105 protein-coding genes and 1 riboswitch (1 of these 106 running past the window's edge) are annotated in these 115,343 nt (G+C 43.1%); of the genes, 54 read left to right on the top strand and 51 right to left on the bottom strand.

Annotated features, from left to right (window positions below):
- Window positions 1-364: the 3' portion of a bifunctional D-glycero-beta-D-manno-heptose-7-phosphate kinase/D-glycero-beta-D-manno-heptose 1-phosphate adenylyltransferase HldE gene (gene hldE, locus ACYUCY_RS14280; protein WP_460227191.1), read on the top strand. 1,061 nt of this gene lie to the left of the window's left edge; only the last 364 of its 1,425 coding nucleotides appear in the window; its start codon lies off the left edge, out of view; its stop codon occupies window positions 362-364.
- Between the two features lie 94 nt (window positions 365-458).
- Here hldE and ACYUCY_RS14275 read toward each other — a convergent pair whose 3' ends face one another.
- Together ACYUCY_RS14275 and ACYUCY_RS14270 are read right to left on the bottom strand one after the other, a co-directional pair.
- Complete coding sequence (locus ACYUCY_RS14275; RefSeq protein ID WP_460227190.1) at window positions 459-1,274, bottom strand: aldo/keto reductase; 816 nt, start codon at window positions 1,272-1,274, stop codon at window positions 459-461.
- A gap of 11 nt (window positions 1,275-1,285) precedes the next feature.
- Window positions 1,286-2,524 (bottom strand): FAD-dependent oxidoreductase, encoded by a 1,239-nt coding sequence (locus tag ACYUCY_RS14270; protein ID WP_460227189.1) that lies wholly within the window; start codon window positions 2,522-2,524, stop codon window positions 1,286-1,288.
- 269 nt (window positions 2,525-2,793) lie between these two features.
- Between ACYUCY_RS14270 and waaA the strand changes: the two genes are divergently transcribed.
- On the top strand, window positions 2,794-4,068 hold the full coding sequence (gene waaA, locus ACYUCY_RS14265) for a lipid IV(A) 3-deoxy-D-manno-octulosonic acid transferase (RefSeq protein ID WP_460227188.1): 1,275 nt from the start codon (window positions 2,794-2,796) through the stop codon (window positions 4,066-4,068).
- Window positions 4,069-4,184: 116 nt separating this feature from the next.
- On the opposite strand, the gene ACYUCY_RS14260 is transcribed toward waaA, so the two are convergent.
- Window positions 4,185-5,627, bottom strand: a complete 1,443-nt coding sequence (locus ACYUCY_RS14260; protein ID WP_460227187.1) for a TolC family outer membrane protein — start codon at window positions 5,625-5,627, stop codon at window positions 4,185-4,187.
- 233 nt (window positions 5,628-5,860) lie between these two features.
- Window positions 5,861-5,987, top strand: a riboswitch (TPP riboswitch).
- A 127-nt stretch (window positions 5,988-6,114) separates the two neighbouring features.
- Here ACYUCY_RS14260 and thiD point away from each other — a divergent pair.
- The 16 genes from thiD (at window position 6,115) to ACYUCY_RS14180 (ending at window position 23,229) form a co-directional block, all read left to right on the top strand.
- Window positions 6,115-6,942, top strand: a complete 828-nt coding sequence (gene thiD, locus ACYUCY_RS14255) for a bifunctional hydroxymethylpyrimidine kinase/phosphomethylpyrimidine kinase (RefSeq protein ID WP_460227186.1) — start codon at window positions 6,115-6,117, stop codon at window positions 6,940-6,942.
- Window positions 6,943-7,015: 73 nt separating this feature from the next.
- Window positions 7,016-8,971 (top strand): phosphomethylpyrimidine synthase ThiC, encoded by a 1,956-nt coding sequence (gene thiC, locus ACYUCY_RS14250; protein WP_460227185.1) that lies wholly within the window; start codon window positions 7,016-7,018, stop codon window positions 8,969-8,971.
- A 2-nt stretch (window positions 8,972-8,973) separates the two neighbouring features.
- Window positions 8,974-9,585 (top strand): NUDIX domain-containing protein, encoded by a 612-nt coding sequence (locus ACYUCY_RS14245; protein ID WP_460227184.1) that lies wholly within the window; start codon window positions 8,974-8,976, stop codon window positions 9,583-9,585.
- A gap of 52 nt (window positions 9,586-9,637) precedes the next feature.
- Complete coding sequence (locus tag ACYUCY_RS14240; RefSeq protein ID WP_460227183.1) at window positions 9,638-10,132, top strand: DUF1249 domain-containing protein; 495 nt, start codon at window positions 9,638-9,640, stop codon at window positions 10,130-10,132.
- Window positions 10,133-10,150: 18 nt separating this feature from the next.
- Entirely contained in the window at window positions 10,151-10,969 is an 819-nt protein-coding gene (gene cpdA / locus ACYUCY_RS14235) for a 3',5'-cyclic-AMP phosphodiesterase (RefSeq protein WP_460227182.1), read from the top strand.
- A 78-nt stretch (window positions 10,970-11,047) separates the two neighbouring features.
- Complete coding sequence (locus tag ACYUCY_RS14230) at window positions 11,048-11,626, top strand: YqiA/YcfP family alpha/beta fold hydrolase (protein WP_460227181.1); 579 nt, start codon at window positions 11,048-11,050, stop codon at window positions 11,624-11,626.
- Between the two features lie 42 nt (window positions 11,627-11,668).
- Window positions 11,669-13,552 (top strand): DNA topoisomerase IV subunit B, encoded by a 1,884-nt coding sequence (gene parE, locus ACYUCY_RS14225; RefSeq protein WP_460227180.1) that lies wholly within the window; start codon window positions 11,669-11,671, stop codon window positions 13,550-13,552.
- 330 nt (window positions 13,553-13,882) lie between these two features.
- Window positions 13,883-14,347 carry an NfeD family protein gene (locus tag ACYUCY_RS14220; RefSeq protein ID WP_460227179.1) on the top strand — a complete coding sequence of 155 codons (465 nt, stop codon included), beginning with the start codon at window positions 13,883-13,885 and terminating at the stop codon, window positions 14,345-14,347.
- A gap of 10 nt (window positions 14,348-14,357) precedes the next feature.
- Entirely contained in the window at window positions 14,358-15,212 is an 855-nt protein-coding gene (locus ACYUCY_RS14215; protein WP_460227178.1) for an SPFH domain-containing protein, read from the top strand.
- 129 nt (window positions 15,213-15,341) lie between these two features.
- Window positions 15,342-15,623: a hypothetical protein gene (locus ACYUCY_RS14210; RefSeq protein ID WP_460227177.1), complete on the top strand. Its 282-nt coding sequence runs from the start codon at window positions 15,342-15,344 to the stop codon at window positions 15,621-15,623.
- A 93-nt stretch (window positions 15,624-15,716) separates the two neighbouring features.
- Window positions 15,717-16,223, top strand: a complete 507-nt coding sequence (locus ACYUCY_RS14205) for a GNAT family N-acetyltransferase (protein WP_460227176.1) — start codon at window positions 15,717-15,719, stop codon at window positions 16,221-16,223.
- A gap of 18 nt (window positions 16,224-16,241) precedes the next feature.
- Window positions 16,242-16,763: a TrmH family RNA methyltransferase gene (locus ACYUCY_RS14200; RefSeq protein ID WP_460227175.1), complete on the top strand. Its 522-nt coding sequence runs from the start codon at window positions 16,242-16,244 to the stop codon at window positions 16,761-16,763.
- Window positions 16,764-16,915: 152 nt separating this feature from the next.
- Complete coding sequence (locus ACYUCY_RS14195) at window positions 16,916-18,784, top strand: outer membrane protein assembly factor BamB family protein (RefSeq protein WP_460227174.1); 1,869 nt, start codon at window positions 16,916-16,918, stop codon at window positions 18,782-18,784.
- 105 nt (window positions 18,785-18,889) lie between these two features.
- Window positions 18,890-20,788 (top strand): outer membrane protein assembly factor BamB family protein, encoded by a 1,899-nt coding sequence (locus ACYUCY_RS14190; RefSeq protein ID WP_460227173.1) that lies wholly within the window; start codon window positions 18,890-18,892, stop codon window positions 20,786-20,788.
- 153 nt (window positions 20,789-20,941) lie between these two features.
- On the top strand, window positions 20,942-21,697 hold the full coding sequence (locus ACYUCY_RS14185) for a hypothetical protein (protein ID WP_460227172.1): 756 nt from the start codon (window positions 20,942-20,944) through the stop codon (window positions 21,695-21,697).
- Between the two features lie 41 nt (window positions 21,698-21,738).
- Window positions 21,739-23,229 carry a PepSY domain-containing protein gene (locus ACYUCY_RS14180; RefSeq protein ID WP_460227171.1) on the top strand — a complete coding sequence of 497 codons (1,491 nt, stop codon included), beginning with the start codon at window positions 21,739-21,741 and terminating at the stop codon, window positions 23,227-23,229.
- 13 nt (window positions 23,230-23,242) lie between these two features.
- On the opposite strand, the gene ACYUCY_RS14175 is transcribed toward ACYUCY_RS14180, so the two are convergent.
- Both ACYUCY_RS14175 and ACYUCY_RS14170 read right to left on the bottom strand, forming a co-directional pair.
- Window positions 23,243-23,536 (bottom strand): hypothetical protein, encoded by a 294-nt coding sequence (locus ACYUCY_RS14175; protein ID WP_460227170.1) that lies wholly within the window; start codon window positions 23,534-23,536, stop codon window positions 23,243-23,245.
- A gap of 119 nt (window positions 23,537-23,655) precedes the next feature.
- A complete protein-coding gene (locus tag ACYUCY_RS14170; protein WP_460227169.1) occupies window positions 23,656-24,585 on the bottom strand; it encodes a DUF6635 family protein in 930 nt (309 codons plus the stop codon).
- 418 nt (window positions 24,586-25,003) lie between these two features.
- On the opposite strand from ACYUCY_RS14170, the gene ACYUCY_RS14165 reads away from it, so the two are divergent.
- From ACYUCY_RS14165 to parC, 4 genes are all read left to right on the top strand, one after another.
- On the top strand, window positions 25,004-25,846 hold the full coding sequence (locus ACYUCY_RS14165; RefSeq protein ID WP_460227168.1) for a phosphate/phosphite/phosphonate ABC transporter substrate-binding protein: 843 nt from the start codon (window positions 25,004-25,006) through the stop codon (window positions 25,844-25,846).
- Window positions 25,847-25,900: 54 nt separating this feature from the next.
- The gene (locus ACYUCY_RS14160; protein ID WP_460227167.1) at window positions 25,901-26,920 is read left to right on the top strand and encodes a PAS domain-containing protein; all 1,020 of its coding nucleotides are present in this window, start codon (window positions 25,901-25,903) and stop codon (window positions 26,918-26,920) included.
- 223 nt (window positions 26,921-27,143) lie between these two features.
- A complete protein-coding gene (locus tag ACYUCY_RS14155; RefSeq protein WP_460227166.1) occupies window positions 27,144-28,013 on the top strand; it encodes a DMT family transporter in 870 nt (289 codons plus the stop codon).
- A 104-nt stretch (window positions 28,014-28,117) separates the two neighbouring features.
- Window positions 28,118-30,364 carry a DNA topoisomerase IV subunit A gene (parC, locus tag ACYUCY_RS14150; protein ID WP_460227165.1) on the top strand — a complete coding sequence of 749 codons (2,247 nt, stop codon included), beginning with the start codon at window positions 28,118-28,120 and terminating at the stop codon, window positions 30,362-30,364.
- Between the two features lie 4 nt (window positions 30,365-30,368).
- Here parC and aceK read toward each other — a convergent pair whose 3' ends face one another.
- A complete protein-coding gene (gene aceK / locus ACYUCY_RS14145) occupies window positions 30,369-32,153 on the bottom strand; it encodes a bifunctional isocitrate dehydrogenase kinase/phosphatase (RefSeq protein WP_460227164.1) in 1,785 nt (594 codons plus the stop codon).
- 190 nt (window positions 32,154-32,343) lie between these two features.
- On the opposite strand from aceK, the gene ACYUCY_RS14140 reads away from it, so the two are divergent.
- Together ACYUCY_RS14140 and ACYUCY_RS14135 are read left to right on the top strand one after the other, a co-directional pair.
- The gene (locus ACYUCY_RS14140) at window positions 32,344-33,447 is read left to right on the top strand and encodes a polysaccharide deacetylase family protein (protein WP_460227163.1); all 1,104 of its coding nucleotides are present in this window, start codon (window positions 32,344-32,346) and stop codon (window positions 33,445-33,447) included.
- 134 nt (window positions 33,448-33,581) lie between these two features.
- Window positions 33,582-34,802 (top strand): HD-GYP domain-containing protein, encoded by a 1,221-nt coding sequence (locus tag ACYUCY_RS14135; RefSeq protein WP_460227162.1) that lies wholly within the window; start codon window positions 33,582-33,584, stop codon window positions 34,800-34,802.
- 42 nt (window positions 34,803-34,844) lie between these two features.
- Here ACYUCY_RS14135 and ACYUCY_RS14130 read toward each other — a convergent pair whose 3' ends face one another.
- The 3 genes from ACYUCY_RS14130 to ACYUCY_RS14120 all read right to left on the bottom strand — a co-directional run bounded on the left by ACYUCY_RS14130 (window position 34,845) and on the right by ACYUCY_RS14120 (window position 37,628).
- The gene (locus ACYUCY_RS14130) at window positions 34,845-35,696 is read right to left on the bottom strand and encodes a glucosaminidase domain-containing protein (RefSeq protein WP_460227161.1); all 852 of its coding nucleotides are present in this window, start codon (window positions 35,694-35,696) and stop codon (window positions 34,845-34,847) included.
- 53 nt (window positions 35,697-35,749) lie between these two features.
- Window positions 35,750-36,346, bottom strand: coding sequence for a replication protein P (locus tag ACYUCY_RS14125; protein ID WP_460227160.1), 597 nt, complete (start codon window positions 36,344-36,346; stop codon window positions 35,750-35,752).
- 166 nt (window positions 36,347-36,512) lie between these two features.
- Complete coding sequence (locus tag ACYUCY_RS14120; protein ID WP_460227159.1) at window positions 36,513-37,628, bottom strand: DnaT-like ssDNA-binding domain-containing protein; 1,116 nt, start codon at window positions 37,626-37,628, stop codon at window positions 36,513-36,515.
- 214 nt (window positions 37,629-37,842) lie between these two features.
- Between ACYUCY_RS14120 and radA the strand changes: the two genes are divergently transcribed.
- A complete protein-coding gene (gene radA / locus ACYUCY_RS14115) occupies window positions 37,843-39,213 on the top strand; it encodes a DNA repair protein RadA (protein WP_460227158.1) in 1,371 nt (456 codons plus the stop codon).
- A gap of 24 nt (window positions 39,214-39,237) precedes the next feature.
- On the opposite strand, the gene ACYUCY_RS14110 is transcribed toward radA, so the two are convergent.
- The gene (locus tag ACYUCY_RS14110; RefSeq protein ID WP_460227157.1) at window positions 39,238-39,621 is read right to left on the bottom strand and encodes a PilZ domain-containing protein; all 384 of its coding nucleotides are present in this window, start codon (window positions 39,619-39,621) and stop codon (window positions 39,238-39,240) included.
- Window positions 39,622-40,086: 465 nt separating this feature from the next.
- Between ACYUCY_RS14110 and ACYUCY_RS14105 the strand changes: the two genes are divergently transcribed.
- Both ACYUCY_RS14105 and ACYUCY_RS14100 read left to right on the top strand, forming a co-directional pair.
- The gene (locus ACYUCY_RS14105) at window positions 40,087-40,518 is read left to right on the top strand and encodes a hypothetical protein (protein WP_460227156.1); all 432 of its coding nucleotides are present in this window, start codon (window positions 40,087-40,089) and stop codon (window positions 40,516-40,518) included.
- A gap of 285 nt (window positions 40,519-40,803) precedes the next feature.
- Window positions 40,804-41,970, top strand: coding sequence for a diguanylate cyclase (locus tag ACYUCY_RS14100; RefSeq protein WP_460227155.1), 1,167 nt, complete (start codon window positions 40,804-40,806; stop codon window positions 41,968-41,970).
- Between the two features lie 4 nt (window positions 41,971-41,974).
- Here ACYUCY_RS14100 and ACYUCY_RS14095 read toward each other — a convergent pair whose 3' ends face one another.
- The 8 genes from ACYUCY_RS14095 to ACYUCY_RS14060 all read right to left on the bottom strand — a co-directional run bounded on the left by ACYUCY_RS14095 (window position 41,975) and on the right by ACYUCY_RS14060 (window position 51,261).
- On the bottom strand, window positions 41,975-42,352 hold the full coding sequence (locus ACYUCY_RS14095) for a DUF3192 domain-containing protein (RefSeq protein ID WP_460227154.1): 378 nt from the start codon (window positions 42,350-42,352) through the stop codon (window positions 41,975-41,977).
- Window positions 42,353-42,602: 250 nt separating this feature from the next.
- Window positions 42,603-43,346 carry a hypothetical protein gene (locus tag ACYUCY_RS14090; RefSeq protein WP_460227153.1) on the bottom strand — a complete coding sequence of 248 codons (744 nt, stop codon included), beginning with the start codon at window positions 43,344-43,346 and terminating at the stop codon, window positions 42,603-42,605.
- Window positions 43,347-43,397: 51 nt separating this feature from the next.
- Window positions 43,398-45,848 carry an ABC transporter permease gene (locus ACYUCY_RS14085; protein WP_460227152.1) on the bottom strand — a complete coding sequence of 817 codons (2,451 nt, stop codon included), beginning with the start codon at window positions 45,846-45,848 and terminating at the stop codon, window positions 43,398-43,400.
- Between the two features lie 41 nt (window positions 45,849-45,889).
- The gene (locus tag ACYUCY_RS14080) at window positions 45,890-46,618 is read right to left on the bottom strand and encodes an ABC transporter ATP-binding protein (protein WP_460227151.1); all 729 of its coding nucleotides are present in this window, start codon (window positions 46,616-46,618) and stop codon (window positions 45,890-45,892) included.
- A gap of 30 nt (window positions 46,619-46,648) precedes the next feature.
- On the bottom strand, window positions 46,649-47,899 hold the full coding sequence (locus tag ACYUCY_RS14075) for an efflux RND transporter periplasmic adaptor subunit (RefSeq protein WP_460227150.1): 1,251 nt from the start codon (window positions 47,897-47,899) through the stop codon (window positions 46,649-46,651).
- Window positions 47,900-47,982: 83 nt separating this feature from the next.
- Window positions 47,983-48,135 (bottom strand): hypothetical protein, encoded by a 153-nt coding sequence (locus ACYUCY_RS14070; RefSeq protein WP_460227149.1) that lies wholly within the window; start codon window positions 48,133-48,135, stop codon window positions 47,983-47,985.
- Window positions 48,136-48,545: 410 nt separating this feature from the next.
- A complete protein-coding gene (locus tag ACYUCY_RS14065) occupies window positions 48,546-49,985 on the bottom strand; it encodes a sensor histidine kinase (RefSeq protein WP_460227148.1) in 1,440 nt (479 codons plus the stop codon).
- Entirely contained in the window at window positions 49,897-51,261 is a 1,365-nt protein-coding gene (locus ACYUCY_RS14060; protein WP_460227147.1) for a sigma-54-dependent transcriptional regulator, read from the bottom strand. Before ACYUCY_RS14060 ends, ACYUCY_RS14065 begins: the two co-directional genes overlap by 89 nt.
- 262 nt (window positions 51,262-51,523) lie before the next feature.
- Between ACYUCY_RS14060 and ACYUCY_RS14055 the strand changes: the two genes are divergently transcribed.
- From ACYUCY_RS14055 to ACYUCY_RS14015, 9 genes are all read left to right on the top strand, one after another.
- Window positions 51,524-52,663, top strand: coding sequence for a DUF6607 family protein (locus tag ACYUCY_RS14055; protein ID WP_460227146.1), 1,140 nt, complete (start codon window positions 51,524-51,526; stop codon window positions 52,661-52,663).
- 287 nt (window positions 52,664-52,950) lie between these two features.
- Window positions 52,951-53,343, top strand: coding sequence for a hypothetical protein (locus tag ACYUCY_RS14050; protein WP_460227145.1), 393 nt, complete (start codon window positions 52,951-52,953; stop codon window positions 53,341-53,343).
- 79 nt (window positions 53,344-53,422) lie between these two features.
- Complete coding sequence (locus tag ACYUCY_RS14045) at window positions 53,423-53,815, top strand: hypothetical protein (RefSeq protein ID WP_460227144.1); 393 nt, start codon at window positions 53,423-53,425, stop codon at window positions 53,813-53,815.
- 108 nt (window positions 53,816-53,923) lie between these two features.
- On the top strand, window positions 53,924-54,256 hold the full coding sequence (locus ACYUCY_RS14040) for a hypothetical protein (RefSeq protein ID WP_460227143.1): 333 nt from the start codon (window positions 53,924-53,926) through the stop codon (window positions 54,254-54,256).
- Between the two features lie 95 nt (window positions 54,257-54,351).
- Window positions 54,352-54,729, top strand: coding sequence for a hypothetical protein (locus tag ACYUCY_RS14035; RefSeq protein WP_460227142.1), 378 nt, complete (start codon window positions 54,352-54,354; stop codon window positions 54,727-54,729).
- A 103-nt stretch (window positions 54,730-54,832) separates the two neighbouring features.
- A complete protein-coding gene (locus ACYUCY_RS14030) occupies window positions 54,833-55,204 on the top strand; it encodes a hypothetical protein (RefSeq protein WP_460227141.1) in 372 nt (123 codons plus the stop codon).
- Window positions 55,205-55,726: 522 nt separating this feature from the next.
- The gene (locus ACYUCY_RS14025; RefSeq protein ID WP_460227140.1) at window positions 55,727-56,317 is read left to right on the top strand and encodes a hypothetical protein; all 591 of its coding nucleotides are present in this window, start codon (window positions 55,727-55,729) and stop codon (window positions 56,315-56,317) included.
- Between the two features lie 98 nt (window positions 56,318-56,415).
- Entirely contained in the window at window positions 56,416-56,904 is a 489-nt protein-coding gene (locus tag ACYUCY_RS14020; protein WP_460227139.1) for a hypothetical protein, read from the top strand.
- Window positions 56,905-57,004: 100 nt separating this feature from the next.
- A complete protein-coding gene (locus ACYUCY_RS14015; RefSeq protein WP_460227138.1) occupies window positions 57,005-57,403 on the top strand; it encodes a hypothetical protein in 399 nt (132 codons plus the stop codon).
- 448 nt (window positions 57,404-57,851) lie between these two features.
- Here ACYUCY_RS14015 and ACYUCY_RS14010 read toward each other — a convergent pair whose 3' ends face one another.
- The 9 genes from ACYUCY_RS14010 to ACYUCY_RS13970 form a co-directional block, all read right to left on the bottom strand.
- Complete coding sequence (locus ACYUCY_RS14010; RefSeq protein WP_460227137.1) at window positions 57,852-60,047, bottom strand: retention module-containing protein; 2,196 nt, start codon at window positions 60,045-60,047, stop codon at window positions 57,852-57,854.
- Between the two features lie 95 nt (window positions 60,048-60,142).
- Window positions 60,143-60,775, bottom strand: a complete 633-nt coding sequence (locus tag ACYUCY_RS14005) for a response regulator transcription factor (protein ID WP_460227136.1) — start codon at window positions 60,773-60,775, stop codon at window positions 60,143-60,145.
- Window positions 60,776-60,902: 127 nt separating this feature from the next.
- Window positions 60,903-62,396, bottom strand: coding sequence for an HlyD family type I secretion periplasmic adaptor subunit (locus tag ACYUCY_RS14000; RefSeq protein ID WP_460227135.1), 1,494 nt, complete (start codon window positions 62,394-62,396; stop codon window positions 60,903-60,905).
- Between the two features lie 2 nt (window positions 62,397-62,398).
- Window positions 62,399-64,522 carry a type I secretion system permease/ATPase gene (locus ACYUCY_RS13995; RefSeq protein WP_460227134.1) on the bottom strand — a complete coding sequence of 708 codons (2,124 nt, stop codon included), beginning with the start codon at window positions 64,520-64,522 and terminating at the stop codon, window positions 62,399-62,401.
- A gap of 576 nt (window positions 64,523-65,098) precedes the next feature.
- Window positions 65,099-65,800: an OmpW/AlkL family protein gene (locus tag ACYUCY_RS13990; RefSeq protein ID WP_460227133.1), complete on the bottom strand. Its 702-nt coding sequence runs from the start codon at window positions 65,798-65,800 to the stop codon at window positions 65,099-65,101.
- Window positions 65,801-66,081: 281 nt separating this feature from the next.
- Complete coding sequence (locus ACYUCY_RS13985; protein WP_460227132.1) at window positions 66,082-67,797, bottom strand: GGDEF domain-containing protein; 1,716 nt, start codon at window positions 67,795-67,797, stop codon at window positions 66,082-66,084.
- 124 nt (window positions 67,798-67,921) lie between these two features.
- Window positions 67,922-68,566 (bottom strand): thiol:disulfide interchange protein DsbA/DsbL, encoded by a 645-nt coding sequence (locus tag ACYUCY_RS13980; protein WP_460227131.1) that lies wholly within the window; start codon window positions 68,564-68,566, stop codon window positions 67,922-67,924.
- Between the two features lie 13 nt (window positions 68,567-68,579).
- Window positions 68,580-69,254, bottom strand: a complete 675-nt coding sequence (locus tag ACYUCY_RS13975) for a thiol:disulfide interchange protein DsbA/DsbL (RefSeq protein ID WP_460227130.1) — start codon at window positions 69,252-69,254, stop codon at window positions 68,580-68,582.
- A 304-nt stretch (window positions 69,255-69,558) separates the two neighbouring features.
- Window positions 69,559-70,206, bottom strand: a complete 648-nt coding sequence (locus ACYUCY_RS13970) for a c-type cytochrome (protein ID WP_460227129.1) — start codon at window positions 70,204-70,206, stop codon at window positions 69,559-69,561.
- A 336-nt stretch (window positions 70,207-70,542) separates the two neighbouring features.
- Here ACYUCY_RS13970 and yihA point away from each other — a divergent pair, with 336 nt between their 5' ends.
- Window positions 70,543-71,172, top strand: coding sequence for a ribosome biogenesis GTP-binding protein YihA/YsxC (gene yihA / locus ACYUCY_RS13965; RefSeq protein WP_460227128.1), 630 nt, complete (start codon window positions 70,543-70,545; stop codon window positions 71,170-71,172).
- A 445-nt stretch (window positions 71,173-71,617) separates the two neighbouring features.
- On the opposite strand, the gene polA is transcribed toward yihA, so the two are convergent.
- Window positions 71,618-74,344 carry a DNA polymerase I gene (gene polA, locus ACYUCY_RS13960; RefSeq protein WP_460227127.1) on the bottom strand — a complete coding sequence of 909 codons (2,727 nt, stop codon included), beginning with the start codon at window positions 74,342-74,344 and terminating at the stop codon, window positions 71,618-71,620.
- A 368-nt stretch (window positions 74,345-74,712) separates the two neighbouring features.
- On the opposite strand from polA, the gene ACYUCY_RS13955 reads away from it, so the two are divergent.
- Entirely contained in the window at window positions 74,713-74,970 is a 258-nt protein-coding gene (locus ACYUCY_RS13955; RefSeq protein ID WP_460227126.1) for a hypothetical protein, read from the top strand.
- Here ACYUCY_RS13955 and ACYUCY_RS13950 read toward each other — a convergent pair.
- Window positions 74,967-75,911 carry a metal ABC transporter solute-binding protein, Zn/Mn family gene (locus ACYUCY_RS13950; protein WP_460227125.1) on the bottom strand — a complete coding sequence of 315 codons (945 nt, stop codon included), beginning with the start codon at window positions 75,909-75,911 and terminating at the stop codon, window positions 74,967-74,969. The genes ACYUCY_RS13955 and ACYUCY_RS13950 overlap by 4 nt on opposite strands.
- A gap of 148 nt (window positions 75,912-76,059) precedes the next feature.
- On the opposite strand from ACYUCY_RS13950, the gene ACYUCY_RS13945 reads away from it, so the two are divergent.
- The 3 genes from ACYUCY_RS13945 to znuB are packed head-to-tail and all read left to right on the top strand — an operon-like array spanning window position 76,060 to window position 78,108.
- The gene (locus ACYUCY_RS13945; protein WP_460227124.1) at window positions 76,060-76,554 is read left to right on the top strand and encodes a Fur family transcriptional regulator; all 495 of its coding nucleotides are present in this window, start codon (window positions 76,060-76,062) and stop codon (window positions 76,552-76,554) included.
- Complete coding sequence (gene znuC / locus ACYUCY_RS13940) at window positions 76,544-77,278, top strand: zinc ABC transporter ATP-binding protein ZnuC (protein WP_460227123.1); 735 nt, start codon at window positions 76,544-76,546, stop codon at window positions 77,276-77,278. The genes ACYUCY_RS13945 and znuC overlap by 11 nt, the downstream gene beginning before the upstream one ends.
- A 47-nt stretch (window positions 77,279-77,325) precedes the next feature.
- Window positions 77,326-78,108 carry a zinc ABC transporter permease subunit ZnuB gene (gene znuB / locus ACYUCY_RS13935; protein ID WP_460227122.1) on the top strand — a complete coding sequence of 261 codons (783 nt, stop codon included), beginning with the start codon at window positions 77,326-77,328 and terminating at the stop codon, window positions 78,106-78,108.
- A 7-nt stretch (window positions 78,109-78,115) separates the two neighbouring features.
- Here the strand turns inward: znuB and ACYUCY_RS13930 are convergent, their stop codons facing one another.
- The 4 genes from ACYUCY_RS13930 to ACYUCY_RS13915 are packed head-to-tail and all read right to left on the bottom strand — an operon-like array spanning window position 78,116 to window position 81,178.
- Complete coding sequence (locus ACYUCY_RS13930) at window positions 78,116-78,757, bottom strand: SCO family protein (RefSeq protein ID WP_460227121.1); 642 nt, start codon at window positions 78,755-78,757, stop codon at window positions 78,116-78,118.
- 33 nt (window positions 78,758-78,790) lie between these two features.
- Window positions 78,791-79,699 carry a heme o synthase gene (gene cyoE, locus ACYUCY_RS13925; protein WP_460227120.1) on the bottom strand — a complete coding sequence of 303 codons (909 nt, stop codon included), beginning with the start codon at window positions 79,697-79,699 and terminating at the stop codon, window positions 78,791-78,793.
- Window positions 79,700-79,729: 30 nt separating this feature from the next.
- Window positions 79,730-80,344 carry a hypothetical protein gene (locus ACYUCY_RS13920; protein WP_460227119.1) on the bottom strand — a complete coding sequence of 205 codons (615 nt, stop codon included), beginning with the start codon at window positions 80,342-80,344 and terminating at the stop codon, window positions 79,730-79,732.
- A 51-nt stretch (window positions 80,345-80,395) separates the two neighbouring features.
- Window positions 80,396-81,178, bottom strand: coding sequence for an SURF1 family protein (locus ACYUCY_RS13915; protein ID WP_460227118.1), 783 nt, complete (start codon window positions 81,176-81,178; stop codon window positions 80,396-80,398).
- Between the two features lie 109 nt (window positions 81,179-81,287).
- On the opposite strand from ACYUCY_RS13915, the gene ACYUCY_RS13910 reads away from it, so the two are divergent.
- Window positions 81,288-81,512: a DUF2909 domain-containing protein gene (locus tag ACYUCY_RS13910; protein ID WP_460227117.1), complete on the top strand. Its 225-nt coding sequence runs from the start codon at window positions 81,288-81,290 to the stop codon at window positions 81,510-81,512.
- A gap of 104 nt (window positions 81,513-81,616) precedes the next feature.
- Here ACYUCY_RS13910 and ACYUCY_RS13905 read toward each other — a convergent pair whose 3' ends face one another.
- From ACYUCY_RS13905 to coxB, 4 genes are all read right to left on the bottom strand, one after another.
- Window positions 81,617-82,534 (bottom strand): cytochrome c oxidase subunit 3, encoded by a 918-nt coding sequence (locus ACYUCY_RS13905; RefSeq protein WP_460227116.1) that lies wholly within the window; start codon window positions 82,532-82,534, stop codon window positions 81,617-81,619.
- 76 nt (window positions 82,535-82,610) lie between these two features.
- Window positions 82,611-83,195 carry a cytochrome c oxidase assembly protein gene (locus ACYUCY_RS13900; protein ID WP_460227115.1) on the bottom strand — a complete coding sequence of 195 codons (585 nt, stop codon included), beginning with the start codon at window positions 83,193-83,195 and terminating at the stop codon, window positions 82,611-82,613.
- A gap of 41 nt (window positions 83,196-83,236) precedes the next feature.
- Window positions 83,237-84,790 carry a cytochrome c oxidase subunit I gene (ctaD, locus tag ACYUCY_RS13895; protein ID WP_460227114.1) on the bottom strand — a complete coding sequence of 518 codons (1,554 nt, stop codon included), beginning with the start codon at window positions 84,788-84,790 and terminating at the stop codon, window positions 83,237-83,239.
- 14 nt (window positions 84,791-84,804) lie between these two features.
- Entirely contained in the window at window positions 84,805-85,968 is a 1,164-nt protein-coding gene (coxB, locus tag ACYUCY_RS13890; RefSeq protein ID WP_460227113.1) for a cytochrome c oxidase subunit II, read from the bottom strand.
- A gap of 736 nt (window positions 85,969-86,704) precedes the next feature.
- Between coxB and ACYUCY_RS13885 the strand changes: the two genes are divergently transcribed.
- The gene (locus tag ACYUCY_RS13885; RefSeq protein ID WP_460227112.1) at window positions 86,705-87,382 is read left to right on the top strand and encodes a hypothetical protein; all 678 of its coding nucleotides are present in this window, start codon (window positions 86,705-86,707) and stop codon (window positions 87,380-87,382) included.
- A gap of 20 nt (window positions 87,383-87,402) precedes the next feature.
- On the opposite strand, the gene ACYUCY_RS13880 is transcribed toward ACYUCY_RS13885, so the two are convergent.
- Both ACYUCY_RS13880 and ACYUCY_RS13875 read right to left on the bottom strand, forming a co-directional pair.
- Window positions 87,403-87,654 (bottom strand): YheV family putative zinc ribbon protein, encoded by a 252-nt coding sequence (locus ACYUCY_RS13880; RefSeq protein WP_460227111.1) that lies wholly within the window; start codon window positions 87,652-87,654, stop codon window positions 87,403-87,405.
- Window positions 87,651-89,723: a M3 family metallopeptidase gene (locus ACYUCY_RS13875; RefSeq protein ID WP_460227110.1), complete on the bottom strand. Its 2,073-nt coding sequence runs from the start codon at window positions 89,721-89,723 to the stop codon at window positions 87,651-87,653. The genes ACYUCY_RS13880 and ACYUCY_RS13875 overlap by 4 nt, the downstream gene beginning before the upstream one ends.
- A gap of 142 nt (window positions 89,724-89,865) precedes the next feature.
- Here ACYUCY_RS13875 and ACYUCY_RS13870 point away from each other — a divergent pair, with 142 nt between their 5' ends.
- Window positions 89,866-90,408, top strand: coding sequence for a gamma carbonic anhydrase family protein (locus tag ACYUCY_RS13870; RefSeq protein WP_460227109.1), 543 nt, complete (start codon window positions 89,866-89,868; stop codon window positions 90,406-90,408).
- Window positions 90,409-90,421: 13 nt separating this feature from the next.
- On the opposite strand, the gene aroE is transcribed toward ACYUCY_RS13870, so the two are convergent.
- The 6 genes from aroE to ACYUCY_RS13840 form a co-directional block, all read right to left on the bottom strand.
- Complete coding sequence (aroE, locus tag ACYUCY_RS13865; protein WP_460227108.1) at window positions 90,422-91,243, bottom strand: shikimate dehydrogenase; 822 nt, start codon at window positions 91,241-91,243, stop codon at window positions 90,422-90,424.
- Window position 91,244: 1 nt separating this feature from the next.
- Window positions 91,245-92,156, bottom strand: coding sequence for an oxygen-dependent coproporphyrinogen oxidase (gene hemF, locus ACYUCY_RS13860; RefSeq protein WP_460227107.1), 912 nt, complete (start codon window positions 92,154-92,156; stop codon window positions 91,245-91,247).
- A 53-nt stretch (window positions 92,157-92,209) separates the two neighbouring features.
- Complete coding sequence (locus tag ACYUCY_RS13855; RefSeq protein WP_460227106.1) at window positions 92,210-92,776, bottom strand: L-threonylcarbamoyladenylate synthase; 567 nt, start codon at window positions 92,774-92,776, stop codon at window positions 92,210-92,212.
- A complete protein-coding gene (gene purE / locus ACYUCY_RS13850) occupies window positions 92,763-93,278 on the bottom strand; it encodes a 5-(carboxyamino)imidazole ribonucleotide mutase (protein WP_460227105.1) in 516 nt (171 codons plus the stop codon). The genes ACYUCY_RS13855 and purE overlap by 14 nt, the downstream gene beginning before the upstream one ends.
- 221 nt (window positions 93,279-93,499) lie before the next feature.
- Window positions 93,500-94,669 carry a DNA-processing protein DprA gene (gene dprA, locus ACYUCY_RS13845; RefSeq protein WP_460227104.1) on the bottom strand — a complete coding sequence of 390 codons (1,170 nt, stop codon included), beginning with the start codon at window positions 94,667-94,669 and terminating at the stop codon, window positions 93,500-93,502.
- Between the two features lie 187 nt (window positions 94,670-94,856).
- Window positions 94,857-95,888: a LysM peptidoglycan-binding domain-containing protein gene (locus tag ACYUCY_RS13840; RefSeq protein WP_460227103.1), complete on the bottom strand. Its 1,032-nt coding sequence runs from the start codon at window positions 95,886-95,888 to the stop codon at window positions 94,857-94,859.
- A gap of 240 nt (window positions 95,889-96,128) precedes the next feature.
- Between ACYUCY_RS13840 and def the strand changes: the two genes are divergently transcribed.
- From def to ACYUCY_RS13815, 5 genes are all read left to right on the top strand, one after another.
- Window positions 96,129-96,635 carry a peptide deformylase gene (gene def, locus ACYUCY_RS13835; protein ID WP_460227102.1) on the top strand — a complete coding sequence of 169 codons (507 nt, stop codon included), beginning with the start codon at window positions 96,129-96,131 and terminating at the stop codon, window positions 96,633-96,635.
- An 87-nt stretch (window positions 96,636-96,722) separates the two neighbouring features.
- Window positions 96,723-97,691: a methionyl-tRNA formyltransferase gene (fmt, locus tag ACYUCY_RS13830; protein ID WP_460227101.1), complete on the top strand. Its 969-nt coding sequence runs from the start codon at window positions 96,723-96,725 to the stop codon at window positions 97,689-97,691.
- A gap of 9 nt (window positions 97,692-97,700) precedes the next feature.
- Window positions 97,701-99,023: a 16S rRNA (cytosine(967)-C(5))-methyltransferase RsmB gene (gene rsmB / locus ACYUCY_RS13825; protein ID WP_460227100.1), complete on the top strand. Its 1,323-nt coding sequence runs from the start codon at window positions 97,701-97,703 to the stop codon at window positions 99,021-99,023.
- 114 nt (window positions 99,024-99,137) lie between these two features.
- Window positions 99,138-100,523 carry a Trk system potassium transporter TrkA gene (trkA, locus tag ACYUCY_RS13820; protein WP_460227099.1) on the top strand — a complete coding sequence of 462 codons (1,386 nt, stop codon included), beginning with the start codon at window positions 99,138-99,140 and terminating at the stop codon, window positions 100,521-100,523.
- 17 nt (window positions 100,524-100,540) lie between these two features.
- Window positions 100,541-101,989, top strand: a complete 1,449-nt coding sequence (locus tag ACYUCY_RS13815) for a TrkH family potassium uptake protein (RefSeq protein WP_460227098.1) — start codon at window positions 100,541-100,543, stop codon at window positions 101,987-101,989.
- A 17-nt stretch (window positions 101,990-102,006) separates the two neighbouring features.
- On the opposite strand, the gene ACYUCY_RS13810 is transcribed toward ACYUCY_RS13815, so the two are convergent.
- Window positions 102,007-102,945 carry a lysophospholipid acyltransferase family protein gene (locus tag ACYUCY_RS13810; protein WP_460227097.1) on the bottom strand — a complete coding sequence of 313 codons (939 nt, stop codon included), beginning with the start codon at window positions 102,943-102,945 and terminating at the stop codon, window positions 102,007-102,009.
- A gap of 69 nt (window positions 102,946-103,014) precedes the next feature.
- Between ACYUCY_RS13810 and ACYUCY_RS13805 the strand changes: the two genes are divergently transcribed.
- The 5 genes from ACYUCY_RS13805 to ACYUCY_RS13785 all read left to right on the top strand — a co-directional run bounded on the left by ACYUCY_RS13805 (window position 103,015) and on the right by ACYUCY_RS13785 (window position 107,604).
- Window positions 103,015-103,143, top strand: a complete 129-nt coding sequence (locus ACYUCY_RS13805) for a hypothetical protein (protein WP_460227096.1) — start codon at window positions 103,015-103,017, stop codon at window positions 103,141-103,143.
- A gap of 39 nt (window positions 103,144-103,182) precedes the next feature.
- A complete protein-coding gene (gene glyQ / locus ACYUCY_RS13800; RefSeq protein ID WP_460227095.1) occupies window positions 103,183-104,136 on the top strand; it encodes a glycine--tRNA ligase subunit alpha in 954 nt (317 codons plus the stop codon).
- Complete coding sequence (glyS, locus tag ACYUCY_RS13795; RefSeq protein WP_460227094.1) at window positions 104,136-106,229, top strand: glycine--tRNA ligase subunit beta; 2,094 nt, start codon at window positions 104,136-104,138, stop codon at window positions 106,227-106,229. The genes glyQ and glyS overlap by 1 nt, the downstream gene beginning before the upstream one ends.
- 4 nt (window positions 106,230-106,233) lie before the next feature.
- On the top strand, window positions 106,234-106,776 hold the full coding sequence (gene gmhB / locus ACYUCY_RS13790) for a D-glycero-beta-D-manno-heptose 1,7-bisphosphate 7-phosphatase (RefSeq protein WP_460227093.1): 543 nt from the start codon (window positions 106,234-106,236) through the stop codon (window positions 106,774-106,776).
- Between the two features lie 90 nt (window positions 106,777-106,866).
- Window positions 106,867-107,604: a lysophospholipid acyltransferase family protein gene (locus tag ACYUCY_RS13785; protein WP_460227092.1), complete on the top strand. Its 738-nt coding sequence runs from the start codon at window positions 106,867-106,869 to the stop codon at window positions 107,602-107,604.
- A gap of 43 nt (window positions 107,605-107,647) precedes the next feature.
- Here ACYUCY_RS13785 and ACYUCY_RS13780 read toward each other — a convergent pair whose 3' ends face one another.
- The 5 genes from ACYUCY_RS13780 to dnaA all read right to left on the bottom strand — a co-directional run bounded on the left by ACYUCY_RS13780 (window position 107,648) and on the right by dnaA (window position 115,243).
- Entirely contained in the window at window positions 107,648-108,613 is a 966-nt protein-coding gene (locus ACYUCY_RS13780) for an endonuclease/exonuclease/phosphatase family protein (RefSeq protein ID WP_460227091.1), read from the bottom strand.
- A gap of 154 nt (window positions 108,614-108,767) precedes the next feature.
- On the bottom strand, window positions 108,768-111,185 hold the full coding sequence (gyrB, locus tag ACYUCY_RS13775) for a DNA topoisomerase (ATP-hydrolyzing) subunit B (protein WP_460227090.1): 2,418 nt from the start codon (window positions 111,183-111,185) through the stop codon (window positions 108,768-108,770).
- 92 nt (window positions 111,186-111,277) lie between these two features.
- Entirely contained in the window at window positions 111,278-112,372 is a 1,095-nt protein-coding gene (gene recF / locus ACYUCY_RS13770; protein WP_460227089.1) for a DNA replication/repair protein RecF, read from the bottom strand.
- Between the two features lie 54 nt (window positions 112,373-112,426).
- Window positions 112,427-113,533 (bottom strand): DNA polymerase III subunit beta, encoded by a 1,107-nt coding sequence (gene dnaN, locus ACYUCY_RS13765; protein WP_460227088.1) that lies wholly within the window; start codon window positions 113,531-113,533, stop codon window positions 112,427-112,429.
- Window positions 113,534-113,713: 180 nt separating this feature from the next.
- Window positions 113,714-115,243: a chromosomal replication initiator protein DnaA gene (dnaA, locus tag ACYUCY_RS13760; protein ID WP_460227087.1), complete on the bottom strand. Its 1,530-nt coding sequence runs from the start codon at window positions 115,241-115,243 to the stop codon at window positions 113,714-113,716.
- Window positions 115,244-115,343 lie beyond the last annotated feature (100 nt).

Here is a 115,343-nt window from a genome sequence, read left to right as displayed (position 1 = left end):
AGGTCATGTGGGATACCTTGAGGAAGCGAAAAAATTAGGTAGTCGTTTAGTCGTTGCGATCAATGGTGATGATTCCGTGAAACGGCTTAAAGGTGAAGGTAGGCCAATAAATCCCGTTGATCGTCGTATGGCGGTATTAGCCGGTTTAGAATCGGTAGATTGGGTGATAAGTTTCGATGAAGATACGCCAGAAAATCTATTGGAACAAATCAAACCAGAAATTTTGGTAAAAGGCGGCGACTACAGCGATGATCAAGTGGTTGGTGCCGATATTGTAAAAGCCTATGGCGGTAAAGTTCAGGCTCTATCTTTATTTGATAATTGTTCGACCACGGCCATTGTAGAAAAAATAAAGAAAGATTAGTGAAGTGTTCCCTGAACAAGAATAGATGCTAAGACAGCGCCCCCCCCTATTATAGATAGCCTAGTTTTTTTGGTTTTTTATTAAAGCGAACATTCTAGTTCTTTAGGCTATTACAGGCAGCATTAATATTTTCCAAAATATGCCTTGGATTAATGCTGCCAACAATAGCACTACTAATTCCTTTTTGTTTAAAAATAAAATCCATCGTTTGTTGTTGTGGGGATTTTACCTGTTGATTTGCTTGATTACTCTGAATATGCCCGCTGGCAAAAATCTTTTTTAGTAACACGCCTTTATTGTTTTCAAAACAATAATCAATCACCGATTTTTCCCTACTATCTTGTAAATTGTATGTCACCATGACGCAATCAGAATGTTTTGCCGCTAAAATCCCACCTTCAACAGTTTTCGTCGACATGCCCGTCGCTAGAATCTTGCCTTGTTTTTTTAGGTCGTCTAGTGCTTCTAGTGCGCCTTGCTGAATGATCTCAACATCCCTACCGTCGGAATGAATTAATACAATATCAAGATAATCGGTTTTCAATCGTTTCAAGCTTCGCTCAACACTGGCGTGAATTTTTTCTGGTGTGAAATAATATGTAGAAATTCCGTCGATAAATTCTTCTCCGGCTTTGCTACAAATAATCCAATTTTGTCGCGAGCCTGATAATATTTTACCCAAACGCTCTTCACTAGTGCCGTAAGCGGGTGCCGTATCCAGAAGATTAATTCCACCTTGTTGGGCGACTGCCAAAATATCCGCTATTTCTTTGTCGCTAGGCAGAGAAAATCCGCTCGGATATTTAACACCTTGGTTACGACCAAATTTCACTGTTCCCAAACCTAAAGCACTGACTTGGATGTCGGTAGCGCCAAGGTGATTCAGTGGAAGTGATTGCGAATTATGCATAAGCGTCAGTACTACTTATCCCAAAGAGGAACAGCGACGGGTGGTTTGGGAAAAGACTGAAGTAGCGAAGACGTTTTTGCTCTATTTTCTTTAGCGCCTAAATCGCTATTGGGCACAATTTTATTTTTCTTTAATAAACTCAAAGCCTCATTAGCTAAGTTGGGAGCTAAGGTGAGTTTTGTCGGCCAGCCGACAAGGACGTTGTTTAATTTAGGTGCCGCCTTTATGTAGGCTTTATCGGGACGCAAAAACTGCCGTTGTTTTGCTTCAGCGCGCTCAACGCGCACTGCTTGCCACTCGGCATCGCTAAGATCTAACCAGGGGAATAAATCTGCGATTTCATTTTTTGCGGCATTGATAACATCTTCGGGTGATTGATCGACACCCTCCTCTGCAATACTGCCGCCGAGATACCATACCAATGATCCGTCACTGCAAGGGTGAGTTGAAATACTTAATCGTGGCGTACTGTCTGCACCGAGGCAATGACCAAATACCTGGTAAGGTAGGCGATGCTTGATCCAAACCTGATGGAGGGGGCGCAATTGCATCTCAGGTGTTTCTAGGCCTAATTGCGCCAAAATATCCTCGTTACCTCTTCCCGCCGTTAGTATGAATTGTTTCGCTCTTACAACGATGGCTTCGCGATCATTGCTGATGAGTAGTTCTGCTTCGCCATTATCATTGCATTGCCAAGATGAGTTGTAGTCGTTAATTAAGTGCGCGCTGCCGCTAATATTGTCGCCTAAACTTTGAATGACACTGGGAACATCTAAGACGATATCGCGTAACTGATAAACGTTCCCAGAAAATTGAGGGTGGTTAAGGACGTCGGGAAATTTTTCGCGCGACAGTTTTTTAACGCGGCCATGAACGGCTTTACTGGCGAAAAAAGTCGTCATCTTTGAGGCGGCACCATCACTTGACCAAAAATAAAAATGGTCGCTCAATATTTTTGCTGACTGCAGGTCGACATCGCCTTCGCCGCGCAAGCATCTCTGCCAGTAGTCGGGCATATCGGCAATTGATTCTGACGCTTTACTAAGTGCGCCGCTGAGGGTGTATTTAATCCCCCCGTGAATCATGCCTTGCGAAGCGATAGTCTGATTACTGCCTAAAGCACTTTCTTCGAATAAAGCGCAGTGATAGCCCTCGCTCATCAAACGATTCATCAACCACAGTCCGGCGATACCGCCGCCAATGACTGCAATATCAAGATCTACTATTTGGTTGTGGGTGTCGTCATTCATATCGATCTATGCACTATTGATTTTAGCGTTTGTGGATGTAGCGCTGGTTTAGCGTTGAAGTAGGCTCGAAGATAAATAGAGCTAATAGTTTACTCGCTGTGAACAATCCGGTTTAATTCCCAGCAGCTATGTTCTGAGGTTTCGCATAGTATAAAGATATCGATACAATTTTTCCTATCTTATTCAAAAATCGAGTCGCAGTGATTAAGGAAGGCGGTTTGATAAATAGCGGTTTTGATGTCTGTTCTAATTAAAAACTTGGAAGTTTCATGCGTTTTTTGTACTCCTCTGTATTCTATCTTCTGGTACCAATAATACTATTGCGCTTGTTATGGCGGGCAATGAAGGCCCCAGATTATCGGCGGCGATGGGCAGAACGTTTTGCTTTGTTTGCGACGCCAGAATTGGGAAAGAATGTTTATTGGGTACATGCGGTATCTGTTGGCGAAACCTTGGCAGCGGTGCCGATGATAAAAAAAATCATGGCGGAAAATTCAGCTTGCAATGTTGTCATTACAACCACAACACCCACCGGTTCAGCGCAAGTGCAATCAATTTTCGGGGGTCAGGTTTTTCATGTTTACGCTCCCTATGACCTTCCTGATTGTGTTACTCGATTTCTCAATAAAATTCAGCCTGCCGCGCTAATTATTATGGAAACGGAGCTGTGGCCAAATACTATTGCTGCTTGCTATCAAAAGAATATTCCGGTCATACTCGCGAATGGACGATTGTCAGAAAAATCCGCGAAAGGATACAAGAAGATATCTTCTTTGATTGGGCCCGCGTTAGAAAAAATATCACTAGCCGCGATGCAGTACCCAGCAGATGCGGAGCGTATCAAGGCATTGGGCGTGCTCCCAAATTGTTGCCAAGTAATTGGTAATATTAAATTTGATCTTGAGATAAGTGAACAGATCAAACAGCAGGCCCGAATCCTAAAAAACGAAATTACGCAGCAAGGTGAGAAAGTTATTTGGATTGCGGCTAGCACGCATCCCGGTGAAGATGAAATTATTTTGGATGCCTACCAAGATTTAAAACAAAAATTCCCTAAACTTTTTTTAATTATAGTGCCTCGCCACCCTGAACGGTTTGACGCTGTTGCCCAACTAGCCAAGGAAAAAAACTTAAGGGTTCAACGTCGAAGTGATTCTCAAAAAATTAATAATGAAACTGAAGTACTCCTTGGCGATACTATGGGAGAGTTATTGATGCTATACGGTGCAGCGGATTTAGCCTTTATAGGCGGCAGCTTTGTTCCAGTAGGCGGTCATAACTTAATGGAACCTGCGGCTTGGGCCTTGCCAATAATTTCTGGTAAATACGTGCATAATTTTTTGCAGGTTTCAAAATTGCTGCAAGAAGAGAATGCTATGGTAATTGCTGACTCAAAAGAAGAGTTGTATTTAAAGGTAAGTCAGTTAGCAGAAGATAAATTAGCGCGTGAAGAAATGGGGAGAAAGGCTCACACTATCGCGGAAAAAAATAAGGGTGCGCTAAATAAACTACTCATATTAATTGCCGCTACTCTTACTAGGTAATTTAAGCTGAATAGCAAAAAATTAGGCGGTTGACGAAAGCGTTCATCATCCGATAATAAAAAAGGAGGCTTTATAAGCCTCCTTTTTTATTACTCGTTAGTAGTTAATTGAAATTTTTACTGCTCGAAGCTAGAGCGCGTCGCTGGGTTTGCAGCATCCAATGCGCGATCCAATTCAATAATATCTTCTGGACTTAAGTTTCCGGCGGCTTCCTTCAAACGCAAGGTATTCAAAATATAATTATACAAAGCATCTGAATAAGCACGTTGCGCTTGATACAAAGTACGTTGCGCGAGCAAAACATCAACCAAGGTTCGTGTACCTGCATCGTAACCTGCCTGCGTTGCCTCTAAGGCACTAGTGCTGGAAATAATTTGTTGTTGCCGTGCATTCACGGTCGCGACTGAAGTCTCTACTGATAAATGCAAAGAGCGCGCAGATTGAATGGTGTTGCGTTGTTGTAAGTTATAAAGCTCTTGTGCACGCAAGTATTGATCGTAAGCTTGTCGACGCTGAGCTGAGGTTCCGCCGCCAGAATAAATAGGGATGCTTAATCTCACTCCAATGGATGTTGTTTCTGATGTTGAATCTGATGTTGATTTGGAGCTAGATGGAGGGTTCGTGGCATAAGCCGTTCTATCATTTTCGGAATCTCTATCCGAGTAAGTTGCAGATAGGCCTAAGGTGGGTAGATGCCGACTAGCGCTTACTTTTGCGTTGAGTCGAGAAGTTTCCGCGTTTAGTTTTGCAGATTTCAATGCGTAGTTGTTTTCTAAAGCGAAGTCGACCCAGTCACTGCGTGAAGCAGGTGTCGGATTGGTTACCGGGAAGTCTCCAGAGAGGGGCAGCACCGCGTCTTCGGCTGAACCTGTTAGAACCTCCAAGGCCTCATAGGCAATACCTACTTGTCCTCGGGCATCCAAAGTAGTGGCTCTAGCGCCATCGAATGCAGCTTGCGCATCGTGTACGTCGGTTATTGGTGTCAGCCCAACTTCAAAACGTTGCTTCGCTTGTTCGAGTTGAGATTCATTAGCGCGTTGCTCGGCGGTAGCTGTTTCCAAGCCATCGATCGCTCGAAGCACGTTAAAATAGGCATCTGCGACGCGAATTATGAAACTCTGCTGATCTGCTTCAAATTGCACCTCTGCAGATTCGCTTTGCACCCCACCTCTTTGAAAGCTGTACCATGCCCCCATGTCAAATAATGGTTGAGTTAAGGAAACTGAATAATTTGTGCTCAGGGTATCGGTTTTGCTGCGTCCACCACCCCCGACTGGTATACCTCCAGCGAAAGTCTGACCATCAGACTCTTGGTCGCTTCTACCGTGCTCAACACTTCCGCTTATCGAGGGCAACAAACCCGCAAGCCCAATCTTCTTATTCTCCATACCCGCGTCATAATTCGCCTTATCGGCTTTCAGCTGTGGATCGTTTTCCAATGCTTTTTGGTAGATCTCCAACAAGGAGTCTGCGCTGGATAAGGGGCTAATCACGAATAGGCAGCTAGTGCCAATTGCGTAGAGTGTTTTCTTCACTGAGGGTATTGCTGAGATCATCATCGAGAGGTTTATCCCTAAGGTATAAAATGCAGGCCAGAGTTTATCCTATTAACGTCGCGAGGGTCGAGTTGGTGGACTAGCAGCGGGGTTAAAATCTGTTAATTTTTTGTGCTTCCCCAGGCCATAGTTTGCGAGGTATTAGGTTAGAGCTAATTGCCTAAACACGCTGATTTACTTTGTGGTATTTGCTAGGTCTCCGCTTTACAGCGACTCTTAGCTTCTCTAGACTGCGACAGATCTTGTCGGGGTGCATGTGAATCTACTATTTAATTAATGGGTTAATTAATAGATCTCAGGCTGAGAAATACCCGCGAACCTGATCCGGTTAGTGCTGGCGTAGGAAACGAGATTTAGTTAATTATCGTGGGTGTTTTTTTGCTAAGCCTCGCCTACAAAATTAGCTCCCCTCTTGTTATTTCGTCACCTTAATCATTTTCCCAAGAATAGAGAGCGTCAAAACTTTATTCTGATGATGGCGAGCTTTTCCGTGGCAAATCATAAACCAAACACGCCGATTGCGCTCTCGATAGCCGGTAGCGATCCCAGTGGCGGCGCAGGCATTCAGGCAGATTTAAAAACCTTTTCTGCTCATGGCGTTTATGGCTGCGCCGTTATCACTGCGCTGACTGCACAAAATACTCTTGGTGTTAGTGGCGTATGGCCAGTACCGGTAGAAAGTGTTCAGCAGCAGGTCGAATCAGTCTTGAGTGACGTGCCTGTTAATACGATCAAGCTCGGTATGCTTTACAGTGCTGAAATTATTGAAGTCGTTGCAAGAGTGTTGGCACGATTTCCTAACATTCCAATTATTTGCGATCCAGTGATGGTGGCGACCAGCGGCGATGCTTTATTAGACCGAAATGCTGTGGATGTAATCACACAAAAAATATTTCCACTCGCAACATTAGTGACTCCGAATCTTGACGAAGCAGCCGCATTATTAAATGAAAATATTGCAGAAACTTCTGACCAAATGAAAACACAGTGCGAGCGCCTATTATCTATGGGTTGTCAGGCTGTTCTGTTAAAAGGCGGCCACTTGCGTGAAGATGAATCGACCGATGTGATGATTCACAAAACTGAAGGCAAATTCACTCAGCATGTTTTCTCATTACCACGAATAGATACTAAAAATACTCACGGTACGGGATGCACCTTGTCATCCGCGATATGCGCAAATTTAGCAAAAGGTGTATCTTTGTTGGATGCGGTGTCTGGTGCAAAACGCTACGTGACCGACGCAATAAAATTCTCAGATCGTATTAATATTGGCTCTGGAAATGGACCAGTAAATCACTTATACGAAATGCAATAAAAATTCGACTACTTAAATTCTGCACACTCAATTTTTCTCCGCGATTATTAACAGGCTGGTTAAAGGAAATACTATGAAAACTACGACTAATAAATTTTTAGATAAAGACGATAAAGTCAATCAAGATGCCATTCAGCCTTTTCCCAGCTCAAATAAAATGTATGTTGCAGGTCAAAACCATAATCTAAAAGCGCCGATGCGTGAGATTCATTTGCAAGACACACCGACAGAATTTGGTGGCGAAGTAAATGCATCGGTTCATGTCTACGATACTTCTGGTCCTTATACCGATCCGAATGTCGCTATCGATCTACGCAAAGGTTTACCTGATGTTCGTAGTGAGTGGATTGCAGCGAGAAATGATACGGAAACATTAAGCCAAGCTTCTTCTGATTTTGCTATTCAACAATTAAATAACGCTAAATTATCAGCATTGCGTTTTGAGCATTTACGACAGCCACTAAAAGCAAAATCAGGAAAAAATGTGTCGCAGATGCATTATGCAAGACAAGGGATAATCACTGCAGAAATGGAATACGTAGCGATTCGCGAAAACATGGGCTTGCAGCAGGCTCGCGCTTTAGCAGAAAAAAATAATGAGGATCTAATACATCAGCATCCAGGAGAATCTTTTGGCGCAGCGATTCCGGATGAAATTACCCCTGAGTTTGTACGCGATGAAATTGCCAGAGGTCGTGCAATCATTCCTGCGAATATAAACCATCCAGAATTAGAGCCAATGATTATTGGCAGAAATTTTTTAGTTAAAATCAACGGTAATATTGGTAATTCCGCATTAGGTTCTTCCATTGAAGATGAAGTTGAAAAGCTAACGTGGGGGACTCGTTGGGGTGCCGATACGATAATGGATTTATCAACCGGTAAAAATATCCATGAAACGCGAGAATGGATTCTACGAAATTCGCACGTGCCTATTGGTACGGTACCAATTTATCAGGCGCTAGAAAAAGTCGATGGTGTTGCAGAAGATTTAACCTGGGAAATTTTCCGCGATACTTTAATTGAGCAAGCTGAACAAGGTGTTGATTATTTTACGATTCATGCCGGTGTGCTATTGCGTTATGTACCCTTAACAGCAAAACGCATGACGGGCATTGTGTCACGCGGTGGCTCAATTATGGCGAAGTGGTGTTTATCACATCACAAAGAAAATTTTCTTTACACGCACTTTCAAGATATTTGCGAAATCATGAAAGCCTACGACGTCAGTTTTTCTCTAGGTGATGGTTTGCGTCCTGGTTCTATCGCTGATGCCAACGATGAAGCGCAATTTGGAGAACTAGAAACACTGGGTGAATTAACGAAGATTGCTTGGGAAAATGATGTGCAAACCATGATCGAAGGCCCAGGCCATGTGCCCATGCATTTGATTAAAGAAAACATGGATAAGCAATTACGAGAATGCGGCGAAGCGCCATTTTATACACTCGGACCGTTAACCACAGATATCGCTCCAGGCTACGATCACATCACCTCGGGTATCGGTGCCGCGATGATTGGCTGGTACGGATGCGCAATGCTGTGTTATGTAACACCGAAAGAGCATTTAGGTTTGCCAAACAAAGAAGATGTCAAAGAAGGCATTATCACTTATAAAATTGCCGCCCATGCCGCTGATCTTGCGAAAGGACATCCGGGAGCACAATTACGTGATAACGCTTTATCAAAAGCGCGTTTTGAATTTCGCTGGGAAGATCAATTTAATTTAGGCTTGGATCCTGTCACTGCAAAGTCTTATCACGATGAAACTTTACCGAAAGAGTCTGCTAAAGTTGCGCACTTTTGTTCAATGTGCGGACCAAAATTTTGCTCAATGAAAATCACTCAAGATGTTCGTGAATATGCAGCTAAGCTTGAAGATGGAGATGAGTCCATTGTGAAATTGGTTGATGTCGAGGCAGGAATGAAGCAGAAATCTCAAGAGTTCAAACAACAGGGTAGTGAAATTTATATTAAGTCTAAGACCGATAAAAACACCGAATCCGAAAAATCGGAATTAGTAGAATAACTATGCCTATCGACGATCCAACCTATAATAATCGCGACGTTGAAATTATTGAGCGAGACGCAGCTTATTCTGGATTTTTTCGTCTCGATAAAATATCACTTCGCCACAAATTATTTGCCGGTGGCTGGAGTGAATCCATTCATCGTGAATTATTTGTTCGCGGTGAAGCGGTTGCGATTATTCTCTATGATCCCGCCAATGATTTGGTCGGATTAATTGAACAGTTTCGAATTGGTGCACTCGAAGAAAACTATGGGCCTTGGTGTCTTGAAGTCGTTGCGGGAATGGTAGAAAGCGGTGAGTCTTCAGAGCAGGTTGCCGTTAGGGAACTAAAAGAAGAAGCCAATGTGACTGCCGACAAGTTTGAATATATTTGTAATTATTTGTCTAGTCCCGGCGGCACTGATGAGAAATTGCATCTATACTGTGGCTTTTGTGATTTAAGCAATGCGGGCGGTGTATATGGTTTACCTTCCGAAGGTGAAGATATTCGAGTTTGTGTTTTCCCAGCACAAGAAGTCTTCGGGTCCTTGTTGGACGGCCGTTTTAATAACGCAGCGACATTGATTTGTTTACAGTGGCTGCAATTAAATCACTCGCGCTTACGGCAGTAATGCAGCCAAAAAGAAGTAAGCGAAACTTGGTTTTAATAATAGAGAGAAATAAATGCCGGTAATAGAAAAAAGCAGGCAAAAAGCGCGTTATAAAGTCGACTTTTCAGAACATTTGGCTGAATGTGAAGCTAATTATGTGCGCTTGTTAAAATTATTACCGAGCTATAAAGAGCAGAATGAGTGGAATTTTATTGTTGGCAATGAGCGAGTAAATGGAGAGATGAAGGTCGAGGTGATTGATAGAGCGCCTTACACAACGACCTTAAAAATCAAACAAACGAAAGCAGTGCCAGCGTGGGCGCTATCATGGACTAAGCTTCCTCACATCACCGTTTGTTTGTATCATGATGCGCGTTTAGCTGAAGTGGTTGCCTGGAATAATCATCGGCGTTTGCGCCAGCGTTATGAATACCCCAATCACCATATGTATCACAATGACGAAAAAGCGCAGTTAAATAAATTCCTGCGCGACTGGTTAACGACTTGCCAAGCTCAAGGTCGATCTGACGTTCAATTGAGCAGCTTAGGCATTAATGGAAAATCCTGACACGGGACGGAGTTCATCGTGGAAGTAAGCATCAAAGATCCAGACCGCACAATTCGCATTTTGCAATTAACCGATTGCCACGTGGGGCCGAGCAACAACGAAATACTGCTTGGGCTCAATACCAACGAGAGTTTGCATGATGTCATTGATCATGTGAAAGCTCATGAAGATGCTTTTGATTTGTTATTGGTTACCGGTGACATTTCTAATAATGGTGGTTCTAGAACTTACGATCGTTTTCTTTCGGTTATTCAATCCAGCGGTATTGAGCATTCAGCATTTGCATGGTTGCCGGGTAACCATGATTCACCTGAAGATATGAATCAAGCGATGAATCACGATTCATTAGTTAAGGAAGTTGTAATAGGTAATTGGTTGTTGGTGTTGTTAAACACCCAAGTGCCAGGTCATACACATGGCAATTTAAGTGAGCCTGAGCTGAATGTCCTTGATGATGCACTGGCAAATAACCGAGATCTTAATGTAATTATTTTCATGCATCACCAACCTGTTGCTGTTGGTTGTGCTTGGGTTGATAATCAAAAAGTTCGCAGTGATTATGCGTTCTTTAAAATCCTTGAACAATACTCTAATGTTCGTGCCGTCGTTTGGGGCCATGTGCATCAAGATTTTTCCGCTTCGAAGGGCGATATTCAATTAATGTCTACACCCTCTACCTGTATTCAATTTAAACCAAATAGCGATGATTTTGCGATTGATAGCAAAATGCCAGGCTACCGTTATTTTGAGCTAAAAGCCGACGGAAGTTTCAATACTGAAGTGATTCGTATTGCGGAGAAAAACTACCCGATCGAATTTACCTCTGATGGTTATTAACTATCAAGAATTGGTTTGATGAAGGGCAACGCGCTTTTTTGATTTTTCCTGCCGAGGCATGTGAGCTAACTATTCCCCATGAGTGTGTTGTTATATATCCACGGTTTTTTAAGTTCGCCCGCGTCCGAAAAAGCACAACAAGTCGAGACATGGTGCGAGCAACATCAGCCTTCAATTAAATACCTCTGTCCCGCCTTAAGCGCTTATCCGGATGACGCAATATCGACACTCGAAGGTATTGTTCAGTCCCATCGTTCAGAGCCGATATATATCATCGGTAGTTCCCTCGGCGGCTTCTATGCAACGTATTTAGTTGAAAAGTATGGTTTGAAAGCCGTATTAGTGAATCCTGCAATTAGGCCCTTCGAGTTAATAAAAGCCTACATCGATACCGATCTAAAAAACTACCATACCGAAGAAGTTTATCGACTTAACACTACACATATGGAATCATTGCGCTCCATAAACGTTGAGTCACTTGCCCTGCCAGAAAATTACTGGTTGATGGCGCAAACCGGCGATGAGACCCTTGATTACCGTGAAGCTGTAAAAAAATACGAGCATTGCTTAAAAACAATTGAGCAAGGCGGCGACCATAGTTTCCAGAATTTTGAACAATGGTTGCCGAGGATATTCGATTTTTTTACTGCACAATAAGAATTCAAAAAATTTCAACCTCCAATAAATTTTAAGAGAGCTATGGCAAATTATTCCGCAGAAGATATTGAAGTCCTAACAGGCTTAGAGCCGGTAAGAAAACGACCGGGCATGTATACCGACACCACGCGTCCGAATCATCTCGCACAGGAAGTTATTGATAATAGTGTCGATGAGGCGCTAGCGGGCTTTGCTAAAAAAATCGAAGTCATTCTTCATAAAGATCAGTCGATAACGGTAAACGACGATGGCCGAGGCATGCCCGTCGATATGCACCCAGAACAGAAAAAGCCTGGTGTTGAAGTTATTCTTAGTACCTTGCATGCAGGTGGAAAATTTTCGAATAAAAATTATGAGTTTTCTGGTGGTTTACACGGCGTTGGTATTTCAGTCGTTAGCGCGTTGTCAAAAATTTTAGAGGTAACTATTAAGCGCGATGGCAACGTTTATCGCATGGGATTTAAGAACGGCGATAAGGCGAGCGAACTTGAGATTATTGATACTTGTGGGAAAAGAAATACCGGCACTAGTATTCGTTTTTTTCCTAATCCAAAATATTTTGATTCGCCAAAATTTTCGGTATCTCGTTTGCGACATGTATTACGTGCTAAAGCCGTGTTATGTCCAGGCCTCAGTGTGTCCTTTGAAGATGAGCAAAGCGGTGAGAAAGATGAGTGGCTTTACGAAGACGGCTTAAAAGATTATTTGGTACAGGCAACTCATGGCTGGGAATGTCTTCCGCTTGAGCCTTTCGTGGGAAGCTTTGCGGGCGCAACAGAGGCTGTAGACTGGGCGATCCAATGGCTACCAGAAGGCGGAGAGCTAACGCAAGAAAGTTACGTAAATTTAATTCCAACCGCTCAAGGTGGAACGCACGTAAATGGTTTGCGAACAGGTTTAATGGATGCGATGCGAGAGTATTGTGAATTCAGAAATTTAATTCCTCGTGGAATTAAGTTGGCGCCGGATGATTTGTGGAATAATTGTAGTTATGTTTTATCTTCCAAATTATCTGACCCACAATTTTCTGGCCAAACTAAAGAGCGTTTATCTTCCAGAGAGGCCGCAGCATTTGTCTCCGGTGTCGCGAAAGACGGGTTCAGTCTTTGGCTAAACCAGCACACAGAGGAAGGCGATAAGCTCGCCGATTTTTGTATTAACAACGCACAAAAAAGAGTGCGCTCCAGTAAAAAAATTGTTCGTAAAAAAATTACTTCTGGTCCAGCGTTGCCGGGCAAGCTCGCTGATTGTTCTTCAGATGATCCTTCGATGGGTGAACTGTTTTTGGTTGAGGGTGACTCGGCGGGTGGTTCTGCAAAACAAGCGCGAGATAGAGTGTTTCAGGCCATCATGCCCTTGCGTGGAAAAATTTTAAATACCTGGGAAGTTGAAAGCCAAGAGGTCTTGGCTTCTCAAGAAGTTCATGACATTTCTGTTGCTTTGGGAGTGGAGCCAGGCTCCGACAATCTCGATAATCTTCGTTATCACAAAATTTGTATCCTCGCCGACGCCGATTCCGACGGCCTTCACATCGCCACCCTACTCTGTGCTTTATTCGTTAGACACTTCAAAGCCATGGTTACGGCCGGACATGTCTATGTAGCTATGCCTCCCTTGTATCGCATCGATATTGGTAAAGATGTTTATTATGCGCTGGATGACAGCGAGAAACAGGGCATCTTGGATCGTATTGAGGCGGAGAAAAAGAAGGGCAAAGTTAACGTACAACGTTTTAAAGGGCTTGGCGAAATGAACCCACTTCAGCTTCGCGAAACCACAATGGCTGCTGATACTCGTCGTCTGGTGCAATTAACGATTGATTCTGGTGATGACACCAATCAAATGCTGGACATGCTTTTGGCTAAAAAACGCGCATCTGATCGTAAAGCATGGCTTGAAACCAAAGGTGATATGGCGGAAATCTGATTTTCCGCATTCAGCGATAAAAATAATAAAGAAAATATCTTATAAAACAATAGCTTGCATTATTTCAAACCACTATAATTTATTACATGTAATTTCTTGTAAAATTACATGTAATAAATTATAGTGGTTTTCGTGCATGCGCGATTTCTTGCATATATTCTTGTGAGGCATCGCGCTTTCACTTAATTGGGGTAAATTGATTCTTTTTCGGCGCTAATGCCGGTTATAGTGAAAGCAATTTGCGCTCAATTAGTTCAGAAAGAATAATTGTTCAACGCAATAACTCGAAAACACAACTCGAAAATAACAACAAGACTGGAGGGCATTCAGATGGTCGATTGGTTAAATTCAGGTGTTCAATACTGGCACTGGCTGGCCTTTGGGCTGTTGCTGGTAGGGCTGGAAATGGTCGTGCCCAGTTTTTTCATGATATGGCTTGGTGCCAGCGCACTTGCCGTTGGTGTGTTGATGACGATATTTCCCATCCCTTTTGCAGTGCAGTTAGCGATTTGGGGCGTTTTATCAATTGCTTGTCTAGTTGTTTGGTTTAAATTTGTTTCACCAAAAATGAAAGATAAAACCAATTCTGGGATGGCATTAGAAGCACTGTTTGGAAAAATCGGTACCGTCTTAGATTACAACGCCGATTCTTCGCGAGGTACCTTACGGTTTCCCGCGCCTTTGTTAGGCGAAGACGAGTGGCGTTTTATCTGCGAGGAAAATCTCAGTGCCGGCGATAAAGTATCTGTTATTGATACGAGTGGTAATGATCTCATTGTAAAAATTTCTAAATAAGGGGAAGAATATGGAAGGCTTAGTCTTAGGAATCTTTTTTGTACTGGTAATTATTGTCACCATTCTTAAAGGTGTTCGAACAGTTCCGCAGGGCCGTAAAGATGTTGTGCAGCGGCTTGGTAAGTATCACAGAACTTTAACGCCTGGATTAAATATTATTATTCCTTATATGGATTCTGTGGCCTACAAAGTCACAACTAAAGATATTGTTTTAGATATTCCGTCGCAAGATGTTATTACTCAAGACAATGCGGTGATCATTGCCAACGCTGTGGCCTATATCAATATCGTTAGCCCGGAAAAAGCTGTTTACGGTGTTGAGAATTATATTATTGCGATTCAAAATCTGGTTCAAACCGCACTGCGTTCCATCATTGGTGAAATGGCACTGGATTCGGCTTTGTCATCACGGGATCAGATTAAAGCAAAATTAAAAAATTCCATATCGGATGATATTTCTGATTGGGGAATCATCATGAAGACTGTAGAGATTCAAGATATTCGCCCGTCAAACACTATGCAGCAAGCGATGGAAGAGCAGGCCGCAGCGGAAAGACAGCGTCGCGCGGCGGTAACCAAAGCGGAAGGTGAAAAGCAAGCGGCTATTTTAGAAGCTGATGGTCGACTCGAGGCATCAAAGCGTGATGGTGAAGCACAAATTGTTTTGGCAAACGCTTCAGCGAGATCTATTCAGTTGGTTGCCGCATCGATAGAGAAAGATGCAGATCTACCGGTAATGTATTTGCTGGGTGAAAAATATATCGAATCGATGACCGAGCTTTCAACCTCGACAAACAGTAAAACAGTTGTATACCCTGCGGATCTTGCTAATGCCTTTAAAGGTATGATTAGTGGTAAAGCATAAAAATTATTTCGGCTAGAGTCTGCAGTCCAATAAAAATCCGGCATTTATTATTTGAAATCTAGATGTCGGATTTTTCGAATCCCTAAGCACATCAAATATTAAGAATGTTATGTTTTTAAGGGGTGGCACATGAAAATAAAGGTAAATCATTATTTTTCTAAAAACCCTGATTTGCCAATTACTTTTGGCATAGAAGCAATATTGACAGAATTATTCGCAACTGTTCTGGCAGCTTTCTTTGCATTCATGGGTTACCAAATTGGCCTGCTGGGATTATTCTTTCTTTGTGCAGGTGCCAGTATTGTTTGTGCAATTGCAACGATATATACCACTTACGAATTTCTACGAGTAAAATATTTTAAGAAAAAGAGTAAGGCGGAAGACAGCCACATTAGAAGTAATGAAGAATAACAAGGCGCTCAAATATGCTTCAGCCTTAAAAAAGTAAGGCTTCCGCAGAATTCACCACGCTCAGCACCACGTGTCTTTTGGATGTACGTTGCCATGAAAATTGATCTGCAAGTGATTACGAAAAATGACGCAGCCTCAATATATAATTCCTGGGGAAGTAATCCAGATAATTTTATGTATTTGAGGGCTGTTCCGCAAAAAAGCCTTCAAGATGCGCAAGTTTATTTAGATAAATTACTCGTTGGTGAAAACCTGGCTTTTCATATCGTCGATGCGAGTACTAAGTCTATTGTTGGTCATATAAAAGCGATTATTGAAGAACATAAAGCGTTAGTCGGTTATGTGATCGACCAGAAATATTGGGGTCAAGGTGTCGCTAGTCAAGCGTTAGAGAAAATGCTAGAAACTTTAAGTGCGATGCCGAATATTATTCGTGTTTGGGCGACCTGCGCAGTTGAGAATACGGGATCTATTCGGGTTTTGGAAAAGTGCGGTTTCGAAAAAGAGGGGTTGTTGAAAAAATGGATTGTTTATCAAATGCAAAGCGATGAGCCGCAAGACAATTTTAGTTTTAGTTATGTATTTCAGAACGATAAGTAAATCAGATTAGAATATTTTATGGATCACATCCAAAAAAACCACGAACAACATAAGCCAACAAAGAACCTATCTCCGCTAGTATTTCTCGCTCATGATTTTACTACTCCTGAAAACGTCGGTAGTTTATTCCGTATCGCAGACGCATTAGGTATAGAAAAAATATATTTGTCGGGATCATCTCCTTGCCCACCTAACAAAAAAATAAAAAAAACATCTAGATCTAGTGAGAAATATGTCGCCTATTCATATCATCAAGATCCCTTGGCGATAATTGAAGAGCTAAAAAATCAGGCCTATCAAATTGTTTGTTTGGAAATTACTGATAAAAGTATTGATGTTGCGGAACTGGAGGTGAATTCAAGCAGTAAAGTGTGTCTAGTGCTGGGCTCTGAGAAAAATGGCATATCAAAGCCTTTACTCGACATGTCCGATAGCGTGGTCCATATCCCCATGTTAGGCGCCAATTCTTCAATGAATGTTGCTAATGCTTGTTCAATTGCGAGCTACGTGATTTTGCAAAAATATAAAGCCTTATTGTAAGCCCCTATATGCCAAGCGAAACGATTAATTAGTGTAAAGCTAAGGTGATCTGAGTTTATTAAATGTTTAGTTTGTTTGACAATCTATTTCGCTACACTTGATAACAATAACGGCCTTAGAACCTCGCCCCTTAAATTCATGGTGTCATAAAAATGAAAATGTACTTTCGTTCACTCGGTTGTGGATTTTCTACGCTTATCCTTTCTGTTTTTTACTCCTCGGTTTTATCAGCGCAATCGAGTGATCAGGGCGCAGCACTTTACCAACAGCGTTGTGCAACCTGCCATGACCAAGCTGAAGACTACACACCACCGAAATCCACGTTTTCATTTCGTTCTCCCGGCTTCGTCATTGAAACCTTGAGTAATGGCGCGATGCAGGCGCAAGCGCAAGGTTTGTCTGAGCAGCAAATCCAATCTATCGCAATGTATATAACCGGCAAACCGCTAAATGCAGAAAGCCATGAAGGCGACGATTGGGATATTAATTATTGTTCTTTCAAACCAAAGCCAATTACAGAAAACGATTTTCATTGGAATGGTTGGGCTGGTGATGTACTCGGTTCTAGGTTTCAAGAAAATACAAAAATAAAAGCAGAAGATGTATCCAAATTAAAAGTTAAATGGGCTTTTGCTTATCCCAGTGGCCGAGTCAATAGCCAGCCAACAATTGTCGGTGATCGTGTGTTCGTTGCGAGCAGACCGGGTTTACTTTTTTCATTGGATGCGAATACCGGTTGCACCCACTGGGCGGTGGAAGTGGACAGCGGGGCGCGGGCAAGTGTCGTGGTTGGAAAAATTCCTAATACCAACCCTCCGCAATACACCGCTTATGTTGGAACACGTGATCGCAATGTTTATTCTTTAGATATTGATACCGGTAAAACGTTATGGGTTAAGAATATTGAAACGCATTCTCGATCCGGGATTACCGGCGCGCCGATAATTGCCGGTGAAAAATTAATTGTGCCTTTATCTTCCCTCGAAGAAGCCGCCGCGCGAGATGAAAAATATGAATGCTGCACATTTCGTGGTTCTGTCGTTGCGTTAGATCGCAGCGATGGAAAAATGCTCTGGAAGTCTTACACTCTTGATGAAGAAGCAAAACCTTTTCGGAAAAGCCGAACCGGAACTCAGATGTACGGCCCCGCCGGAGCGGCAATATGGTCGGCGCCGAGCTACGATGAAAAACGGCAGTTGATTTATGCGGCGACAGGAGACTCTTATACCGACGTCGTAGAAAGTGGATCGGACGCCGTCGTCGCTTTTGATGTTAATACCGGAAAAATGATGTGGCGCAATCAAGTTACCGAAGAAGATAATTATGTCATTGGCTGTGCTGGAGAGGGGCACTCTAACTGCCCTGAAAATCTTGGTCCAGACTTCGATTTTGGCAGCACACCGATAATCCATAACTACAAAAGCGCCGACGGAGAGCAAAAAACCCTGGTTTTAACTGGCCAAAAGTCTGGGATTATTTATGCGATGGACCCAGATAAAGAAGGCGAAATTGTTTGGCAGCAGCGCCCTGGGGTTGGCTCAGTAAGGGGCGGAATTCAGTGGGGTTCGGCAAGCGATGGCGAACAGATTTACACAGCAATTTCTGATAGCATCGCTCCACCCGAAAATCGAAGACCAGGCGTGTCGGCTTTCGATATTGTCACTGGGGAATTGCGGTGGCATACGCCGGCTTTAGCAGGGGAGTGCTCAATTCGCGGAGATCGAATGACGTGTACAAATGGACACTCTTCGGCTATTTCAGTTATTCCCGGAGCGGTTTTTTCCGGAACATTGAATGGAATATTTCACGCTTATTCTACAGTAGATGGCAAAGAGCTATTACGCGTGAATATGAATGAGTTGCGGGTCGATACAGTAAACGGAATCAGTGCGAGTGGCGGTTCGATGGATGCAACCGGACCCACTTTTGCGAAAGGAAAATTATTCGTCAATTCTGGCTATGGCGGTATTCAAGGTCAGCCAGGAAATGTGTTGCTAGTTTATAGTGTCGATGGAAAATAAAATTTAACCTTATTCGAAATTAAAGTTCGTAGATTGCGAATAAAAAACTAAGAGATCTCTCTTAATGATTAAGAGGTTTTTTAAAAAGCTATGGAGAATTTAATAGTGTTAGTTGCAAAAAAAGTATTTAAAAAGGCAAGTATTTTTGCGGGTCTTGGTCTATTGGCCGTACCGGTTTTCGCACAAAATGATACTGCTGAGTTAGAAAGCCTTAGCGCGCAAGGTGAACCGCTTTATGAAAAGCGCTGCGCTTTATGTCACAACAACCCCGAAGATTACGTTCCGCCACGCCGCCAGCTGGAATTGCGTTCAGCCGACTACGTTATTAATGCCCTAACCAAAGGTAGTATGTATCCGCACACCGCCGGTCTAGACGCAGACGAAGTTAAAAGTATTGCGGTGTATGTAACGGCAAAATTACCGACCGGATCGATTATTGATCCTAATTGGAAAATAAATTCTTGCGCGAAAGGCCCTGAGCCACTCAGCGCTGAAAATGTCCATTGGAATGGTTGGGGTCGAGATTTAGAAAACACACGTTATCAGCCAGATCCGGGTCTGAGTGTTGAAGACGTTAAAAAATTAAAAGTGAAGTGGACCTTTGCGTATCCGAATGGTCGTCATAATAGTCAGCCCACCTTAGTTGGTAATCAAATTATTGTTGCCGCTGCACCCGGACGAGTTTACTCATTAGATGCTGATACGGGTTGTACGCAATGGGTTTATGATCCTGATGCGGGAGTTCGAGCAACTGTTGTCGTTGCCCCCATTCCTGGAACCTCGCCAGTAAAATATGGTGCCTTTGTGGGTACGACGGATCGATTTATTCACGCACTCGATTTGCAAACCGGCGAACGTTTGTGGAAAACACAAGTGGGCGAATTAGCGGAAGCGCGCGTAACAGCGGCGCCGATTGTTTACAAAGATAAACTATACGTTTCGATGTCTTCTTTCGAAGAAACCGCGGCGGTCAACCCAGATTATGAGTGCTGTCATTTTCGTGGCAACGTTGTCGCGCTCGATTTAAAAACCGGCAAGATCGATTGGCGTACTTATGTTATTGCGGAAGCGCCGAAACAGCACCGCATCAATAAAAACGGCAAACCGATGTTCGGTCCTGCCGGTGCTGCCATTTGGTCATCTCCTTCAATCGACGCGAAACGCAATTTACTTTATGTGGCGACGGGTGATTCTTACACCGACGTAAAAGAAGAAGGTTCCGATTCCATAGTGGCAATGTCACTCGATACGGGAAAAATCGTATGGCAAAACCAAGTTACCGAGAACGACAATTTTCTCGTTGGTTGTTTCGGTCGGGGCGGCCATGCAAATTGTCCTGAAGAACTTGGCCCTGATTTTGATTTCGGAAGTTCCGTTATCGTCAGAAATGTCGGTGACAAATCCTACGGATTGGCTGGCCAAAAATCTGGCATCATGTATGCGGTAGATCTTAACGACAACGGAAAAATTGCTTGGGAGAAAAAGCTTGGTGAAGGCAGTGCCTTAGGCGGAATTCAGTGGGGTTCTGCCGCTGATGATAAAACCGTTTATGTGCCGGTTACTGACACCGCTGTATTTAATCCGACCTTGAGAAAACCGGGTTTAACGGCTCTAGACATCGCCACCGGTGAACAACGTTGGCATACGCCAGCACCCAAATGTGGGCCAGAAGTAAGACGCTGTAACAACGGGATCTCTGCGGCAATTAGTGTGATGCCCGGTGCGCTATTCGCCGGTGATCTACAAGGAATGTTTCGCGCATATTCTACGGAAGACGGAAAGCTGCTGTGGGAGTTCGATACTACGCAGGTATTTAAGTCCATCAATGGTCTAGACGTTCACGGCGGTTCGATTAACGCAACCGGCCCGACAATTGCCAACGGAAAAGTTTTTGTCAATTCAGGCTACGGTGGAATTATGAATGCCGGAGGCATGGGTGGCGGCGACAGTAAGCAAGGACAAGATGGCAATGTGTTGTTGGTTTTTTCTGTTGACGGCAAATAAATAGTCCGCAATTCACCATCGCGAAAGCTAAAAAAAAACACCGCACTTTGCGGTGTTTTTTTGCTTCGAGTTTCCAAAAAAAATAAATGCACAATAAAGTGAGCTTTTCTCGATGAGCGCGTATCATTGCGTTTTTGTTCCTAGAAATACCTAATGTTTAATGCCTATCTTACAGCGCTAATACTCGGCTCAGTTCATGCGGTTGAAGTAGACCATATGGTAGCGGTCAGTGTGTTCACCGGGTTTAAACCCAAGTTAAAAGCAGCGGCTAGCTATGGTGCTCGTTGGGGCCTGGGGCATGGCATCGTGGTAGTTTTAGCTGGTGGTGTTTTAGCGTGGTTGGATATAAAAGTCCCAGAAAAAATCGTTGTTTGGGGCGAGTGTTTTGTCGGCCTCGCGTTAATCATCCTTGGATGTTGGGCCATGCGAGCGGCAACGAGATTCCATGCTCATCTACCCCTTGAGCATGTGCGGATCGAAGAAAAGGCTCATGGACATTTGCATAGCCATGAGCATAAAAAAAGTCATAAAAAAAATCATGAAAAAAACCACGAAGGGCACAACCACCAACATTCGCACATAGATAATAAAAATAATACTCATCACGTCGCCGTAAAACACCATCAACATTTACCTACGGCGATGGGCGCTTTGCATGGTTTAGCGGGATCAGCACCGGTACTAGCCTTAATCCCAATCACTCTGTTGGTTGAATTCAAACAAGCGATAATTTATCTATTGCTGTTTAGTATCGCTACAACCTTGTCGATGACGCTCTATTCAGTATTAGCTGCCGCAGCAATGCAGGGGTTTCAGCGTAATAATAAATCAATACGTATGTTAACCATTGGGATTGCCGGCGTGACTATCGCTGTCGGCATAGGATGGATAATTAGGGCAATTCTCTGATTCAACACTTTTTTCCAAAAATAACTAGGAAAAACATTTCGGTGCGACGAGCTTCATTTAAATTCTTCCGCTATTGCGTTTGGCTGCACCGATATCTAGGTATCGCGGTGGGTTTGATCATGGTGATCTGGTGTTTATCGGGTTTCGTGATGATGTATATGCCTTATCCGGGAATAGATAAAAAACATGAATTGCAATCTCTGCCGATTATCAATCTCAAAAACTGTTGTGATTCTACTTCCTTGTCTTCACTGAAGCTCGTCGATATAAATCGTTTTACCATTGAAATGATGTCAGGTGATCCAGTAATGCGCATATTCGCTTCTGGATTCAAAAACCCCGTTGTTAATTTAACTTCGGGTGAAATAGTAGAAAATATTTCTCAACAGCAGGCTGACACTATTGCGGCGTCATACATTCAGCAAATGAACATTGATGGAGATGTCGAGAACAAGCGTCGAGTTGAACAAGACCAGTGGACGGTGACAAGATTCTATCAGCGCCATCGCCCTTTCTATTTCTATGCGGCGAACGATCCAGAAAAAACGCAGTGGTATATTTCACCGATTACCGGAAAAGTTATTCAGGCAACGACGGGTCAACAACGCTTTTGGAATTATCTTGGTGCGATTCCCCATTGGCTTTATCCCACGGTGTTGAGGCAGCACGATGAGGTATGGACGCAAGTTGTAATTTACCTATCAATCCTCGGCATCTTCCTAACTGTATTGGGTTTATATCTAGGTATTCGCCAGATTCGATCTCGTAAATCGTCGAAGTCTCTGTCTCCGTCCTCTGTTTCTCCGTATAGGGGCCTAATGTATTGGCATCATATTTCCGGATTGACCATTGGGATTTTAATTCTTACCTGGGTGACGAGCGGGCTTTTTTCCATGAACCCTTGGAATATGATCGATTTTAGTGGCGGAAACACTGAAAGAAATAACTTGCAAGGTATCCCCTTAGCAACAAATGATCTTGAACGATTTCTCGACGCCTTAGCCACAGTCGAATTGCCGGAAGGTGTTGTCAAAATTGAAGCTTACACTCTGTTAGGAAAGTTATATCTGTTGATGATAGATAAGCAGGGATTTTATCAACGTTATAGCGGTACTACGATTTTGAATAATCATTTTGCCCTATCCAATATTGGCAGCAACGAGTTAGAAAGCTTATCTCGTATTGCGAGTGTCGGGAGAGAAATCAGCAGCGCTAAACTACTAGAGCAAGAAGACGCCTACTATTACAGCCTTCACGGTGTTAAAGAGCTGCCTGTTTACCGCATCATTCTTAATGACGAAGAACAAACGCGGCTTTATCTAAACGCAAAGACTGGCGAGTTAGCGTCTCATCTTGATAAACAAAAAAGAGTTTATCGTTGGATTTTTTCGGCACTTCATCAAGGTGATTTTTCAGGATTGATCAGGGTGCGCCCAATCTGGGATATTATGATGTGGCTCGGCTTGATAGGCGTTACATTTGGAACGGTGACCGGGACATATTTGGGTTTTAGGCGCTTATTTTCGCGATGATTCCGCATGCAAATTACGCAAAAAAAACACGCGATAAGGCACTAGCAGACATCCACAATAAAATAATACACAGTAAAGAAAAAGAAATAATTAACAGCGATGCAAAAGCAATACGTATCGTAAAAAATAATTTTTTAAACAAGCCTAATTGGCTTCTATCTATAAAAAAATCATCGGCGCGGAAGTAAGCCAAGCTTACGGTAAGTAATAGCCAGGTATTGATTAACAAGCTAGGCTGTAAATACTTTTCGCTCACTTGCGGAGAAGAAAAAACCAACCAAATGCTGACGCTAATGCCTATCAACATGAGCAATACGCATAAGTATCTGATCTGATAAAGGTAAATTCCCAGATAGTGGTAAAATTTGACTGCCCTAGAAAAAAACATATTTTTATCTGCTAATAAGAAAGTATAGAGTGAGCCGTTTATAACAATGAACTTTTAGCGGTATCGAGTAAATCTAAAATTCTCGCCACGTATTGATCTTTTGGACGAAATCCCCGTTCTTCACCAAGTGAAAAATCTCTTTCCATTGCATCGATCATTTTTGTTAAGCGCCGTCTGTGCAAGCCTAATCTACTTTGAATCGGATCGCTAATAAGCCCCGAAAATGATGCAAATACGGCGAGCATACACAATACTGCCACAATGCTCGCTATCAGTAAGGGCGTTGGTGGTGACGGTGGAAAATAGTGGTAATACAAATCCCCTAGATAACTGCCAAGAAAAAAATTATCGACTGCCCATCGATGATTGAGCCAATATGAAAATACGACTCCAATCGCGATACCACCTGGAGTAAACTTTTTAAACCAAAATGCGCCAATTATTGTAGTAATAAAAGAGTTGGAAATGTCTGCAGATGCTGTTCGCGTTAAGGCGTATTGTGACAAGGTATTTTTAATTATTTGAATCGTTTCACTTCGATTATCCAATTGAATCTGCGACGACTGTAAAGAGCTTCCAATAAAGTTTCCGAGTGACTGACTGTCATCTTTGGGGTCGGCCAATATTTCCTCACGGATTTTATCAGAAAGATAATATTGAACGCTTGTGGTAATTCCGCTGGGCAGTTTTCGTCGAATTATTTTCGCCATTTTTTCGAGCGGCTGCCAATGGATTAAAATGAGAAAAAAGCAAAATAATTGTAATAACAAATAGACCGGGGCCCATAAAAGATTGCAAGGGGAGCGAATGAGGTCCCAGCCTAACGCAACCCTATTTGTTGACCAGGCCCCTGGATAGTCAAAATGACGAGTGACAAAATTATCAATGCGGTCCCGACATTGCTTGAAATAAAGCTTAGCGCCGTGATCGACTGCATTTTCAATACTTCTTTCATCGATACCACGCATTCTGGGGAGTACACCTCGTAGCAGTAAAATACAGTGTAGAAGCTTTATGCTCTAATAAGCGTCGGAGTAATTCTTATATCAAAGCCTTATATACCTGAGACTAAGTATGTAATCGCTCGGATGGTATAAAAAATTAATTTGTTATACAAATTTAATATTTTTTCATTTTTTTCTTTCTATAACGCGAGAAGGAGTTGTCTGCCAATACCTTTTAACGGTATCTTTGCGGATGTTTATCGATATACCCAATGCTGCGAATACATAACTCTACGCGAGCATTTTTTGACTACAGTTAAATTTGCATATCCCGCATGCTCTAGATTTTGGCTATTGGTACCAATACGAACCGAGCAATAAGATGAAAACAGGGACTTAAGACTTCGTCTGACATTGTTGCTGAGATTTGGAAGATTACAAAGTGATTAATCCTAGCTTTTATCGCGCTTGTTTTGGTCGAGTAAAATTCGCCATTTCGCTTTTTGTGCTCACTCTTTTGCTGAGTTATAAAGCTGTGGCGGATACACTAAGTTTTGGTATGTTTCCCGCCATACCCCCTGTCCGATTAGAAAATCAATTTGGGCCTTTAGTGAAAGCGATTGATGGAATGTTATCGGATAAAGTGGTTTTCCGATCTAAGATGACCACTGAAGATTACAAGCTCGCTTTGATTAATGGTGAATACGATATAGCGGTAGTCCAACCATTTGTTTTTGTGGAAATTGAATCGTTCACACCATACAAGCCGCTGTTGCGACGAGTAGAGACTAGTGAGGGCGTTATAGTTGTTAAAAGAGATAGTGAGCTCACTGAACTCATAGAGTTGAAAAATAGAACAATAGCTATTCCCTCTGAAGACGCAGTAGCAGTTGTTCTGGCACGATACATGTTTCAAAATATTGGCTTGAATAAAGACCAGTACAGTTTTGTGAATCTTAATAATCATGATTCCTGTCTACAAGCAGTTGCAGTTAATGAAGTAATTGCTTGCATAACGATGAAGAGGTTATCGGATAGAATCGCTGGATCTCGTGGTTTTGAATTTAAAGCCTTGGCAACTTCAGTTGAAATTCCTGGAATGTTGATCGTAACGCATCCCAGAATCGATCATCTTCGCGACGAACTTTTAGAAAAATTAGTCGAATTTTCTGTCACTCCACAAGGTCGCGAAGCCTTGCTGCGTGCTTCATTAGATAGTTTGGTTGAAGTGGAGCCTAATGATTACGACGAAGTTAAAAAAATATTGAATGAGCTGAGGGATTAGCGCGTGTCGTTTCGCTACAAAATAACATTGACGATTTTTCTGTTAGCAGCCACGGTGATTTTAACAGTAGTTTTACTTTCACAAAATTTTTTACATAAAAAATTAGTACAGCAAATAACAAATTCACAAACGGTATTGATGGACGTCGTTAAACAGCACAGCGCTGTCGAGGCGATAATTACCGAAGATTATGGTTTGCTGCAATATGAGTTGGAAGAATTTGTTGCACAATCAACAGTTCAGGCTGCGGCTCTTATTTCAACCGATGGGCTTATCCTTAGCAGCAGTGATTCTTCTTATATCGGCGAAAACTTCGAAGATAATTTAGCCGGGCTTGACTGGCGACGCAGTCCTATCATGGGGGCAAGCGGCTTTCTAGGGGAGATCGCCTATGTCCCGAATAGTGAAGTTTTTGAACAAGCAATCAGTGACGCCCGCCGTTTTGGTTTGATGATTAGTCTGATCGGATTAAGTGTAATTGCCGCCTGCGGATTGTTGTTCGGTTCTCTGTTGGCTCGCAGAATTGAAAAAATCGCCCGAGAAACTGACCATATAAGCAGAGGTGATTTACATAAATTTGAAATTGATGAATCTAAAGATGAAATAGGAACCTTGAGCCGTTTTATTTATGAGCTCGGCGGAAAAATTTCAAATCAAATGAGCGAATTGATGGACAGTCAAGATCGTCTCAATATGGCAGTTGATGCAGCTGATGCCGGTACCTGGCGTTGGGCTGCAATGGACGGGAAAATATACTGGTCATCGAAGATTTACAAAATGCTCGGGTGCTTACCTAGCCAACTGAAACCAAGCTACAATGCGTGGCTAGCTAGCGTTCACCCAGATGATAAAGAAATGTTCGAGGATGCCTTTAATAATCTACAAGTGGATCATGAGGAGCTGGATATCGAGTATCGAATTGTTAGGCCGAGCGGGGCACTTCGATGGATGCGAATAGTTGGTAGAACGGGTTTTGACTACGAAGACAACCCTACCGTGTTTTATGGTTTACAAATTGACATCAGCCGTTATAAAAAACTTGAGGGCACAGACAAGCAAAATCAGTCTGAATAAGCGCCCGAGTCTTTGTTTATTTTCTATTTGACTCCCTGAATTATTTCAAGAAATACCTTTTCTTTGCCCGATAGGAAAATCTTTGGTGATTGAAATAAAGCAATTTATCCGTAAGATACCTAGCGGCCCACAATTGGCCTTTGGATTTACCTTCTTTTTATAAAACCCTGAATTTACCTGTGAATTTGGCGGCTTTACCTATTTCGAAAACTCGGAGTGCTTCTTGGGGCGAATAAGTATTAAATTGGTAGCAGTTGCTTTGCTCGCCGTTGTATCAATGTCTCTAGTGCCTATTCTAATTCGCTCTACGCAAGCGAATGAAATTACGATTGGTTTGGTTCGTTTGGCGATTGCGATTCTAGCCATTACTCCTGTAATCCTGATTAAAAAATTTCATCGTCAATTATCTAAATCGGATTGGCTATCGCTCTGTGTCGTAGGTTTAGTTTTTGGTGGGCACTGGCTAAGTTATTTTGTAGCGATAAAACTGTCGTCTGCAGCGATTGCTGCGGTTGCATTGTCAACCTACGGAATTCATTTGTTGATACTTAACTGGCTGGTTAAAAAACAAGTCGTAAGCTTAGTTGAATGGTTAGCTGTCATTGCGTGTTTTCTTGGTTGTTTGTTAGTTGCACCGGAGTTCGATCTCGGTAATGAATTAACTCTTGGTTTGTTAATAGGCATTGGTAGTGGTTTTCTTTACGCCTGTTTACCCTTGTTGCACCAGCGCATTATTCATATTCCAACCGCGTCGAGAGCGTGGGGACAATTTTTATTCGCCTCACTAATATTCTTACCACTATCGGGACAAAGCGATTGGCAATTACAAATTGGCGATTGGTGGCGACTCGCCGTATTGGGTATCGTATGTACTTTGGTCGGTCATAGTTTGTGGGTAAAGGTAAGTTCAGAATTACCTGGCGTAATCACCGGTGTAATTTATTATCTTTATGTTCCAATAGCTATGTGCATGGCTATATTTTTCCTAGGCGAAGAAATTAATCCTTCAATGATATTGGGTGCGATACTCATCGTTGGGGCTAATATACTAATCGCTCTAAATTCATGGAAAAAATTGCGCTCCTCCTACTAAAATACAATGTCTTTGCATAAGTTGTTGAATCTAACAGCCGCTTACAATACAGTCCGTATCCAATCCATTTTATCTATTTATTTGTTATTACTCAGAGAAAATTCATGGCAGATCTCATTACACACTCCGCCGCGGAAGAACAAATTCCTTTAAAGCAGTACGCTGAAAAAGCGTATCTTGATTACTCAATGTACGTTATTTTGGATCGCGCTTTACCTAATGTGGGCGACGGTTTGAAGCCGGTGCAGCGTCGCATTGTGTACGCGATGAGCGAATTGAGTTTAAAAGCTTCTGCGAAATACAAAAAATCGGCGCGTACTGTAGGTGATGTTATTGGTAAGTTTCATCCCCATGGTGATTCTGCTTGCTATGAAGCAATGGTGTTGATGGCACAACCATTTTCCTATCGCTATCCCTTGATTGATGGTCAAGGCAACTGGGGTTCTCCCGACGATCCGAAATCATTTGCAGCAATGCGTTATACCGAATCGAAGTTGACCAAGTACAGTGAAGTTTTATTGTCCGAGCTTGGTCAGGGAACTGTTGATTGGACGCCAAACTTTGACGGCACTATGGAGGAGCCCGTTGTCTTGCCTGCTCAAGTACCGAACATTTTATTAAATGGCACAACGGGTATCGCTGTTGGCATGGCGACAGATATTCCGCCACACAATTTACGAGAAGTTGTGTCTGCGACAATACACTTACTCGAAAACCCGAAGGCGACAATAAAAGATCTGTGCAAGCACGTACTTGCTCCAGATATGCCGACAGAAGCAGAAATAATTACACCGCAAGAAGATATCGTAAAATTGTATGAAACTGGTCGTGGCAGTTTAAAAATGCGCGCGGTTTGGAATTCCGAAAATGGCGATTTAATTGTTACTGCGCTTCCTCACCAAGTAAGCGGCGCAAAAATATTGGAACAAATAGCGGCGCAAATGCAGGCGAAGAAGCTGCCTATGGTCGCCGACTTACGTGACGAATCAGATCACGAGAATCCCACGCGACTTGTCATCGTCCCGCGTTCAAATCGTATCGATACCGAACAACTGATGAATCACTTGTTCGCGACAACAGATTTAGAAAGAAGTTATCGCGTCAATTTAAATATGATTGGCATCGATGGCCGGCCCGCCGTTAAGCCCCTAGATAAAATTCTTAGCGAGTGGTTAAGTTTTCGAATGGTAACGGTTAGGCGACGTTTACAATACCGCTTAGATAAAGTGGTTAGCCGCCTACATATTTTGGAAGGCTATTTGGCCGCGTTTTTAAATATAGATGAAGTCATTCATATTATTCGTACCGCGGAGGAGCCGAAACAAGAACTCATTAGCCGCTTTAAAATTTCGGAAATCCAAGCAGAAGCCATTCTCGAATTAAAATTACGCCAAATAGCAAAGCTTGAAGAAATTAAAATTAAAGGTGAGCAAGAAGAGCTCACTAAAGAACAAAAAGAATTAGAAAAAATACTCAGCTCGGCGAAACGACTCAAGACCCTGATTCGGAATGAATTACAAGCTATCGTTGACGAGTTTGGAGATGATCGCCGTTCGCCTCTTGTTGTTCGTGAAGAAGCACAAGCACTAAATGAATCAGATTTACTTACGAGTGATCCAATCACAGTTGTACTTTCTGAGAAAGGTTGGATTCGCGCTGCGAAGGGTCATGAGGTTGATCCGGTTGCTTTAAGTTATAAGTCGGGCGACGCTTTTAAACAGGCAGCACTAGGGAAGTCGAATCAAAACGCTTTCTTTTTAGATTCCACCGGCCGCAGTTATGCCTTAGCGTCTCATACTTTGCCCTCCGCACGAGGACAAGGTGAGCCAGTAACGGGGCGGTTAAATGCGCCGAGCGGCGCTGTGTTTGAAGGCGTATTGATGGGTGATGATACCCAGAAAATTTTATTGTGTTCCGATGCGGGCTACGGCTTTGTCGCAAAACTATCAGATTTATTTACCAAAAATAGATCTGGTAAATCAATTTTGTCTTTGCCGAAAGGTGCAAAAGTACTTCAGCCCTCACTTGTTTCCGATATTGATAATGATCGCGTTATTGCGATTACAACCGAAGGGCGAATGTTAGTATTCCCGATCAAAGAGCTCCCTGAACTGTCGCGAGGTAAAGGTAACAAAATAATAAACATCCCTTCTAAGCGAGTACAAGAAAGAGAAGAATACGTGGTTGCAATGGCGGTCGTTGGGAAGGATCAATCACTTACAATTTACTCTGGCAAGCACCATGTAAATATGAAGAAAAACGATCTCGATCACTACGTTGGTGAGCGAGGTCGACGTGGTAATAAATTGCCGCGAGGACATCAGAATGTGAGTAGTGTAAAAGTTGTTTGAAAACCTACTGAAGCAAGCGTGCCCGGTTTTGGGTAGACAAAGATGAGCGGCTAAAACGCTTACGACGTCTATAGGGGAAGGTATCACCGACAAAACCGGTTTTTACCTGGTCTTGAATTTTCTGCCAGTACTTATAATCATAGAGATCTGAATGGCGGCTTTCAAAAGCTTGGCGCGCTTTCTCGTTACCAGCAAAGAATAAAGGGAATTCCTCGGGGAATATGTCGTTATCACGCACCGTATAAAACGGTGTTGTCGACATTTCTTCGTATTCATTTCGCGGTTGAGGAATTTTTCTAAAATTGCATTCAGTCATTGCCGCTATTTCATCGTAATCATAAAAAACCACGCGACCATGTCGTGTTACGCCAAAATTCTTTAATAGCATATCGCCAGGAAAGATATTAGCGATTGCCAACTCTTTAATAGCATTCCCGTACTCATCCATGACGTCTTCAATTTCATCATCTGTTGCGGAATTGAGATACAAGTTTAGGGGCGTCATCCTTCGTTCAATATATAAGTGTTTAACGATAAGTAACTTGTCCGAAACCACTAGTTTCGAAGGCGCTAATTCGCGGAGTTCTTCGATCAACTCTTCGCTAAATCGGTTTCGATAAAAAATAAAATTCGAATACTCCTGGGTGTCCGCCATACGCCCGGCGCGATCGGCACGGGATACCAATTTATATTTTTCTTTAACGATAGCTTCCGTAACGTTTTTAGAAGAGCCGAATTTATCTTTAATGATTTTAAACACCACATCGTAAGATGGCAGCGTAAAAACCGTCATTACCATTCCTTTAATACCTGGCGCAATCACAAACTTATCATCACTTTGCTTCATGTGGTTAATGATGTGGCGATAGAATTCTGTCTTGCCGTGCTTATTAAAGCCAATAGCGTTATAAATTTCTAAGAATTCCTTTTGTGGAATTAAAGAATTAATAAAGCGGACAAATCGCGAGGGGATTGGCGCGTCAACCATGAAGTAAGAACGGGTAAAGCTGAAGATTATACTCACATCATCTGGGTCACAAATAACGGAATCAACATAGATGCCGCCGTTCTCGTTATTCAGCAAAGGTAGTACGATGGGGATTACGCGCTCTTGATAAATCGCTCTGCCAACAATATAGGCGCCTTTATTTCGATAAAAAATCGATTCGAGCATATCAATTCGTACTTCACCCAAATCCTCTGAGAAAGTACGTAATAAATTTTCTTGAATGCTGCGTACAATATTAGATGTATCGCGTTTTTTGTTTTCCCAGGGCACTGAAAATTCAAAATCATCAAGTATTCTCGACACCAAACGCACCAAACCGCGATCGATTTGGTAGCACATGTAGATAGAATAACCTCGTAGAGGTTTGTCATCTAATGAACGTGAAGGTTTAACAAATAAATAGCGATCGTGGATATGCTCGTGATTAAATATCCCGCAGAAAATCGAATTAAAAAAGGTTTCAGCAATCTCATAGTTGCTATGGTTTTGGATCAGTTGGGCATATGCACTATGTGCTTGCTGCCACAACGACAAGTCGTGAACGTCTTTGCTGGTGACTTCGCGCGTCAACAAACGAATTTGATCGACCTTGTACTTATATAACTCAATACGCTCGCGATGAGCATTTTGCACACCTAGCCAATCGGCTTTTTCAAAACGAGCCTTCGCACCCAGGGTGATATTTTGAAAGTCGGCAAAATAAGCTTCAAAACCATTAAGTATAGTCTTGGCTATTCGGCGGGCGGTGGGGCTGGGACTGATAGTGGCTAAAGAGTTCATACTACTTAGAACGTGCATGCTTCCGAGTAAGTTTAAATTGATCTATGATCGTGACCTGCAATTCGCAAATTATCGAACTGCTAAGGAATTTCAAGGTCTCAAGAGTGCGGCTATAATGGCGTAAATGCCTCGCTTTGTCATCAAGGAAAGAAGATAAATACTGCTATTTCCTAAGTGGGTACTTTTATCAATGAGCATGTTAAGTATCAAAAAATTAACAATCCCCGCAAGTATTTTATTTGTTGTTGCGATGTTTATTGGTGCATCTTCGACAGCATCGGCCGCTGTGGTAATTCAGTATCATCATATTAGCGAAGAAACACCGAAGGCCACTAGTATTTCTCCGGCTCTATTCGCGCAGCATATGGCTTATCTTTACGAAAATGATTACCAAGTCGTTGCCTTGGAAGATCTCGTCGCCGATCTAAAAAATAAAAAACTTCCACAAGAAAAAACAATCGCAATAACTTTTGATGACGGTTATCGATCAGTTTACAGTGAAGCTTTTCCCATTTTAAAAAAATACGCTTGGCCATTTACGGTATTTGTAAATACTAAACCTATTCAACAAAATCTTGCACAGTTTGTTTCTTGGGGCGAATTGCGAGAAATGGCAGAGCACGGTGCGACAATTGCCAATCATTCTTTTAGTCATCCGCATTTTCTAAGATTGGAAAATGACGAAACGGAAAAACAATGGCGCGAGAGAATCACTGCGGAAATTCTCAGCGCCGAAAAACAAATATCTGACAATACCGGTCAAGCAAATCGACTGTTCGCTCACCCTTATGGAGAAACAAATTCTCAAGTAAACCTTTTACTAAGTGAACTTAAGTTCGTTGGTTTTGGGCAGCAAAGTGGGCCATTATCCTTGTTATCTGATTTGGCGACTTTGCCTCGTTTTCCTTTTGGTGGACCCTATGGCGATATCGACGACTTTAAAGTAAAAGTTGCAAGCCTACCTTTCCCGATGGAAGCGGCAACTCTAACTATAAATCAGGGTAAACCCTTAAGCGACGGCGTGCTGCCACTTGATGATGCGAGACCGGTGATGGAATTACATTTCAATACATCAAGTATCACAAGGCAAATCAACTGTTTTGCCAGTGGCCAAGGTGAAATTCCTGTAGTCGTCAGGGATAATATTGCCTTGGTACAGGCTCCAAAACCATTGCCGGTAGGAAGATCTCGTTATAACTGCACCTCTGTTAGTAATGAGTTAGGCCGTTTCTATTGGTACTCCCAGTTGTTTATTCGTCGTCAAGCGAATGGCGAATGGTATTACGAACCCTGAAGCCAAAATCTTGGCATTGTTATTTCGCCAAAGCGACTTTAATAAATAAGTTCTTTTCGTAAAAATAAAATTCCCTCCTATACTCATTAAATATTCCATTTTTTGGAAAGATTTCAGCCGCTAACAGAACTTTAATGAAAACGATAAAGCGAATAGATGCACGTGAACTAAAAGTTGGGATGTATATCGCCGACATCAGTAATGAGTGGGTGCCCGATACGAACCTTAGCCGTCACGGTTTGATCAAGAAGCAGGAGGCAATTAATCACATACTAAAACTAGGGGTTACCGAGCTTTATATCGATACGGAAAAAGGTGAGGATTGCAAAGGCGGGACGCCTCTTGAAGAAATTAATCAAAAGCTTGACGAAGAGCTTAACAATATTCAAACCCAATCGTCTCATGCACGGACGGACACAAGTTTTCAAGAGGAATCAACAAACGCGACAAAACTTCATCTGGAAACTTTAAACCTCGTCTCGCAAGTAATGAATGACGTCAAAATGGGGCAAGCAATTAATATTCGTCCGGTTGAAGATGTTGCTGACGGTATCGCAGAGTCTATTCGTCGCAATCAAAATGCGCTCTCTTGCTTCACTCGGATGCGCCACAAAGATGAATATCTTATCGAACACTCCTTCAGTGTCGCTGTGCTCATGGGCATTCTCGCTCGTTCCATGGGTTTTAGCGGCGATGATTTACACCAAGTTGTCACTGGTGCGTTATTGCATGATGTGGGGAAAATCCGAGTCGCAGATGAAATTCTCCATAAGCCAGGTTCATTGGATGCGGAAGAGTGGGAAGAGATGAAGCGTCACGTGCAATATGGCGAAGAGGCATTAGACACGACCGCTGGAATATCAACAGAAATAAAACAGATTTGCGCGCAGCATCATGAACGTATTGATGGTACCGGATATCCAAGAGGGCTTTCTGGTGGTGCCATTACCTTACACGGAAGGATGTGTTCAGTCGTTGATGTTTATGATGCGATTACCGCACATAGGGTTTATCACACTGGTATGGTGCCAACAGTGGCGATGAAGAAAATTATCGAATGGTCTGGTAAGCATTTGGATCGATTGGTGGCATATCAATTCGTTGCGTGTATGAGTATCTACCCGGCGGGAACGTTAGTTAACTTAGATAACAAATTTTTAGCGCTCGTACTGGAGGCTAATGTTCGGCAACAACACTTACCAGTGGTTAAAATTGTTTACGATTTAACGGAAGGGAAAGGTTGCGCACCAAGAACGATAAATCTCGCCCATTCGGATAGTAGCGAACGTATTATTTGTGCGGTAGATCCGGTAGATTACAAATTAACGGATGACATTTTTCGTTCGCTTCATTAAAAGGAGCTTCTGTTAAACAGAGCTATTTTAAATAGAGCCATTTCACATGGAGCTATTTTGCGATTGCTCTTGATCAAGTAGGTGAAGTTCGTTTATCGCGATAATTTGTTTAAGCTCCACTATATAATCTTCCCTTCGCTCCGAATAACGCGTTAAACCTTCCACCAAAACGCGACCATCAAGTAATTTATCTTCTTCACGCAAGCTTGCACGAATGCTACGTAATTCACGATAGGCACGGTGAGTATTTATATTAAAGAAATATGAGTGTAGAGAGCTACGCACATCGTCAAACTTTGCAACTTCGTGATAACTATCTTCTTCTCGTAGCTTTGGAACGAAGCCGCAACCTGATTTAAAACACCATTCGCCAAAATAATTGTTGCCCCTCACCGCAAATCTAGACGTTCCCCAGGCTGATTCTGTCGCAGCTTGTGCCAACACCATTGAGGGTGGTAGTTCGTCTACGCGCCGTAATAAACGTTGAACTTTATCCTTTAGACTGGCTTCAGAATCTGAAACACTGTAACGGTCTGCGAGACGGATAACAAAAAAACGTTCTCGCCTCGATAACTTAACGCCATTGTTTAGCTTGTTATTAATGTCCAATAAGCGGGATCGCGAATTTCTTATATCGACGTTGAGTTCGTTAATGAGTGGGGTAAGAAAGTTAAAAAACTGCGTTTTCTTTTCTTCAACAATGTCGAAGCTAGAAAAATCTGGTGCATCTAATTCAGTATTGTCAAAGATAGTTGAGTTATCGAAACTAAGCTCTCGCGGCGGTTGGTCGATGTTTTCGGCGAGAACAAAAATTATTAAAACGCAAAACGCCGAGTAAGCTATAAAAACAAGGCTGATCAACAGCCGACTGGCTACAGGTAGAATGCTTGCCATAGTATTTACCAACAACTAGAAATAAAAACGAGGTAAGGGTTTAGATAGGTTTTTTATATTTTTATTTTTTCTCGTAAGCTTCGTAAGCGCTCACGATTTTCCTGATTGCTCAGTGGTGTATGTGTTTCAGCGGCAATCATTTTAACTTCTATAGTTGGCAATTTTTCACCATTGATAACTTTGTCTTGCCAACGCTTGTAGTTCTCTTTAAAGATGGGATAGGCCACATACTCTGGCGTTGTACTTAAAAAGTACCAATCACTTTCTTTACCGGCAAAATATACGGCAGGATGAGACCAGGCGTAGGCATTCTTGGGTCTCGGGGCACGACAGGCTTCGAGATAAGCTTGGTGGGGATCCGGGAGTCCATGGCTATTTGGATCGCCTTGGCAAAATTGGATCATTTTATGAAGTGTTGGAATGTAATCCGAATTTTCCATTGCGCGCTTGGCGCCCATTAATATTGCCTCAGATGAAAAGCCCGAAAGGCTTTCAAGCCATAATTTTTTCGTTTGATTGAGTAAGCTCGTATCAGTAAACGCAGAATAATACTGGTTGTGATAATTAATTCTAAACAAGGCAAAGACTTGGTTAATGGTGTCAATGCGTTGTGAACTGTTTTGCTCAGTGCTGAGTTGTTTTGAATTCATATTTTTAGAATATTGTCGTTGATTAGTATCGCCGGGGTAGGTTGTAAATACTTGAGCGAGATTACTGATTATTTACTATTAATATAGCTTTCAGCCAAGTTCTCAGCGTAATAACGCTCAGTTTAATAACTCTCAGTTTTATAACTCTCAATTTTATAACTACGGCCTAGTAGGCCCAGCTTCTATCGCTCAAATCTTCAGCCAAGCTGCGATCACGTGTGCGTTGATTCGCTTGTTGTGTCCCACCGGCGGTGGCCTTCAAATTATTGCTATTGTGGCTTTTCGCCCAGTGAAACTTTACATGTTGTAAAAACTTGGTATTCCACGATGTGTGCACTTGCTTGCTATCAAGCCAAAAAATCACAAACTCATGAAGCAAGCCTTTAGCGAAGTTTATATCGATATTGGCGAGTCGTAAAACATCAAAAACATCTTCTCCTGGTTGCCAATTAGACGGAATCACTTTGGGTACCGTGTCGTTTTCAACCGTGGCGGTATAGCGGTTCCACTGTCTACGTACGTGCTGAATAAATTTGCTATTCCAGGTACGCGAGCTTTCGCCTCGCTCTTGCCAATATAGGATAAATTCGGGAATAGCATCTTCTACAAATTGTTTGTTAATGCCGGCGTGTTTAACCAAAACTTCCATAGCATCGAAACTTGGTTGCCACTGATTGTTCATGTTGGTGGCAGATTCGTTGCGATAAAACTGAGTCTCGTGGTTGCGCCAAGCATGAATAACTTGTTTTAAAAATTTGTTTCCCCAGGCATGAGAAATTTCATTTTTTTCCCGCCAAAAAGTGACGAACTCAGGAATTTGTTCACGAATAAAATGTTCAGGGATATTACGTTGTGTGATTTGTTTTAGCACGTCATCACTGGGTTGCCAATTAGGTGAAATTCGATTGGCGCCCCTAGTAAAAGAATTGTGTACTTCCGGTGTTTTAATGGTGAGGTTTTGTTGTGCGCAATTTGGTTTTTCGTTGAGCGCGAAACATAAGTGCCTACTTTCGTTAAAGGGCGCGGAACCGATAACAATAATTCCTTTGTCACAAAGGTTTTTACTAATGCGCTGAATATCGTGGACCGTCCAAAAGGGAAACAGGCGCGCAATATCAGTTTCGTTTAGTGTGAGCCAGGCGAGATTGTTTTTGTATTCGAGTGTTCGGTGACTTATCAGTTCATCTAATCCTGATAGCATGGTGGCTTCCTCAAGGCCAATTGTGGCCGCGAGTGATGGAGAAACGAGCAGAGGTTTTTCAGGAATTAGTGACGATGCCATAGCGACGCTAGTCTACCGTCTCCTGTTTGTAGTCGCCAGAAATTAAATAGTTTCATTTCTAATAAATACCAGACTGGCCAGAATCTCCTGTTAAGTAGTTACAAGAAGTGACTGTTTCGCTTGGCTACAGAGGCATTGTGTAAATAGGTATCGACATGCTTAGCACAGTTTTTTTCTGTAGACTGGCGTCCGAGATTGTAGAGAGTAAATTTTTATGGCCAAACAAAAAACAGCCTACGTCTGCCAGGAGTGCGGTGCAGATTATGGCAAGTGGCAAGGTCAGTGTACAGAATGTGGAATCTGGAATCGTTTGACGGAAGTTCGTTTGGGAGCTGCCACTGCAAGCGCGAAAAGAGAAGAGCGCTATGTCGGTTATGCCGGTGATGCCGCCAGTAAAGTGCAAGTACTGGCAGATATTAATTTAGAAGCCGTCCCCCGCGTTGATTCAGGTATGGAGGAGTTTGACCGAGTATTGGGCGGCGGTTTTGTCCCAGGTTCCGTCGTTTTAATCGGTGGGCATCCTGGTGCGGGAAAGTCGACGTTATTGTTGCAGACCATGTGTCACCTCGCGGATACCATGGAAGCAGTATATGTCACTGGCGAAGAATCATTACAGCAAGTGGCCATGCGCGCGAAGCGTTTACATTTGCCTTGTGACAAATTAAAAATGCTTTCGGAAACCAGCGTCGAAGAAATCGTAATTCGTTGCCAAGAACTCAAGCCAAATGTGCTAGTCATTGATTCCATTCAAGTTGTGCATCTCGCCGATATTCAATCGGCGCCTGGTAGCGTATCGCAAGTACGGGAGTGCGCGGCTTACTTAACACGTTTTGCAAAACAAACTAATACCGTGCTAATTCTTGTTGGTCACGTCACCAAAGACGGCAGCCTCGCTGGCCCCAAAGTGTTAGAACACATGATCGATTGTTCGATCATGTTAGAAGGTTCTCACGACTCTCGTTTTAGAACTTTGCGCGGCCATAAAAATCGTTTCGGTGCTGTTAACGAATTAGGCGTGTTTGCGATGACAGAACAAGGCTTGCGGGAAATTAGTAATCCTTCCGCAATATTTTTACAGCGACCAGAAGAAATTTCATCCGGTTCTGTCGTCATGGTGGTATGGGAAGGAACGCGGCCGCTGCTAGTGGAAATTCAAGCCTTGGTCGATGAGAGCCATTTAGGCAACCCTCGTCGTGTCGCGGTTGGTTTGGATCACAATCGCTTGTCGATGTTACTTGCCGTTTTGCACCGACATGGCGGTATTATGGTTGGCGATCAAGATGTGTTTGTGAATGTTGTCGGCGGTGTAAAAGTCATTGAAACAAGCGCAGATTTAGCCTTGTTGGTTGCCGTTGTTTCCAGTTTGCGTGACCGCCCTTTGCAAGCTGATTTAGTCGTGTTTGGTGAAGTGGGTTTATCCGGTGAGATTCGCCCGGTGCCGAGTGGTCAAGAGCGTTTGCGAGAAGCCGCGAAGCACGGTTTTAAGCGAGCAATTATTCCAATTGCAAACGCGCCAAAAGAAAAAATAAAAGGAATGGAAATCGTAGCGGTTAAAAAACTCAGTGAAGTGCTAGAAGCTTTATAAATAAATTTTCCAACATAATAAAATTTAGAAATCGTGTTCTTTCATCAGCGTTGCATAACTGCGTTCAGCGGGATCTTCACCTTTGGTTTTATTCTTTTCTAGCAGCTCTCGCAGACGTGCCTGATTATCGATACCCGTCGCTCGACATTCGATCCCAAGGAAGTGATCTTTTTGATGAGACAGCTTGCCTTGCATTTTAATAGGTTCCCCGTCTTCCAATTCGATAGTGAGCACAATTCCCTCGTTATCTTTTAAGTCATGCTTGTGTATCAGCGCGATGAGTGCGCCATTGAAAGATACGTCCATGATATGGACTGGCCAGCGTTGCGCAGAGGTGGTTAATGTTGCGTAAGCGCGATAATCAATGCGCGGGAAATAGCGTCTGTCGCGACCTGAAGTGGTCCCCATTTAACTTGATCTCCTATTGAATTACTGGCTAATTTAGTCACTGCGATTAAGCAGGTCAGCCCTTGCGAGGGCAGGAAAATGAACAAATTCGCGTGCTTCCATAATGTAAGCGACATTGTCGGATACAGAGCAGGTTAGATGCAAGAGTCTTCTCACCGTAAGTAAAGCGATCGCCCATAGCCTACTTGTGGCGAAAGGCAATTTGAGCGCCAAAGTTCGGACGCCCAAGATCGGACACTCAAGTTCAATATCAAATGATAATGATTGACGTCATAAGCTTTGATCGAAAAAGAAATAGTAAATTTTCCGGCGGTTTTGTGCGGTAAGTATCAATTTTGATGCTCAATAATTCGCGGTCATCGTCGACCTATTTAGGTAGTCTTGTTCCCCATCAGTAAGTTGCTCTCATTAGTAAGAGCTCACAGCCAAATCAATCAAGCCGCAGTTACTAACAGGGATTCATAAATGCAAATCAAGCCAGTTTCGCGAATCGTGCCAGCAGAACGCCACGAGTTAACAATTCTTCAGCCTTCCTTGCTCGAACAGCATTTCGCATGGAAAGCGTCGGGTCGCTGGAAGGGACATTTCAATGTCGCCGCCTGGGTTCGATTTCCCGAAGGATTAGTCGATTCTGTTCATCTAATGCTGACCTACCGCGATGAAGAACGACGTAAATCCTATCAATTGGATCGTTGTTTGCCGAATCGCCAGACCCTCATTCTGCTCAATGGTGGAGCTAATATTGATGTGGTTGGCAAAGTATCTGAAATGTCTTTGTATCTGAATGGTTTACCTGAAGACGCAGTGTGGATGGTGGACGAGTGTCGTATGGAGCCCAAACAATCCGCTAGTCAAGAGCAGATCGCGAAAAACAAAGTCGCCGCTAGAAATCGTTAAGCGCGTCACGGTTTGGTGGAAGGGCCCGGAGTTAATTGGAACCGTATAAATTTAAATTGATCTGATGGCAAAACACATTTACTTTTTTGATTTACCGAAATTTAACTAGAGGAATCTACAGAACCTATAAATAAGTGGGAATTTTTGCGCTAGCAAAGCACGCTGCTCAGAGAGCTAGAATTTACATGCTTAGATTGACAGTTCGAGCGCGGCAATGGCACTGCTATCCTGAAAACTAACATTACCTCAGTGGTTCAAAATTTGAAAATTCAGTAGGGATACAACATGTCTCAAAGTGAGCAAGAGATTGGCAAGGACTTAGCTAATCCAACAACAATTGATATTCATAGAAAGCCTTCTAGACTTAAGTCGGAAAGGCGACGATTTTCCTTTGCTTTAATCCACAAGCACCTAGCGGAAAGATCTATGAATCACATACACATTATCGAATTAATGACGACCGGTGTAAAAAGCGTAAGCGCTGATGAGTCTTTGGACAAGGTTTTGACGCTGATGCGCGAACATGTCTATTCATGCATGGTTGTAGTAGAAAATGATGTGCCGGTTGGAATTATTACCGAACGGGACATGGTCAAAATTCTTTCCGAAGTATTAAGCGATAAAGATCAATCGAAAAAAATTCTCGTGAAAGACGTGATGTCTTCCCCTCCTATCTGTCTTGATCACACCGCATCACTTTACGAAGCGCTAGTGATTACTCAAACACGAAACATTCGCCATATACCGATTGTGAATGAAAATAATATTCTTATTGGATTAGTGACTCAATCCGATATCGCGAAAGCACATTTTATGGCAATTGAAAAACAGCGTGATGCGATTGAATTACAGATTCGAGATCGAACACGTGAACTGAGCGAAGCAAATGAAGAATTAAAAGCGCTCGCACTTCAAGATGGATTGTTAGATATTGGTAATCGCCGAGCGATGGAAGTTGATATCCATTTTACCCATTCGAATGCGCTTCGATACCACCACAGCTATGCCGCCGTCCTTTTGGATGTAGACTACTTTAAAAAGTACAACGATTTTTATGGTCATCAAGCAGGTGATGACGCTTTAAAAGCCGTTGCAAATAGTATCAAGAATTCAATTCGTCGAGGCGACAGATTGTATCGCTATGGAGGCGAAGAATTTCTGGTGTTAATGCCTGAGGCAACAATTCATCAAGCAGTCGAAGCAACCAAACGTATTATCGAAACACTCGCCTTCGATAACATTCCTCACGAGAAAAGCCCTTATGGTCGCCTATCAATTAGTGCCGGTATTGGCACCATGACGAATAATGATAAAGACGCATGGGAAGATGTCGTTGCTGAAGCAGATGAATATTTATACCAAGCTAAAGAACACGGTCGAGATCAAGTATGTTGGAATACACAGTGTCTTTTGAGCACCGCAGAAAATTCTAAAGTTAGTTCTATACAGTAGCTAACTACTGAGAAATTTTCGCATTCTCGATTGCTATTTCTCCCCAGCCGACAAGAACCCCATCAACAAACACTAAGGGTGTTGCTTCATCCTTAGTTGTTCGATAGTCAGAGCGAACTCGTTGCGTTCGATAATAATAAACGTGGTAGGTTTTACCGTCGCGTTCGAAGGCCTCGGAAATATCGGGATCGCCCATCTCATTCACAATTGAATTCATGCTTCGACCGACACTCATACCGCGCAATGAATCACGATTATCTTCTGCGCGTTTTGACCAATCATCTGGATCATTTTCAAGGTCATCAGTATTTACTGCAATGACGCAGCCTGATAATAAAGTGAGTAGAACGGGAGCGAGTAATAAATTTCTAGAAAGCTTCATTGTCAAAACCTGCTATTTTTTAAAGTGAAATACGAAAATAATTTGCGCACTATCGACTCTTAGTAACTCACGAAGGGCGAGTACGGAAGTTCTGTCTGTATTTTATCTAATTGCAAAAGGTAGACTGGCGAGCGGGATATAAGAAGTTAAGAAGCGCAAAGAAATCGCCATCGATACGTGTTTGCGGTGCAGAAAAAAGCCGCACTAAATATTGCGGCTTCCGTGATTAGATTGTGAGAAAAATGAGTGTCTAATCGTTTGGACTAAAATCTTCTGCGGATAAGGCATCGTAGCTAACGTCATCAATAACCATTTTTATTGTTGCAACAGACATGGTTTGCATAATTTCACTTGCCAACACCATGCCACCGAAATCCTTATAGTTATTGTAGGCCATGCGTACGCTTTCAATGCCTGTTCCGGTATCAAGATTGAGAACGGCGCCAATTAACAGTCCTGATTCTTTTGAAAAATAATAGAGATCTTCCGTACCACTTGCTGTTGTCGCAACAACTTTATGATTACTTGATTCGCTGCCTTCGGCAGGCGGCTCTATTACTAGCGTGTCATAATATTTATCAATATTTTCATACAGATGGAAGTCCGCTTGCTGCATGGTTCGAGTTTTTTGCACACCATCCAAAAGTTCCACACTTTGCCCCGGCTGTTGCGACCAGCAATTCTCAGAATTACAGCCAGAAGTCATTTTAGACCCCATAAATTCAGTATTAAACTCCAAGTTATTTGGGCTCATTTGTCGCATTACCATGGGCGCTTCAATTCCGAAATCCTCAATGATAATGCGACCAGTTGAGGTAATAGAGGTGTGATTTTGCAATCCGTCTTTGCCGAAGGTATTTTCTATATGCCGATCGAATAAACTTTTTGCCGAGAGTGTTTTACTCGATCCGCTAGATGCACAGCCATTTAATAAAACTATACAGGCCAGCAATTGCAATGGTAATGATCTTGTTAGTGCATCAATTATTTTCATAAGACATTCCTTTTGTTGAGTATTTATCTAAATCAGATCATGTTAAATAAATTATTCGTACCTTAGCGCATTGCCTGGCTCCAATGAAGCAGCTTTACGTGCGGGTAAATATGAAGCAAGTAATATAAGCGTACTCATAAAGACAATGACTATAACAGTGACGATTGGCAACATTGCCAGTAATTGGTCAAAGTAAGTTGTTAATAAATTACTGACTAGTATTGCTGCGAGCCCGCCAACTATTGAGCCGAGCATCAAATAAATCAGTCCTTGGCGAATGAAAAGCCAAACAACGTTAAAATTACTTGAGCCCAATGCTTTTCGAATACCAATTTCTTGAGTGCGAGTTGATACGGATCGCGCAATTAGTCCGTAGACGCCGACGACGGAAAACACCAAAGTCGCTAAACCATAACCGAGCATGATTTTAACGATAAGGTCCATGCCGCCGAGAGACATTTCAATAACGCGTTCGAGTGGGCGAATCGAGATGATCGCAAGATCTCTGTCGAGGTTTTTAACAGTAGATTTCATTTTCTGTTCGATGGCCAAACTAGAAAACCCACGGCTAGGCTGGACAACAATAAAATATCGCGACGGTGTGTACTGACGTGCTGGGCGATAAAGTGAGGGACGTTTGTCAAAGCCGCCAAAGGGGTTGCCTTGAATAATATGCGAATTTACACCGACAATAGTTAACCATTCCGCATCGTCGTGAGGATTTACCTGTATGCGTTTGCCGATGGCGCTTTCATTTTCCCAAAGTTGCTCTGCCAGAATTTCATCAACAATTACTACGGGCAAAGAATCTTCAGTATCTCGTGAGTCAAAATTCCGGCCTTCTTTTAGTCGAACATCTAACAGTGAGAAATAATTATCAGCGACTGAAACCATGGCCTGACTAGGAAATTGATCGTTATTTTTTAAATCACGATCATCAATATTGTAGGTAATTACGGTGCCAAATTGACTGGGTAAAGCACTGGTATAACTCGCTTCAGTAAATTCATTTTGCGCCACAAGATCCGCTTGTAGGTCTTGTAAAAAATTTACGCGTTTATCGAATGTAGAATATTTACTGTCATTTAAGTCAACGATACCAGTACTAATGTTATCCGTAGAGGTACCAAAATCAAGACGATATAAATTTACAATGGACACAGTTACCAAACAACAAATAATAAGTAAGAAAAACGACGCAATAACTTCAATGCCGACAACAATTCGTGTCACCAGGTTGCTACGCTGTCCGCCGCCGCCCTTGCCTCCATCTGCCAATACCGCATTGGTATCTATTTTCGCTGTATGAAAAGCAACTGATAGTCCCGAGGTAATCCAAATAAGGAGCATTACACTGCTGCCAACAATTATTGCACGTGTATCAACGCTTAAATTGATCCACGATTGTAGATTTCCAGGATTATCACTTTCAGTTGCATCATTAGCTATTTGCGATTGAATTAAGTGCAAAAAAATGTCCGCAATCACTAAGCTTACTAGCAGCCCGAAGAAACACAAAATGAAAGACTCTAAAAGAATTTGTTGTGCGGTTTGCCATTTGTTAGCACCTAAAGCATTTCGAACCGCTAATTCTGTTCGTCGGCCATGGGCGCGAATAAATAATAACGATGCTAGATTGAGAATCACCAAGGCAAGAATGACATAGTTAAGTAAACGAGTGAGCTCAGCTACGCCATTGTTGTTTGTCATTGCGGCGGTATGATTAACGACAAGCGCGTTTTTCCAACGGCTATAAAACTCCGGATACTCTTCTTTTAATTCATTCATTAGACCCGTGAGCTCAAGGGACGCTTGGGCAAATGTGGTGTCGGGCTTTAAAACGGCAAGTGCAGCGAGTGAAAAATCATTGTCCGGTTCCAGTGCGCTGTCCAAATTCAAGGGCAGCCAGATTTCTTGTGAAAGAGGATAATCAAACTCTTCCGGCATTACCCCGACTATGCGATGAGGCTTGCCGTTTATTCTCGAAGTCGTGCCAATGATATCTTCGTCAGCCGCATAGAAATTCTGCCAAAGTTCATAACCTAGAACAGCAACCGGTTCCGCACCTGGAATTGCATCGCTTTCTTGAAATACACGCCCTAATAGAGGTTGAACTTTGGTGATAGCTAACGATTTGGGCATGATCTGTGCGCCATTTACACGATGGGGAAATTCGCCATCGGACAAAGTCATCGGCGCATATCGATATGCACCGAAGGTAGAAAAGCTGGCAGCTCGTTCCTCAAGGCGCTTCAGCGCATAAGTATCATAGTTGCCGCCAAAAAAATCTAAACCAGTGACGGCTGAAGTTGTCTTTACGACAACAAAGCGGCTGCCATTTTCGTAAGGAAGAGGGCGGCTGGAAAAGTTATAGCCCATTGAGTAAGTGCAAATATATAAGGCGAGCCCCAATATAATTACGACCAAAGATATGGCGGTAAAGCTTGGGTTCTTACAAAGTAAACGCAAACTAAATTTAAGATCGAAAAATAGTTTTTTCATGATTCTGTCCGGTATTATTTTAGTTTTATTGGATTAAATAATTAGTCTGCCATCGCTAAGCTGCGAGCTTCCTTCAATGAAATTTTTTGATCATCAACGATCTTGCCATCGAACAAGGTAAGCTGCCGTTCCGCTTGCTCAGCTGATCGAGGGTCGTGCGTTACGATCACGATGGTTGCGCCCTGTTTGTGAAGGTCATCCAATAAATCCATCACCATTTTTGCATTCTTGGAATCCAGGTTTCCCGTTGGTTCATCGGCTAACAAAACATTTGGATTGCCAACCAAGGCGCGAGCAATAGCAATGCGTTGTTGTTGCCCGCCAGATAATTGCGTCGGAAAATGTTTCATACGATGGGCCATATCGACTTTTTTCAGTGCTTCAGTGACCATCGTTTTGCGTTGCTTGCGATTTATTTCATCGCGATAGGTCAGCGGTAATTCAACATTTTCAAATACATTCATATCGCCGATTAAATTAAAAGCCTGAAAAATGAAACCAATTTGACGATTACGCACAATGGCCTGTTTGGCTTGGCCTATTGATGCGACTTCTTCGCCATCTAGAAAGTATTCACCGCCAGTAGCAGAGTTCAATAAACCCATCACCGCCAACAGCGTCGACTTACCGCAACCCGATGGCCCGCTAATCGAAACGTACTCGCCTTTATCAATAGTCAGGTGAATATCATCGAGAGCCCAGGTTTCAATTTCATCGGTATAAAAAACTTTCTGTATACCTCTTAAATCGATCAAGCACTTTTTGTCCATGGTAATTTCCTTTGATGTATTTTTTGATATTTAATTTAACATGATTCGTTGGCTATCTTGCCATCCACCGCTTTCAGAGGTAATAATTCGATCGCCAGCCTGTAAACCTTTTTTTATTTCTATGTGATTCACGGAAACTTTGCCCACCTCAACATTAACCCGCGTAGCGTACTCACCCTTGTCGTCGAGTTTATAAAGCGCGACGGTCGCATCTGCTTTAACAAAGGAAGGCTTGCCTACAAACAATGTACTGTCGAGTTGTGCAATATAGATAGTTCCTTCGACTTGTAATTGCGGTCGCGAACCTTTGGGTAATTCTCCGGTGATAGCAACATCGACGATAACGGCTCCGTCGGTAACGCCGGGATCAATGCGGCTTACGACACCCGCTACTTTCCCATTACGCGTATCGATCATGACATGCTGATCGACTAACACTTCACCCGCTTGGCGAGCGGGCACTTTCAATTCTGCGTACAACTGATTTTGCTGAGCAATTCGGCTAATAGCACTGCCCGGTTGTAATTGCTGACCAACATCAATTGAGGTTTCTTGTACTATCCCGTCAATGCCAGCGATAACCTTTAAATGATTTACTTCGTTGTTAGCGCGATCTAGAGCGCGGGCAAGCTGCGTTACACGAGATTTTTTGACGGCAAGCTGTGCATTCATATTATCTTGTGCTTTTGTATATCGTTTTTTCTCGATCAAATAAGTTTCTTTTATTTGTGATACATCTAACTGTGTTCTTTTAAATTCAATTTCAGGAATAATATTTTTATCAATCAATCGAGTTTCCGCTTCTAACTGCAATTTAATTTTTTCGTAGGCAAACTTTGCTCGCAGCACGATAGATTCTTGGTTGAGCAGTTGATTTTGTAAATCGACCTCAAAAGCTTGTTGATCGGCGACTGCCCCTTCCCATGCGGAGTAGGCTTCTTCAGCCGAAGCGATAAGTTGAGGGTTAGTAAGCTCCGCCAGTAATTGTCCTTGTTCAACCGTATCTCCGGGATGAGCATGAAGTTTAGCGACCCGACCGGGAACTTGTGATGCGATAAGCTCAATATTTTTGGGGAGCAACTCTCCGTTTGCGCTTACCTTAATTTCCATTTTGCCTCGTTGAACGGTTTCGATGAGTAAAGTATCGCTATCAACACGGCGGCTACTAAAATCAATATTGGCGATCGACACTCCGCCCCAAACTGCAGCGACGACAACACCGCCAATAAAAAGAGATTTTTTGACTTGCGTGTTTTTTGATTTAGCGCGTGTTTTGTCCATTTCTATTTCGCTCGTGATTTAGTTTTTAATGTTTCTTTTCTGTGTCTGAATTCTTAAGCTATCTAGAATCGCTTCAGTGCAAATTAACTGATTATTCCGCTAGCCAACAATAAGTTTGAGCCAGGACTAGTAATGTCGATACTAAAAAGAACCAAGCCAAAAGCGATGCAACCGGCGAGTGCAACTTCTAAAAAATAACGAACTTTTGCTGGGCTTATTTTGTTAAATGATTTCATGATGTTTTCCTCTCTATATCAGTAGCTATGGTTTGTACCTTGTGTGAAAAGCTTTCTTTTCAAACGACACTTAAGATATTGCAGAGCCTGTGCCAGGTTTCTAAGTTATTGAATTTAATCGATTAATTTTGGTGAGAGGGAGTTTTTGGGTATCTCTAATCCCATAAATGGGATTACAGCAGTTGCAAAAATGGGACTGAGGCGGAATAAATGGGGCTGAAAGGAGAATGAAGGGCTGCGAAAACTGAAGGGAGGTGCAAAAGCAGGGAAAAGCCTGGTTAGGGACTAGAGAGCGATTTTGCCATCACCACATAACCGACTTCTTTAAGGTCTGTGGCGAGAATAAAAGGCTTGGGCTTTGGTATTGGAGCTAAGTAAGTCGAGCCAAATTAGTGGTTCGTGATTGCATCTTAATGAGCAAGCGGCAGTGGTAACTTTAATTTAGCGACGGCGCCTTTTTTGTCGTCCCGATTCTCAAGCGTTACTTGGCCATTATGTTTAGCAGCGATTTGTCGGCAGAGTGTTAAACCAATTCCGGCACCCTGAGGTTTGGTGGTATAAAAAGGCACAAACAAATTTGCAGGGTTACTAATTCCCTTACCGCTGTCTAGAATAATGAACTCGCAATGTTCATCGTTAAGTTCAATTGAAACCTGCAAAGGTTCTTCGCTGTCGTGATTCGCTTCGATGCCATTCTTAATTAAGTTAATCAAGATCTGCTCAATATGAACGGGGTCACCAAAGAGTTCGGTAGCGGGGATATTCTCAGGAAACATCACTCTGCCATCTTTATACATACCCCGAATTTTATTAATCAGTGTGGCAACAGAAAAAATAACTTTTTGTGGTTCCGGTAAACGCGCAATACGAGAATAAACCGAGATAAATTCTTTTAGGCCCTTTGCTCTTTCTGCTATAACCGCCAAACCTTCACGAATATCATCTTCATTTCGATCTTCTGGTGGCCGCTGTATTAATGTATCGACTGTTTGGCAAATTGAGGTAATGGGTGTGAGGGAATTATTGACCTCATGACCGATGACACGAATCAAGCGTTGCCACGCTGACGTTTCTTCTTCGCTAAGCACTTGTTTCAAGTCAGTAATAAAAATAATACGGCCCGGTTTACCGTGTTGACGGTAATACTGTTGAGTTATTTGCCAACGACCGTCGGCGCCTGGGAAAGAGTGGTCCAATAGTTGCGAATCCTTATCTAAGGGTAGCGCTGCTAAAGAGGTGTCCGCCAACTCAACACCCAATAAAAATTCTGCTTTCCTTTTAAGTAATTTACTTGCTAGCTCGTTAACTAAGCTTATGCAGTCATTCGCGTCGCAAGCAATAATGGCAACGTTAATCTGATTAACCACTTTCTCCAGCAGATTTTGTAACTCCATCTCACTCTGCCGACTTTCTTTTAGTTTGTCATTGAGCGCATTAATTTGCTGGTACAGTTCTGCGAGTTCCCCAGGCTCCCGAGTGCGACTGCTTTTAAGGCTGTAGTCTTCTGCGCGTATAGCCTCAATTAAATTACTTAGGGTGCGAATATGATGAATAACTTTTTCACGAACAATACTCGCGACTATAAAAACCCAAACAATACTGATGCCTGCGATCAAAATTTTCATTGCTGTCGATAGGCGCCCATCGAAAACAATAAACAACAATAGGACGAGCATCGGGATCGCGCTAGCAAGCACCCATAAAAATATTCGTAAGTCCGTCGAGATTTTGTGTGAAGGTGCTTTGCCAGTCGAGTGCAAACTATTCACCGTTGCCTGCCTTGCCCAAGCGACGATAGAGTGCAGAACGGCTGATATCCAAAGCTTTTGCGGCCTCGTTTGCATTGCCATTGTGATCATCAAGAATGCGTTGTATATACCAAGCCTGAGCTTGCTCGAGGGTCATGTTATCGGGGATTGTTAAGGTGCTGGAGGTATGATTCGCTAATTGCAAATCTTGTTCTAAAATTTCCTCTTGCTGTGCCAATAAAACTGAACGCTCGATCACATGTTGTAATTCGCGAATATTTCCTGGCCAAGGATATTGCATTAAGCTTTTTTCAGTGGGTTTCGCAAAGCATTTAACCTTGGTACCGTAGTGCTCGGTAGCCCTGGCTAAAAAACTGTGTGCCAGTGGAATGATGTCTTCTTTACGATCTCGCAACGAAGGAATTTTTAAGGTAATCCCGTTTAAACGATACAGTAAGTCCTGTCGAAAACCGCGTTCAGAAATTAATTCATCTAGGTCTGCATTCGTCGCCGAAATAAATCGTACTTGTGCTTGTTTGGTTTGCGAGCTGCCTAATTTTTCAAATTGATGTTCTTCTAATAGGCGCAAGATCTTTGCTTGTTGCGCCAATGGCATGTTGGCAATTTCATCCATAAACAAAGTGCCACCATCGGCTAATTCGACTCGGCCGATACGGTCACTTTTTGCATCAGTAAAAGCGCCCTTGGTGTGGCCAAACATTTCGCTTTCAAAGGTTGTTTCAGAAATCCCGCCCATGTTGACCGCAATAAAAGGTCCATCTCCACAAGCAGATAACGCGTGAATGTGAGCTGCCAATAAACTTTTGCCGGTACCGTTTTCACCGGTGATCAAAATAGGAATATCACTGGCAGCAACACGATTAGCAATATCAAGTAGATCCGCCATGATTGAGGATTTACTAATAATGCTTTGCTTGCTGCCGTGTTGCTCACGAAGCAAGTCGTTTTCTGCGCTGAGTTTTTTCTCGCGCTGTTGAGATTGCCCTAGCTTTATTTGCGTGCGAATCGATGTTAGCAAACGATTATTGTCAGACCAGGGCTTTTCAACAAAATCTACTGCACCGCGCTGCATGGCTTCAACAGCGATGCCGATGGTTCCCCAGCCGGTCATGGCAATAATAGGCAAGTCTTCGTTTATTTTTTTTAGCTCCGTAATAAGTTCCAAACCTTCTTTGCCCGAGGTGGTGTCCTCATGATAATTAAGGTCAACCAGAGCCAACTCAAAGGCTTGTCTATGTAAGGCAGCCAGCGCTTCCTTAGGCGATTGGCAAGCCAACACGTCCAAACCTTCGCTCTTAAGCAGTAAGTTCAGGGCGGTAATTATATTTTTATCGTCGTCTGCAACTAAAACAGCCATGAATTATTCTCGTTACTCAGTCGTTATTATTTCTTTTTATATACGTCGCAATAATAGGATCGCACTATTGTGCCAAAGGAATGCGCCCAGGGCTACGCGCAATTAGTAGGCGCAATCCGTACTTAATATCCTATTCTTCTGCGTCGTATGAATAAGTACCTCAACATTACAAAGGTTTAGATTTAGAAGGCTTGACATTCAATTGCGGTGAGCGACTATAGGCCATTGTAAGTTTCCAGAGAAAAACACCTTAGAGGACGGTATGTTAAAAATATTAATGAATTCACGATTGGCCTTGTCGGGCCTATTCCTAGTTTTTTCTCTTGCAAGCCATGCGCAAGAACAAAAAAAAGATTGCGAGCAATTAAGACAATTCACATTTAGTTGGCAGTTCGTCGATCAGTGCGGACTCAAGCCAAGAGGTGGCAGCAGTACAGGTGCGGGTTTAGTGCTTGATAAGCTTCCTCACCCTGGCTGGTTAGCTGTTCAAGAAAGCGGTATCAGTAATCACGAAAAGGATCGGCGTGCCATCCTCGCCATGGCAGGTGGTTACCGTGCCAGTTTTGATTTTATCGAAACCGTCGGTTATAAGCCCAATTATCGGCCGGATCCCCCCTATCAAAGTTGGGGTACCGAATATGTTTATGTCGTGGAAGATAAAAAAGATTTCATAAGTTTGCAGCATATTCTTGTAATGCAATACGTCGACGCCGACGGAAAAGTTTCTGAGCCCTTCGTGCAAAAACATTGGCGACAAGACTGGCAGTACGAAAAACGAGATCTTTTAGTTTACGCGGGTAACGAAGTACGCAAGCACAAAAAATATTCCCGCAAAGAAGTCAAAGGTACGTGGGCACAAGCGGTTTACCAAGTCGATGACTCACCGCGTTACGAAGCGAAAGGAAAATGGCAACACTACGATAATTTTTCAACCTGGCTTAGCGATAAAACTTGGCGGCCTGTACCTCGCCGCGAAACAACACTGCGCAAAGATTATCAAGTTCTCATTGGAACCAATCGCCACACCATTACACCAACCGGTTGGGTGCAAGAAGAAGAAAACTATAAAACCGTACTCGATGAAAATGGTAAACCCAGCGGTAACTATCCCTACCTCTCAAAAGAAATCGGTGTTAATCGATATGAGCGCCTAAAAGATTTTGACTTCAGCGAAGGTGATAAATATTGGCAAGCCACAAAAAAATATTGGCACGACGTAAAAATAGTATGGGATGAAATAATTGCTGAGAACAAAACTTTTACCCTAAAAAGAACCCACGAAGGAACGCCTTTATTTATGGCAACTTTTATTCAAGCCGATGAAGTGATACAGCAAAGTGAAACTGGCAAAGGGATTGGAAAAGACGAAATTCGTGAAGTTTTGGAAAAGTACGTGGAATGATGGAAGTGTATAGACGCTAGGTCAGCGCCAAAATCAGCAGCCACATTCCGAGTATTTCGGTTTTATGGCCACAACCCGTTGATTTATAGAGAAAAATATTTTGTTGACTCTTTCCGCATATTAAAAATATGTTGATAACCTTCTCATATTTACTGAACGGTAAATCCGAAAAAATACATAGGTTCTTGATTAAAAAAGATTTTTTAAATTCTTAAGGATTGCTTGAGTAGAAATACTCACCATGTAAATATAAGAACCTTTCAAATGATTAAAACTGTTAAGTGTTTATGAAAAGTATCGGAGAAAAAGCAATAATTGTAGAATTCACAGTTGGGTTCGGACCGGTAATTGTTCTTTTGTTTCTCGGGGTATTGACCAGTCCATTTATGATCATGGAAGCTATTAATGGGGAGCACACATACTGGCTAATGTTGTTAGCCTATATTTTAGGTACGCTAGGTGCGTGGGGTATTCTTAGGCTAGCAGGAATTTTATTAAACGAAGGTGCTACCCCACCTAGCAAGTTGCGCATGAAAATATATTTATTTTGTGGTGTTCTAAGTATCGGTATAGTGTTGTTCAACTACGCTATAACATTTTCATTTTATAGCTTATTGTTTTTATTGCCTCTATTAGTTACTGGTCATTTTGTTTATCTATCTAAAGGCTATTTATGGTAAATCACTTAACAAATAAAGCCATGCGAAAACCTACGCGTTGCTCCGTTTTCGCATGCTTTAGGCGTTATGTGTCTTTAGTATGCAAGTAGAATCTATTAAAGATTTAGATCATCTCCCTATCTCAACAAGTCCCGAGGACTTAGGTGATAGGATTAATACCGTATTTGAATTAATTGAAAAAAGAGCAGAAGGCTCAGCCGCTGATTTTGCTCAGGCATTTTCAGATGTAATTGGTTATCAGTCTTATGCGGGAGATATACCTGAGCAGTCTCAGGAAAAATTAATAAATTGGGTAAGAAATACATATGAGCAAAGCAATTTGCCTTATGTAGATGCTGTCGCGAGCATTCTATGTATGTGTAATTCCCAGCCGGCGCTAGATTGTTTGCACGCTTTAATAGGATTAACCAATAATCAATCGGCACTTAATTTACTTAAAGAATCGGTCGCAGAGATTGAAATCAACACATAACAAACCAAGCCAGCAGAAAATGTGGGCAATGGCCTTGAAAAGCAGGCCATTAAAGCGCCCACTTTTCTGCTGCTTGGGGCGTTATGAGTAAAGGAGAATCAACGGAACATGGAGTATGAAGAGTTTGTTGAACTGGTAGCCAAAGCAATTTCGGCATTGAATGATGAAATTAGGGCAACGCAAGTGGCTCAGCAGTTATTTGCAATTCAGATTTCTCAAATGGCGCCAGAGCATGCTGAAGCGCTGGCGAATACAATGGTAAATATCGCTACCTCAGACGCTGTAAAATCAAGTGAAATTTCCAAGCATCATTTGCTTAATGTTAGCGAACTTCTGAAGGGAAATATCGATACCCCAATCATAGGTCTAAATAAGCCAGATAAAGATCCCAAAGATCCATTGCATTGGCTACAAGGTGTAATCGATGGCGGTAAAAAGTAAAACTCATAACAAGGCGGTGTTGTCGCCTTCGGCTGGGACTGCCATTCCGCTGGCGCTTCATGTCAGCCCCAAACCGCGACGTTAGGATTGAAAGAATGACAAATCCGTATCAAACTCCAGAGTCTTCGATCTCTCAGCAAAAGAGAAGGATTATAATTTCCCAAGAAGTAAAAATGGGAACGCGTGTCGCGATGATAGCTTGTATCATCAATATATTTATTCCAATTTTTATCGGAGTCTATATTGTTCTATTGGCTGTCAATACAGTTTTTATGGTGGCTTTTGCTGTGGGTTATTTTCGGTTGAATCGCGCTCTGGCTATTGCTTCTATAATTTATTTTTGTGTTGAGTATGTGGTTTTACTATTTAACGGAAGCCCAGGAAATTATTTGTTCTTTTGTTTGGCTATGCTTGCGTTCAATATTTATGGCTGTACCAGTGTTTTCAAATTTTGCAAGGAACAAAGTGAATAAAAATCCTAACAAAGCCATCAAAGATAGGCCGCGAAAAAGCACGCGGCCTAGGACGCTCCTAGCGTCGCGCCCTTTATGGCGGCGTTAAGTTTACACACGAAACATGAAATCATACAAAATTGTAATAGTTCTTTTAATCATTGCGTTGCAGGGTTGCACCTATTTGAAAACAATTGGGCACCGTGATTTGATTGGTGTGTGGGTAGGGACCGGTCAAGATGGGACAATTGTTAAATACGATATTGGTGGAGATCTTAACGTAACAAATAAAAAATATTTGGATGGTCAAGAGTTCGTGCTTCTCTATCAGTGGAAAGTTGAATCCAATTCGGTTTTTATGTGGGGTAGCGGGTGTTTTGGCCCTGAGAACGTTATCGTTTTTTATAACAATCGCCTAGAAATTGTTAAAGACGGAACTCGGCCAGTGAAGCTCATCGATAACCATGAAAATATTATTTTTACTAAAGAAACTTAACAAAGTGGTGTTGTTTGCCGCGAAAAGACGCGGCGGGACGCTCCTAGCGTCGCGCCCCAAACCACAGCGTTATGTGTACTGAGCAGAAATGAATCTGAATTTTAGCAACTGTAGCCAATCATACGAGCAGCTAATTTTTTGGCTATTGGTTATTTCGACTTTGCTTATATTCGTGAGTTTAGGAGGAGTAATACGCAATGAAAAACTACCTAGTGGTGGAAAAGGTCTGTTCCTAGAAATAGCTTGGCCTGTAGTTGCATTGGTCACATCAAAATATTTAAATAGTAGAGGTGCAAAATGGCGTGCCGTACTTTTGCTAACAACGGTTGTAGCTATTTCGTGTTTTGTATTAGCTAAATTTCTAAATATCTGTGTAGCTTGAAATTATGCATACATTAAAAGCAATTTTGGTAAAACACATAACAAGGCTAGCCAACACCGGCAGCGCAAAAAACGCGCTGCCTCGACTCACTCCGCGATGCTCCGTTCGCGGTTGCTAGCGGCGTTAGGTGAATTTAGATCATGCCAGGAATTATAGTTTTGAGGAATGGAAAAGAATTAGCTTCAGTTAATTCGGGCGATTTTAATATTCTGACAGTAAATCTTCATGGAGATGTATCGGGCGAGGAATTTTCAAATCTTGAATTTACTGGCGGTATTTACGGGCAAGATGATAAGGACTGCCACCTTATTTGGATCAATAGTTTGGATGTGTTGCCTAGTGACTCACTAGAAATTCGGTTTGTACAATCTTCACCAAATGATTCTAAAGGCCAAACTATTGATGAGCTTTTCCCTGGTGAGAAAGATCAACTGAAAGAAGATGAAAGCCTGGAGGAGATTTTTGATAGTTTAGTAAAATTACCAAAAGTTCGAGACTGCTTCAACTTTGCAATTGAAAAACCAGATGGTGAAGTGGTGCGTATCCGAACCAGTAAAACAGATTGGTCGTATCACTGCATTGCAATGTGGCAATCTCGAAAACCCGAAAAATTAAGAGTTTCGCTATCTTCCAATGAACTAGAGCGTATAAAAAACCAAGAAAATGGAGCAAAACATTTCGAGCAGGCTATATTCCTTGGTGAAAGCATTAAAATTAAATTCATCACCTAACAAGCGGCTGTTATTGGCCGCTGAAAAGCGCGGCCGGGACAACAATTACGCTGCGCTTCATTGTTGCCCCAAAGCCGGGCGTTATACGTAATCGCACCATGGACGAACTAGCAAAGATTCTAAGTAATATTGACGAATTGGAAACCTGGAAAAATCATGTTCAGGGTTATTCCAAATCTGATGTGGCTTCCGCCTACAACGTGGCCCAACCTTTGTGGGTTCAAAGAATGATTTCTACTCAAAAGCTATTTCTACATCCAGATGTCATTGATCAGCTAAAAGCACAAAATTGGCAGCCTAGCGATGTACAAAAGAAGATGATATGGGCAAGCCTCTTAGGGGCTGATGAAAGTTCTGAAAGTAAAAAGAGAATGTATAAGGTCAAAGACAGCCTTATAAAGAAGTACGGCAGGGATTGGTGGGAAGATGTCTATGCCCGTATAAAGCCTGTATATGCTGCAAAAGAGCGAATTAAAAAAATTCATTCTGGCCCAGCTGTATCAGCATTTATAAGCAATACCTTCATAGGTTCTGAGGCCGCTAGCGAAGAGAGAAATCGGGCCTTGAGTATGATCTCGAAATCATGAAAACGTATAACAAGCCGCAGCAATCGCTCCCGTTGGTCGCTGGGACAGCCAAAACGCTGCGCTTATTTGTCTGCCCCTGTGCGGGGCGTTATGCATGTTTATGAGAAAGCTTATCTCAGTCACATTAATTTTCTTTTGTACAGGAACAATTGCTTGCCCAATTGATCCTTGGTACAGAGTTGCAAGAAATTACGAAGTTTTTATGGAAAAAGCAGACGTCGTATTTTTAGCAAAGTTAGAATCAACTACAGAACACAATAAATTTGACCAAACTGCTGAATTTACAATTATCAAAGCATTTAAAGGTTTTTATGAGTTCGGTAAAACTGTTCAGGTTAAAAATCATCGGAATTCAAGCTGCTCTAGGTCGTTTGTCGGCGAAGCAAGCGCTTGGTATGTATTTGCAAAACTCACAGCTGATAACGAGCTTTTAATTGATAGTTACGCCACATTTGTACCTATGAGGGTGGCGCTAGAAACAGATATGGGACTCAAATAGGTATATGCATAACAAGGCGGTCAAGTACACTTCGGTTGCAAAAAGCGCAACCTGCGCGGGACGTGCTACGCGTTGCTCCGCACGCCCCTTACCTTGGCGTTATGAGGCCAAAACAAATTAAAATATAGTGTAAAAAAATAAAATCGGTAAAAGTTCGCAGTGGTTTTGTTAGTGCACAGTGCCACCGAAAAGAGGTAGCGCACAAACTAAGTTCGTTAAAAGGTAAAGACTATATGTAAAGCACGGTGTTTTTTATTAGCTAAGTCACTATGCTCTCAAGTTAAAAAAATAATATAAGGTTTAGTATTTTTACGGGCTAAACCGCAATGCTAAAAAAGTAAAATAATTAATAGTGCGTCATTAACGTTAGGCATCAAACAAAAATGATAAAAAAATCTCATAACAAGGCAATTGTACGGACTTTTATAAGCTCCGGCTTCGCCTCCACTTATAAAATCCGCACATCGCGTACAAATGAATCCGTGCCATTAAAGTTCGCGTTCGGTACGTAAGTGAATGTGCCATCGGCGTTGAGTGTTAATGTGCCGTTCGCCACATCCGTTACAGGCGTTGTATTAACGGTAAGCGTATCGCCATCAATATCTGAATCGTTGGCAAGAACATCGTTCGGTAAATTAATTGTTAACGTCGTGTCTTCATTGGTTGCATACGCATCATCAACAACGGTCGGCGTGTCGTTCACGGCATTGACGGTAATCGTGACGGTCGCTTGTGCGGTTCCACCGTTACCATCACTCGCTTCATACACAAACGAGTCTGTTCCGTTAAAGTTTGCATTGGGTACGTAAGTAAACGTGCCGTTACTGTTGAGCGTGAGTGTGCCGTTTGTGACATCCGTAATCGGTGTGGTGTTAACGGTGAGCGAATCACCGTCTAGATCGTCGTCGTTGGCTAATACATCGTTCGGCAGATTTACAGTAAGCGTCGTGTCTTCATTTGTTGAATACGCATCGGCGTTTGCGTTTGGATTATCGTTTACCGCAGTGACCGTAATGTTTAAACGACCCACATCCGTTAAGGTGCCGTCCGTTACTGTGTAATCAACAAAGTCCGCGCCGTTGTAATTTAAGGCAGGGGTATAGGTGTAACTGCCATCACTCGCAATCGTGATTGATCCGCCTGCATTCGTTGCAAAGGTGCCAGCAACAACCGTAAGCGCATCGCCATCAAGGTCGGTGTCGTTTGCATCTAAATCAATTGTTGATGTGAACACCGTGTCTTCAGTTGCCGTAATTGCATCGTCGTTCGCAACCGGTGCGTTATTTAAATTTTCATTTACATCAAGAACATTAATAGTAAGGTTTTGAGTGTCGCTAAGATTTCCCGTGCCATCATCAGTTGCTATAACGGTGACATTAAATGGGCCTGGATCTGTTTCAAAATCTGGCGGGTTAATAAACGATAATGAACCAGTGCTGGGATTAATTGTGAATAGCGCTGCATCAGTACCGCTTATTGTGTAAGTGATATTGTCGCTTTCTGGATCAGACGCGCTAAAAACACCAACGTTAGTTTGGTTTTCATTTACATTGATAGTGTTGTCTTGGCCAAGCTGCGGTGGTGTATTTAACGAAACAGTCAACTCGTTCGCACTTACATCAACGCTTGGATTTCCCAATGGATCAGTGCTAACTGCACTTACTTCATAATTACCTGTTGTTAGGCTGTTCGGGCCTGGGATGAGTAAGCTCCAGTTACCCGATCCATCACTTGTTAAGTTTCCATCGCCCAAAGTGTAAAGCACGCCATTTACAGTGACTTCTAAGGTACCGGAATCTGCTTCATCCCAAGTTCCGGTGAGAGTTGGAGTACCAGTAGTGCTAGTAAGCGGATTAACAGTAGGCGGAGTGGGACCAGTCGTATCAACTGTAATTAAACTTGGCTGGCGCGATTCGTTACCACTTGGGTCTCTCGCGATTATTTCGACAGGCGTATCACCATCTATCAAGGTAGATAGAATGTTGTCATCTAACTGCCAAGTCCCATCTCCATTGTTTACGGCTTGATACTCTTGACCCGCGATAAGCAAGGTAATAGTTGCATCGGGATCATTAGTCGTGCCTACCAACTGAGGGGTATTATCGACAGTAATTAAAGGGTTCATAGCTGCATTTGGCGCGTCTTCGTCGGAAACAACACCGCCCGTTGCACCTTCAAAATCTAGCTCTTCTACACGATCTAAATTCGGCGTATTAAGATCGATAGCGCCATTCTCCAGACCTTCAAGAATTCTCATTACGCGCAGAAAAGTATGGCCTTCTGCCGTATCACCACCACCTAAACCCGCAGCGGTTGGATCAATGACCTCACTAATGTCGTTGCCACTTTCGATGGCTTGCAGAATATTATCAATGGTTGCCTGAGCGACTTCACTATCTTGGCGAGTCGCGGCAGATTGGCTGATCATTTCCGCAGACATCGTCATTTCTTCGCCATTAGCAATGGCAATCGCATCCCCATCAGTAGTTGACAACTCAACGCTATTACCGGCTTCGGTAAGAATTGTGTCGCCTTCAAACAGTATGTCACCGGCCTTCAGCTCGCGTATTTCACCTTCAGAATTGCGCGCGAATGCTTTGCCGTTTACGGCGACTACTGTTGCTATGGGGGTTAGATCAGCCATTGGTACTTCCTCAGTCAATTTATCTAATGATTTTTACTTAGATAAGGTATTCTGACATCGTACTATTGGGCAGGTTTTCAGTCTTTTTTCTTAGATTAATGGTCGACTTGTACGTTATTCAGTAATAACGCGAGATGAACTCGGTCACGAGTGCTGGTTTTATTGAAGATAGTGGTGAGGTGGGACTTAACGGTACGTTCGGAGATATGAAATTGCTCAGCGATTTCTCGGTTGGTTTTACCTGCAGCAACCGCCATTCCGACTTTTCTTTCGCGCTCGGTAAGCAATTTCATGATTGGATTAGCGGGCTGTTCTTTGCTGATCTGCTCAGAAACACCGGCGCTTGCCGCACCGGCAATAAGTTTTTGTAACAACTGGGGCCCAAGCCATAAACCACCGTTTTTAACGACAGCGGATACTTCCTTCAATTGTTTAGCCGAGGCATGACTGTGACAATACCCTTTCGCTCCAAGAGACACAGCAGTTTGGCATTGAAGCTCCGAAGGGCTGGGGCTAAGGACAACTACCGGACAACCGGAAAGGACTGCCAAGTTGAGTTCGCGATAATGAGTATCGCTTGGTGTTGCTGGCCACTCCATCCAAATTACTGCTTTGGGTTTCGATAAGGACAAACCGTCAAAGCCACTTTGGCCTACCGCGGATGGGAATACTTCTAGCCATCGAGCCTGCAGTTGCCCCGTAGCGGTTACAAAGAGATGATTAATCATTTTACCCAACTGTACTTCCCAACTATATGTCCCAGCTATAATTTCCCAGCTCACTGTCGCTAAATACAACGTAGTGTATCTTAACGGTGGAGACTATATCTGCCAAGCGATTCCAAGTATCTAAAAATTACCGTTCAGACAAAGCATATTGCTTTGCGCGTAATACCGGTTTCATAAAATAAGCCAAGATAGTTTTTTTCCCGGTTAATATATCTACGCCTGCAACCATACCTGGAATGATTGGTTTGTCTTCACCCAGGCTTGATTTAAGCGTTCTTACTCTCACGCTGTAAAACGGGTTGCCATCTTCATCCATTACAGTATCCGCCCCAATATGCTCTACAACTGCTTCAAGACCACCGTAGACGACAAAATCATAGGCAGTAAACTTAACTGTTGCTTCTTGCCCTGGCGTTAAAAAAGCGATGTCTTGCGGACGAATTCTAGCCTCCAGTAGTAAGGTATCGTCCAATGGCACCAATTCTAAAACTTCCTTGCCCGGTAATACGACGCCACCTACCGTATTAAAGAATAACTGCTTAACTGTGCCTCTTACCGGTGCTCGAATTTCTGTTTGTTTCACTCGATCAGACAAACCGAGATTTGATTCGCGTAAGCCATTGATACGTGTGGTGACTTCAGTTAACTCCTCACGACGTAAGTTTTTGAAAATTAATTCCACTTCAAGAATTTTTTGTCTTGCTTCTGCAATTGTAGACGTCAACCGCTGAACCTGCGCGTCAGTTTGTTTTTGTTCACCTTGTAGGTTATTAACTTCTCTTTCTAATCTCAGCAATTCAACTTGCGACACAGCCCCCGACGAAACGAGTGGCCTAGTCATATTTAATTCTCTATCTGCTAAAGAAAAACTTTCTCTCAATTGATTTCGTTTCGCAATAGCTTCGTTAAGTTCTTCTTGTCGTTGACTTAACTGTTCGCTAGCAATATTTTTTTCTGCATTTAACGCATCCAAACTTGATCGATATAAAATTGTTTCTTGTGAAACGACATCAGGTATTTGCTGTTTTATTTCTTCAGAAATTTCAAATTCCGTACCTTCTGCAATCGCAAGCAGCCTTTTTGCTCTTACTTGCAAGGCCAATAGCTCTATCTCTTTTTCGCGAAAAGAAGATGCGAATCTGGTTTTATCTAGGCTAAACAACAATTGATTGGCTTCAACAATATCGCCTTCTTTTACTAAAATATCGGTAACGACTCCACCATCTAAAGATTGAATTATTTGAATTTGTTGCGAAGGAATTACTTTTCCGTCGCCACGAGTCACTTCGTCTATTTCGGCAAAGGCGGACCAAACGATTAATCCAACAACGCCTAAGACAATCACATACAGCAAAATTTTTGTGCGCACGGGATCCTGATCCACCATCGCACGCTCGGCATCTTCTTGCCACTCGATAACATCGGGTTCAGCACTTGGCATCCAGCGTTCTAATAATGTATCTAAGCAACGTCGAATAAACCCTGGCGGTTTAGATGCTTCAACAGCGATGCTTGCAAGTTGCTGTTGAACTTCTTGAAAATCTTTTTCTGCTGTTGAAGACCCCGCTTCTGATGACTCAGCTAAGTCTTTTGCTTCCTCGATTTTATTTTTCTCTGTCATTGCTATGCCCTACCTATACGGCCTTGTCGCAAGGCGTCGATAACACTTTGCCGCGGACCATCAGCAACGACTTTTGCATTATCAACAACCAAAATACGATCTACCATTTCTAACAATGAAGTACGATGAGTTACCACTATCGTGGTTTTTCCTTTTGCGTAAGATTCTAACTTTTTCTGGACATGAGCTTCTGTGGAATGGTCCATAGAGCCGGTAGGCTCATCCATTAGTAAAATCGGTGGATCGTGTATTACTGCGCGAGCAAGACCAACAGATTTACGTTGCCCACCTGACAAAGAGTCACCGCGTTCACTGACCAACATGTCAAAGCCTTGAGGATGGGCATTTACAAAATCATTTAAATTTGCAATGTCAGCGGCTCTGACTACTGCCGCGTCATCAGCTTGTGGATGCACTAAAACGAGGTTTTCGCGCAAAGTACCGTAAAAAAGCGATACGTCCTGCGGAACATAACCCACTTGCTGGCGAAGTTCGGCGGGGTCAAGCTGACGTAAATCAATACCATCAATTAAAATTGAACCGCTAGTAGGTTGGTACAAACCAATCATTAATTTTTGCAAGGTGGTTTTTCCGGAACCAATTCGTCCAAGTACCGCTACATGTTCACCCGCTTTAATTTTGAAAGACACATTTTCAAGTGCCGCAATTTCTTGGCCCGGATATTTAAAAGTGACATTTTTGAATTCGATTTCGCCTTGAAAGTGCTGCCTAGATAAAAAATTCGCGTTGGCAGGTCGCTCAATCGGCTGTTCCATAATATCGTCAAGGGAGCTCATCGCAGCACGTGCATTGTGATATTGCATCAATAATCCCGATGCTTGACCGAGAGGGGATATCGCCCGCGATGACAACATACTACAGGCGATAAGCCCGCCCATGGTAAGTTCGCCAGCCGCAATCAAATACACGCCGGTAATTATGAGTGAAACCGTTACTAATTGTTGTGCCCACATTGCGACGTTGGTATTGGATAAGGACAAAACGCGCAATTGCACTCCCACTCGCGAAAGAAAAGCTGCGGTTTTTTCCCAGCGCCGCTGCATAATACTTTCTGCGCCCATCGCTTTTAATGTTTCAAGCCCAGTTAAGCTTTCAACTAGCGTTGCATTCCGCATAGCGCCAGCGCGATAAGTGGTCTCGGTAAGCTCTTGCATTTTTCCGTTACTCAACAATGCATAGCCAAGGATTATTACCATCCCCGCCAGTACTGGTAGCATCATCGGCAAAGCAACCCAACCAATAACAATTAGAAAAACAAAAACAAAGGGAAGATCAATAATTATTGCCATGCTGGCGGACGTAACAAAATCTCTCACTGTTTCAAACGATCGAAGATTTGCTGCAAAGGAACCTACCGATGCTGGACGCGCTTCCATTCGCAAACCCAGCACACGTTCCATAATTATCGCGGATAGTTTTATGTCGATGCGCTTGCTAGCTAAATCCAAAAAATAGCCGCGCATAGTTCGCAACACGGCATCTACAATTAAAATGATCGCGACACCAATGCTCATCATCCATAAAGTTTCTACTGCAAAATTTGGAACAACACGATCGTAAACATTCATGGTGAATAAGGGGATCGATAGCGCGAGGATATTGATAACAAAAGCGGCAATGAGTACATCGCGATACAATGCAGTATTTTCTTTAAATACTTTCCAAAACCAATGCTCGCTGTGATCATGACTTAAGGCAGGCGCTCGCGCATCAAAACGAAACTTCGGTCGCGCTAAAATACAGACACCAGTATAGCGTTGTTGAAATTCTTCGAATGGTTCCTCAACCACCGACTCACTCAATTCTGGATACACAACTTTTACATTGTGGCTATCATCAGCCCAACCAACAATTATGCAGACTTGCTCATCATTGAGTAACAGAATTGCGGGAGTTAAAGCGCGATGCAATTTATGCAAGGGCTTACGCATTATTTTTGAGGATAAGCCGACACGGCTGGCAGCGCGGATAAACAAAGACGGCGTGAGGCGATTATCTTGCAGAGGCAAGCCGGCGATCAGCGCTTCTCGAGTGGTGGGTATGCCATGATGTTTGCCAAGATAAAGCAGGCTCTCGACAAGTGGGTCTAACTCGGCAATTTCCATTTTTCAACTCTATTTAATTTTGCTGGCGCTTCACGGTAATTAAGGTAATTACTACCCAGTGTAGTCGGCGCTTGCTCGAGGGGGCTTTAACCTTGCAGCCTGTACAGAAATTCATCACAAAGAAATTAACCTTGTCGCTCTTATAACCTAGTGCGAAGTATAAGTGCTTTTATGTTCTCTAAGTGAATCTAAGTTGAAGTGATTTCTGAGATATCGCCTGCAAGTAACTCACAACTAGGATAGTTACCTCAACAGCGAATACCAGTGGACTCGTCGTATATTCAAACCATTTAACTAAAACTAGGAAAGCAGCCAGCATAAAGATGCTGAACACGCTCTAGAATGGCTACTTTTTGAGCGCCAGGAAGAAGTGATTAAAAAACGAATTCCAAACAGAATAGCGACGGACTGCCGATTATTGCAGACACCACCGCTCGCATCCGCGCATAGCCTACGACCTTTAATCTTGCTCCTATAAGGCTATAGGCGAAAACAGGCATTCTCGCCGCTACCTGCAAAACCCTTATAAATACGTGTCTCACAGCGTCGCATTTAGGTTTTTACATGTGTCATCAATCAGAGTTTGAGGCCCAGGCCAATCATGTACACCATGGGGTCAATATCGATATCCGCCTCCAAATTGAGTCCAACATCTAAATCAATTTTAGCCGTCGTATCAATATCCGCCTTCCAAACCGACATATTCAAACTTAAAGAGTCACTCAATTGAAAGTCTGCGCCAATTTCAAATGCTAAACCGAGAGAGTTGTCCAGCTTCACACTGCCAGAACCAAGTGCGGCTTCGGTTTGAGAATTTAATTCCTCACTAAAAAAAATCGTATAGTTAATTCCGACACCAATGTAAGGTTGAAATCTGTTGGCCGATGCTAAAGGAAAATATTGCAAGCTGAGCGTCGGTGGCAGATGTTTTACATCAGCAACATCTAGTGAATTGGGCAGTGCGAGGGCAGATCCGCCCTGTAGTGTTGCAGTATGTTTAAACGGCGAAGATGCCAGCAATTCAAGGCCGAGATGATTTGTTAACATATAAGTCAAGGTAAGACCTAATTGGGTATTTGCATCCACAGTAACATTCGTATTTGGAATAGAGCCTATTTGTTGGACGAAAAGATTGTTGCTGCTAGAGTCTGGATCGGCTTTGGCTATGCCAGCGCGCACGATCAGGTCACCTTTTTCATGAGCAACGACATTAGCTGAACTAATAGAAATAATTAAACTTAAAGCTGCTACGGATGTTTTCAAAATCTTATTAACCATTACTTTTTCCTACCCCGTTTTTGACAATCTAATTAGCCCATTTTATCTATACGGACAAAAAAATTAATGATTTGAATCAATCGATGTTGTTTAAGGAATTAATTTTATTTTTTGGAAGTTCGAGGTGTTTTTTTGGGTTTTAGATCGACTTAAGAGTTCTCAAATAAAAAGAAGAGCCGCATAATTTAGATCATTGGACCTAACTATTTGGGGCTGAAAAAGGAAAGGGCAACGGATTTTTACCGAGTTCAACACACTGCAATTTAAATAAAATTTTGAAATTATTTAATCATGCATTGATTTCGGCCATTGTTTTTCGCCTCATACATTGCTTGATCTGCACGATCAAAAACCAAATCAATATTATCGTTGTCGATAAATTCGCTGATGCCTACCGATACGGTGATAGACACAGGATTATTTTTAAAATGAAAAGGTGTTTTTTCAATCGCTTCCCGGACCTGATTCATGACCATAATCGCATCCTGCTTAGCGGTTTCCACCAACAGAATCACGAATTCTTCACCGCCGTAACGGGTAATAAAATCGACCTCTCTAAGGCGTAGTTGCAGCGCCTTGCTGACCAATTGAAGTACTTTGTCGCCTGCTTGATGGCCAAAGTTGTCGTTAATCTTTTTGAAATGGTCAATATCTACAATAGCCATACTTAATGGGTTTTTATATCGAAGCCAACGAGTATATTCGTGATGAGAACGCTCGTTATAAGCTTCACGATTTGGCAGCCCAGTTAAGGCGTCTGTTTGTGCTTTTTGTTTTTGCTCGACTAAATTTTCGCGAGTTTTCTGCGCATCTTTTTCAAGTAAGGTCGCATGTTCAAGGAGCACTTTTATTTGTTCCGATAAAGAAGTCTGACCCGGCTCTTGTGAAACCGGAGGAGTAACAACGACTTTTCGTATTTTGAGTATCTGATCATTCACCGACGATTTTAATGCTTCGAGCTCCGTTGCACGATCGACATGTACAGACAACGCTGTTAATTCACTGTCAATTTCCTTTTGAAAACTCTCTTGAGACTTTTGTTCTTCAGACAATGTAACAGCCGCGGTACCGGCAATATTTTGAATTTCGAGTAATTGTTGGTTAATTTGCAAAAGGTATTTTCCAAACTCATCATTAGCCGCTAAGTGCGACTGCATAAATAGATCTCGAATGTCTTCCAAGGTCGGCACTAGATCGCGCCAATTTAAGCCTCTTTTAATGCGTGAACGAGCATTATTAATTTTTTCTTCAACACAGCTGGCGGGCTCAATATCATCTAGTAGACGTTTTAATACCTCGCTTACTTTTACGGCCAATAATTGCTGGTCGATCTGGAAATTGTTTGTTGCCACTTCCGATTGCAGCTCTATAAATTCTTGCTTAGCGCCTGCTGTTGAGTTTGAATCTAATGGGGTTTGTACCGAAGACTCATTACTTGATTTCGTAACGAGTATTTCGCTTTGTTTTTGCTCTTCTATCTTCGAATCTTTCCCACCTAGAAGCTTGGTCAAAAAACTTTTACGAGGCTCATCTGGTTTACTCAAAGCGATCTCTAGCAAAGCGGATATTTCTTCGAAGATCGCAGCATGTTGATCTTGTTTTTCTAAACGCGATTTCAAACCACGCAGTAACTTTTTGAGTCGCGCATTCACATCACGAGGGACATCTAATTTCTGAATAGTGAGGCAGATTTCTTCTACTGATTTAAACAGGCGTTCGTCGTTGTGCGCTTTACGTTTTTCAAAAGCAAGTAGGGCTTCTTCGACAACGACCAAGCGATTCTTAAGGGGTTTCTGAACGGATGCTTTTAAGTGGTCGCGTAAGGCCGCCAATACCAGATCAAGTTCAGAATCCATCCCGTCGGCAACCAAACTCACACGCAGTAATGCGCGTCGGAGCTGCTCCTGATCTTGCTGATGTTGTCTTTCTTGGATTTCTTGACGATCGACTAAATCGAGGTATTTCTCTCGCCACTCCAGCCTTTTCTCTTCTTCCATTTGCAAACCATCTTTGGATACCCTGTTTTATAGGTAAGTATAGACAGTGTTCGGAAGATAGCCCTGAAACGAAAAAAGCGCCAAATAGGCGCTTTTTAACGGTTCTTAGTAGGCCGCCTTAGGGTTATTCGCCGCTGCGTTCCGATCTGATCTTTTCAATAAGATAATCAGCGACTTCTAACATTCGAGGCAAATCATTGCCCATGTAATGAATCTTATATTGGCCACCAATAATAATCTCGGGCGTTCCTTCAACTAGATATTTACCAATGCGAACATCCGACTGGGCGATGAAATTCTGGATCCCTGGCGAGTTAAAGGTTTTAGTAAACACCTCTTTATCAACACCATTTAGAACGAAAAGATCACCAATTTGCTTTTCATTAAATAGAGGCTTTCTTTGAACATGTATCGTATTGAAGATTTGTGGATGAAGTTCATCAAGCTTGCCCAAAGCTTTTGCGGTGTAATAAGCACGAGCGAGATTTATTTTATTTGGATTTTTAAACCCTACTGGGAGATCAACAAATACTACATCTTCAGGAAGGTTTTTCTTCCAAGGCTCAATCACACCGCTTAAGGCATAACAGGCAGGACAGTCGTAGGCGAAAGGTTCGGCGACTTCTATTTTTTTCGGGTTAGTTGTGCGCACAGGATTTTCAAAAACAATATAATCTGTGCCTTCAACATACGGCCCGGCCGCAAAGCTTGTAAATGTAAGTACCGACAAGGCTATAGCGATTACACATTGTTGAAATATTTTTCTCATGACAGCTCCACTTTTACTTGTTTTTTTCAGTTCGAATTTTGTTAATGAGATAATCAGTGATTTTAATCATATCTTGGTGGGTCACTAAATTTTCTTCTTGTTGAATTAAATATTTACCGTCTACCACTATGGTCGGTGTGCCACCTATATCGTAATCCTGTGCTCTTTGATTCGCCATCTGGACATTATTCGTTACCTCCGCGGAGCCAAACAGTCCAGCTACTTGGTCCTTTTCTACGCCATATAAAGAAAAAAGGTTTGAGATTTCATCCGCACTTGCCAAACGTTTTTTATCTATATTTATAGCGTTAAAGATCGCCTGGTGGACATCATCGACGACGTCCAAAGCATCCGCGACATAAAAAACTCTTGCATGAACTTCCATGATGGGAGCCCACATTGCCGGCATACGAATAAAATTCACATCGTCTGCAATTGTATTTTTCCATTCAACAACTAAAGGTTCGAAATAAAAACATGAACCGCAGCCATACCAAAAAAGTTCAACTACTTCGATTTTCGAAGGGTCTGCAACAGGTACCGGCTCTTCAATGACTCGATAATGAACGCCTGCTTGGTAGGGAGCATCAGGCTGGGCTTGTGGGGAATCTTCCGCTTTGTTTGTGCAACCGACCAAGCCTACAGCGATAGTAGTGAGGATCAGAGTTATCGTTGATAAAGCTCGCATATCTACCTCGACGCGTTTACTGGAGAATTAAAAAATACCAGCCTAAAAGTTTATTGTTTTTCTAAATCAAAATTTGTGGCATATGTTTAATGGGAAAATTTCCTCGTTTGAATTTCATCAATGCAAGCTCGCTTCATGTTACGAATCGACGTGGGCGCTATGCTATTCGCGCACTGTGCTATTTAGAATTCAAACCTGAAGAGTTACCCAAAAATTTCGATAAGCATATCGCTAAGGTGTAAAGACACGAAAGGGCCAGAGGTGTTCCTATCATCTGGCCCTTTGCTATAGAGGAAACGGATAATTAATGTAAACCAGCCGTAAAATTAGCGACTGCCGCAATCTCTGCATCACTCAAACGCTGAGCAACCTGCCGCATCACTTGGCTTTCACCGTCGTTTAATCTTTCACCTGCTCGAAATGCTTTCAACTGCTTTTCTACGTAATCTGAAAATTGGCCACTCAATCGTGGATAACCTGCGGGCGCATTCCCTTTACCTGTCGGAGAATGGCAACCGCTACAAGCTGGTACGCCGGATTCTGGATTGCCGTAGCGATAAAGCTGCTCACCCAGTACCAGGGCATCAACTTCAGTGCCACTATTCAGCTTAACAGTTAATTCTTTGGAACCACTTAGCTGCATATTCTGACTCGCATAATAAGCAGAAATATCTTCAAGATCCTGTTCTGAGTAGCTATCCAATAAACCTGTCATTTCAGCAATCACACGCTCGCCTTCTTTTATGTCCTTCATTTGCTTCAATAAATAAGCTTCACCAAGACCTGCAAGACGAGGGAACTGAGGTGTCACGCTGTTTCCATCCTCGGAATGACAGGCTATACATAGGCTAGAGTTTTGTTTGCCAGCCTCAGCATCGCCTGCTGCATGTAGGTATGGGGCGCAAACTAGGAGTCCGAGCGCAACGACTGTGAGCTTGTAAATGTTGGTCATCGTTAATTCCGTCTTGATTTGTTGGTAAAGAATGAGAAAGTCATTAAGGCTGTGGTCATGGCCGATATTCCCTGGCCACATAAGCGAGGCCATCATTTATCCTAAGAGGACAAGGTGCCGCCGCAGTGCAGTCTTTAAAGGCCGCGTATTATATACTAACGACGAAATAACACACCATTTAACAAGCAAGCCCTTATAATCTAGCTCATTTTTTTGATCTCATAGAAAATTGGCTAAAATCTCACCTCGTTATTGGATCTTAGATCAAAGCCGGTCTCAACACTAAAATAGCATCTAACTCCAAATAATCAGCATTCCAATTTAGGTTTTAAACTCTTGCATACTCCCCTCAACTACCAAAGTGCGCTATTTACGCAAAGTGCCCCCTCCCTCGCACAATGTCCTGGGGATACGGGGTGTGAAGTCGCGTTTGCTGGACGTTCAAACGCTGGGAAATCCAGTGCCATTAACGCCCTAACGAATAACAAAAAACTGGCACGAACCAGTAAGACGCCTGGCAGAACTCAATTACTCAATTTTTTTGATTTAGGAAATGATCGTCGCTTGGTGGACTTGCCTGGCTATGGTTTTGCGAAAGTGCCGCTTGCGACCAAACAGCGCTGGCAAAAAAACTTAGCGGAATATATGAAACAAAGAAAGAGTTTACGCGGACTAGTACTGCTCATGGACATACGTCATCCTCTGCAAGAGTTCGACACAGACTTACTGAACTGGGCAGTAGAAGTTGAAATGCCGGTTCACATTTTATTAACAAAATGTGACAAGTTAAAACCAGGCAACGCGAAATCAACTCTTTTGCAAGTCAATGCTCATTTAGAACAAGCCGGTGTCGATGACTTAGTCAGCGCACAGACTTTTTCTTCTCTAAAGAAACAAGGTTTGCAAAACCTAAAGCAATGCCTTGATCAATGGCTAGCGCCTACAGAAACCGCCGAGCAAGAATAATACAAATGATATGGCGGTTTTTATTTTCACAGCAGAATAAAAAAACCCGATAGCTTGGGGAAACTACCGGGTTTAAAATACCAGCACTCTTGGGGCCGAGCACCGGAAAAGTTGAGACACATTGGGCATATGCCCCAACATTGCGTTCGACCAAGACCCTTCACATTTGTTCCATCGATTAATTCAAACTATTTTTTGAATAAAAAAAGGCCCTAAACACATTAGGGCCATCCTGGAATTGAGTCTTGCTTAGGTGACAAAACATGCCAAAAAAATAGGAGAGTAAGATACCAATACTCGATTGGTCCATTTTGAGACTAAATCAATCGATTTTAGTTCGCAGCATTCACGAAATTTAATCGCAAAAACTAATTTTTATAAAAATTTGGTCTTTTAACAGCAGCAGATCTTTACTTTTTTTAATAAAAAATTTCGGATTGTCCTTTTAATGTGCTTCGTCCCAATTATCACCCACCCCTGCTTCCACGAGTAAAGGAACATCAAGAATAAGTGCATCACTCATCAATTTGCATAAAGTCTCAGATACTGTGTCGACTTGATCCGCTTTTACCTCCAACACCAGTTCATCATGAACTTGCATAATCATTTTCGCGGAAACTTTTTCAGATCTTATCCAATTATCAACTGTAATCATCGCCAACTTAATAATGTCTGCTGCGCTTCCTTGCATCGGCGCATTGATAGCAGTCCGTTCTGCTGCCTGACGACGCATGCCGTTCTTATCATTGATCTCTGGCAGGTATAAGCGTCTTCCACAGATGGTTTCAACAAAACCCTGTTCTCTAGCAATTTGCCGAGTTTTTTCCATGTAATCCGCAACACCGGGATAACGTTCGAAATATAAATCGATATATTCTTGTGCCTGCTTGCGACCAAGGTGTAACTGTTTAGCTAAACCAAACGCAGACATGCCATAAATTAAACCAAAGTTAATCGCTTTAGCACTCCGGCGCTGGTCATCAGTAACCTCGTCCAACGCCATACCGAAAACCTCAGCCGCCGTCGCCCGATGAACATCCAAATTTTCCGCGAACGCGCTCAACAGGCCTTTATCTTGAGAAAGATGGGCCATAATGCGTAATTCAATTTGCGAATAATCTGCCGCTAGAATTTTGTAACCTTTCGGCGCAACAAAGGCTTTTCTTATCCGTCGCCCTTCTTCGGTTCGAATAGGAATATTTTGTAAGTTTGGATCTGTCGAAGAAAGCCTGCCTGTCGCCGCCACCGCTTGATGATAAGAGGTATGAACACGACCGGTATTGGGGTTGGCCATCAAAGGGAGTTTATCGGTGTATGTGGATTTTAGTTTCGACAATCCTCGATAGTGAATTAACACTTTAGGCAAAGGGTAGTCTAGGGCAAGTTCTTGCAATACTTCTTCCGCAGTTGAAGGTGCTCCTTTTGGCGTTTTTTTAATAACGGGTATTTCCAACTTTTCAAACAAAATAGCGCCGAGTTGTTTTGGCGACCCCAAATTAAATTTTTCTCCCGCCATTTCATAAGCCGTATTTTCAAGCTCTAATAATTTTTCGCCCAGCTCATGGCTTTGTTGATTTAGAGCAGCGACATCGATTAATGCACCTTGCCGCTCAATTCGTGACAACACGGGTAGAAGAGGAATCTCTATCTCTTGAAATACTTTTTTTAAGCTCGGCGTGTCTTCAAGTTTTGGCCATAAATGTTGATGCAGTTGCAAAGTAACGTCTGCATCTTCTGCGGCATAAGGCGCAGCTTGTTCAATTGGAATTTGATTAAAGGTTAATTGTTTTGAACCGCGCCCGGCAACATCCTCAAAGTGTATTGTTTTACGCGCTAAGTATTTTTCCGCCAAGCTGTCCATGTCATGGCGGGTGGCAGTGGAGTTAAAAATGTAGGATTCCAACATTGTGTCAAAAGCGATGCCTTGTAATTCGATATCATGATTCTGTAAAACGCTTTTGTCGTATTTTAAATTTTGTCCTACCTTTTTTAACTTTGGATTCTCGAGCAGGGGTTTTAATTTCGTTAAGGTCGCCTGAAAATCTAATTGTTGTTCAGCGCCGGGGTAGTCGTGAGCTAGCGGTACATAGGCCGCTTCTCCTGCTGTAACCGCAAAAGAAACGCCGACTATTTTTGCTTGCATGTAATCAAGGCTGGTGGTTTCGGTGTCGAATGCAAATACATCTGATTTTTTTAACTTCTCTAACCACGCATTCAGCGTTTTTTCATCGTTAATTGTCGTGTAATTTGATGGTCTTTTTGCCGGTGTAGATTCTTCATCCGATGACGAACTGCCGCTGGCCAATTCATCAACCCACGATTTGAATTCTAGATCCTGAAAAATTTCGAGTAACTTTTCTTTATTTTCTTCCTCAGCAACTAACTCACTAGGGCCGCACTCAAGCTCAACATCTGTTTTTATCGTTGCTAATTCGTAAGACAAAAAAGCTTTATCTTTATTGTCTTCAAGTTTTTTAGCCAAGGTTTTCGCGCCGCGTATATCTAAGCCACTCACCGCATCTAATTGTTGATAAATATTTTCCAGGCTTCCGAGACCTTGTAATAAACCTAAGGCTGTTTTTTCGCCGACGCCTGGAACACCAGGAATGTTATCGATCTTGTCTCCCATCAATGCGAGAAAGTCGATGATTAGCTCTGGAGGAATACCAAATTTATTAATCACGCCTTCTCTATCAAAGAGAGTATTCGTCATCGTATTCACTAAGGTCACATGAGGGCTAACCAACTGAGCCATATCTTTATCGCCAGTTGACACCACCACATGATGGCCTTGTTCAGTGGCTTGCGCCGCTAAGGTTCCAATAACGTCGTCGGCTTCAACATCGTCAATAATCAATAAGGGCAAGCCCATGGCTTTAACGATGTCGTGAATTGGCTGCACTTGGCTGCGCAACTCATCGGGCATCGGAGGCCGATTTGCTTTGTATTCCGCAAAAATTTTATCGCGGAATGTTTTTCCTTTTGCGTCAAAAACCACAGCGATATGACTACCGGGGTAATCTTTTTGTAGCTTTCGCAACATGCTGGTGACGCCTTTAATTGCACCTGTAGCTTGGCCTTTGGAATTTGCTAAAGGAGGCAAGGCATGGAATGCCCGGTATAAATAGGAAGAGCCGTCAACTAGAACGAGGGGAGAATCTGCAGTGGTCATAATATTTTTTATTTACTATTTGAAAGAAGATGCAAGGATACACGACTTATTTGAATAACGACGGATAGATACGAATAGAAAAAACCTTTAATCAGCGTTTAAATTCGAGTGAATATGCGGTTTTAATTAGTTGGTAAATGTCGCTTTTTTGTCCGCATACCGCTTTTTTTGAACCCTGTCGCGCTTATGACAGTTTTATGTCGCACACTAAAGTACGCACTTGTCACAAAACTTTACAATTAAATTTTCCTTTTCTGAGAATTGTCTACACTTAATATTGTGCTGTTTAGTTGAACAAAATTTCTGCTAATTGGCCATCAGGAAAAACGTGGTTTTTTATCTTTTAGTTCTTCAAAAGGGGAGTAGTCTTGGATAAATTAATTTTTTCTCAATCAGGGGTTTATCGACTTTCACAACTGGCGAGTCAGGTACACAGCATCACCGGTATGCGCCATAAGTTATCCGATCAAAGTTCAATGATGGAGTTGCTTCGTGATTGTGCAACCTCCAATCACAGTGTCATTCAGGAGCATTTTGCCGCTTTTAGTAGCGAGCTTGATTCCACACAAGTTAGCTCTCTCGTAGCCAACGGTGTAAGACCGCGAGTATCTAGCCACACCCATTAATCAGCCGCAAAACAGGCGGACATCGCTTCGGCGATGTTCGTCATTAATTGACGATAGCTCGTTATCGCCTCATCAGCAGCCAATAAATCTAGCGCATAAGTTTGTAACGCCAATCGTTTAGCAATATTTTTAACGCTAGATGAGTGATGGGTGCTTTCAACAAACAAACAGCGAGGACGGAGAAGTTTATCTGATTCGCTTCCAGGCCTTTTTTCTGCGCTAACATCATAAGCCGCTAACAGTTGTTGTAATTCGTATAAACGTTTCGCGCCCACAGCCTGCTCAGGGCTCCTGGTTATCCATGCTAGCTGATTCAAGTTGAATGCCTCAACTAAGTAATGGTAGCCGTCGTGGTAAACCAAAAACGGGGTTTGCTTATGGGGGAGAAACGTTTCCTCGAGCTCAAGCGCGAGATTACGGTAATCACCTAGTACCCGCTCTAATTGACGACGAATAAACGCTTCTTGCTCTGGCGATTGCTCAATTAAAAATTGTGCGATCTTATTTGCCATTTGCTGCGCTTGCTCTGGATCTAGCCAAATATGAGGATCATCGCCATGTTCATGGTCACTTCCCGCACTCTTGCCCTGTTCTTTATCTTCAGCATTTTCGGTGAGCGTGAGCACTTGCTTACTCAATTTTTGCCTTACTGGTCTTTGAAGAAAGTGTTCGAGTTCAGGGCCCATCCAAATTAACAGATCTGCTTTAGAGATGGCTGCCATATCAGACACTCTGAGAGAGAAATCGTGAGGTGAACTGCCTGGCTGCACCAAAACGCGGACATTAGCTCGATCTGCCAGTAAATCATCCACTATCAGTGCAATAGGCTTGATACTGACGACGATATCCTTCACATCGGGATTAGGCTGAGCATAAACGCCCATCGCACTAAAAATACCAATCAGCAAAGCCAAACTGACATTGTTCACGTTAGTCTTCATAAATATACATTCGCAAAAATGTTATATGATAACATAACAAACTTTTGAAATTCCCACTTAAGGCCTAAGACATAGTACTCAATTGATCCTCATTTAGAGTAGGGTGCGAAACCCAAGCTAACGGAGCTATAAATATTTAAGAAATATTATGAATGATACGCCCTTGGCATTCCGCCAGCACAACCATCAGCACTGTATTGACTCTGCAATCGCAACCGCTCGAACCCTGTGTCGGCAACGCGGCGTCAAACTTACTCCACTAAGAGAAGGTGTTTTGAAGTTGGTATGGCAAAGCCACAAACCCTTAGGAGCCTACGCGCTAATGGGCTTGTTGGAAAAAGTCATTACCCGACGCGTTGCGCCGCCAACGGTGTATCGTGCTTTGGATTTTTTAACTCAAGAACATCTCATCCATAAAATCCATTCTTTAAACGCTTTTGTTGGCTGCCCAGAACCAGAACAACAACATCAAACCCACTTTCTGATTTGCCAGCATTGTCACCAAACCCTTGAATGCGGCACAACAGAATTAAAAACCGCGATTCAAAACTCAGCGCAAAATGCTGGCTTCGTGATCGAAGAAGAAGCGGTTGAAATACTCGGCACCTGCCCAAATTGTTCGGAAGCCGACAATGACAAGTGAAAATCTTTCTACCGCTACGCGACTTGTTTCCGCGCAGGAAATTTGCCTCGCACTTGAGGGCAAAAATATTTTAAAGAACGCAAATATTGCCGTTCATTCTGGTGAAGTGGTGACACTGATTGGCCCTAACGGTGCTGGCAAATCTACCTTAATAAAAGTTATTTTAGGCTTGCTGAAAGCTGACAGTGGCGAGATTGCACGCCGTGACAATCTAAGAGTTGGCTACATGCCGCAAAAACTATTTGTCGATAGCAGCTTACCGCTAACGGTAAAACGGTTTCTATCTTTAGCCGGAAAACAGAATCGCTCGATTAATGAATGTTTAGAACTCACCGGAACACTCGCTTTAGAAAACCAATATGTACAATCGCTTTCTGGCGGTGAACTGCAGAGGGTTTTGTTAGCGCGTGCATTATTTCGCGATCCCCAGTTGTTAGTCTTAGATGAACCTGTCCAAGGTGTCGACGTCAGTGGTCAGTCAGCGCTGTATAAGTTAATCGATCAGATAAAAACTCAAACCGGCTGTGGCGTGTTGATGGTATCTCACGATTTACATTTAGTCATGGCCGCTACCGATAGAGTGGTATGTTTAAATCAACATATTTGCTGCGAAGGTAGTCCCGACAATATCAGTACCCATCCAGAGTTTTTACAACTGTTTGGAGAAACCCGTGATCCAAATATCGCTGTCTATAGCCACCACCATGACCATACACATGATTGAACGGGCTTCTTTTTATTTTCAACTAGAAAAATTTTTCGGAGCGAAGAGTGCCTGATTTTTTATTGACTGCATTGCTAGCAGGCATAGGCGTTGCGATCGTAGCTGGACCGCTTGGGTCTTTCGTGGTTTGGCGCCGCATGGCTTACCTTGGCGACACCCTCGCACATTCTGCATTGCTGGGCGTTGCACTCGGCTTGGTGTTATCGATTAATCTCAATATCGCGGTAGTCATTATTTGCGCGAGCTTAGCCCTTGTATTCGTCGTCCTGCAAAATACCCATGTCGTTGCGACGGATACTTTGTTAGGAATACTGGCTCATTCAAGTTTGGCGTTAGGCTTAATCGCTGTTGCGATGTTTACCGACAATCGTGCGGATTTATATTCTTATTTATTTGGAGACTTACTCGCTACTTCTTGGCCCGATGTCGTATTAATTTTTGCCGTCGATATTCTGGTCTTTATTTTATTGGCAATGTATTGGCGACAACTTTTATCAATGACTGTGCACGAAGAACTCGCTGAGGTGGAAGGAGTAAACGTTGGATTTGTCCGAACTTTGCTGATGTTAATCATGGCTTTGGTTATTGCTATCGCCATGAAAGCCGTGGGTGTGTTACTGATAACTGCTTTGTTAATTATTCCCGCTGCGACTAGCCGGCGCTTATCTCGCTCACCGGAACAAATGGCTTTGATCGCAATTGTTACTGGCTGCTTTGCGGTCGCTGGTGGCTTGAGCGCTTCGTTTTTTTGGGATACACCAGCGGGACCATCTATCGTAATCAGCTCAACAATTTTATTTGTGCTTTCGCTACTAAAAAAACAACGATAGTTTTGGCTTAATAACTAATCACAATTGATTGGTAAGTTGCTTTTAGTCGGGCTAAGGTAAAGTCGGCTTTAAAAAAACCATGAAATTCACCCTTAGGGTTAATTAGTATTAACTGCTCACCGTGTTGTACATGATAGTTTTCGCCTTGCATCGCTTGTTTTTGCAAAGGCACATGAAGGCTATTCGCAAGCAATTTAATCGTTAGGAATTCTCCAGTTAGTCCAACAAATTCTGGATTAAACTTCGGTACGTAAGCTGCAAGCACGTCCGCGGAGTCTCTTGCGGGATCAACAGTAACCATAACAATTTCAGTTTTTTCACGAATATCATCTTCGAGCTGACCATAAAAATTGTTGAGCAAAGCCAATGTCGTCGGGCAATATCCTGCACAGTGGGTGAAACCAAAAAATAGTACTGTCCAATGTCCTTTAAAGTTATCTTGATTTATTATTTCGCCAGTATGAGAGAGCAACTCAAATTCTTTTAATTTAGTGGGTTCTTCAAAGGTTATCGCGCCATTATTGACAAGCTCTTTTACAGTCATAACCCTCGGACTCGTCATTTTATAAACAAATGCGGATACAACAATCGCTATAAAAATTCCGATTACAATAACGGTCTTTAAGATGCCGCGTTGTGCTTGGTCCATATCACTTCTTCTTTATTGATTCTTAAAAGTTAGTTAGCTATTCAGCGGTAATATGTAGTGATCGGCTAACATCACTACAAAGAGTGCCATCAAGTAGACAATGGAATATTTAAAAGTATCCATACCCGCGCTTGGGCGATCAGTTAGCAACATAACCAGCGCCCAATAAATAAAACCAAGACCAAGCACCACTGCGCCTGCCAAGTAAAGCCAATTCAACATACCCGTTGCATAAGGTAGCAGCGTTACCGCAAACATAATTAAGGTATATAAAAATATGTGCGCTTTTGTGTAGGGAATTCCATGAGTAACCGGCAACATTGGGATATCGACTTTCGCGTACTCTGCTTTTCTATGCACGGCGAGCGCCCAAAAATGCGGTGGAGTCCAAGCGAAAATAATCAAGGCGAGTAATAAACCATGCCCCGTTACTTCACCGGTTACCGCAGTCCAACCCAATAACGGTGGCGCAGCGCCAGCAAGGCCACCGATAACAATATTTTGCGGCGTCGCGCGCTTCAAATACAAAGTATAAATAACGGCATAGCCCAAGAGAGAAGCTAAAGTCAGCCAAGCTGTTAAGGCATTAATAAATATCAGCAGGATACCCATACCCACTACGCCCATGACCAACGCGAAAATTGCTGCCTGTGTTGGCCCCACGCGGCCTTTTGCAATCGGCCGATTGTGGGTACGCGCCATTTGTTGGTCAACACGCCTATCAACTAAATGATTTACTGCAGCCGCTGAGCCAGCGCAAAACGCGATTCCTAAATTCCCAAGCACCAACACATCTAATGGCACCATACCTGGCACAGCCAAAAGCATACCAATCACCGATGTAAGTATCATTAATAACACAACGTTGGGCTTACACATTTCGTAATAGTCGTGCCAGCTTGCGCGCGTTAATGATTCTTCGATTGAGGTGGAATCGCTCATACTGTTCTCGAAAATTAAATCTTTAATTAGTTAGTTGGATGTTCTCACGAGAAATTTAAGATCTTTTAGTAATTCATTGCCGGTTTGGACATCATCATAAACCATCGACAAAGCGCCGTAGCGATGGGTTAAAAGATATTCGTGTCCTGTAAAAGGCTGAGAAATTTCACTAGTCGAACTTAAAAGATCTTGCCACTCAGAAAGATCGCTTCGCGCGTAGCGTAATTTGGGGTGTTCTTCGTTTAGAAAGTCTTCAAGCGATTTGGAAGACTGTGCAGATAAATCAATATACAGGCGTTCAAATTGATCGCCCTTATCCGAAAGGCGAGTATGAACTTGTCGGGTTAAAAAAAGCAGATCCCGACACTGGCTATCGCATTCGCCATTTACTAAAAAAATCATTCTAAATTTAAAAGGCGGTTCGGCCAGCTTGAGTAACTCGCCTTCACTGGTTCGGATGTTTGCGTCGGCAAGTGATACTGGTTCAGCTATTAACCTACCATTATTTACCGTACCAGTAGGAATGCCTATGCCGGTGAAATACATCAAGTAGGGAATAAATGTCGCAGCGATAGCTAAACCAAAAATTATAATTAGCTGGGTTCTTTTACGTTGCGGTTCAACTGTTTGTTCTTCGTTACTCACATTCTTTACTCATCTTTTATTCAGGAAATTTCTGCAGAATTACTTGTTAAATTAAAGGTGTTTTGGCTTACTAAATAGCTGCTTAATATTTGTATTCGCAAATATAAACCAAATAATTAACGCTGCTGCCATGGCGAACCACTGCACTGCATAGGCTGTGTGTTTTTCCGGCTGCACATTAATCGCCTGCCACTCTGCTTTTAGCGCTCCGATTTCACCAGCGTTTAAACGTAGCTCGTACTTAAAAAAATCTCGGTCAAGTAGCGCACCAAGTTTTAGAGGGTCGACCACCTGAATCACTAAAGGCCATTCGATATTTTGGAAATCTTGCTCCTCTAGCTGGAAAGGTTTTCCCGGCATGACATAAACACTGGCGAGAACGGATATCGTTTCTCTATTTTCAATAGTACTTGTATCTTCAAATTCACCAAACCGAGAAAAGTTTTCGGCTGCAGGTATTTTAGGTTTAACGCTTCGCAATGCTGGCGCTTCAATCCAACCACGATTCACTATTACCCATGTACCTTCGGTTGTTCGAAAGGGACTTAACACGTCGTAGCCAACTTTGCCCGAGTTGATGCGATTATCCAGTAAATAATTGTGTTGATTGTCGAAAGTCCCAGTCAATATGACGGGCGTAAATGCCAAGTCAGAATCAAGATCCAGGCGCTCAATGGTACTGGGTGCTTGTTGTGTTCGTAGTGCCAAATTTTTTTTGATCGTGCGCTTTTCCTCCGCTCGATTCAATTGCCAATTTCCTAATGCAAGCAAAATTGGCAGCATGACTACGCTTAGCAAAGTCACACGATGATTGAGGCTAAATGACAAAGACACTTTTCACTCTCATAAACCGGTTTTTACTCTCAAGGTCGTTTCTCGGCGCTTACCGCGTTAAAATGCCACGCTTTAAACCACGTAAAGTACTTTTGAGGAGCACCATCGAATGTGGCTAAAGATCATCATTGTCGGGCTGTTTATCGCAATCTTAGCGAGCTTAACCAGTGCGATGGTATTCCTGTTGAAAGATATCAACACCAGTGACTCTAAGCGAACACTATACGCTTTAGGCATCCGCATCACCCTAGCGGCATTACTCGTGTTTTGTATTTGGTATGGATACGCGAACGGCATTCTATCAAATACTGCGCCGTGGGCGGGTAAGTACTAGTACTTTAACGATCGGGTCTTCAATACTAAAAAGAACTAAAACGACGCTGACAAAAAAGCAGGCCTAAGCCTGCCTTTTTCAATATTTGTTACTGGCCTGTGGCCTTAAGAACCCAAGATATAGACGAATAAAAACAGTCCAACCCAAACCACATCAACAAAGTGCCAATACCAACTAGCGGCTTCAAAGCCGAAGCAATCATCATGATGAAAGTGACCTTTGATCATGGAGCGCAACCACATTACCAGCAACATAAAGGTTCCCATCGTAACGTGGGCCCCGTGGAATCCAGTCAACATAAAGAAAGTTGTACCGTAAACACCTGTCTCGAGAGTTAAACCTAATTCTTGATAAGCATGAATATATTCTTCAACCTGGCAAATCAAAAATGCGATGCCAAGCGCCACAGTCAAACCCAACCAAATATTGAAACCCTTTCGATTCGCTTTTTTCAAGGCAGTATGGGCGAAGTGAACAGTAAAACTAGAAGTTAGCAGTAGGATGGTGTTGATCAATGGTAAACCTTTCCAACCCATCACTTGGTCGGCACCAACGAATTGCGCCTTGTCACCGTTCGCGACCATATCTGGTGTTACTAATAAAGGCCATTCGTTAGTAAAGCCATTCCACAACAATTCATTAGTCATCAAGCTTTTGTCGCCCTCACCAGCGAGCCAGGGCACGGATAAGTGTCGCAAATAATACAAAGCCCCAAAAAACGCGGCGAAGAACATCACTTCAGAAAAGATAAACCAGCCCATGCCCCAAACATAAGAGCGCTTAACCTGTGCGCTGTTCATGCCTGCCATGTTTTCGCGAATCACCGTACCGAACCAGTTCCACATCACTGTGGCCATAACGAGTCCGCCACAAAAGAACGTGGTCATGCCAATGCTGTTGCCGTTAATCCAATTACCAGCACCGAAAACCGTTAAAAATAAACCGATACTTGCAAATATCGGGAACTTACTCTGTTCAGGGACGTAGTAGCTTGATTCGCTCGTCGCATGATCTGAGGACATTGATTTTCTCCAACTATTTAAAATCAACGGCACAGCCGTTTTTTACTATTAAGCCAAAAGTTGTGTCACGAAATAATTAACGCGAACTCAACTCCGTTTTATATTCTATGTTTGCTGCTGTTTCAGTTTCTGTAATGTCAAAAATTGTATATGACAAAGTTATGTTGGTAATTTTTTCCGGTAAGTCGGGATCAACATAAAACTGCAAAGATAAATCTGCACTTTCGCCAGCAGCCAAAGGCTGATTATTAAAACAAAAACATTCCATTTTTTTGAAATAGCTACCAACAGTATTTGGCACGAAGCTCGGTACTGCACGCGACACCATATTTCTTTCTGTGGTGTTTTTCGCAAAATAGCTGGTGTTAGCGATTTCGCCAGGTTTTACTACCATTACCGCATCGTTAGGTTTAAATTCCCAGGGCATCTGCTCATTGTTTGTTGCAATAAAAGTCACCCGCACGGTACGAGCTTCATCAACTTCTACTTCTTTAGGTGCCGCAGCAAGGGTAGAGCCTTTGCCATTCAAGCCGGTAATTTCGCAAAACACATCGTAAATAGGCGGTAAAACGTAAATGGCAAATACAAACATGGAAACAGCCAGCAGCGATAATTTCGCTGCTGTTTTGGTAACACTTTTTTCTGTTTTTGTATCTGTCATTACTGCTAACTACCTCACCCCCACAAAACACTCTTGAGGGTTTATTTAACTTCTGGTGGTGTACTAAAGGTATGGTAAGGAGCGGGTGAAGCTACAGTCCATTCAAGACCTTCCGCGCCATCCCACACTTTTTCTCGCGTTTCTTTCTTGCCACCAACAATTGCCGAAATAACATTGAACAAGAACATTAGCTGCGACAAGCCAAACATAAACGCGCCAATACTCGATATCATATTGAAGTCTGCAAATTGAGTGGAGTAATCAGGAATACGTCGTGGCATTCCTGACAGACCAACAAAGTGCTGTGGCATAAATGTTAAGTTGAAACCAACAAAGGCAATCCAGAATTGCGTTTTACCCAAGGTCTCGTTGTACATTTTACCGGTCCACTTAGGTAACCAGTAATAAACCCCGGCTTCCATACTGAAGATCGCACCAGCAACCATCGTGTAGTGGAAATGGGCTACAACAAAGTAGCTATCGTGATACTGAATATCGGAAGGCGCGATGCCCAACATTAATCCAGTGAAACCACCCATGGTAAATAAAACTACGAAAGCGATGGAGAACAACATCGGTGTTTCAAAACTCAAAGAGCCTTTCCACATCGTGGTAATCCAGTTAAATACTTTCACGCCCGTCGGCACCGCAATTAACAGAGTCGCGTACATAAAGTACAGCTCACCTGCTATTGGCATTCCCACCGTGAACATGTGGTGAGCCCAAACGATGAAGCTTAAGAACGCAATACTTGCGGTTGCGTAAACCATCGAGGAATACCCAAACAATGGCTTGCGCGAAAACGCGGGAATAACCTGAGATACAACACCGAACCCAGGCAGGATGATGATATAAACCTCGGGATGCCCAAAGAACCAAAATACATGTTGGAATAAAACCGGATCACCACCACCAGCGGCATCAAAGAATGATGTACCGAAGTGAATATCCATCAACATCATGGTTACCGCACCCGCAAGAACCGGCATTACCGCGACTAATAAGAATGCAGTAATCAACCACGTCCAAACGAACAAAGGCATTTTCATTAAAGTCATGCCAGGTGCACGTAAGTTTAAAATGGTCGCAATAATATTAATGGAGCCCATGATGGAAGAGGCACCCATAATGTGAACGGCAAAAATAAAGAAGGTAACCGTTGGTGGGGCATAAGTTGTGGATAAAGGTGCGTAAAAAGTCCAACCAAAGTTAGGAGCACCACCTTCCATGAAGAATGTTGAGGTCAACATTAAAAAAGCAAAGGGAAGAATCCAAAAGCTCCAGTTGTTCATGCGCGGCAAAGCCATGTCTGGAGCGCCAATCATTAGCGGTACCATCCAGTTTGCCAAGCCTACGAAGGCCGGCATAATTGCCCCGAAGACCATCACCAAACCATGCATGGTTGTCATCTGATTAAAAAATTCTGGTTCGACTATTTGCAAACCGGGCTGAAATAATTCCGCGCGAATAACCATCGCGAAAAATCCACCCAATAAAAACATTGCAAAACTAAACCAAAGATAAAGTGTACCGATGTCTTTGTGGTTAGTAGTAAACAACCAACGACCGATGCCTTTTGCAGGACCATGTGCCACTGTTTACCCTCCTATTAATTTGATTGTAGAACGTCTACGGGCTGCATTGAGTCGCCCATATCGTTACCAAACGCGTTGCGCTGGTAGGTGATTACAGCAGCAATATCGACTGGCGATAGCTGCTCTCCAAATGCTTGCATCGCCGGGTTTTCCTGGCTGCCATTTTTTACAATATCTAAATGAGCAGCGATTGGACCCCTTGCAATAGCGCTACCACGGATGGCGGGAAACACTCCCGGAACCCCATCTCCTGTAGCACCGTGACATGCCGAGCAAGAACGGTTGTAAACACCTTCACCACGCTCTAACAAATCTTCAAAAGTAAACGTTTGGCTGGTTAGCTCCGCGAGAGCGGCAGCCTCAACACGCCTCTCTTCAAGCCAAGTGTTGTATTCAGCTTCTTCAACCGCTTTTACAACAATAGGCATGAAACCATGGTCCTTACCACAAAGCTCAGCGCACTGACCACGATAGATGCCGGGCTCTTCTATATACGCCCAAGTTTCATTTACGAAACCCGGAATAGCATCTCGTTTTACTCCCAAATCAGGAACCCACCAAGCGTGCAAAACGTCGTTTGCTGTAATCAAAAATCGAACTTTCTTTTTGATGGGAAGAACTAGGGGCTTGTCGACTTCGAGCAAGTAATTTGGAATGGTATAAGGATCGATACCTGAGTCTAGCTGTCTCGCTTCATTGTGTTCTTGATCCAAGCTAGAAAAGAATTTTACGTCTTGTCCAAGGTATTCATACTGCCAACGCCATTGATAACCCGTAATAACAATGTCCATGTCTACGTCGGCTTCAGTATCATAAATATCGATAAGCGTTTTGGTGGATGGGAAAGCCATCGCGACAAGAATGACGAATGGAACAACTGTCCAAGCGATTTCTACCCCAAGGTGCTCATGAAACTGTGATGCCTGATGACCTTTGGATTTCCGATGCGCGAACATCGTCCAAAATAGCGCGGAGAACACAACCACACCGATCACAACACAGATCCAGAAAATTAAATTGTGCAACCAAAAAATATCTTTACTAATTGGTGTCACACCCTGGGTCATATTGACCCCCCAACGCTCTGCCTCTTGTGCAACGGCCTGATGGCAAGAAATCACCATCAGAATTGCTAGGCCAAGCAGCTGGTGGAAAAGCGGTTTAGCTCTTCTCAACATCGCCCATACTCTCCGTATTACTAATTTAAACTATTGAAAAACACTGGTGTATTAATGATAAAAGCAGACAGATTGGATAACCGCTACTAAATCGTACAAAGGATTACTTAAAGAAAGACTGTCTAAGCACCAATTCGGATACTTATAGACTGCATGTCAGCCCTTAATATAAGTCCTAAGCAATAAACTAATTATCGAGTCTTTTGCTACCGCCAAGCGGCGTTTAACCAAACCCTAGGCGCCATTCGAAGCGCGTTAGGGGGCCACATAACCCTACAAAAGTCAATGTTTTAGTGTGGTTTCCCACCAACACATCTCTTGATCTGGGGCGACTGCGGCGCGTATTTTACAGAGTTAAAAAAAAATTTCAGTAATTATCGGGACTTATTCTCAAAGGGGAGTTTCGTAATTCTAATTCGAGTACGCGTCAAGCAGTTCGAACCATCTTATGAAAGACACTGGATTTGTATCAGTACAGTTGTTCCTTTGCTAATAAATGCGCCCCATTCTAATGATTGCTGGATACAAAACACTCAACGTTGGTTTGAGAGCCCGTCCTTTAGTTAGAAGGATCGGTTCTTAATCTCAACTTGTTTTTGGTCAGTTTTAGGTTATTTTTAATGTGTACAAGACTTTGGCAACACCCTGTTTGTTAAGTTTTTGTCCTAGTCCACACCATTAATTTATTAGGCTCGCTACCATTTCCACGTATCGAACCCACGTCGTACTGGAAGTTATGGCCAAATCAAACACTATGCTAATTCGTGACACCATCAAGGCCGCCAAGCTGCAAAAGGATCAGCTGGCTCAATTGCACACCTTGATAACGGAAAACATACCACGACTACATGGCTCAATAAATCTACCGGAAAAAAATCCAGAATCTGCATTAGTGAATTTTGTAGGCCGCTACATCGATCATGTACCAAATTTTTTAGATGCCGTACGCGGATTAACAAAAGAGGCCGGTATTGACGATTACGCCTCAATATTTTTGGATACAGCCGAAGAGTTTTTTATAAAGCCACCGGAAGTCATCGCAAGTCATTCCGGCATGATGGCTTTAATGGATCAATCTTATCTCGCGCACCGGTTGATAGAAGAAGTTAATGATCGGGTAGTGGGCCGCTGCGGTATTCCCTTAACGCCAATGGATATGACCACTGCAAATTTAATCGTTCATCAACTTATTGGTGAACCTTTCGCAAATGACCTAGATTTTATTATTCACTATTCCCTAGAAAGCCACATGGATAGCGAATCTTCCTTAAATAATCCGGCGTTCAAAAAATACATTGCCGATCACAAAGAACGGGGCTGGAAGCTTGAGATTGCCCGCTGGCCATGCTTAGCGGAAGATCTTTCGATTCGTCTTAATTTCAGTGCGGGTGCTGATTCAAAAGATATTCACTAAATTTACTTCGAGTATTCGTCCTACTCTTTTGAAGGCAAAATCTTAATTACTTGCACAGCAGATCGTTCAGCATCTTGTTGGTTAACTTGGTTCACTCGTGTTGGTAACTCATCCTTCTTTTCTTGAAAATCTGACGCCTCTTTAAAATCACAACTGACACATTCACGATGCTTGAATTCTGTGTCCGCTTTTTGAATTACGATGATAGTATCCATTTCTCCGCACTTCGGACAAACGGCTCCCGCAATAAAGCGCCGCTTATCCGGGTTCACGGCTTTTCCACTTCACTAGAAATTCCAGAATGCCTTAACAACGCTTGTATACTAGGCTCTCTACCGCGAAAGTTTTTAAATAAAACCGATGCATCTTCAGAACCGCCTTTTTCAAGAATGTTTTTTAGAAAACTATCGGCAGTTTGCGAATCAAAAATTCCTTTTTCTTCAAATAAAGAAAATGCATCGGCCGAAAGTACTTCTGCCCATTTATAGCTGTAATAACCAGCGGCATAACCACCAGCAAAAATATGAGAAAAACTATTCTGAAATTTGTTATAAGTTGGCGGAGTTAATACTGCAACCTTCTCTCGAATCTCATCGAGTAGACTTTGTGGGCCTTTAGGCTTGTTCGGGTCGTATTCCAAATGAAGTCGGAAATCAAATAATGAAAATTCGATTTGTCTAACCATTTGCATAGCGGACTGATAGTTTTTTGCTTTTAACAATTTGTCGAGTAAGGACTTGGGCAAGGGTTCGCCACTGAGGTAGTGACTAGAAATTAATGGGATAACTTCTTCTTGCCAACACCAATTTTCTAAAAATTGGCTCGGCAACTCTACCGCATCCCAAGCTACACCATTAATTCCGCTCACCGAAGAACAATCTATTTTGGTAAGCATATGGTGTAAGCCATGTCCAAATTCATGAAATAAAGTCGTCACGTCATTGTGAGTTAGCAAGGATGGAATTTCATCGCTCGGAGGTGGAAAGTTACATGTTAAGTAAGCAACGGGGAGTTGTAATTCACTTTGTCTTTTTCGACGGACACGACACTCATCCATCCATGCGCCACCGCGTTTATTTTCTCTGGCATAGATATCCAAATAAAATCCTGCGATCTCTTTCCCTTCTCGAGTAATCCGGTAAAAACTGGCGTCCTTATGCCAAGTGCTAACTGAATCGTCTTTGACTATATCGATAGCAAATAATTTTTTGGCTACGGCGAACAAGCCTGAGATAACTTTTTCTGCTGGGAAATACGGCTTCAATTCTTCTTCGGATAGCGCAAAAACTGCCTGGCGCCTCTTTTCTGAATAATATGCAACATCCCAACTGAATAATTCTTTTACTTGATACTTATGTTTCGCAAATTCAACAAGTTCAGAAAACTCCGCTTTCGCCGCGGATATTGACGTCTCAGCAAGCTGAGTTAGAAAACTAATAACTTCGCTAGTGGAGCTAGCCATTTTCGTCGCTAATGAATATTCAGCATAATTTTTAAAGCCAAGTAAAAGCGCTAACTCATGTTTTAGCGACAATATTTCCTGAATGAGTGATTCGTTGTCCCAGGTTTTTGGATCTTTACCTGCGGAGGCCAAACCCAGGGAAGAGGCTCTGGTGGTGTAAGCACGATAAAGTTCTTCTCGTAATTTTCCATCGTCTGCATGAGTCATGACCGCTATATAGGACGGTGCATCTAATGTGATGACATAACCCTCAACCGATTTTTGTTTGGCAGCTGCTTTAGCGGCTTCAAGAGCAGATTCCGGTAAACCGCTAAGCTCATTCTGGTCTTCAATTACTTTAAACCAACCTTGTGTCGCATCCAGCACATTATTTGAAAATTGTGTTGAGAGCTCTGAAAGACGTTTTTTAATTTCCCCGTAACGGTTCTTTTCTTTTTCGGGCAAACTAACACCCGATAGTTTGAAATCACGAAGGGCATTCGTGATAGTTTTTTGTTGGGCTTGGTTTAAATTGTTGAATTCTTCGTTATCTCGTAAAGCCTGATATGCTTTATAAAGCTCTGCATTTTGAGAAAATTCAGTAATATATTCAGTTAACATTCCCAGTGCTTTTGCATAGGCTTCGCGTAATGGCTCCGAATTAACAACACCGTTTAAGTGTCCGATAGGGGACCAGGCTTTGGACAAACGATCTCCTCGTTCATCGATCACAGCAACAAGCGAATCCCAAGTCGGTATTTTTAATTCACCTAATTGTGTTTTTAACGCCTCTCGATTTTCATCAATAATCGTCGAAATTGCCGTTTCAACATCTTCCGCTTTAATTACATCAAAAAGTGGCAGGGTTGAATTAATCAAAAGTGGGTTGTTGCTATTCACAAACTTTTCCTATCTGGGGGACTCGTTGACTAAGCAGGGCTTTTTCTGTGGAAAGCAATTGTCCAGCGAGCCTTTTATTTTGTTAAACTACCGCGCAGTCTATCAAATCACTTTTCGTTAAACCAATGAAGGTTGTTACCTTATGGCATCGTTGCGGGCATATAAGGGCATTAGCCCCAGTATAGGTAAAAAAGTTTATCTCGACGCAAGCGTTGTGATCGTTGGTGATGTTGTCATCGGTGATGACTCTTCAGTATGGCCTTTTGTATCAATGCGAGGCGATGTGAATTCGATTCGAATTGGCGATCGTACCAGTATTCAGGACAATGCTGTTTTACACGTCACCCACAAAAGCACATTTTTACCAGAGGGCTGGCCATTAATTATTGGTAATGATGTCACCATTGGCCATAAAGCAACATTGCATGGTTGTACAGTCGGCAACAGAGTTTTAGTTGGTATTGATGCCATCATTCTCGACGGCGCTGTTGTAGAGGACGACGTTATGATTGGCGCAGGGACATTGGTGCCCCCTGGCAAAAAACTTGAAAGTGGTTATCTCTATGTAGGCAGCCCATGCAAACAAACGCGCAAACTGAGCGCTACAGAGATTGAACGACTAGTATATTCTGCTAAGAATTATGTAAATGTAAAAAATACTTATTTGGCGGAAGAAAAAAATTAACGCCGTGTGGGTATTATTCTTTTAACGCTTTGATAATTTCTTGCGTATTCGGCTTGACACCTCGCCAAATTCTAAATGATTCCGCTGCTTGTTCGACTAACATGCCGACACCATCAGCAACATTTGTCAGACCTTGTGTTGTTGCCCAATTTAAAAACGCGGTCGGTTTCCTACTATAAGCCATGTCGTAACAACACGTTTGTGCAGTAATTTGGTCTTTGGTAATTGCGGGTACTTCACCTTGCAAACTCATCGAAGTACCGTTAATGATTAAATCAAAAATATCATGGGGAATAGCGCTGATGTTTACCGCAAAAATGTTTCCTAGGCCTTTGAATTGATCCGCAAGCACAACCGCTTTCGCCTCAGTTCGGTTAGCGATATAAATACAATGCGGCTTTTGTTCTAACAGGGGGCCTAATACTCCACGTACGGCACCGCCAGCACCAAATATTAATATTCGCCGACCTTCTATTTGCCAACGTAAATTTTTAATCATATCCGTTACTAATCCATGGCCATCCGTGTTGTCACCAAAAAGTTGCCCCTCACTTTCGAGCTTGATGGTGTTTACGGCTCCGGCTAATTTTGCACGGTCTGAAAGAATGTCGACGTAATTAAATGCCAACTCTTTTAAGGGCAGCGTGATATTCAACCCTGAACCACCAAGCTCAAAAAATTCATTGCAGCTTTGTTCAAATTCTTCCGGCCTAACTTCTTGTTTCGTGTATATGAGGTCTTGTTCGGTTTGATGTGCGAAGGCACGATGAATTTCCGGAGAACGCGAATGAATTATCGGACTTCCAAAAACAGAATAGAGATAGGGTCCGTACATACTAGACCCAGTTTCGCGGCGGCAAGAAGCTTTCGGTAAGTTCCGCCTCTGGACTGTTGGCTTCCGCTTGCCAATCATATTCCCAGCGCACTAACGGAGGTAACGACATTAAGATAGATTCTGTTCTCCCGCCAGATTGCAAACCGAAATGTGTGCCGCGATCGAAGACCAAATTAAACTCTACGTATCGACCACGTCGATAGAGTTGAAAATTCCTTTCTCGTTCACCATAAGCAGTATTTTTTCGTTTCTGCACGATTGGCAAATAAGCGTCGATATAACTACTGCCAATTGATCGCATGAGAGCAAAACTTTTTTCAAACCCAAGTTCATTAAAGTCATCGAAAAACAGTCCGCCTATACCTCGTGCTTCATTACGATGTTTTAGATAGAAATAGTTGTCACACCACTCTTTAAAGTGAGGATAAATATTTTCGCCGAAAGGCTCGCAGGCGGCTTTCGCAGTTTGATGCCAGGCAACACAATCTTCTTCAACCCCGTAATAAGGTGTTAGGTCATAGCCTCCGCCAAACCACCACGCTGGCTCTTCGTCTTGGTCGGAATCGACAATTAAAAATCTGACATTAGCGTGACTTGTTGGAACATAGGGATTATGGGGATGAATAACCAAAGACACGCCCATTGCTTCAAAACCTCGCCCGGCAAGTTCAGGGCGACTTTCTGTCGCGGACGGGGGGAGTTTTTCACCTCGAACATGAGAAAAATTTACCCCACCTTTTTCAATGACACCGCCATCAACAATGACTCGCGTCCGGCCGCCAAAATCAGCATCTCTTGCCCATTTATCTTCCTTGAAACTTGCCTTTCCATCTTCTGAAGAAAGTTTCGCGCAAATGTCGTCTTGGAGACTGAGCAGATAATCTTTTACGGCTAATTTATCGATCGATGTCATTTCAAAGGTACCAATTGTTGGGTTAAATTAATTCCGCGCCATTGTAAACCTTGCTAAGCACTGCGCAGCACCTTCAATGTCAATAGATCTCTAATTTCTGAGGGTTTTTTTGATTTTCCCAGTTGACCAGGGGTAATAATTTTGACTGACTTGCCAAAATATCGATTAACGCTATGTCGACTTCTTGAAGCTGGCCGCCCTGCAGGATTTGCGGACGTCGAAACGATTGGGCCATTGAACGCCTTACACAAAGAAGAGGTAAGCGAGTGGTCGCTTACTCTTAAAGCTACAGATTTGTTGTTTCCAGTAATCCAATAGGGCACTTCGCCGTGATGGGGAACCAGCCAGGTCACGGGGCCAGGCCAAGTTGACTCCAACAGCTCCCGTTGTTCCTGGCTAACATTTTTGAGGTAAGCTTCAATCTGGGAGACGCTTTCAGCGACTAGAATAAGGCCTTTATCAACATCCCTTGCTTTGATTGCTAAGAGCTTTTGAACCGCTTCTGGGTTGTTAGGATCACAACCCAGGCCCCACACGGATTCAGTAGGGTAAGCAATTACTTCGCCTGCCGCCATCGCATTTGCAGCTTGAACTACCCTAGGGTTTCTAGACCAATCCATCCGCTTTTAGCTTTTCCTGTAGTGCTTTATCTTTATTTTGAACGGCTTGAGAGTTCGCGGCCCTTTCATCAAGCAAGCGTTGGTACAAGGCTTTATCTGCTACAGACAAAATTTGTGCGGCAAGATAACCAGCATTTTTGGCACCGGCTTTACCAATCGCAACGGTCGCCACCGGAATTCCGCCGGGCATTTGTACTGTCGACAACAAGGCATCTAAACCATCTAGAGAACCATCGATAGGCACGCCGATTACTGGTTTTAATGTATTAGCAGCAACAGCGCCCGCGAGATGGGCCGCCATACCAGCGGCGCAAATGAATACTTCACAACCCCGAGCTTCAGCATCTTTCACGTAGGCATGTGTGATTTCAGGCGTTCGGTGCGCCGAAGTGACTTTTGCTTCGAGCTTAATGCCCAAGGACTTTAGTACGCCAAAAGTGCTTTCCATGACATTCAAATCAGAATCAGAACCCATTAATACCGCAACGAATGCTTCGCTCATAGTAATCTTTAAACCTATCTATAGTGACTGTTAGTTATCGGGTCATTAACTTAAGTAAAAGCTAATTTATTCCCGGCTGAAAATTTGCAACACCTTACTCTTCCCCTAATATTTATAAGGGTTTTTAAGAAAAAGAATTGCAATCGTTTTATTGAAAGGCGGCAAACTTACCCTAAGTAGATTTCGGTCTCAAGTGGAGACCAAGCTTAAGTTGAGAATTATTATTTTTCGCTAGATGTCACAACACGTTGATAGCCATCATCGCTCTGTACGATTAGGCCTCTTAATTCTAAAGCAATTAATAATGATAATAATTTACCTGCTCCTAGCTTTGTTCGGTTGAGCAACACTTCAATTGTCGCACTACAGTAGTCGATATTATTGAACACTGTCCTTTCATCTCGATTTAAATCTATCCATTCAGGTGAACTGGTTTCTTGATTTTGCTTGAGTTCATCCCATTTGAATTCAATTAAACCTTGTAAGGGCTCTTCAATGTCTTGAACCTTTTCCACTAGAGTGGCGCCATCTTTGATCAACGCATGACACCCACGAGTCAAAGGATTGTGGATAGACCCTGGGATTGCAAAAACCTCTCGGCCTTGTTGTAGTGCATAGCGCGCCGTAATCAACGAGCCGCTTTTAATTGCCGCTTCGATCACTACTACGCCAAGACTCAGTCCACTAATAATGCGATTCCGTCTCGGGAAATGACTCGCGTGTGGATCCGTTGCCATAGGAAATTCGCTCAACAAAGTGCCGCCACTATCTAATATTTGTGCCGCTAAGGCCTGGTGCCGACGAGGATAAATTTTGTCGATTCCGCTTCCCAACACAGCAATAGTTTTGCCGTTCACATCCGCCAACGCGCCTTGATGCGCAGCACCATCAACACCAATGGCTAGGCCGCTCGTAATCGCAAAACCCGTGCTAGCCAATTCACGTGCAAATCGAAATGCATTTTCTCGCCCCGTCGGAGAGGGGTTGCGACTGCCGATAATTGCAATTTGCGGTAACGATAGGTTTGCTAAATTTCCTTGTGCGTAAAGCAGTGGTGGCGCTTGATGAGTGTTTTTTAACAAAGCGGGGTAACGCTCATCTTCGGAACAAATTAAATCAACCGAAAGGACTTCTAGTTGTTCTAAAATTTGTTCAGCGTTACTAATGTGTCGATTAGAGTCGGCCCAGAATTTTTTTAACGCTTGGTAGGATTCATCGGGCAGAAATTTTTCGAGGTTTTCGCTAGGTGTATTCAGGATAAGCGCAGGGTGACCAAAATGTTCACGAAGCTGCCAAAAACGCGCACAACCTATCCCAGGAAGGTTTAATAAAATGAGGTGTGCAATGAGTGAATCGCGCGAGCTATCCGCTCGCAATATTTCACGGTCCATGTGAAAGTCCTTATTAAAAAATTCAGTCCATGAATTTGATTAGTAAACAAACTACATATTTTTATTTAAAAAAGACGTTAGCAAATAATTGCGTGAATAGATATAACTAAGAACGTAAGGTCCATCAACGAAGCAAAAAAAAGCGCTAATAAAATTAGCGCTTTTTTTGCGGTCCAGATTCTCTTAACTATGGTCGCTTGATAGTGTTCATTCTCGCGATTGGCATATCCGCTTCTAATACAAGCGCGTAACTTAATTTTTCAAATGTACGGAAAACCATTAATAGGCCAGCACGTTCTTCGGGCAACACAACATTGTCATTTAAAACACGGTCTCGGATTACTTGGCCACTGTGATAAATCGCAAAAACATTGCCGACTTTAACGCCTTCTCGCTCTCCGCGATTAATAACAACAACATCCATATTGCCTACGTTATTGACTCCGCCCTCTACCGCTAAAATCGTGCCTTCAATGTCATCGTTAGGCGGTGAAGGAAAGAAGTTAGTATCAATCTTACGAACTTCTTCTATTAACAAGCGATCACCCACACGAATTTCTTGGTTGGCTCTCGTCGTTTCGGTGGTTGCAATTTGGTTTTCTACATCACGAATTTTTACAGCGGCGATATCAGTCGCCTGAACACCCAAACGTTCGCCGGTATCGGGATCAACAAATACCTCGCCTTTGCGATACACACCGTAAACAGGAATATCGGGATCAAAACTACCGCGGACATAAACGGTGTCTCCTTTGCCCGCAATCAAGCGGTTCTCCCCGCTTGCCACTACGTGAGGTGCGGCTTCGAGCTCTCCAGAGTCAACAATTCTGCTGTTAGAAAGATAGGTATTTATCGCATCAAGAGGAATCGTCGGAATCGCTTCAGATAAAGGCGTTACCCGCATATTCGGGCTTAATTTAACGGTGCCGCTTGGCGCACCGCGCTGAACTGTAATTCTTGGCCGTCCATCGAGGTAGATCAAAGTGATGACGTCACCTGGATAAATTAAATGTGGGTTAGCAATCTGAGGGTTAACGTGCCAAATCTCAGGCCACATCCAAGGAGTCTGTAAAAAACGATTGGAGATATCCCAAAGAGTATCGCCTTTAACGACGGTGTATTCGCTGGGGTAGTCATTGCGCAAAACTGGGTCTTGCTGGGCCCATCCTGAAATAGCCACTAGAGATAAGACTAAGAAGCCTAGGATTATTTTTTTCATAGAAACCTGTCCTGTTTGATTCGGCTGTTAGCCGCAATAACCGTTATACTAGTCCACCGAGCCGATTTGGCTTCTATAATTGCAATGTGACGGGCTAATTTCGCGCTATTGTTGTTGTCTATTTGTGGCATAAAACCTGTGCGATCATAATGTTAGCAGCGAATGTTGCGTTTTTACTATAGGTTTAGCTTAAAGGGTAAGAATTTCGACCCAGTGGTAGATAAACGACGGCAATAAACGATGGCACTACTAGACATACTTGAATTTCCGGATCCGCGCTTGCGCACTAAAGCAAAACCCGTGACCAATGTCGATGATCGAATTCGCAAACTTGTCACTGATATGCTCGAAACCATGTATAACGCACCGGGAATCGGTCTTGCCGCCTCCCAAGTTAACGTTCATGAGCGTGTTGTTGTCATCGATATCAGCGAAGACAAAAGCGAACCATTAGTGTTTATTAACCCTGAAATTACCGTGCTGGGCGAAGACAAAGCTGACTACGAAGAAGGCTGCCTTTCTGTGCCAGGCTATTCGGAGTCTGTCGCTAGACCTACCCAGGTTCAAGTCAATGCTCTCGATATCGATGGCAATGCTTTCGAGTTAATTCCAGAAGACCTGCTAGCTGTTTGTATTCAACATGAGGTCGATCATTTAGACGGGAAACTCTTTGTCGATTACCTATCCCCTCTCAAACGACAGCGAATTCGAAAAAAACTCGAAAAAGAGCATCGCGTTCAAGCCTAAGAATATAACTCACACACAAAGTTCTGCACTCGCTGCGACGAGACGCATGGCTCATTTATTAAAATAATAGAAGGCATTTAAGCAATCATGCAGGAAAAATCAGGCTTGCGGCTCATTTTTGCGGGCACTCCCACATTCGCAGCGGGACATTTGTCCGCTTTATTGCAAAGTAAGCATGACGTTGTAGCCGTTTACACCCAACCCGATCGCCCCGCTGGACGAGGTAAGAAGCTTACTGAAAGCCCCGTTAAGCAACTCGCAAAAACCAATAATTTAAGCGTTTTACAGCCTCCTTCGTTAAAAGATCCGGATGCCCTTGCAGTACTTTCTGGGTTTCAAGCAGACTTAATGATAGTAGTCGCTTACGGCCTTATCCTTCCGCTGACTGTATTAGAAACGCCACGCTTAGGTTGTCTTAATGTTCACGGCTCCTTATTGCCACGCTGGCGCGGTGCGGCGCCGATTCAAAGAGCTATCGAGGCCGGAGATGAACAAACCGGTGTCACCATCATGCAGATGGATGAGGGCTTAGATACAGGGGATATGCTGGCAACTGCGACTTATGACATTAAACCAAGTGATACCTCCCACACGGTCTTTGATGCCTTGGAAAGTTTAGGCGCCGACTGCTTAATTAAGGTCTTAGATCAAATCTCAGCAGGCCAGCCTCCGCGAAGAATCAAACAAAATGACGAGCTCGCCACCTACGCGAGTAAAATAAGCAAGCAGGAGGCCCTTATTAACTGGGCGGATCGCGGAAGCTTGATTGAACGGAGAATTCGCGCCTTTAATCCCTTCCCAATTGCTTACACCGTGCTCGAAGGCCAACGAATAAAAATTCATCGGGCGGAAATCCTGGACACAAAAATTTCATCTGATGCAGTACCGGGAGCGATTCAAAACGTGGGTGAAGCAGGAATCGAGGTCGCCTGCAGTGACGGTATTATCCGCCTCACTCGCATTCAGCTTCCTGGGAAGAAAGTATCGGCGGTAAAGGATATTTTACTGGGCAATAAATCACTTTTTAACAAGGGCAAAATTTTTGATGCCGAGTAAAACTCAATCATGAACACCCGCAGCGCGGCGGCAAAACTAATCGCAAGTATCCTAACGCAACGAGGTTCGCTGTCGAGCTTACTTCCCGCAGCCCTAACAACTATAGACGAACGGGATCGCGCTTTACTGCAAGAACTCTGTTATGGAGTTAGTCGCTGGCAACCAAAACTACAATGCTATTTAAACAAATTGCTTGATAAACCATTAAGAAAAAAAGATAGCGACGTTCATGCATTACTCTTAATTGGAATTTATCAGCTCGCCTTTATGCGAGTTCCCGATCACGCTGCAATTAATACGACCGTTGACGCTTCTAAATCTCTTAAAAAGCCTTGGTCTAAAGGTTTAATTAATGCTGTGTTACGAAATTTCCAACGTCAAAAAGATCAGCTAAATATAGAACTAAAAGATATTCCCGAATTTCGGTACGCACATCCAAACTGGCTAATAAAAAAAATCAAAAAAGCTTGGCCAAACAATAACGATGAAATTTTTCTGGCGAACAATCAGCACCCGCCTTTTACTTTGCGCATAAACAAAAAAAAAGTACAGCGACAAGCCTATTTAGATTTACTTAGCGAACAAGATATTAAAGCCATTCCCACTGCGTTTAGTGAAGATGGTCTCACCCTTCAAAATCCTATCGACGTAAATTCATTGCCTCTTTTTGCCGAAGGCGGTATCAGTGTTCAAGATGAAGCGCCGCAACTGTGTGCGCAGCTTTTGGAATTGCAAGATGGCTTAAGCGTACTTGATGCATGCTGCGCTCCTGGCGGAAAAACCGCTCATATTGCAGAATCCACTGCAGATTTATCAAGGCTCGTAGCACTAGATATCAGCGCAGAGCGCTTAACAAGAACCCGAGAAAATTTACAGCGTTTACAACTAGACGCAGAATTAATTGTTGGGGATGCGAGCCAGACAAGCACATGGTGGGACGGTAAGCCTTTTGATCGAATTCTAATTGACGCCCCTTGTTCCGCGACGGGCGTAATTCGAAGAAATCCCGATATAAAAATTCTGCGAAATCCGGATGGCCTTGCTAAGCTTGTAGACATTCAAAACGCCGTTCTCGACGCATTGTGGCCTTTGCTAAAACCCGGCGGCCTGCTCTTGTATGCAACTTGTTCAGTTTTACCCGAGGAAAATAGTGCAGCGATAGAGCGCTTTATCGCTGCACATTCCGATGTTATCGAAGAGCCTATTGAGGCCGAGTGGGGAACCCAACAAAATCACGGACAGCAACTTTTTCCACTAGACAATAGCCATGATGGCTTTTACTACGCAAAGTTGCGGAAAAAACCCAGTAAAACAGGTAATTTTGAAAATTAATCGGTAGAATCGCGGCCAGTTATTTGTCGGCATGGTTGGCGATCAAAAAGAGCTTTCTCTCAAAACGATTCATCAACTTTGTAATATAAAGATGCATTCGAGGCATCATCAACGATGAAAATTATCATTTTAGGTGCTGGTCAAGTTGGCGGAACACTCGCGCAGAATCTAGCAAGCGAAGCCAATGATATTACGGTGGTTGACTCTCGTGAGGGGAAACTTCGTGATCTTCGCGACCGCATTGATATTGGTGTAGTTTCCGGCAACGCTTCCTATCCTGAGATTTTAATGCAAGCGGGAATTCGCGATGCGGACATGCTGATTGCCGTCACCAACGATGACGAAACCAACATGATTGCCTGCCAAATTGCTTACAGCTTATTTCGCACGCCCACCAAAATTGCGCGTATTCGTTCCAACTCCTATCTCGCACAAACCGACTTATTTCGTAACGATGCAATTCCGATTGATGTATTAATCAGCCCCGAGCAATTGGTATCTGATTATATTTATCGATTGATTGAACATCCTGGTGCTTTACAGGTGTTGGATTTTGCCGGTGGGAAAGCGCAGTTAGTCGCTGTTAAAGCCTATTACGGTGGTCCTTTGGTTGGCCAAGAGCTGCGTTTCTTGCGACAGCATATGCCTTCAATCGATACGCGTGTTGCGGCGATTTTTCGTCGTGATCGACCTATCACTCCCACCGGTGCAACAGTTATTGAAGCCGATGACGAAGTATTTTTTATCGCAGCAAAATCAAATATTCGCGCAGTAATGAGTGAACTACGTCGTTTAGACGCGCCTTACAAACGAATCACTATCGCTGGCGGTGGCAATATAGGCTTACGCTTAACACGTCAGTTGGAATCACGCTATTCGGTTCGTCTGATCGAACGCAGTCCAGAACGTTGTGAACAACTTTCTGAACAACTCGAACGCACTATCGTTTTAAAAGGCAGCGCTTCAGACCAGGATTTATTACTTGAAGAAAATATTGAAGATACGGATATTTTTATCGCCCTAACCAACGATGACGAAGCCAATATAATGTCGTCAATGTTAGCCAAGCGTTTAGGTGCTCGAAAAGTAATGACGCTAATTAATAATGCCGCTTACGTTGATTTAGTTCAGGGTGGTGAAATTGATATCGCGATCTCTCCGCAACAAACCACCATCGGCAGCTTGCTAACCCATGTTCGCCGCGGCGATATTGTTAACGTGCATTCTCTACGACGCGGCGCGGCGGAAGCCATTGAAGTGATCGCTCATGGTGATGAACGATCATCGAAGGTCGTCGGCAAAGCCATCGAAGATATCGACTTACCCGAAGGTGCGACTATCGGTGCAATCGTGAGAGAAAAAGATGGCAATAGCGAAGTTGTTATAGCTCACGATGACGTTGTTGTAGAGACCGGTGATCACGTAATTGTATTTTTAGTGAATAAAAAATTCACCCGCGACATCGAACAATTATTCCAAGTCGGGTTTAGTTTCTTTTAATGGCAGCGCGCTAGCTTATGCATCCCATTATTATTGCCAGAGTACTCGGCATCTTGCTGATGATTTACAGCATGGCCCTGGTGCCCCCCGTGATAGTCTCAATGATTTATCACGACAATACCCATCTCGCTTTTCTAATCACCTTTGCCATTACCTTATCCACTGGCGTGGTAATGTGGTTTGCCGTCCACAATAAAAAACAAGATTTACGAACACGAGATGGCTTTGTAATTACCGCGTTGTTTTGGACGGTCCTTGGTTTATTCGGTTCGCTGCCTTTTATGTTAGCGGACTCTCCCGGCTTGTCTTTTTCTGATGCAGTTTTTGAATCGCTTTCTGGATTAACGACTACAGGCGCAACAGTAATTACCGGCTTAGACAATCTTCCGGAATCGATTTTAATTTATCGACAGCTGCTTCAGTGGTTGGGTGGTATCGGTATTATCGTTATCGCAATGGCCATTTTGCCGATGTTGGGCATTGGTGGTATGCAGTTGTATCGTGCCGAAACCCCTGGCCCGGTTAAAGATAGCAAGCTCACGCCACGAATCACCGAAACAGCAAAAGCGCTAATTATTATTTATGTGGGCTTGACCATACTGTGTGGCATTTCTTATTTAATCGCAGGAATGACGGTATTCGATGCGATTTGTCATGCTTTTTCTACCGTAGCCATTGGCGGCTTTTCCACTCACGATGCCAGCATCGGCTATTTTGATAGCCCTGCGGTGATGGTTGTCGCGATATTTTTTATGCTGTTTTCTGGGATCAATTTTGCGTTACATTTTTTCGCGTGGAGTTCTCGCAGCATACGGCAATATGTTTTCGATCCCGAATTTAGGTTCTATATGGTGTGTATTGCGCTAGGAACATTTATTACGGTTTTTTATTTAGCGTTAACCGGAACCTATTCGGTTTCCGACAGCGTATTACAAGGTGTTTTCGAAACGGTTTCCATTGTAACGACCACCGGTTTCGGCACTGCCGACTTTAGTCAGTGGCCAAATTTTTTACCCTTTATGTTATTTATTGGCGCATTTATGGGTGGCTGTGCAGGTTCTACTGCCGGCGGTATGAAAGTTATTCGCGTGTTATTGGTCTGGAAACAATTCTTGCGAGAGATCCACCGGCTCATTCATCCTAATGCAGTTATACCCATTAAAATTGGGAAAAAATCAGTTTCCGATCGGGTAGTCGATGCGGTATGGGGATTTTTTGCCGCTTATGTGTTCGTGTTTATTATTATGTTCTTAATGTTGTTAGCAACCGGCATGGATTTTTTAACGGCTTTTTCAGCGGTCGGCGCATGTATCAATAATCTGGGCCCAGGGATGGGGGATGTCGCCGCGCACTATGGCGATATTGGTAATACCGCAAAATGGATTTTGTGTTTCGCGATGTTACTCGGGAGACTAGAAGTGTTTACTTTATTAGTTTTATTTTCGCCGATGTTTTGGCGACGATAATTGCCTGTCTTTTTACTTTAGTCCGCACGTTTAAAACGCTTATATTCCCACTGGTATTGTTCCGGCGCTTCTAACACACAACTTTCCACACTACGATTCATTGCCGCAAGACTCTTCGCTTGATCGGTATCGTAAATGTCTGGATCAGGTTCTCGTATTATCATTTCAAAACCCGATTTCACCTGCTTTGCAAAAAGCATTAACACCTGACATTGCGTACGCTGAACGAGTTTATGTACCAGTGTCATCGTCAACGCTGGTTTGCCAAAAAATGGGGAAAGTTCTCCACCACTTTCGTCCGGTACTTGATCGGGAAGTATCGCGACTATTTTTGCAGCGTGTAATTGTTTTAGAACGTGACTGACGCCTTTGCGATTTGTAGGCGCCAATTTGCACCCTTCACGTGTTCGACCGGCGATCATAAACGCATCAATTTTTTCAATACCTGTTGGTTGATACATGGCGGTGAAATCAAAACACTGTGGCAACACCGATGACAAGATTTCCCAGTTGCCAAGATGAGGCACTAACAGCAACACACCGACACCTTGATCTAATTTGCCTTGAATACCGGTAAATTGCTGATTGCCACTGATGAGATGTTTTATTTTTTTATAAGGTTGTGACCAAACGTAAGTCACTTCCAATGCCGTTTTGGCCGTGCAGATTATGCTTGCCTTCGCTAGTGCCCGTTGCCGGGTTTCATCAAGGTCGGGAAAACAATCTTGAATATTTTTAAGACTTGATTGCGCGGCCTGACTGCCAAAATACCAGGTCAATCGCCCAATCATCCCACCAATTATTCGATTAATTGCGATCGGTAAGCGACCAAAAATCGCCATCATCATGCTAGCCACCAGCGCTTTTCGCCGATCTTTGCGATCACGTTTTTTATGCTCGTCTTTCTTAGCGTATTCCTGGGCTGGCGTATCTTGGTCTTCTGGGTGTTGGCTCATGAACAATTAACTTCTTGGTGAATTCTGAACAGCGAAGTATATCGACCTTTTAAACGCTGAATACTTACGATGCTGAACACAAGTGACAAAGTGGCGCGAAGCTTACCGCAAAATCTTCTCTATGGCAGCGCCGAATCCCACTATCACCTAAGCAAAGGCGTACTCAAACATATCAAAGCCGGTTTTGGCTCGGTATAATTGCCGACTTTTCGTGAACCAGCCGAGGCGAAGCTCCGCGTGTCCAGCAATAACTCTGTCGATGTATCTACTTTCCAAGGCTTGATTGCCGCTCTCCAAAGCTATTGGGCAAATCACGGCTGCGTGATTTTGCAGCCTCTGGATCTGGAAGTCGGCGCAGGGACATTTCATCCCGCAACATTTTTGCGCGCAATCGGACCAGAAACCTGGAACGCTGCCTATGTGCAGCCTTGCCGAAGACCCACTGACGGACGCTATGGTGAAAACCCGAATCGCTTGCAGCATTACTACCAATTCCAAGTCATCTTGAAACCTTCACCCCTCGATATCCAAGAAAAGTATTTAGATTCCTTGAAGATGCTTGGCTTTGATCCTTTGGTTCACGATATCCGCTTTGTTGAAGATAACTGGGAATCCCCGACCCTAGGCGCTTGGGGTTTGGGCTGGGAAGTCTGGCTGAATGGTATGGAAGTCACTCAGTTTACTTACTTCCAACAAGTTGGCGGTCTGGAGTGCTACCCCGTTAGTGGTGAGATTACTTACGGCTTGGAACGACTCGCCATGTATTTACAGGGTGTCGATTCAATTTTTGATTTGGTGTGGACCCGCGGCCCCGATGGCAGTGAAGTAACTTATGGCGATGTCTTTCATCAAAATGAAGTTGAAATGTCGGGCTTTAATTTTAACGAGGCAAATGTTGAGTTTTTATTTAAGGCCTTTGATGAATACGAAGCACAAAGCAAAGCCTTAATCGAAAAACAATTACCATTGCCCGCTTATGAAATGGTCATGAAAGCCTCTCACGCCTTTAATTTACTCGATGCACGCCACGCAATTTCTGTTACCGAACGACAGCGTTTTATTTTGCGAGTACGTACGCTGGCCCGTGCCGTCGCACAATCATATTTTGATGTTAGAAAAAATTTAGGTTTCCCTCTCGCACCGGAAGCTTTACGCCAAGAGGTCTTGGCCGCTAGCGAGGAGAAACACTAATGGCTAAAGATTTTTTAGTAGAAATTGGTTGCGAAGAGTTGCCGCCAAAAGCATTAAAGACCCTCGCACAAGCATTTGCCAAGGGCATTCAAGATGGCCTAACGGCAAACGATCTATCATTTGACTCCCTTCGTTGGTTTGCAACGCCGCGACGTTTAAGTGTTCTCGTTACCGATCTCATCGAGCAAGGACCCGATAAAGAAATCGAAATTCATGGTCCACCGCCCGCTGCAGCAAAAGATAAAAATGGTGCATGGACCAAGGCAGCTGCAGGCTTTGCCGCAAAAAATAATATTTCGCCGGACCAACTACTCCAGCTTGATACACCGAAAGGGCCACGCCTTGGTATTAAAGAAAATGTCAGCGGTAAAAAAGCCACAGAGTGTTTAGCAAAAATAGTTGAAGATGCCTTAGGTACTTTACCTATTCCCAAACGCATGCGCTGGGGTTCTAGTCGTACTGAATTTATTCGTCCAGTGCATTGGCTAGTCTTGTTATTTGGTAGTGAAATCATAAATGCAAAGATTCTTGGCATTGAGTCCGGTAATCAAACTCGCGGCCATCGTTTCCACTGCGATACGCGTTTGGAAGTCAACCAGCCCTCAGCTTACGAACGCTTGTTAGCAGAAGAGGCACACGTCATTGCGGATTTCGATAAACGCCAAGCAATGATCCGCGAACAAGTCGAGTCGCAAGGTAAGGCGCTTGGTGGATGCGCCGTTATCGAAGATGATTTATTAAACGAGGTGACCGCACTTGTTGAATGGCCTGTTGCATTGACCGGTTCATTTGATAAAGAATTTTTGTCGATCCCGAGAGAAGCTTTAGTGTCCTCTATGGCCGAACATCAAAAATATTTTCATGTTGTTAACGAAAAAGATGAGCTGCTCGCGAATTTTATTACCGTTTCAAATATTGAGAGTTCAGATCCAGCGCAGGTTGTCGATGGTAACGAACGAGTAATCAGACCTCGACTAAGCGATGCGGCTTTCTTTTTTGAGACCGACAAAAAGACTAGCCTTGCAGCACGGGTAGAAAAATTAAAAACCGTGGTCTTCCAAACTAAGCTCGGCACTGTTTACGATAAGTCGATGCGTATTCAAAAACTCGCCGGCTATATTGCCACTCAACTAAATGGCGATGTCGAACACGCAGAACGCGCCGGTTTGTTAGCGAAAGCAGATCTTGTCAGTGACATGGTGTTGGAATTCGACAAAATGCAGGGCATTGCCGGTGGCTATTACGCATTAAACGATGGTGAAGCGAAAGAAGTTGCTGAAGCCATTCAAGAACAGTATTTACCGAAATTCGCGGGTGATAGTTTACCTACGAGTTTGGCGGGTTCTGCCGTTTCTCTTGCCGACCGTATCGATACCTTAGTCGGTATTTTTGGTGTCGGCCAAGCACCCACAGGATCAAAAGATCCATTTGGCTTACGTCGCGCAAGTTTAGCCGCATTGCGAATTTTGGTAGAGAAAGAACTTTCTTTAGATTTATTACCCTTATTAGAACAAGCCAAGGTTAATTATTCTGCCGTGTCTGAAATTTCGAACTCCGACGGCGACAAAATTGTTCAGCAAGTATTGGCTTATATGATCGAACGTTTTCGGGCCTGGTACGAAGAACACGATATCCCTGTACAAGTTTTTCTAGCCGTTAGTGCGCGGAACATCACGGCGCCTTTAGATTTCGACCAACGTATTAAAGCCGTTCACGCGTTTAACCAGTTGCCCGAATCTGCAGCGTTGGCCGCCGCGAATAAACGCGTGGCGAATATCCTCGCCAAACAAGACGGTCAAATTGTTACGAGTATAAACGAGGGGCTATTTGTTGAGGCGGCAGAAACCAAATTGGCCAAGCTAATTGGCGAAAAACAAAATGAAGTAAAACCATTGTTTGCCGCAAGTAAATACACGGAGGGCTTGAGTGCTCTGGCTAGTCTGCGAAAAAGTGTTGATGCCTTTTTCGATAACGTCATGGTCATGGCCGACGACGAAGCCTTAAAAAATAATCGCCTCGCCTTATTAATGCAACTCCGCGAGTTATTTTTAGAGGTTGCCGATATTTCCTATTTAGTGCCGGAAAAAACCTAAACCCATGCCGCTAATTATTCTCGATCGTGACGGCGTTATTAATGTCGATTCTGACGATTATATAAAGTCAGCTGACGAGTGGCAGGCAATTCCCGGCAGCTTAGAGGCGATAGCACGTTTGTCATCTGCGGGTTTTAGTGTGGCTATCGCAACTAATCAAAGTGGTCTTGGTCGGGGCTTGTTTACTTTAGACGACCTAGAAGCGATGCACGATAAATTGCGCCAGGGAGTCGAAGATTTGGGCGGTGAAATTGCCGGTATTTTTTATTGTCCTCATAAACCTGATGAAGATTGTAACTGTCGAAAGCCCGAGACTGGTTTGGTCGACGCCATAGAAGAAGAATTAGGAGTGTCAGCGTCTGGCGCACCTTTTATTGGCGATAGCCTAAAAGATTTACAATTAGCGCTTCGTAAAGATTGCCAGGCAATATTGGTCACGACCGGCAAAGGTGCGAAAACTAAAAGTAATTTACCAGAAGACATTCGACAACAAATAAAAATTTACCCAGACTTGGCATCGGCTGTTGATGCGCTCTTGGGTGACTAGCTGAACCCATACTGTGCAACATGTTTAATATAAAGCGTCTTTTCTTTCCTGTTTGTTTAATCCCAGGTTCATTTTTTATCAAGAAACCCTATGGCTGTCGTTAGAAGTTTACTCTTTAATGTTATTTTATATTCCAGCGGAATTCTTTATGGCGTTATCTGCCTAACGTTTTGGCTATTGCCAAAACGTGCTCGATTTCATGCGGTAATGGTTTGGAATCGGTTTGCAATGTGGTGGTTACAAGTGGCCTGCAATATTAAAATTACCATTATCGACCACAACGACCAGCCTCTAACCACCCCTCATGTGATTTTGTCGAAACATCAGACTATGTGGGAAACTTTGTTTTTACAAATTTATTTTTTACCCATCTCAACTATTTTTAAAAAATCGCTTTTAAACATACCTTTCTTTGGCTGGGGCCTTAGCCTTTTACAGCCCATCGCCATTGATCGTACCTCACCGGTAAAAGCGTTGAAGCAGGTAAAGTCAGAAGGGATACAGCGACTCAAAGACGGCATTAACGTTTTGATTTTTCCCGAAGGCACTCGGGTTGCCACTGGACAAGCAGGTAACTACGCCCGCAGTGGTGCAGAAATTGCAAAAGCCGCAGACGTTAATGTAATTCCCGTCGCTCACAATGCTGGTTATTGCTGGCCGAAAAAAAGATTCACTAAATTCCCCGGCGAAATTCGCGTTGTCATAGGTAAGCCTATCGACACATCTTCAATGTCGAGCCGCGAAATAATTGCGGAGGTTCAAAGCTGGATCGAAAACGAAATCGCCGCAATGCCCAAGGCACTGAGTTCATCGGCGCTTAAAGATTAGAGCACTACTTTCTAGTACCAAATTTTGCAATGACTCTGTTTTTTTATTTTTTTCGCTTAGAAATCAACTGATCTAGTTTTTCATCAGCAGTATCGATACTGATTTGCATCCATAGAGGAAGGTGGTCGGAAAGCTGGTAAGTAAATTTGGTTTTGCTGACGTTTTTGTAGGGTAACAAGGATTTGTGATTGTTCTTATAAAAATCGAGAACGCCGCCATTGTCAGTAAAAATTGAACCGGTCTGAACCGGTTGATGAAGAATTTGATCGTAGCGTTTGTTTCTTGCGAGATTACTGCCAAATTCAGATTTCACTAAAGCTTCTGGCGCTTGTAAACCAAACTTCGAAATCGCTTTGTAGAGATCTGATTTAAAACTATCGATATTAAAGTCGCCGAGTAAAATGACATCCCGATCGTCGCAATGCTCATCTTTCACGTATTCCTTTACCCAACTGGCGAGTTGCTCTAGTTCTTTTTTTCTTCCTTCTTTGGTACCCCATTGGATGTGAACAGACAAAGCCACAAAATCAAAACTGCCTGCTTTAAAAGAAGCCATGTAAGGTTTTCGCCACCAGGAAAATAACGGCTCATAAACACCGGTCTTTTTATTTTTTTTCCTGGGGCCATCGGTCTCTGCAGCCATGCCGGTAAACTGAACCGCACGCCTATCAAAGATATAAGCAATGCGCTCTTTGTTGCCACCGGCATCGGTGATGTAATCCGAAAATACGACATCCCAATATTCACCGAGTAGATCCAGAACATATTTCATTTCTGTGACGTCGCGACGTAATTCAACGACGGAGATTAAATCAAACTGATTGAGAATTTCAGCAATGTAATGCAAAGAGCATATCTTTCGGCGTTTCTGACCCCAATGACGAATATTCCAAGTGGCGATATTGATGGTTTCATCAAGTTTAGTAGAGGGAATATTGGCAGCTTCGATTCTGCTGCGCAGAAGTTTTAATCCTTTGAGTTCGGTGGCATTGAGTCGCGAGTGATCCATTTGCAGCTCCAATTAATATGTATAGTTATTTTTGTACTTTTAATTTGCCCTGTCGTTTACAACAAAATGTCATTTAGAAAATTATGTCTTTTGTCCGCAAATCTCGACAATAGCCGCGTTGGCCCATGGCTATCGTCGATGCGACTGATATTTTTCAAACATCCAAATTCGCCACCGCCAAGGCATTTGTTTCGATAAATTCTCGACGAGGCTCTACTTGATCGCCCATCAAGGTGGTGAATATTTGATCAGCCGCTATTGCGTCTTCAACGGTAACTTTTAACATTCGGCGAGTGTTTGGGTCCATGGTGGTTTCCCACAACTGGTCAGGGTTCATTTCTCCAAGGCCTTTATAACGTTGAATGGCGTAGCCTCTTCGTGAAGCGTCCATCAACCAATTTAAGGCTTCTGTGAACGAACTGACCGGTGATTTTCTTTCGCCTCGAACAACATAGGCGCCTTCTTCGATCAAACCAGAGAGGGCTTCGCCTAATTTCACGATGGAGCGATATTCTGCTGAGTTAAAGAAATCGTTAGAAATCGGATAAGCCGTAGTGACACCATGAGCGATGATGTCGACTTCGGGAAGATAGACATGTCTTTCTGTATCTTCTTTAGCAAATACCTTATATCGATGAGAGCCGTCATTATTATTAGCAACCAAACGCGCTAGTAGTTGCTCACTCCAAGCACTCATTGTCGCCTCATTCCCCAAATCGGCTTCACCCAAAGAAGGCAAATAGATCATTTGCTCCAAAACATCCCTTGGATATAAACGCGACAACCTATCGATTGTCGCCATGACTGCACGGTACTGTTTTACCAGTGTTTCCAAGGCGGCCCCGGAAAGTCCAGGTGCATCAGGGTTGACGTGTAAACTAGCTGACTCCAACGCGGCTTGGGTTAGGAATTGAGTTAGTGCGTCCTCATCTTTGAGGTATTGCTCTTGCTTGCCTTTGCTGATTTTATAGAGCGGAGGTTGCGCAATAAAAATATGCCCTCGCTCTACCAGTTCTCTTGTTTGACGGAAAAAGAAGGTGAGTAAAAGGGTTCTGATGTGAGAACCATCGACATCCGCGTCCGTCATGATGATGATGCTGTGATAACGCAACTTGTCGGCGTTGAACTCTTCCGGCCCAATTCCGCAACCAAGTGCGGTAATGAGCGTTCCCACTTCAGCACTTGAAATCATTTTGTCGAAGCGTGCTTTCTCGACATTCAAGATTTTACCTTTAAGAGGGAGAATCGCTTGAGTTCGACGATCGCGGCCCTGCTTAGCAGATCCACCCGCCGAGTCTCCCTCCACTAGGTATATTTCAGAAAGTGCTGGATCTTTCTCCTGGCAGTCTGCCAGCTTGCCCGGCAAACCGGCGATATCGAGTGCTCCCTTACGTCGGGTCAAGTCTCGCGCCTTGCGTGCAGCTTCTCGTGCTTTTGCTGCTTCAATCATTTTCATCACGATTGACTTCGCTTCTTGAGGGTTTTCGAGCAGATATTCGTTGAAAGCAGCGCCCATTTCTTGCTCAACAGCGGCTTTTACTTCTGATGAAACGAGCTTGTCTTTGGTTTGGGAAGAGAATTTCGGATCTGGCACTTTGACTGAGATTATCGCTGTCAGCCCTTCGCGAGCATCATCACCCGTGGTATTAACCTTATCTTTTTTACCAATTGCTTCTTTTTCGATGTAGGTATTCAAGGTTCTTGTTAACGCGGCACGAAAGCCCGCCAAATGAGTTCCACCATCACGTTGGGGAATATTGTTGGTGTAGCAAAAAATGTTTTCTTGGAAACTATCATTCCACTGCAAGGCTAATTCAACACCAATGCCATCTTCACGGGTATTGTTTACATGCATTACTTTATTAATTGGGCTTTTGTTGTGATTCAGAAACTCTACGAAAGCCCGCAAACCACCCTCGTATTCATACACCTCTTCTTTAGCGCTGCGCTCATCTTTAAGACGAATACGCACACCAGAATTCAAAAACGACAACTCACGAAGGCGCTTGGCTAGCTGCTCGAAGTGAAAGGCGATATTGGTAAAGGTGTCTTTTGAAGGAATGAAATGTACTGCGGTTCCCGTTATGGTCGTTTCTCCCACAACGGCTAGAGGAGCTTGCGGAACACCATGAACATAAACCTGTTCCCAGACTTTACCTTCACGGCGAATTGTTAATTTAAGGTGTTCAGACAAGGCATTTACCACCGAAACCCCGACTCCGTGAAGGCCACCGGATACTTTATAAGTATTGTCATCGAACTTACCGCCTGCGTGGAGAACGGTCATAATGACTTCTGCTGCGGAAACACCCTCTTCATGCATCTCCGTCGGTATCCCTCGGCCATTATCAGAGACTGAGATCGACTCATCGGGATGTATAAGGATCGTGATTTCAGAGCAGTGGCCAGCGAGCGCCTCATCAATCGAGTTATCGACCAGCTCAAAAACCATATGATGAAGGCCCGTGCCATCATCAGTGTCTCCAATGTACATTCCTGGCCTTTTTCTTACGGCATCAAGACCTTTAAGTACTTTGATACTGTCAGAATTATAGGTCGGTGTATCGGACATGCTCTTCACTCCAGGGGTTGATCCCCTAATTTTACGTTTTTGTAATTTGCTTAATTGCCTAGGTTTGGCGAGTTTTCTTTATTTTTAACTTTTTATTCTCTATTCACCTTGCCAAGTTCCACGTGAAACGTTGCTATCTCTTTTCTAGTGCTTTCTGGCCACATATCGTTCAGCGGCTTTCGTTCAACACCAGTAACAAAAACCTGCGACTCCAGGTCTGTGAGCCATCGCCCGAGCATAGCTTGATGCTCAAAATCCAATTCAGAAGGCAGATCATCGATCAAAAAAACTGCCTGCCTGCCTGTAATCTCCTTAAAAGCCCTACTTTGTGCAACAACAAGGGCTGTCACTAGTGACTTTTGTTGTCCACGAGAAAGCACATCGGCAACACCGTGAGACTGGGTTTTGATATCGATATCTGCCCTGTGGGGACCCGAGGAGGTGTAACCTCGCTGAATATCGATACCTCTATTCTTATCTAAAACGTCCTGATAACTCTGGTCTTCATTCCATCCTCGTCGGTAGGAAATCGAAATACCTTCGACGCCAAGGGCATCTGTATACTGATTAAATGCGTCTAAAAAAGGAGAGAAACTCTTAGCGCGAATTTTATCAATTTCTTCCGCGAAACCAACCAGTTGCGTATCCCAGGAGCGCAGCTGAAAGGGCTCTATTCTATCATGACGGAGCAAATTATTGCGCTGTTTTAGACAGTCTTGAAGCTTTCGCCAAACCGGTAGAAAACGAGGTTCCACGTGAAACGAAAGCCAATCTAAAAACTGCCTTCTTGGTTTTGGTGGGCCATTTATTAGCTCAAAGCTATCGGGGTTTATTGTCAGGATCGGTAGGTTTTCTGCCAGCTTAGCTGCTGATAGAACTGGCTCGCCATTAACCTTTATTGAGGTGTCGCCCTGGCGCGTCTTCTCGACCCCCACTTTTATCACCGAGGGAGAGTCTGGCGCGTCAATCTCTGCAAAAAGAACCAGGCTGTTTGCATCGTAGTTAATTATTGGTTTTGGTCGATAACTTCGAAACGAACGGCCCAGGCCTAGGACATTAATTGCCTCGAGTATGCTGGTTTTCCCGCTACCGTTTTTACCGTAAATAATATTTATTCGGGCGCTGGGTTGCAGTGTAGCCTCTACAACATTACGAAGATTCTTAATATTGACTCGTCGTAGAGGCATCGAATTGTTTCTTGGTGGGCTTAAAGTGGAGATAGTGGAAATACCCACTACGCCTTAAAGGCGCATGGGCATTATCACGTAGGCTGAATCACCGCCTTCAGGCTCTTCAATCAAAGCGCTGGTATTCGCATCGACGAAGGAGGCTTTTAGGTTTTCAGATGACAGAACATTGCTGATGTCTAACAAGTATCCGACATTAAAGCCAATCTCTAAGGTATCGCCGTTGTAATCTACCTCAACCTGCTCCTCCGCCTCATCCTGCTCTGGATTATTAGCAACCAAGGTCATTAAACCCTCGTTTAAGCTTACGCGAACACCCCGGTATTTTTCATTGGAAAGGATGGAAGCTCGAGAAAAGGCTTGGCGTAGCATCATACGGTTACCAAACAGGATGTTGGCACCGCCTTTGGGAAGAACGCGATCATAATCTGGAAATTTCCCATCGACCAACTTAGAAGTGAACAGGAATTCAGGGGTAGAGACTTGAATGTGTTTGTCGCCAATGGTGACCTGAACTTCTTTCTCTGGGTTGTCCGCCAACATGCGCGACAACTCCATGATGCCCTTTCGAGGTACTATCGCCGTTACTTTATCAGCTGCGCCGGTGTCTACATCTTTGGTGCACATTGCTAGGCGATGACCGTCTGTTGCAACACTACGTAGCTGGCCCGCTTGGGCTTCCCACAACATACCATTGAGATAATATCGAACATCTTGCTGGGCCATCGCAAAAGCCGTGCTATCGATCAAGCGCTTGATGATGCCTTGAGCACAGGAGAACTGTAACAAACCAGATCCCTGCTCAACATTGGGGAAGTTTGTGCTGGGTAATGTTGAAAGTGCGAAGCGGCTGGACCCACTTTTAAGGGTTAGCCGGTCTTCCTTCTCGGTAAATTGAATCGTTGCGCCATCGGGTAATGACTTGCAGATATCGAATAATTTTTTTGCAGGGACGGTCGTCTCACCACTTTCGCCTGCTTGCTGGAGAGAGGTTTTCGCTACAATTTCTACTTCCAAGTCCGTGCCTGTCAGCGATAGTTTATCTCCCTCTAACACAACCAACACGTTCGCCAATACCGGCAATGTTTGGCGGCGCTCAACAACACCGACCACTTGCTGCAATGGCTTCAATAAATCTTCGCGGGAAATACTAAATTTCATTCAATTAATCTCTGATATAAATCTTTCAAGGGGCTTAGGAGGTGAAACTGCAAAGTAAAAAGTGTCGGTATTATCGAATGGCTAGAAAGACAACTCAATAGAACATCTCGATAAATTGATGTCTCTTTTAGCACGGGTTTTTTGCAACATCTACGCCTCGTTAAAAGAGGTCTTTTTTAATTAGGTGGTTAAAGAACGCAATAGATTCTTGCAGTCTTCACGGATATCACCATCTTCTTCTCTTAGTGTTTTAATTTTGCGACAAGCGTGTAACACCGTCGTGTGGTCGCGACCACCAAAGGCATCACCGATCTCGGGCAAGCTATGATTAGTCAGTTCTTTCGCCAGGGACATTGCAACCTGTCGCGGGCGCGCTACAGAGCGATTTCTCCGCTTCGATAATAAATCGCTGATTTTTATTTTGTAGTATTCCGCAACGACTCGCTGAATATTATCAATACTCACCTGTTTATCTTGCAGAGCCAGCAAGTCTTTTAAAGCCTCCCGAACCAAATCAACATCAATTCGCCGCCGCATAAAATGCGCATTTGCGATAACGCGTTTTAAAGCGCCTTCTAATTCACGAATGTTTGAACGGATTTTTTGTGCAATAAAAAACGCGGCTTCGTGAGGAAGATCCATATTGGTCTCTTCCGCCTTCTTCATCAAAATGGCTACTCGCGTTTCCAGCTCTGGTGGCTCAACAGCAACGGTTAAACCCCAACCAAAGCGAGACTTCAATCGCTCCTCTAGCCCATTGATCTCTTTCGGGTATCGATCGCAAGTTAAAATAATTTGCTGGCCGCCTTCGAGCAAAGCGTTAAAGGTGTGAAAAAACTCTTCTTGAGAACGATCTTTACCGGCGAAGAATTGAATATCATCAATTAACAATGCGTCCACAGATCGATAATAGCGCTTGAAATCGTTCATCGCGTTTAGCTGTAAAGCTTTAATCATGTCCGCGACAAAGCGCTCGGAATGCAAATAAACAACCTTCGCGTTGCTGTCTCGTTTAACCAGTTCATTGCCCACAGCGTGCATTAAATGCGTTTTACCCAAACCAACACCACCATAAATAAACAGTGGGTTATAGGAACCGCCGGGGTTCTCTGCAACCTGTCCCGCAGCCGCCAAGCCAAGCTGATTTGATTTACCTTCGACAAAACTCTGAAAGGTAAAATTTTTATTTAAATAGCTTCGATGATGAAGCCCACCTTCCACTTCTATTTTGCTTGTCTGAGAACGGTGAGCATGGGGGCTCGTAATGATAGGGGAATCTGTTTGAAACGCCTGCGAAATATTACTAACCAATTCTGGTGCCGCTGCTTTAAAAGAGTTTTGTTCCGGCTCTGCTTGCACACCATTCAAGGTCTCTTTATTTTGCTCGATGGCCGTGTTGGTTGACGCCTCCCGCAACTGAGAAGCACTTTGTTGAAAATCTGCTGGCATTGTAGCGACTACACCGAGGGCTACTTCAAAGGGTTGATTACTAGGGGAATGTTCGCCTGCTAGCTCTCGAATTCTATTTAGAAATTTTTCAGAGACCCAATCCGAAATAAATCGATTGGGCGCTAGCAAACACAATTTTTCTTCGCTTTCAGCTTGCGCTTGAAGGGGTCTAATCCAGGTATTGAACTGTTGCGAAGGAAGCTCGTCGCGCAAATGCGTAATACACTTATCCCAAATCATCTGCGGTAACACCTGCCCCATTTATCTACTCTCTTTTAAAGCAATCTATCTATACAGAAAAAATGCGTTTTCTGAACAAGGCCTATGTCGGCCAAAATTTAATTTCGTTTCGTCATCTAGC

Source organism: Aurantivibrio infirmus (genome assembly GCF_054767315.1).
This window is presented reverse-complemented; position numbering and strand designations above follow the sequence as displayed.

What these genes read in the sequence shown, in the direction of transcription:
- ACYUCY_RS13995 (WP_460227134.1), bottom strand. Translation starts at nt 64,522, where the DNA reads ATGGAAATTGCCGAGTTAGACCCACTTGTCGAGAGCCTGCTTTATCTT.
- znuC (WP_460227123.1), top strand. Translation starts at nt 76,544, where the DNA reads ATGACAAGTGAAAATCTTTCTACCGCTACGCGACTTGTTTCCGCGCAG.
- ACYUCY_RS14085 (WP_460227152.1), bottom strand. Translation starts at nt 45,848, where the DNA reads ATGAAAAAACTATTTTTCGATCTTAAATTTAGTTTGCGTTTACTTTGT.
- purE (WP_460227105.1), bottom strand. Translation starts at nt 93,278, where the DNA reads ATGAGCGAAGCATTCGTTGCGGTATTAATGGGTTCTGATTCTGATTTG.
- coxB (WP_460227113.1), bottom strand. Translation starts at nt 85,968, where the DNA reads ATGTTGAGAAGAGCTAAACCGCTTTTCCACCAGCTGCTTGGCCTAGCA.
- ACYUCY_RS14215 (WP_460227178.1), top strand. Translation starts at nt 14,358, where the DNA reads ATGGAAGGCTTAGTCTTAGGAATCTTTTTTGTACTGGTAATTATTGTC.
- ACYUCY_RS13805 (WP_460227096.1), top strand. Translation starts at nt 103,015, where the DNA reads ATGCTGAACACAAGTGACAAAGTGGCGCGAAGCTTACCGCAAAATCTT.
- dnaN (WP_460227088.1), bottom strand. Translation starts at nt 113,533, where the DNA reads ATGAAATTTAGTATTTCCCGCGAAGATTTATTGAAGCCATTGCAGCAA.
- ACYUCY_RS14200 (WP_460227175.1), top strand. Translation starts at nt 16,242, where the DNA reads ATGGATCACATCCAAAAAAACCACGAACAACATAAGCCAACAAAGAAC.
- ACYUCY_RS13985 (WP_460227132.1), bottom strand. Translation starts at nt 67,797, where the DNA reads ATGGAAGAAGAGAAAAGGCTGGAGTGGCGAGAGAAATACCTCGATTTA.
- ACYUCY_RS13810 (WP_460227097.1), bottom strand. Translation starts at nt 102,945, where the DNA reads ATGAGCCAACACCCAGAAGACCAAGATACGCCAGCCCAGGAATACGCT.
- ACYUCY_RS14130 (WP_460227161.1), bottom strand. Translation starts at nt 35,696, where the DNA reads ATGGCAAGCATTCTACCTGTAGCCAGTCGGCTGTTGATCAGCCTTGTT.
- ACYUCY_RS14175 (WP_460227170.1), bottom strand. Translation starts at nt 23,536, where the DNA reads ATGTTGATAGGCATTAGCGTCAGCATTTGGTTGGTTTTTTCTTCTCCG.
- ACYUCY_RS14000 (WP_460227135.1), bottom strand. Translation starts at nt 62,396, where the DNA reads ATGACAGAGAAAAATAAAATCGAGGAAGCAAAAGACTTAGCTGAGTCA.
- ACYUCY_RS14270 (WP_460227189.1), bottom strand. Translation starts at nt 2,524, where the DNA reads ATGAATGACGACACCCACAACCAAATAGTAGATCTTGATATTGCAGTC.
- ACYUCY_RS13885 (WP_460227112.1), top strand. Translation starts at nt 86,705, where the DNA reads ATGGCCAAATCAAACACTATGCTAATTCGTGACACCATCAAGGCCGCC.
- ACYUCY_RS14105 (WP_460227156.1), top strand. Translation starts at nt 40,087, where the DNA reads ATGCAAATCAAGCCAGTTTCGCGAATCGTGCCAGCAGAACGCCACGAG.
- hemF (WP_460227107.1), bottom strand. Translation starts at nt 92,156, where the DNA reads ATGACATCGATCGATAAATTAGCCGTAAAAGATTATCTGCTCAGTCTC.
- ACYUCY_RS13815 (WP_460227098.1), top strand. Translation starts at nt 100,541, where the DNA reads ATGCATCCCATTATTATTGCCAGAGTACTCGGCATCTTGCTGATGATT.
- ACYUCY_RS14195 (WP_460227174.1), top strand. Translation starts at nt 16,916, where the DNA reads ATGAAAATGTACTTTCGTTCACTCGGTTGTGGATTTTCTACGCTTATC.
- ACYUCY_RS14140 (WP_460227163.1), top strand. Translation starts at nt 32,344, where the DNA reads ATGAGCATGTTAAGTATCAAAAAATTAACAATCCCCGCAAGTATTTTA.
- ACYUCY_RS14090 (WP_460227153.1), bottom strand. Translation starts at nt 43,346, where the DNA reads ATGAAAATAATTGATGCACTAACAAGATCATTACCATTGCAATTGCTG.
- ACYUCY_RS14050 (WP_460227145.1), top strand. Translation starts at nt 52,951, where the DNA reads ATGAAAAGTATCGGAGAAAAAGCAATAATTGTAGAATTCACAGTTGGG.
- ACYUCY_RS14025 (WP_460227140.1), top strand. Translation starts at nt 55,727, where the DNA reads ATGCCAGGAATTATAGTTTTGAGGAATGGAAAAGAATTAGCTTCAGTT.
- ACYUCY_RS14125 (WP_460227160.1), bottom strand. Translation starts at nt 36,346, where the DNA reads ATGAATTCAAAACAACTCAGCACTGAGCAAAACAGTTCACAACGCATT.
- ACYUCY_RS14275 (WP_460227190.1), bottom strand. Translation starts at nt 1,274, where the DNA reads ATGCATAATTCGCAATCACTTCCACTGAATCACCTTGGCGCTACCGAC.
- ACYUCY_RS14035 (WP_460227142.1), top strand. Translation starts at nt 54,352, where the DNA reads ATGACAAATCCGTATCAAACTCCAGAGTCTTCGATCTCTCAGCAAAAG.
- ACYUCY_RS13990 (WP_460227133.1), bottom strand. Translation starts at nt 65,800, where the DNA reads ATGGTTAATAAGATTTTGAAAACATCCGTAGCAGCTTTAAGTTTAATT.
- ACYUCY_RS13855 (WP_460227106.1), bottom strand. Translation starts at nt 92,776, where the DNA reads ATGGATTGGTCTAGAAACCCTAGGGTAGTTCAAGCTGCAAATGCGATG.
- ACYUCY_RS14065 (WP_460227148.1), bottom strand. Translation starts at nt 49,985, where the DNA reads ATGGCAATGCAAACGAGGCCGCAAAAGCTTTGGATATCAGCCGTTCTG.
- ACYUCY_RS14070 (WP_460227149.1), bottom strand. Translation starts at nt 48,135, where the DNA reads ATGAAATCATTTAACAAAATAAGCCCAGCAAAAGTTCGTTATTTTTTA.
- aroE (WP_460227108.1), bottom strand. Translation starts at nt 91,243, where the DNA reads ATGTACGGACCCTATCTCTATTCTGTTTTTGGAAGTCCGATAATTCAT.
- ACYUCY_RS13905 (WP_460227116.1), bottom strand. Translation starts at nt 82,534, where the DNA reads ATGTCCTCAGATCATGCGACGAGCGAATCAAGCTACTACGTCCCTGAA.
- ACYUCY_RS14230 (WP_460227181.1), top strand. Translation starts at nt 11,048, where the DNA reads ATGAGTGTGTTGTTATATATCCACGGTTTTTTAAGTTCGCCCGCGTCC.
- waaA (WP_460227188.1), top strand. Translation starts at nt 2,794, where the DNA reads ATGCGTTTTTTGTACTCCTCTGTATTCTATCTTCTGGTACCAATAATA.
- ACYUCY_RS13980 (WP_460227131.1), bottom strand. Translation starts at nt 68,566, where the DNA reads ATGAGAAAAATATTTCAACAATGTGTAATCGCTATAGCCTTGTCGGTA.
- ACYUCY_RS14185 (WP_460227172.1), top strand. Translation starts at nt 20,942, where the DNA reads ATGTTTAATGCCTATCTTACAGCGCTAATACTCGGCTCAGTTCATGCG.
- ACYUCY_RS13930 (WP_460227121.1), bottom strand. Translation starts at nt 78,757, where the DNA reads ATGGACCAAGCACAACGCGGCATCTTAAAGACCGTTATTGTAATCGGA.
- ACYUCY_RS14205 (WP_460227176.1), top strand. Translation starts at nt 15,717, where the DNA reads ATGAAAATTGATCTGCAAGTGATTACGAAAAATGACGCAGCCTCAATA.
- aceK (WP_460227164.1), bottom strand. Translation starts at nt 32,153, where the DNA reads ATGAACTCTTTAGCCACTATCAGTCCCAGCCCCACCGCCCGCCGAATA.
- ACYUCY_RS14120 (WP_460227159.1), bottom strand. Translation starts at nt 37,628, where the DNA reads ATGGCATCGTCACTAATTCCTGAAAAACCTCTGCTCGTTTCTCCATCA.
- dnaA (WP_460227087.1), bottom strand. Translation starts at nt 115,243, where the DNA reads ATGGGGCAGGTGTTACCGCAGATGATTTGGGATAAGTGTATTACGCAT.
- ACYUCY_RS13950 (WP_460227125.1), bottom strand. Translation starts at nt 75,911, where the DNA reads ATGAAGACTAACGTGAACAATGTCAGTTTGGCTTTGCTGATTGGTATT.
- ACYUCY_RS14030 (WP_460227141.1), top strand. Translation starts at nt 54,833, where the DNA reads ATGAAATCATACAAAATTGTAATAGTTCTTTTAATCATTGCGTTGCAG.
- ACYUCY_RS13970 (WP_460227129.1), bottom strand. Translation starts at nt 70,206, where the DNA reads ATGACCAACATTTACAAGCTCACAGTCGTTGCGCTCGGACTCCTAGTT.
- fmt (WP_460227101.1), top strand. Translation starts at nt 96,723, where the DNA reads ATGCAGGAAAAATCAGGCTTGCGGCTCATTTTTGCGGGCACTCCCACA.
- ACYUCY_RS14210 (WP_460227177.1), top strand. Translation starts at nt 15,342, where the DNA reads ATGAAAATAAAGGTAAATCATTATTTTTCTAAAAACCCTGATTTGCCA.
- ACYUCY_RS13975 (WP_460227130.1), bottom strand. Translation starts at nt 69,254, where the DNA reads ATGCGAGCTTTATCAACGATAACTCTGATCCTCACTACTATCGCTGTA.
- ACYUCY_RS14245 (WP_460227184.1), top strand. Translation starts at nt 8,974, where the DNA reads ATGCCTATCGACGATCCAACCTATAATAATCGCGACGTTGAAATTATT.
- rsmB (WP_460227100.1), top strand. Translation starts at nt 97,701, where the DNA reads ATGAACACCCGCAGCGCGGCGGCAAAACTAATCGCAAGTATCCTAACG.
- ACYUCY_RS14040 (WP_460227143.1), top strand. Translation starts at nt 53,924, where the DNA reads ATGGAGTATGAAGAGTTTGTTGAACTGGTAGCCAAAGCAATTTCGGCA.
- ACYUCY_RS14220 (WP_460227179.1), top strand. Translation starts at nt 13,883, where the DNA reads ATGGTCGATTGGTTAAATTCAGGTGTTCAATACTGGCACTGGCTGGCC.
- trkA (WP_460227099.1), top strand. Translation starts at nt 99,138, where the DNA reads ATGAAAATTATCATTTTAGGTGCTGGTCAAGTTGGCGGAACACTCGCG.
- dprA (WP_460227104.1), bottom strand. Translation starts at nt 94,669, where the DNA reads ATGGACCGTGAAATATTGCGAGCGGATAGCTCGCGCGATTCACTCATT.
- ACYUCY_RS14260 (WP_460227187.1), bottom strand. Translation starts at nt 5,627, where the DNA reads ATGATGATCTCAGCAATACCCTCAGTGAAGAAAACACTCTACGCAATT.
- ACYUCY_RS14095 (WP_460227154.1), bottom strand. Translation starts at nt 42,352, where the DNA reads ATGAAGCTTTCTAGAAATTTATTACTCGCTCCCGTTCTACTCACTTTA.
- ACYUCY_RS14100 (WP_460227155.1), top strand. Translation starts at nt 40,804, where the DNA reads ATGTCTCAAAGTGAGCAAGAGATTGGCAAGGACTTAGCTAATCCAACA.
- ACYUCY_RS13870 (WP_460227109.1), top strand. Translation starts at nt 89,866, where the DNA reads ATGGCATCGTTGCGGGCATATAAGGGCATTAGCCCCAGTATAGGTAAA.
- def (WP_460227102.1), top strand. Translation starts at nt 96,129, where the DNA reads ATGGCACTACTAGACATACTTGAATTTCCGGATCCGCGCTTGCGCACT.
- ACYUCY_RS14015 (WP_460227138.1), top strand. Translation starts at nt 57,005, where the DNA reads ATGAGAAAGCTTATCTCAGTCACATTAATTTTCTTTTGTACAGGAACA.
- ACYUCY_RS13900 (WP_460227115.1), bottom strand. Translation starts at nt 83,195, where the DNA reads ATGACAGATACAAAAACAGAAAAAAGTGTTACCAAAACAGCAGCGAAA.
- ACYUCY_RS14060 (WP_460227147.1), bottom strand. Translation starts at nt 51,261, where the DNA reads ATGGCTGTTTTAGTTGCAGACGACGATAAAAATATAATTACCGCCCTG.
- ACYUCY_RS14170 (WP_460227169.1), bottom strand. Translation starts at nt 24,585, where the DNA reads ATGCGTGGTATCGATGAAAGAAGTATTGAAAATGCAGTCGATCACGGC.
- ACYUCY_RS13840 (WP_460227103.1), bottom strand. Translation starts at nt 95,888, where the DNA reads ATGAAAAAAATAATCCTAGGCTTCTTAGTCTTATCTCTAGTGGCTATT.
- ACYUCY_RS14020 (WP_460227139.1), top strand. Translation starts at nt 56,416, where the DNA reads ATGGACGAACTAGCAAAGATTCTAAGTAATATTGACGAATTGGAAACC.
- gmhB (WP_460227093.1), top strand. Translation starts at nt 106,234, where the DNA reads ATGCCGCTAATTATTCTCGATCGTGACGGCGTTATTAATGTCGATTCT.
- thiC (WP_460227185.1), top strand. Translation starts at nt 7,016, where the DNA reads ATGAAAACTACGACTAATAAATTTTTAGATAAAGACGATAAAGTCAAT.
- gyrB (WP_460227090.1), bottom strand. Translation starts at nt 111,185, where the DNA reads ATGTCCGATACACCGACCTATAATTCTGACAGTATCAAAGTACTTAAA.
- parC (WP_460227165.1), top strand. Translation starts at nt 28,118, where the DNA reads ATGGCAGATCTCATTACACACTCCGCCGCGGAAGAACAAATTCCTTTA.
- ACYUCY_RS14080 (WP_460227151.1), bottom strand. Translation starts at nt 46,618, where the DNA reads ATGGACAAAAAGTGCTTGATCGATTTAAGAGGTATACAGAAAGTTTTT.
- ACYUCY_RS14010 (WP_460227137.1), bottom strand. Translation starts at nt 60,047, where the DNA reads ATGGCTGATCTAACCCCCATAGCAACAGTAGTCGCCGTAAACGGCAAA.
- ACYUCY_RS13785 (WP_460227092.1), top strand. Translation starts at nt 106,867, where the DNA reads ATGGCTGTCGTTAGAAGTTTACTCTTTAATGTTATTTTATATTCCAGC.
- parE (WP_460227180.1), top strand. Translation starts at nt 11,669, where the DNA reads ATGGCAAATTATTCCGCAGAAGATATTGAAGTCCTAACAGGCTTAGAG.
- cyoE (WP_460227120.1), bottom strand. Translation starts at nt 79,699, where the DNA reads ATGAGCGATTCCACCTCAATCGAAGAATCATTAACGCGCGCAAGCTGG.
- ACYUCY_RS14110 (WP_460227157.1), bottom strand. Translation starts at nt 39,621, where the DNA reads ATGGGGACCACTTCAGGTCGCGACAGACGCTATTTCCCGCGCATTGAT.
- ACYUCY_RS13780 (WP_460227091.1), bottom strand. Translation starts at nt 108,613, where the DNA reads ATGGATCACTCGCGACTCAATGCCACCGAACTCAAAGGATTAAAACTT.
- ACYUCY_RS14055 (WP_460227146.1), top strand. Translation starts at nt 51,524, where the DNA reads ATGTTAAAAATATTAATGAATTCACGATTGGCCTTGTCGGGCCTATTC.
- ACYUCY_RS14045 (WP_460227144.1), top strand. Translation starts at nt 53,423, where the DNA reads ATGCAAGTAGAATCTATTAAAGATTTAGATCATCTCCCTATCTCAACA.
- ACYUCY_RS14240 (WP_460227183.1), top strand. Translation starts at nt 9,638, where the DNA reads ATGCCGGTAATAGAAAAAAGCAGGCAAAAAGCGCGTTATAAAGTCGAC.
- ACYUCY_RS14075 (WP_460227150.1), bottom strand. Translation starts at nt 47,899, where the DNA reads ATGGACAAAACACGCGCTAAATCAAAAAACACGCAAGTCAAAAAATCT.
- ACYUCY_RS13910 (WP_460227117.1), top strand. Translation starts at nt 81,288, where the DNA reads ATGTGGCTAAAGATCATCATTGTCGGGCTGTTTATCGCAATCTTAGCG.
- ACYUCY_RS13945 (WP_460227124.1), top strand. Translation starts at nt 76,060, where the DNA reads ATGAATGATACGCCCTTGGCATTCCGCCAGCACAACCATCAGCACTGT.
- ACYUCY_RS14005 (WP_460227136.1), bottom strand. Translation starts at nt 60,775, where the DNA reads ATGATTAATCATCTCTTTGTAACCGCTACGGGGCAACTGCAGGCTCGA.
- ACYUCY_RS14135 (WP_460227162.1), top strand. Translation starts at nt 33,582, where the DNA reads ATGAAAACGATAAAGCGAATAGATGCACGTGAACTAAAAGTTGGGATG.
- radA (WP_460227158.1), top strand. Translation starts at nt 37,843, where the DNA reads ATGGCCAAACAAAAAACAGCCTACGTCTGCCAGGAGTGCGGTGCAGAT.
- recF (WP_460227089.1), bottom strand. Translation starts at nt 112,372, where the DNA reads ATGCCTCTACGACGAGTCAATATTAAGAATCTTCGTAATGTTGTAGAG.
- polA (WP_460227127.1), bottom strand. Translation starts at nt 74,344, where the DNA reads ATGACCACTGCAGATTCTCCCCTCGTTCTAGTTGACGGCTCTTCCTAT.
- glyS (WP_460227094.1), top strand. Translation starts at nt 104,136, where the DNA reads ATGGCTAAAGATTTTTTAGTAGAAATTGGTTGCGAAGAGTTGCCGCCA.